The sequence below is a fragment of the Polyangium jinanense genome, from assembly GCF_028435265.1.
Lineage (GTDB): Bacteria > Myxococcota_A > Polyangia > Polyangiales > Polyangiaceae > Polyangium > Polyangium jinanense.
Map to the genome: position 1 here is coordinate 57,672 of NZ_JAGTJK010000017.1, position 115,343 is coordinate 173,014.

The window sequence follows — 115,343 nt, forward strand, 5'->3', positions numbered from 1 at the left end:
CGAGGTTCGTGACGTCCGCAGCGCCGCTCCACTGCGCCGCTTCAAAGGCGCACGCGACCGGGGCGTCGAGCGCGACGGGCGGAGGCAAGGGCTTTTCCGGCGGTGGCGGGTCCGGGGGCGCGGGAGGCGCGGCGGCGGGAGGCGGCGGGATGGCGACGAGCGGCGGGGGCGCCGGGGGCGGGGGCGGGGAGGCGCAAGCCGCGAGGAAGACGAGGAGCGGGAAGCCCGGGGCGCGAGGCATGGCGAGCGCACGGTATCATGGCGTGCCTTCGGGGGTTGACGCGTGTCGGGGAGCTGCCGATCTCGTGCCGGAGCGCGCGCAGTCGTCGGAGAAGCCACATGCGATGGTGCAGAGAGCTCCGCAACCGGCTCGCGGCGGCCACCGCGATGGTGCGGAGACGCGCTCAGGCGGCCGAGGCGCTCCCCGCACGTCTGCGGAACGCATGGAGAGCCGCTTGCGAACGGTCCGGCATCTCCGCGGGGCGTCACGCAGGCGATTGCAGAGGCTTCCGCACCATCGCGGGAGGGTTCCTCAGGCGCTTGCGAAGGGTCCTGCACCATCGCAGGTGCGTTTTCCGACGCCCGAGCTGCCGTCCGCACGTGCGCCGGGCTTCAGGGGGTGGTCTCTGCCGCGGGCGGCTCCGGCGTGGCGGCGCGCGGGAGGCTGCGGCCAAGGGCGATCGACCGTCAAGGCTTCCGGGCGGGGAGGGCGGTTCAGGTGCCGTTCAGGTAACCGATCGCCTTGCCGTATTGATAGAGCTTCTCCAGCACGTAACGGGCGATGTCGCCGACCGATGTCTCAACGCGCCACATGAACTCCAATCGGACCGACCCATCCGCTGTCGCGCACAGCACATCGCTGTTGCGGTTCTGCGTGACGCCGAGACCATCCTCGGGCTTGTACGCTTTGATGAGGCCCGCCGCCTCGAGCGCTTCGCCCATGGTGCGATTGAGCGCGCCATCGTCCTTGCTCGCGTACTGGCTCAGCTTCTGGAACTCGTCCTTGCGTTCCTTGCCAGGCTTTCGTCCGACGCTCCGGATCGTCACCGGCTGCCCCTGGAACGCAAGGCCGAGTTGACTCTCGCGCAGCCGGTCGAGGCCATCGCCCGGCTCCGTCACGGGGAACTTCGCTTCTTTGAGGCGCGCGCGGAGGTCCGCGTCCGCGTAATCACGCATGATGGACATCGCAGTCATGATGGGGATGTAGAGGATCCGCGCGTCGAAGGAGCGGCCGAGGAGACCGAGCTTGTCCGGGTACCGCTTGAGGTCCTGCACGACGTTCGCGTCCGTCGAGGCGAGCAATCTCTCGATGTCCGCGCTGAAATGGGCACCACTCGTGAGTGTGCCGACCTCCGTCTCGGGGTCGTTGCCTGCGATCACCACGATCCAGAGGTTGTGCCGCGCTTGCTCGGGCAAGAGGTTGGCGAGGGCCGTGCGGTTGCGGCGCTCTTCCATCCGGAGGCTGTTGAAGAAATTGCCAATGGTCGTCGCCTTCGCCGCGAGCTCTCGGGCGCGCTCTTCGGTGATCCCCAGGGCGATCAGCGAGGCTCCGCCGTTCAGGGCCTGGATGGTGCCACGCGCGATGTCGACGTATTCGGACTTGGGCGGCCCCTCGAAGCAATAACCCTTGTCGTATACGCCGAGCAACGCGTCGCCGCCGATTTTGTTGGCCTTCGCGAGGATGCGTTGCGCGACGTCTTCGCCGGTACATGGCCACACGACGAGCGTTCGTTGCCCCTCGCGTGAACGGATGAACTGGTTGATGGCATGGAGCGCAAGCTCCATGTCTGCCTCCGATGTGCTCGGGAGCGCCTCGCGCCCCGCCAGGACGACGACGCGCAGCCGCTCGTGGGGCTCGAGGAGCTCCTCCAGCGCTTCGGGGATGGGCTGCTCGGCATCCACCTTGATGGTTCGCACACCGTCACGAAAGAGCTTCAACGTGTGCAGGAAGGTGGACTTGCCGGAGCCCGGTTGCCCGTGGAGGACCAGGAAGGCGCCCTGACATGCGCTCTGCATGTCGTCGTAAATTTCGTCGATGGCGTTGAGCGCCCCACGCACGGGCCGAACAATCGAGGAGAGCTCGTCGCCGTGCCTTATCATTCTCTCCAGACCCTCGAAGCGATTCGGGATCTGGACGCTCGTGTTCGACACGAGGGAAGTGTAGACCAAGCGTCGGCCCCAAGGCAGGGAAGCTTTCGCCCCCTCATCCCTGTTGACACCCACGGCAGGCATGGCTTGCCATGTCGGCCATGTGGAGCCCTGAAGGCCGCAAGGAGAACGCTCGCGAGCTGCGCCGGATCGCCGACAAGGTGCTCCGGTACCGCCAGCTCTGCGACCGCTTCGCGAGTTACTTCCAGCCCGAGAGCGACAACGCCCGCCAGCTCCGTCAGATCCGCAGCAAGCTCGAAGATCTGCGCGGGCGCGCGCTCGATCGGGAGAAGCGGCTCGCCAAGGGCGTCGTGAAGATCGGCGTCGTCGGCCTGGAGAAGCAGGGCAAGAGCGCGTTCCTCTCGGCGTGGCTGAAGAGCGAAAAACTCCTGCCGAGCGAGGCGGAGCGCTGCACCTGGAGCACCACGGTCATCGAGCCGGGCGAGGCCGGGCAGTTTTCCGCGACGGTCACGTACTACAACGAGGCCGACTTCAAGGCGCGCATCCAGAGCTACTTCGACGCGCTCGAGCCCGGGAGCGTCGAGCGCTGGCAAGGCCTGAACCAGGCCGAGATCCTGCGGCTCAAGGCGAGCTTCAAGACGCGCGAAGGCTACGACGTCGACGATCCGGATCGCGCCGGGCGGCGCGAGCAGACGGCGCTCGCCGAGCTCGTGGAGATCAGCGCGGGTCTGTCCGAGATCAAGGCCCGGCTCGGTCGAACGCCCGAGAAGATCACGGCGAGCAGCCTCGACGCGCTCGCCGAGCAGATCCGGCCCTACATCGCGCTCAAGGATACGAAGAACGGGAACAGGCCCTACCCGGGCGTGCGAGCCGTGAAGATCGTCACGGTCACGATCCCCGTCGAGGGCGCGATGCCCGGCGTCGAGCTGATGGATCTGCCCGGCATCGACGCGCCCTCGGATAAGGCGCGGCGCGACACCGAGGAGGCGCTCGCGAACGACGTCGACGTCACGATCTTCGTCAAGGACATCACGCGGCCGTCGCTCGTGCGAAACGAGGTCGAGCTGCTCCGCATGGCGCAGACGGCCGATCGGAGCATCTCGCTGAAGGACCGGATCTTCGTGGTCCTGACGAAGGTGGACCTCTTCGATCACGCCGACGAGAACGGGAACTGGCACTGGTCGCTGGCCGCGCGGAACTTCCGCGAGCAGGGCGTCGATCGGATCTTCCCGTACTCGAAGGTGTGGGTGCACCAGGGCGTCGACACGCAGCACCCGGTGGCGCGGCAGCTCATGGACTTCTTCGGCACGACGACGCCCGTGAACGGGCTCGACAAACTGAAGGACGCCGTCGAGCGGTACCTCTCGACCGACGTCGAGGCGCTCGATCGCAAGGTGACGCAGGCGATCAACGCGGAGTTCGGCGAGGTCGAGGCGCTGCTCCGCGGCGTGCTCGTGACCGTGAAGGACGGGCTGAGCGATCGGGAGTTCGATCGGCGCGCCGAGCAGGTCTTCGATCTGCACTACGAGCACATCCAGTCGGGCGAGGATCCGACGGGGCTCTTGCCCGAGATCCGCAAGCGTATGTCGGCCTTCATGGACTTCGAGATGAGCGACACGCAGCGGTCGGCCCGGGCCGCGCGCGCGGATGTGCGGATCGATCAGATCCGGAACGATCTCTTGGCGCGGCTCACGCCCGAGGAGGCGGAGGCGAAGCGGCGGCAGATGCCGAGCCCGGGGCTCATGAACGAGACGGCCGTCGAGATCGAGATGCGCAAGCAGATGCGCGAGCGCGTGGCGTCGCGGATCGCGGGGCTCGGCGAGGACTTCCGCAACACGGCCCGTGAGAGCGTGGAGCGGATGCTGCACGAGATGTTCATCGAGGCAGGCTACGAAGGTGGGCGGCTCGAAGTGCTGCTTCCGGCGGGCAAGACGCTCATCGAGCGGATCGATGCGCTCGGTCGGTCGGGACACGTGTCGGAGAGCGTGGTCCGGTACCAGAACCAGGAGATGGCCAAGGCGGACGTCGCGTTCGAGGTGCTCTCGCGGTACTTCGCGCGGCAGATCGTGGACATCCTCGACGCGACGGATCCGTACGATCGCGAGATCCGCGAGCGCGAGATGCGCGGGCTCGAGCAGTTCTTCGGGATGGGGATCGCCGACAAGGCGCAGGCGACGGGCGCGGCCGCGACCGCGAGCGGCGTCATCGGTTCGGTGAAGGCGAAGCTCGGGTTCGGCGAGGAAAAAGCCGACGGGACCACGGCGGCCACGGCCCCCGCGCCCGCGCCGGCGATCGGCGGTTTTCCCACGGTGGGCGCCGCGATGCCCGTGGCGAGGCAGCAGCCGGCCCCGCAAGCAGGCGCGGCGCCGGCCGGGAGCACGAAGCCTCCGCAGACGAACCCCGGCGCGGCGTCGGCGCAAGCGGCGACGCCGGGGAACGTGCGCGACTGGTCGAAGATGCTCGCGCGGGTGCGCGTGGACGTGGAGCGGATCTGCGACTTCCTCGAAGCGCTGGCGAAGCACCCGCGCGGCCTGCAGAAATACCACGAGGAGGCGGTGCGGACGGTGCACGACTCGTGGCTCGATCGGGAAGGGGAGCAGTCGCTCCGGCGCTGGGTGCGCAGCGAGTGCGCGCGGATCTGGCCGCACAAGTTCGCCGCGATCGAGGCGGAGAAGGATCGCGCGCGCGCGGACATCGAGGCGCTCGAAGAGCTCTTCGGCGGGAGCGCGCCCGTCACGAAGTCCGAACCGCAGAAGCCCGCCGCGGCCCGCCCCGCGACGGCAGGAGCGTGATCCGTGGCCTACGATCTCGCGCGTTTGTCGAGTTACGTGCGGTTTTACCAGACGGTCGTGAACCAGCTCGCGGCCGCCTGGCAGAACCTCACGCGTCTGCACTTCACGGCGAAGGACGCGCTCGCCCCGCTCGCCGAGCCGCTCGCGCCCGTCGCCTACGCGCCGCTCCTCGCCGCGCTGGAAGAACCCGCGCCGTCGGAGGAAGCGATCGCCGCGCTCTGGCGGCCGGTCGACGAGAAAGACCTTTCGGATCTGAACGATATCTACGAGGTCGCCGGGAGGTTCGGCTTCCAGGGCGAGGACAACCAGAACCTCGCGCGCGTGCAGCGGCTCGTCGCGTCCGCGCGGAACGAGATCCTTGGGCATCGGCGCAGGCTCTCCGATCTACGCGAGCTGCCGAACGCGGCGCGTACCGCGGCCGCGCGCCTGCGCGCCGAGGAGGAGGCGCGCGCCGCCGCCGAGCGGGCCGAGAAGATGGCCGCGTTCGGCCCGCTTGCCGAGACCGTGGTGACGCGCGCGAAGCAGACGATCGAGGCCGTGCGCGCGGTGCCGTTCCCGGATCTCTCGAACGCCGAGATCGCGGCCGAGGAGTACCGCAAGTACGCGGCGAAGCTCGATCACGTCTACCAGACGTGCCTGCCCTTCCTGCGCAAGGCGATCCAGAACCTCTACGCGTTCGTGAACGCCGAGCCCACCGCGTCGTGGCCGGACACGCTGCCGATCACGAAGGATCTGCCGCCGGAGCTCGTCACCGTGCCGCCGGCCGGATCGCAGGAGCTCACGCAGGCGCGCGCGAGCGTCGCGTCCCTCGCCGAGGAGGAGATCCAGCTCGGCCGCGCGCGAGACGCCGTCTCCACGGCCGCAGCGAGGCTCGAAGGAGAGATGGCCGCGGCGCAGATGAAGGACGCCGAGATCGCGCAGGAGATCGCGACGGCACACGCGATCCTGGATCTCGCGGTGGCCGCCGAGCAGGCGGAGGCGACGCGGATCGAGCTCGAAGGGCTCGCGGCGCAGCGAGCGTCGCGGGTCGAGAGCGCGGGCGCGGTGCTGTCGCGGCAACGGCAGATCGAGGCGGCGATCAAGCTGCTCGAAGACGAGCTCCGGCGAAGGCACGCTGAGCTCGGGGCGCTCGAAGCGCAGCTCGTGGAGACACGCAAGGACGAGCCGGTTCTCTTCGGCAAGGACGAGTGGCGCGCGAAGGTCGCCGCGATGGAGGAGCAGAAGGCCCAGCAGCAGGCGGTCTACGGGCAAAGGCTCGCGACGCTGCAGCAGTTTCAGATCGATCATTCGAGCGTGTCGGTCGAGGTGCAGACGGAGCAGCAGAAGCAAGCGCTGCTCGAGCGGCAGATCGTGGAGGCGCAGAGCAAGGCGGCGACGCTGGAGCTCACGATCCGGGAGATCGGGACGAAGCTCGGGGCGGCGAGGCCATCGCGGGCGGTGTCCGCGGACGACGCGCGCAAGGCGCTCGGATCGCTGCAGCAGGCGAAGCTCGGCGTGGCCGAGCGGATGGAAGCGCTCAAGGCCGAGATGCGGCGGCAGAAGGACGAGGCCGTGCGCGTGCTGAATCGCATGAAGCAAATCGGCGTGGAGCGGCAGCACGTGACGGCGATGGTGCAGAGCGCCGAGACGGCCGCGACGCAGGGCCGCGAGGAGGCGCTCCGGCAGCTCGCGCGCGAGCGGCGGGCCGGCGTGGAGCGGCACGTGGGCGAGGTGCTTTCGACGCTGGAGAAGTCGATCGCGCACGTGGGGCCGGTGTTCGTGGATCCGGCGCGGGATCTTCTCGTCGCCGCGACGGAGCCGAAGGCCGAGGTGACGACGCGCGTGCTCGAAGCCGCGGAGGCGGCGGCGCCCGTGGTGGACAGGCTCTACAAGGAGCTCGATCCGGAGCTGCTCGCGCAGGACGCGACGCTCGGGCAGATCCAGCGCGAGTTCTGCGACGTGGCCGAAGGCGCGTGCGTCACGGCGTGGGGCGGATGATCAGGCGCCGGCCCGGGTCGTCGCCCGGGTCGTCGCCGGCGAGCCACTCCTTGCAGAGACCGAGCAGGCGGGCGTTCGCGGCGCGCCGCTCGAGGAACGATTGCCTGAGCTCGTCGTCGAGGATGGTCGCCGCGCGCTTGTAGATGTCGGCCCGGGTCGCGGCGAGCGTCGCCTGCGCTTCGTGGTGCGCGCCGAGCTGGAGGAGCGCCTCGACGCGGAGGAGCGTGATCTCGGGCGGCGCCGGAGCCGGATGCGCGCCGCGGACAGGGCGCAAGGCGAGCGCGCGATCGACGAGCGTGAGCGTCTTGTCGGGCTCCTTCGAGGCGAGGAAAAACGCCGCGCGCACGCTGTAGAGCGCACCCGGAGGCGCACCGGCGGCCCGCAGCGGGCCGAGCATCCGATCGGCCTTGTCGAGCTCGCCGAGCGCGATGCTCGCGCGCGCCGCGAGCAGGCGCGCCCGCCGCTCCGCGAGCCGTTCGCCTCGTGACGCGGCGAGCTTCACCACGTCCTCGGCCATCTCGCGCGCCGGGATGAACGCGCCGCGCTCCAGGCTGCGCAGGGCCTCGAACGTGCTGCCCACGATCGAGGTGAGGCTGCCTTCGGGCTCCTGATCGAGGCCCTCCTGGAGCGCCTTGTCCGCGAGCTCGTGCGCGCCGAGGAGCAAGAGATCGAGGCCGACGTGGACGCGCGCATAGGGCAGGTAGCGACGGTCGCCGATGGCATTGAAGCGCAGCACGCTCTCGCGATCGAGCCCGAGCGCGGCCCAGGGATCCTGCTCGACCGCGCGCGCCCAGTGGGCGTGCGTGTGCAGCGTCCACGCGGCGACGACGGGCTCGCGCTCGGCGGCGGCGGCCGTGACCTGCCGCATGCGTTCGAGGTACGGCAGGGCTGAAGCCGGCTCGTGATCGAGCAGCGAGTCGATCGTGGCGCTGAAGGCCCAGGAGAGCGCGAGGACCGCGTCGGGCGAGGGGCGCTCGTGGAGGAGCTTCTGGAAGAGCTCGGCCGCGCCCCGCGCGTCACCCTGAGCGAGCGCGGAGCGGATGGCGCCGCCCAGTGCGCGGGCGTGGTGGCGGCTGCCCGGCGTCGCGTAGATGAAGGCGCACCGCGCCGCCTCGTAGGCGCGGGCGTGGCTCGATCGCCAGGTCTGCGCGTCCGTCGCAATGGCCCAGAGCTCGGCCGCGGCCTCGCCATCGGCACCGAGATCGAGGCCCCGCTTGGCGAGCTCGATGGCCGCTTCGAGGGCGCCGCCCGAGAGCGCTTGTTCGGCCGCGCGTACGCAAAACTCGACGGCGCGGGGACCGTCGCCGGCGCGCTCGAAGTGGAGCGCGAGCACGCTCGGATCGTTCTCGCCGGCCGAGAGCAACCACTCGGCGGCGCGACGATGGCCGAACTGCCGATCGTCGTCCGTGAGCCGCCCATACGCCGCCTCGCGCAGGAGTGGGTGGCGGAAGGCGTACTCGGTCTCGCCCGCGAAGCGGCTCTGCCTTCGCCGCGTGAGGAGCTCGCAGTCGCAGAGCCGGTCGAGCGTCTTGCCGAGCGAGACCGTGGGTTCGCCGTGACCAAAGACGATCGGGCGCAGGGCCCCCTCCCACGCCGCCTCGCCGAAGATGCTCGCGGCGCGCAGCACCCGCCGCGCCTCGTCGTCGAGCGACTTCGAATCGATGCGCGCGTCCACCATCCCGCGCACCGTCTCGGGCAGGGCGCCGCCGCGGCCCTCGTTCACCGCGCGGATGAGCTCTTCCAGGTAAAACGCGTTGCCCGCGCCGAGCTCGACGATGTGATCGACCACGGCGCGCGGCGTCTGCGGGCCGAGCGCGCTCCGGACGATCCGTTCGGCGTCGTCCTTGTCGAGCGGGTGGAGCCGCACGTCCTGCACCTCGCGGCCTTCCCACAGGCCTGGCAGCCGCTCGCGTACGTCGGGCCGGGCGAGGGCGAGCACCGCGAACCGCCGATCCCGGAGCGCGTCGAGCGCGGCGTCCACGAGCTTCAGCGACGCGGCGTCGCTCCACTCGAGCTCTTCGAGCACGAGCAGGAACGGGGTCGTCTCCGTGAGCGCGCGGACGAAATCGAAGAACGCTTCCTTGATGTGATCGGCCATCAGGGCCGCGTCGCTGCGCGCGGCTCGGAGCTCGGTCCGGCCCTCGTCGGGGAACTGCAAGCCCACGACCTCGCCCAGAAACTCCGTCACGCGCCGTTTCTCCGAGCCCGCGAGGTACGTTCCGACGAGCGCGCGGAGTTTTTCCTGGCTCGCGTCGACGGGTTCACCCGCGGAGATCCCGGCGGCGCTGCGCAGCGCGGAGCCGACGATGGAGAAGGCCGAGCCGGCGCGCAGCGGATCGCCGCGGCCGAGAACGACGCTGAGGATCGGCTTCTCGATGGCGAGGCGCTCGACGAGCTCGAAGCGCAGGCGTGATTTGCCGGCGCCCGGCTCGCCGAGCACGAGCACGGCCCTCGGCTTCTTGCCCTGGAGCGCCTGCTCGACGTACTTGCGGACCGTGCCGAGCTCCTCGTCGCGGCCGACGTAGGGGCTGGGTTTGCCGAGCAGCGTGCGCACGGCGCGCGTGGCCTCGCGTTCGCCGCGCAGCCAGAACTCGCCGAGGTAACTCGCCACCTCGAAGCGCGCGTCGAGGAAGGCGCACGCGACGTCGTTGATGCGCACGGGCCTCGGCCCCTTGCCCCCGTCGAGCGTCGGCATGTCGAGCAGGTGGAAGACGCCGTCGAGCATCTTGCCGACGGGCGCCTTGTCGTTCGCCTCGGCGTACGCCGCGAAGATCGCCACACGCGAGCCCTTCGCGAGCCCCGCGATCTCGAGCGCGAGCCGGGCCGCGCGGCCCGCGATCTCGGTGGGGTTGCCGCGGCCCTGGATCTTGATGAGCAACGCGACGCCCGGCAGCTCGTGGAACTGCTCGTTTTTCTTCGGATCGACCTCGGCGCGGATGGCCGCGACGACCTCGGGCGGCATCCCGCGCGGGGGTTTGTCGGAGAGGAGCTCGTCGACATCGGGGACGGGCTTCGCCGCGACCACGAAGAGGAGCTGTTTTTCCTGCGGGCTCATCCGCTCGCTCCCGGGGACGGCCGGCGGCGGCGGGATCGGCGTGAGCTTGCGCGCCCACGGGTCGTTCGGCGAGGCGGGCGGGTAGGTCGTGATGACCGGGCTCGAGCGTCGCTCCGGCGGCCGCGTCGACGCTTTTTTCGCCAGGCCCTCGAGCGTGTTCGCGACGGCGGTGCCGGTCTGCGGCCGCTGCGAAGGATCCTTCGAGAGCATGCGGGCCACGAGCTCGGAGAGCGCGTACGGCACCTCGGGGCGGATCTCGGCGACGCGCGGCACCTCGGCCATCACGATCTTCGCGAGCACGACGTGCTGCGGCCCTCCCTCGAAGGCTCTGCGACCCGTCAGGCATTCGAAGAGCACGGCGCCGAGGCAGAACATGTCCGCCGCGGCGCCCACGTTCCCGCCGTAGTCGATCTGCTCGGGCGCCATGTACCCCACGGTCCCGATGACCACGCCCGTCGACGTCATGTGTCCGCCCGCGAGCAGCGCGATGCCAAAATCCAGCACCTTCACGCGCTCGACATCGGAAGCCACGAGGTAGAGGTTCGAGGGCTTGATGTCGCGGTGCACGACGTCCGCCGTGTGCGCCGCGCCGAGGGCCTGGGCCACGCGGAGCCCGAGCTTGATCGTGTCGTCGATGCGCAGCGGGCCGTTCTTCAGCACGTCGTCGAGGCCCCGACCGTCGAGCCACTCGGTGGCGAGCCAGGGCTCGCTCTCGATCATCCCGTGGTCGACGTAGCGGACGATGTGCGGATGGTTGCGCAGGTGCCGGGAGAGGATCTCGATCTCGCGGCGAAACCTGCGGATCATGCTCTCTTTGGGCGTCGATCCGTCTCTCGGCTCCGCGACGAACTTGATCGCGACGCGCGCGCGCGTGTCCTTCTCGTAGGCGGGCCAGACGATGCCCATCCCTCCGATGATGGGCCGCCCATCCAGCACGAAACGACCGCCGATCACGTCACCTGGTTTGCGCACCACTTACGAGGATGCACCAGCGGTGGGGGAGGAGCGCAAGGGGGACGCGGGTTGCTTCACCGCGGAGACGGATTTTCCGGCGGTGTGGTCCCCGCTTTCTCGCAAGCCTCGACGTATCCCTGCTGGCAGGCGCGTGCGCGTAGCCTGCGCTCCTCGTCCGGGTCCGGCGCGAGGCGACCCAGGCTCTCGTGGTGCATCCGAGCGAGGGCCGCGCAGGACTTGCCATGGGCCCTCTCGCAGGCGATCCGGTGGTACCTCGCGGCGAGGTCGAGGTTCCGCGGGAGCAGCTCTCCGTGCTCGTACATGCGGGCGAGGTTGGAGCAGGCGAGCGGCTCCTTCTTGTCGCAGGCGAAGTGGTAGAGCTCGATCGCTCGGTTCAGATCCCGCCGGACCTCCTCGCCGCGCTCCAGGAAGACGGCGAGGTTGTTGCAGCCGAGGGGCTCTTTCTGATCGCAGGCGCGGGTGTGCAGGGCGAGGCCTCGGCGCACGTCCTTGGGCAGGCAGGCGCCTTCGTCGTAGGCATTGCCGAGGTTCGTGCACCCGAGCGGCTCGCCGCCCGCGCAGGCGTGCTTGTACTCGGCGACGGCCTTGCACATGTCCGGCGCGACCCCGAGCCCCTTGTCGTAGAGGAATCCGAGGTTGTTGCAGCCGAGCAGATCGCCGTCGCGGCAGGCCTGCGTGAAGACCTCGTGCGCGCGGGCGAAGTCGACGGGGCCGCCGCGCCCCTCGCGGACGAGGTTGCCGAGGTTCACGCACGCGCCGGCGTCGCCGAGGCTGCAGCCGCGATCGTAGGCCACGCGCGCGCTCTCGGGAGACGCGGGGGTGAGACCCCCGTAGCCGTTTTCGAGGAGCAGGCCCTCGTTGCGGCAGCCGACACCGAAGCCGAGCTCACACGCCTTGCGGTAAAGCTCGCGCGCCTTGAAGACATCCATGGGCACGCCGAGTCCGTCCTCGTAGAGGTTGCCGAGGTTCGTGCAGGCCCGGGCGCTGCCGAGGTCGCACCCACGCGCATAGACGTGCCCGGCGCGCGCCAGATCGACGGGGACGCCTTTGCCATTGTGCAGGAGCCAGCCGAGGTCGTTGCAGCCGTTCGCGTCGCCGTAGTCGCAGCCTTTTTCGTAGAACGAGGCGGCGGTCTCGCGGCCGCTCCGCATTCCTCGCTCGACGCGGATGCCGAGCTCGGTGCAGCTCGGCCCGTCGCCCTCGAGGCAACGCGCGCGGAGCGTCTGGGGCGTCGCGGCGGCCAGGGCGGCCGGATCGTCCGGCTTCGGGACCGCCTGCGTCGCGCAGCCGAGGAGCAGCGCGGCGGGGAGGGCGAGGAGGGCAGAGCGCATGACGGGCTCGGGGCTAGTCCAAAGGCGTCCGGGATCCAAGAGGCTCGGCGCGTAGCTTTTTGCGCAGCCAAGAAGCCCTTGCGGACCTTGCCACGGCGCGCGAGGTTGGATAAGAGCACGCGCACCAAAGCTTCTTCTTCGCCCGGATTCCACCGGCCATCTTTGCGGACCATGCAGGGAAACGAGCTCGTCGCCGTCACGCGGCCCTTTGCCTCCGAGGATCGGGCCCGCAGCGTCTACCACGTCGCGTCGACCTTCGCGGTCCTCGCGCTCGCGACGGCCGTGGCCGCGGTCGCGCCGTACAAACCGCTCCGGATCTTCGGCAGCGTGATCGAGGGCCTCGTGATCGTGCGCGCGTTCATTCTCGCGCACGACTTCCAGCACGGCGCGCTCCTGCGCAAGTCCAAGGTCGGCAGCGTGATCTTCGGCCTCTACGGCGCGCTCGTGCTGACGCCGCCGCGGGTCTGGCGGCAGACGCACAACTACCACCACGCGCACACGGCGAAGATCGTGGGCGCGCAGATCGGCTCGTATCCGGTGATGACGGTGGAGATGTGGAAGCGGGCGCCGCGCGGCAAGCGCATCGCGTATGCGCTCGCTCGCCATCCGCTGACGATCCTCTTCGGGTACGTGACGATCTTCCTCGGCGGGATGTGCATCTCGGCGTTCCTGCGGAATCCGAAGGAGAACTGGGATTCGGCGGCGGCGCTCGTGCTGCACGCGGCGCTCGTCACGACGATCACGTATTTCTTCGGCTGGGAGATGACGCTGCTCGTGCTCGTGGGCCCGCTGTTCATCGCCTGCGCGCTCGGCTCGTATCTCTTTTATGCGCAGCACAACTTCCCGGGCGTGCACATGCAGCCGCGGCAAACCTGGACGTTCGCGCGCGCGGCCGTGGAGTCGTCGAGCTTCATGCGCTGCGGGCCCATCATGAGTTATTTCACGGGCGACATCGGCTATCACCACGTGCACCACCTGAACGCGGCGATCCCGTTCTACCGGCTGCGCGAGGCGATGGCCGCGATCCCCGAGCTCCAGGTCGAGCCGCAGACGAGTCTGTCGCCGCGCGACATCCTGCATTGCTTCTCGCTGAAGCTCTGGGACCCGCAGGCCGGCAAGATGGTGCCGTACCCGAAGGACGCACCCCCGGCGGAAGTGGCAGAGCCGGCCTGACTTGGGGCCGCCGCGCCGGGGCGCCGCCCCGGGCCCCGCGGGGGCTGTCCGCCCCTCGACCCGGACCAGGGCAAGCCCTGGACCATTTGGGGAAGAACTGCGCGATGCGCAGTTCTTCCCAAAGGCCGGTGCAAGACCAGGGACGCCGTTGCCGGTCGCAGCGGTCTTGATTGGCAGGGCCTTCGCTGGTCTTGCCTCGGCCTGTTCGATGAACTGCGCGATGCGCAGTTCATCGACCCCGGGTCCAGCGCTTGCGCTGGTCCGGGTGCAGGGGCGGATAGCCCCTGCTGGGGCCTGGGGCAACGCCCCAGCGCAGCGGCTTCGACATGAGACCCATGCTCAGTCGCGGGCCATGCGGCGGACGTAGGCGCGGAGGGCTTTCACGGTCGCCTCGTCGAGATCCGGGTTCGCGGGCATCATCATGCTCTTGCCCATGGGGCGGCCGCCCTGGCGGATGATCCGCTCGATCGATTCGTCGTTCGTCCCGCGTTGCCATTCCGGATCGCCGAAATCACGCGGCCGCGGGACGAGGTTCACCGCGGCCGGACCATCGCCGCGCCCGTTCGCACCGTGGCACGGGCCGCATCGGGACTCGTAGAGCTTGCGCGTCTCTTCGAGCGCCGCGCCCGAAAGCTCCTGTCGGGGCGCTTCTTCCATCGAGAGCCGCGCGAGAGGGCGGGCATAAGGCATAAACGGCCAGGGGATCCCCACGAGAATACACACGACGGCAAGCCCCGCGCCCCACGCCGCGCGCTTGTGTTTGTCCGCGTCGTTCCCGCTTCGCCGCACACGCACGCGGCCGACGTGGGCGCAGGCGAGCGCGAGCACCATCGAGAACACGTGCTCCACGAGGAAAAATCGGAGCGCCGAAGAGCGCATCGCGCCGCCGGGATCCTGGAACGCGAGGCGCGTCATGGGGCTCAACCACAGGTACATCACGAGCCCGAGCGTGATCTGGAGGTCGAGCGCGGCGACGAAGAAGAGGCCGAGCCGGTCGTGGAAACGCTCGTACGTGCCGGATCGCCCACGCGCGCGGGCCGACGCGACGGCGGCGCCGAGGCCGAGCCCGAGGACGATCCAGCGAAGCCAGGAGTGGAGCGTGAGGACGATCGGATAGAGCATTCGGCGGCCCCACCTTGCCATGCGCGCGGCTGGTTCGGCTGGACGATCGAGCGAGCGCGGCGGCGAAAGACTGCCGATCGAGGCCTCGCCGGGCTTGCGGAGCGGACCGTGGGAGGCGCAGACTCGCGCCGCTCGAAGGGACGCGGAGGGATCCGGTGGGACGTTATCTCGAGGTCACGGCGAAGATCGCAGGCGAGACGGTCGTGGCCCGGTGCGCGCCGGAGCAGGCGCACGAAGCGCGCACGATGATCGAGCGGGGGTTCGGCCCGCTCGCCGGACGAAAGCCGGGGCTCGAAGGCGCGGTGGTCGTGTTCGGCTGGGCCGCCTACCGGCTCGAGCGGCGCGAGGGCCAGCTCCTCGCGTGCGAGCCCGACTTCGACGAGGATCCGCGGCAATTTCGGTCCGACGTGTCGGCGTCGCTGCGCGTCGTGGCGCGGCAGGTCGGGCTCGTGAAGATGCTCGGCGTCAAGCCCGAGGGGTGCCGCTTCGACGACAAGATCGTCGCGGATCGCGCGGCCCTGCGCGCCCGCGAGGTGGTTCTGCACCGGACAGGGGTCGCGAAGGGCGGGGCCTCGGGCTGGTACATGGGCCGCGCGGATGCCAAGGGAAAACCGTCGGCCGAGGAGCTCGCGGGCTTCATGAGTTGTGGGCTCGTGCGTCTCGGCCGCGAGCGGCTGCTCGATGTGCTGGCGCTGCCCGTTGGGTACATCGCGCGATTCGACGGCGACACGCTCCTCGGGATCGCCGACGCGCGGAATCGGGAAGTGTATTCGCCGAAGCGGGCGCGTAACTGACCGACCTCCCCGACGGGGACGCTTGGCAGAGCCGTCGAGGCGCGGTAAGCCGCCGGGGCCATGCTGGACTCGAACGCGCGCCCGAGGAGAACGTGGACCGTGCTTTTCGTGGCGACTCTCGCCGCGTGCAGCCGCGGATCCGCGCCGTCGGAGGTCTCTTCGCCGTCGGGGGGTTCGTCGGGATCGAACGAGGCGGCGGCGGCGTCGGGGGCGCCGGCTTCGGCGAACGCGCCGCCGCGGAGGAGCGTGCGACTCGACGATCCGCGGTGGCAGCGGGCGATGGATGAGGATCCGGCGGGGCTCGGGGGGCTTGCGGATGCGCTCGGTGCGGCGGGGCTCGTGGAGGCGCTCGGGGACGGCGGGGCGATCACGAAGACGGCGCTGCTCGCCTTGCCGCTCGCGGACGACGCGGATCTCGCGCTTGGCGCGCTCGGGAAGCGGGCGCTCGCGGCCACGGACGAGGAGCGTGGGCCCACGCTCGAAGCTCTCCTCGGCGTGGCGGGCCGGCCTGCGACCGCGCGGGAGCCGCTCGATCCGGAGGGCGCCGCGGAGGCGGCCGCGGCGGTGCTCACGATCGCGACGAACACCGCGCTTCCGCGGGATCACCGGGCGCTCGCGGTCTCGGCGGCGCGGGCGCTCGCGGAAAAAAAGCTCGTCGACCCGGCGAAAATCCCGAGCGAGCTTGATCCGCCCTGACCTGGAAAAAGGTGGAACATCGGGAGCGCCAAGGTTTGGCGCGCCAGTCGGGCTTCCCATTTCGTTGGTCAAGCACATTTCTGGCAGCTCGTGGCCCGATATGGGTGCTGGTATTGCTTGAGTGCACCACGTGGGCCGGGTGAAGCTCCGTTCATGGTAAACGGATGGACCATTCACCGTGGGGCCGTGGCGGGGGTTTTCGGGGCGACGCTCTTCTTTTCGTCGAGCGCGTTTGCCACGACATATCAGGTCGGGCCGGGCAAACCCTATGCGAGCCTGAAAGTGGTGGCGTCGCTTTTGCAGCCGGGCGACGTGGTGGAGGTCTCCGGGAACACGACGTACGCGGGCGACGTCAAGCTCACGAAATCGGGCACGGATTCGAACAAGATCACGATCCGGGGCGTGCGTGCGGCCGGCAAGCGCCCGGTGCTCTCGGGCGGGACGAACACGCTCGAGGTCGGGGCGAACCATTACGTGATCGAGGGTTTCGAGGTGGTGGGCGGCAGCTCCCGTTGTGTCTTTCACCGCGGGCACGACGTCACGATCCGGGACACGGCGGTCCACGATTGTCCCTCGCACGGCATCCTCGGCGCGATGGACGGCTCGGGCTCGCTGACGCTCGAATACGTCGAGGTCTACAAGGCGGGCCTCGGCGACAAGCGCCACCCCATTTACATGGACACGGACGAGATCAGCCATCCCGGCGCCGTGTTCCGGATGCAGCATTGTTTCGTGCACGACGGCCTCGGCGGGCACGCGGTGAAGAGCCGGGCCGAGCGGAACGAGATTTATTACAACTGGATCGAGGGCGCCTATTACCGGGAGCTCGAGCTCGTGGCGCCGGACGGCGAGGCCGAGGACGTGGCGCGCGAGGACGGCGACATCGTGGGGAACGTCTTTCGCAAGACGGGGACGTTTTACACGGTGCGGATCGGGAGCGACGCGACGGGCGGGTCGACGAACGGGCGATATCGCTTCGTGAACAACACGTTCCTCCTGCCGCAGAACGCGAAGCCGGTGGTGGAGGTTTTCTGGGGCATCGAGAGCATCGAGATGCACAACAACGCGTTTTACCGGGTCGGGGGAGGCGCGGTCACGATCTTGAAGCTCACGGACGTGGCATGGGCGGCAGGCAAAGCGGTGATCAGCGGCCAGAACAACTGGGTGCCGCAGGGGAGCACCGTGCCGTCGCAATGGCAGGGGACGATCCAGGGGAGCAACCCGAAATTCGCGGATCTCGCGGCGTTCGACCTGCGCCCGGCGGCGGATAGTCCCCTTCGGGATGCGGGCGCCGCGGTGCCGGCGAGCCCGGCAGGGTATCCCTTCCCGTCGCCGCTCGCGACGCCGCTGTTCGTGCCGCCGGCAAAAAAGGTCGTGACGGATGCCGGGCTGCTCGGTCGGGCCGCGGCGGGGGCGATCGATATCGGCGCGTACGAGGGGGCAGGGCTCGGGGGCGTCAAGGAAGAGGCGGAAGCGGAAGCGGAGGCGGAGGCGGAAGCGGAAGCGGAAGCGGGAGCGCAGGCGGAAGCGGAGGCGGAATCGGTGAGCGTCGAGGAGAATGCCGCCGGCGTTGCGTGCGCGGTCGGGCCGGGACGAACGACGGGCGCGGCGTGGATCGGGGGGCTCTTGGCGGGGATGGTGGTGCTTTGGGGGAGGCGGCGGCGGGGGTGAGGCCCCGGCCGACTTGCGTTACCGTGACGCCCCCGTGACCACTCCCTACGCGAGCGAGGCGTTCCTCCACCAGATCCTGGCCAAGGCGCAAGCGGCCCAGGCGAGCGACATCCACCTGCGCGTGGGGCAGCCGCCCGGGGCCCGGGTCCACGGGGACATCGTCTACTTCCGCGCCGAACCCCTCGCGCCCGAGGACACCGAGGCCGTCGCCCGGCTCGTCCTCGCCCGGCGGCCCTCGGTCCTCGGCACGCTCGGATCCCTCCGCGAGGTCGATGTCTCCTACGAGATCGAAGGCCTCGGGCGCTTCCGCGTCCACGTCTACCTGCAGCGCGGGACGATCTCGCTCGTCCTGCGGGTGATCCCCGGCAAGACCCCTGCGTTCGAGGCGCTCGGCGTGCCACCCGCGGCGCGCGCGCTCGCCGACAAGAGCCGCGGGCTCGTGCTCGTCGTCGGCGCCGCGGGGCAAGGCAAGACCACGACGCTCGCGTCGATGCTCGCGCACATCGTCGAGATGTACCCGAAGCACCTCGTCACCATCGAGGACCCGATCGAGTTCGTCCACGCAGGCGGCCGCGCGACCGTGAGCCAGCGCGAGGTCGGGAGCGACACCGAGACCTTCGCGTCAGGCGTGCGCGCGGCGCTCCGGCAGGATCCGAACGTGCTGCTCGTCGGCGAGATACGCGACGCGGCGACGATGGAGGTCGTGCTGCAAGCGGCCGAGACCGGGCACCTCGTGCTCTCGTCGCTGCACACGCCCGACGTCGGCCGGACCGTGGGTCGGCTCCTGTCGATGAGTCCGATGCCGCAAGAGACGCGCGACCGGCTGAGCGAGTGTCTGCAGGGGATCGTGGCGCAGCGCCTCCTGCCGCGGCGTGAAGGCGGCGGGCTCGTGCTCGCGTCGGAGGTGCTCGTCGCGACGGGCACGGTGCGCGCCGCGATCAAGCGTCCCGAGGGAAACCCGTCGCTCCGCGAGCTGATGGAGAAGGGCGTGACGCCCTACGGGATGCAGACGTTCGCGATGCACATCGAGCGCCTCGTCGCCGAGGGGCTCGTGGACGCGGACGTCGCGCGGACCGCAACGCAGTTCTAGCCCGCGCGGCGATACGGCATCGGCGGGAAGAGGTCCTTCATCGCGGCCGGCAGCTCCGAGCGCACGTCCTCGATCTCGCCCGCGGACACGCTGTCGGCGATGACCTCGCACGTCGCGTAGAGCACGTCCGTCGCGGCCTCGGGCGAGAGCTGCAGGGCGCGGCGGAGCTCGGCTTCGATCGTGTCGGGCGTGATGCTCTTGTTCGAGCCGCCGATCGTCGCGTCGAGCTGCGGGACGAGCTTCGACGGGAGCTGCGCGAGCAGGTGTTGCGCCTCGTCCTCGGTGAGGCGGCTGCAGAGGTTTCCGAGGACGATGAGCAGCGCGCGCTCGGCCAGCTCGCGCTTGGCGAGGCCCGTCTGGCGCATGCAGGCGTGCAGGAGGCGCCCGTAGGTGTTTTCCGCGCGCGCAGCGCGGCGCTGGCGAGCGCGTTCGCCGCCGCGGCCTTGCGGCACGGCCCCGGGGCTCGTCGCGCCGGCTGGCTTGAAGCGCGCGGCGACCTCGAGCTGCGCGGTGATGATCGAGCGGGCGGTGTCGAGATCGACGGCGCGCTCGATGAGGAGATCGTCGAGCGAGACGATGCCGACGGGCCGGCCCTCTTCGAGCACGGGGACGCGACGGCAGGCGTGCGTGCGCATCACGCGAATGACGTCCTGGATGGTGTCGTCGATGTCCACGGGGGTGACCTCGTCGCTCATGACGTCGCGCAGGAACGTGGTGCGCGGGTCGAGGCCGGCGGCCACGACGTCCAGGGCGAGATCGCGGTCGGTTGCGATGCCGACGAGGCGCTGATCCTCGACGACGAGGACGGCGCCGACGTGGTTGTCGGCCATGGCACGGGCGGCCTCGTAGGTGGTGGACCGGGGGTGGAGGACGATCAACCGGGGGCGACGGTATCGATCGAGGGACATGGGGCACTCCTCTGCGTTTTTGTCCGGGAAGAACGTGCCAGATCGGTGCCAGGCCCTGGCCGCGCAGGGGGGCGAGCTCGGGCGGGGTGGGGCAACGACTTTTCGCGCGGGCCATTGTCGGCTACACCGGCCGGCCATGACCGAGGCTCACCCTTCTGACGCTTGGGGCTCCGGGTCGCCTTCGGCGCCCTTCGCCCCAAACCCCATCCGCCACGACTGGACTGTGGACGAGGTCGTCGCGATCCACGACCTGCCGCTCTTTGCTTTGATGGACCGCGCGCGTGGTGTGCACCGGGCGCACCACGTCGATGGGGAGGTGCAGCTCTGCACGCTGCTCAGCGTGAAGACGGGCGGCTGCCCCGAGGATTGCGCCTACTGCCCGCAGTCGTCGCACCACGACACGAGCACGTCGCCGGAGAAGATGCTCGACGTCGACGGCGTGCTCGAGGCGGCCGACCGCGCGAAGGCCGCGGGCTCGACGCGCTTCTGCATGGGCGCGGCGTGGCGCGAGGTGAAGGACGGCCCGGCGTTCGACCGGGTGCTTGCGATGGTGCGCGGCGTGAAGGACCGCGGGCTCGAAGCGTGCGTGACGCTCGGCATGCTCACCGAGGAGCAGGCGAAGAAGCTGAAGGACGCGGGGCTCGACGCGTACAACCACAACCTCGACACGTCGCGCGAGCACTACCGTTCGATCATCTCGACGCGCACGTACGACGAGCGGCTCGTGACGCTGCGCAACGTGCGCAAGGCGGGGATCACGGTGTGCTCGGGCGGGATCATCGGGATGGGCGAGTCGGTGCGGGATCGCGCGGCGATGCTGGTGGAGCTCGCGCGCCTTCGTCCGCACCCGGAGAGCGTGCCGATCAACGCGCTCGTGCGGGTACCGGGCACGCCGCTCGAGAGCCTGCCGCCGCTCGACCCGGTGGAGTTCATCCGGATGATCGCGACGGCGCGCATCGTGTTCCCGAGAAGCATGGTGCGCCTGTCGGCCGGCCGAACGGACCTGTCGCGCGAGGCGCAGATGATGTGCCTGTACGTCGGGGCGAACTCGATCTTCTACGGCGACAAGCTGCTCACGACGCCGAACCCGGAGGCGGATGAGGACACGGCGCTCATCCGGGATGCGGGGCTCACGGCGCGGAAGCCTGCGGTGGGGCTGTCGGACGCGGCGGCGGAGGAGTGAGGTAGGGCAGGGGCCCGCGTGTCAAGGGTTTTTGGGGGACACGCGGGCGGCCTGTCGATCGACACTTGAGGCCGCAGCGGGATAACCAGCACGAGGGGGGCGGTTATGCGGTGGCGCTCTCATTACATCGGACAAGACCCGGCCAAGGTGGGGAGCGTGGTCCGGACCTCGCAGGGAGATGGAGAATGGCGGCGCTCATCCGACTCTACGAAGCAGGACTGGGGGTCATCATCCAGCACCCGAGCGGTGTTCTGTATACAAACCAAACCTGCGGCACTTGCTGTGATCATCCCGAGGTGGAGGGCGTCTTTGTCCCGTTCGATGCCGAGGAGAGCTGGTTGCGGCTCAACGCCCACTTCGAGGGCTCGAAATATCGGGGGACTGGCGCCATGCACGGCATCGATGAGGAGGACGCGACCTTCATCGAGTCAATCTTGCGCGACGGACGCATCGGTGTCCCTCTCGTTGTGGATCGCTCCCGCCTCAAGGATTCGCATGAGGCCTGGGTACAAGTGCTCATTGAAGGCGAGGTTGAGCCATTTCCTACTGCCTCCGGTTTCGGCCCATATCCCCGGCGAGGAGTGCTGACGTGGCCGAACTCTGACTGACAACAGCGGGCCCGCCGGCCAACACTGGGGCTGAGATCGGAGAGTGTCTCCGCGGCCGGTACTTCTGGGAAGCTGACCTCGACGATCGCTCGCCAGTTGTCGAGCAACGGGGGAATTGATGCCGAGAATGGGTTACACGCTCCCCCTGGCCGGACACGCACTCCGCGACGTTGAAGGGGACGGTCGCTTCCACCTCGCGTTCGATGACACTGCAGAGAGCCGCCTGTTCCTCGACGGCCCCTTCTCCCTTTCTGCCGGAGGCGACGCCGAGGAGTACGTACCGCCGCATCCCGAATGGGTGCGAGACGTCCTCCTGTCGCTGGTCGGCGCGCGAGTCGAGTCCGCGCGCTTCGACAGACACAGCAACCTTCGAATGAGGTTTGCTGGCGAGCGCGAGCTTTTCGTGCCCGATGGCCCGTTCGAGAACTGGCACTACTCGAACAACGAGGGTACCTGGCTGCACGGAGGCGTCGGTCGTGTCGCCTGACTGCACGAAGGGGCAGCTGCTCAACTCGCGGCTGCTGGCGGCCTGGTTTCCAAGCCTCTTTGCGGTGGCATTTCATATGCCGTCGTCACTCGGGTGCTCTTCGCCGGAGAGCACGGAAGGCCCGAGTCCGATCCAATCGGTGTGTACGACGCAGGATGTGCCCCCGTCGAGTGCACCGACCGCATCCGCCATTCCACCGCCTACCTCCAAAGTCGAGCCTTTGCAACAGCGACGCTCGGACCATTGGATGAGTCGCACCTCGCGGTGCTGTGGGGCACTTCATCACAATGCGAACGCCGCTCCGAAGGCAATGAAAGTGGAATACTTGGCGGCAAGGCGCATCTGCGACAAGTTCGTCGGCACTCCGGTGCCTGAATCTGAAGATGAGTGGCTCGCTCAAATTCGGGCGCCCCTCGTAAACGCACCTGTTCCGGCGTCATGCAAGTGATGCTGGTGATCCCTGGAGACCCGGTCCCGGCGCTGGCGGGCCGAGGGAGCCAGAAACAAGATAGGAGAGAGGTCATGCCGTTGACTGGTGGTTGTTTCTGCGGAAAAGTTCGGTACCAGATTGATGCCCCGCTTGGACCAGGGCGCAGTTGCCACTGCTCTCGATGCAGAAAAGCATTCAGCGGGACCGGGTCCGCTTACGCGGAAGTCGTGCCGGGTTCATTCTCGTGGCTCAGTGGGGAGGACAATCTCACCTTCTATGAAACGACGCCTGGATGGGGCCTGTGCTTCTGCCGGACCTGTGGAAGCACGCTGTGCGGCACATCCGGAGAGAAGGTGCACGGAGTGACGCTTGGTAGCGTGGATGGAGATCCGGGCGTCCAGATCGAGATGCATATCTTCGTCGGCTCGAAGGCGCCCTGGGATCACATTGGGGGAGATGCCCCTCAGTACGCGGAGTTCCCTCCCCAGAATCCGCCGAGCTAGCGTGCAGCAGGCGACCCCCACGGACGACATCGATCGCGAAATGGCCGCCATGAAGCCGGTCGGGCGCGGGCGTGTCGTCGCGCGGATGCTTGGTGCCATTGCACTGGTGTTGCTTGCCCCCGTTCTGATCCTCCTCGTTGCCGCAAACGGCGTGACGACGTCCACCCTGGCCCTCGGGGCGCTGTCGGTGGCGATCGGCCTGATGACCATGGTACGACCTCCGCCCGATGGATCCAGGCGGGTCGCATGGATCACGACCACAGCCCTGTGTTTGACCGGCGTCTCGACGTTCGTCGTCACAAGATTGCTCGCCGTACCTCCGCCGCAGGAATTTCATTTCGTCGAGGAAGGTCGCCGCGACGCGTCGCCTCCATGGCTCAGCCGGCTCGCGGACGAACGGGAAACGGTCCTGGCTGGATTGTACTTCTCGGATGTGCTGGGGCTCATCAAGGGGCGTGAGAGGGATCACCTCGACCAGCTCCTTCGCGACGCCTACGCGGAATCATCGCGCGCTTGGCCCAATGCCGTCCTCATCGAGTCCTCGTCCCATGCCTCGAGACACCTCGAGCATGTTCCGAGGGGTGGGGGGGCCGTTCCGTGTATCGTTTTTCTCCACGGCTTCGGCGGTCAACTCACGGCCTATGTACGGGTGCTCCACCAGGCGTTCGGCGACCGGTTCGTCATCGTCGCGCCTTTCTTCGACTACACGGGCGCATTCTGGACACCACGCGGCAAGGCGGTGGTCAGCGCTCTCGTCACGAAGCACTTGCCCCCCGAGGTAGATCGATCGCGTATCTTCCTCGTCGGTCTGTCGAATGGCGCGACTTCTGCGACTGCGATCCTGCAGGATCCAGAGCTGTCACGGCAGTTCCGAGGATTCGTCCTCGTTTCCGGGATCGGCGAGGTCGTGCAGCCGAACCCGGGGGCGAACGTCCTTCTGATTGCAGGCACCGACGACCCACGGTTTCCGCTGGATCACATCCAGAGCACGGCCGAATCGCTGCGGGGGAGCGGGGCTCGGGTCAACGTCGAGACGTTTCCAGCCGACCATTTCCTGTGGTTGAGCCACGCACGAGAAATGACGGCAGCCATCGACAACTGGCTATCATCGCAATTGCGGGAGTGATTGTACCCGCGACTCGGGTGTATGCATGCGCGAAGACATCCTTGAACAACTCGTCGACGACCATCTTCAGCTTCAGGGCTACTTCACGCGTCACAACCTGAAGTTCAAGCCCCGGTCGGATCATCTCGCCTTCAGCAAGAGGCACGATTCCAATCACAGTGACATCGACGTTGTGGGCTTTCATCCGACGCGCCTTGGCGATGACCGAGTGGTCGCCGTGAGCTGCAAAAGCTGGCAGTCGGGGTTCGACGTCAGAAGCAAGCTCGAGGAGGTCACGCAGAACAAACGACGCGGCGGGCGCGAGTCATGGAAGTACTTTCGGGAGCTCGTCGAGCCCAAATGGTCGGAAGCTTTCGTCGATGCCGTTGAAGCCATGACCGGCACGAGGAAGTTCACCTACGTGCTGGCGGTGACTGCGATTCGTGGTGACCGTTCACTGTGGGAGAACCATGCGCCGTTTCGTCAGGCGATTGAGGGGAATTCTATTCGGGTGCTCGCATTGAATGACATGATTGACGGCGTCTGCAGCAACCTCACGACAACGGTGGTACCTTCGCAGCTCGGCCGAACACTTCAGCTCCTGAAGGCTGCTGGTCTCATCGGCAAAGTCGATCCTTCATCCATTGGAGGGGCTGCCCAGCAAGCCGTTGCAGCTGGCGGTGGCCATCGCTCGCCTTCGGCTCGCTCTGGCGCACGCAGCTGAACGCCGGTACGTTGGCCGGCGGGGTACGGCATGACTTGGGACGAGCGGCCATGCTGCAGGTGTTCATTCGCAATGATGACTTGCAGGTGCGCCGCCGGATCCTTCCATCGCTCCGGCTTAAGCCCGAAGCCTACGCGGAGGAGCTGCGGCCGCTCAGTACAGGCCGCCGGTAACAGCACCGTAGGGTTTTCCATGAAGGCTCGCTCCGCGCTCGGCTCGATTCTCCTCTTGCTGACCACTGCCGCCTGCGGCGCGCGCGCGACATCGCCTGGCCCGGCGCCCGGCCCTGTGGCCACGCAGGGGCCTGCGCCGGGCTCGCCCCCCTCGGATCCGGCTGCGTCTCCCCCTTCCCAGGCGCCGCCCGCGGAGGAGCCGCCGGCACCTCCGACCGAGGAAGAGAAAGCGGCCGCAAACGCCCCGCCTTGTACACACCGATCCCTCGTGCTGGTCGAGTCGCTGGTCGTCGAGGTGCAGGACGCGTCGACGGAGCGGTCACTCTGCGACGCAACGGTGACGTTGATGAGCCCGCAGGGGAAAGAGATCCTCAGGCAACCTCGACGGCCTGGGGACTGCAAGTCCTCCTGGGTCGTCGATTCTGCGGGCAACTACACCTTGCGCGCGTCGCACCCTGGTTATGCGCCGCGAAGCAAGACGGTGCTCATCGAGCGGAAAGACTGCGTCTTCCAGGCGCCAGGCTTCAGGCTTCCGCTTTCGCCATTGAAGCGGACACCGCCGGCAGGGGCCGGCGGCAGCTGAGACATCGGCAAGGCTTGCGGCAGCGGGTGACGATCGACTGCTCACGATGGGCGCAGCCGTTGGGCTCTTGTTTGCCGGACGTCCAGATGCCATCCGAGATGAAAACGTCGGAGCCGAGCATCGTCACGTTGCCGAGCATTTCGATCGCATTGCCAATGAGGTTTTGCGGCGCGAGCGGCGCGGTGAGCCTGCCGTCTTCGATGAGGTAGGCCTCCGTCGTGCCGAAGATGGCTGGACACGCACCCCGACGCCCGCGGATACATGGCGCGAAACGGCCTTCAGCGTGTCGTCGCTGAAGGTGAATGCGTCGCCCGCTCGATATTCGAAGAACAGGTCCGCATGGTCGCCGCCGTTCCTCAGCGCGATATCCAGCAGCCGTCGACACAGCGCCTGGTCCATTGGACTCTCCCCCGAGGGCCCAAAGGGTGCCTTGTAGTCGCAGCTCTCCGTCATCGTGCAACGCAGTGTATCCTTACGTGTATCGCGCAAGCAAGCACGAATGACGCGGGAGCGGAAGCGGGGCGAACGGCTTGCGGTCCCCGTGTCACGCGGCCATGACAACGGCTGTCATCCGATCGTGACAGCGTCACGCCCGCGTGACGCGCGGGGGGTGCTGGGCATGCGATACCCAAGCCCACCAAAAACGCTGCGCACGAGGGCGCGGATGCGTGCGCGCGCACCCGACGGCTTTCGGGCACGCGCTTTGCCATATGTGCTGGCGTCGCTGGACGACACAGAGAACGAAGGAGAAGCCCATGAACGTGTCTTTCAATCGAATCGTTGTCGGCGCCGTAGCGTTGCTTGCATTCACGGTGGGCGCCCCCGGATCTGCGAGCGCGGATCCCGCCCCTGCCGCCCAGTGTGGTCCTGATGTCAACGGTACGAACGTGTGCATGGAAGCCGAAGCGACTCTCTCGCAGAGCGTCGTCGAATATTGGGTCTGCCCGACTCGACCCGAGGCTGCCTGCGAGAGGGATTTTCTCGATCTGTCCGCGGGCGGGCCCTTGCCGACGAGTTATTGCGACCTGAGTAACCCGATCGGCTGCGTAGGCATCGACTGCGACAGCGATCTCGGTGGCACCTGGTACCACTGCAGCTTCTCGTTCATGGGCAATCCCTGGTTCGAATGCGTATCGATCCCCGGCATTGGGTGGGATTGCGACTGACCGCAGGGGACGTCCCCCGTCGTTGATTCGGCGCCTGGGTCGCTCAAGTCTCCGGCGGCCTGCAGCAGAACGTCACCGCTTGCCCGGGGTCTTCCTTCACGTCCCCGATCGGCTGGTGAGGGCGAGCCAGACCTCTTGTTCCGCATCGGCCGCGCAGATGGCCGGGGCGCGGAGCCGACGGAACCAGTGTGGGAGCTGGGCGGCGTAGGCCTGGTAAAGGCTGGTGAACGAACCGAGGGCCACGGTTTTGGCTAGGATGCCCGGCCTATGAATATCGCCCGCTTCCTTTGTGCATCCCTGTGCTTGCTCGCCGCCGCGTGCGGCGGTGTGGTCGTGGACCCCGCCCCGGAGGCGCAGCCCAAGGCCGTCCAGCTCTTCGTGCCGGTTGGGGACGGCTGCGCCACGCAACCGCCGCTGGATACGGCCGCCGACGTGATCACGCCGGGCGACACCGGGGACGAGATCGCCGTGACCGACATCTACTTCACGGCGGAATGCACCGGCGCGGGAGGGCAGTACGTGCTCGCGCGCGAGATCGACGGCTTCCGGTACTTCTGGCTCGGCGGGCACGGTTGCCAGCTCGGCGAGGGCCTCGCGTCCGCGACGGGCCTCGTCTTCGGGGTGGTCCGATATCGCTTTACGGCGGGCATCTCCGAGATCCCGCCCGACCTGTGCGTGGCTTGGCCGGGTGAGCCCGACGGACTGCAGACGGACGCGCGCATCTCGGCGGTCGCGCTGTTCGAGCAACTGGAAGAGGCGAAGCAGTTCGCGGCGTCGTTGAAGTGACCCCACAGCATTGTATCGTCCGAACGAACCCCGTTGCCCGATGCGCCCGTTTCGTTTGACGGAGCGCGAGATTAGCATCGCGGAACCCCGAGTGTCGCGCGTACGTCTCCACCCTAACGACAAGCTTGCGCCGGGGTAGTCCGCATCGCTCCTGCGCCGTCACCTGAAATTTTGCAATACAGACCCCAGGAGGCTATACGCCGCGGCCCCGTGCTGGACGTCTTCCTGCGCGGCCACATCGACGTCCATCGCCCGGCGGAGACGCGGGCGATTTTGATCTTGGAGAATTGCACCATGCAACGTAGCCTCATTTTGTCCGCGCTCTGCGCGCTGCTCATCAGCACGACCGGCTGTGACGGTGACGATGGCGGCAGCGGCGGCAGCGGCGGCAGCGGCGCTGAAGGCGGCGCAGGCGGCGCGGGCGGGGAGGGCGGCGCAGGTGGCGCAGGCGGCGCAGGCGGTGCAGGCGGCGCAGGCGGCGCAGGTGGCGCAGGCGGTGGAATGGGCGGCAGCGGCGGAATGGGTGAGTCACTCGAGGAGAAGGTCGCCGCGCAGCTCGAGGCCGTTCGCAACGATCACGCGGCCCTCGTGGAGCTCTTGCGAAAAATGCCGAAGGGCGCCGATTTGCATAGCCACACCTCGGGTGCCGTGACACCCGAGAGCATGATCGAGTGGGGAGCGGCCGACGGGGCCTGCTTCAACACGAGCACGGGTTTTGCCTCCGCCGGGCCTTGCATGGGGGACGCCGTGCCCATGTCGAATGCGCTCAATGACCAGGCCCTCTACGACAGTATGCTGATGGCTTGGTCCATGGAGGGCTTCATGGGCACCCTGCTCCAGGGCCACCAGCACTTCTTCGACGCGTTCGGCAAGTTCGGTGCCGTCCTCAACGAATCCCGCGGCGATGATATGCTCGCGCAGGTCCGCTCGACGGCAGGGCACAACAACCAGGTATACATCGAGCTGATGCAGGGCTTCGGTTCGGGCACCGTCGGCACCATCGCCGAGTCCAAGGTCATGCCGGGCGACGGGTGGGATGAGCCCTACCTCTTGCAGAAGCGAACCGAGATCATCGCGGACCCCGGCTTCCAGACAGCCATCAACAACGCAAAGGCGAGCATCGCGAGCGCGCTCTCCGGCTCCGACGTGCTGCTCAACTGTGGCACGGCCATGGCCGATCCCGGCTGCAACGTCGACGTGCGTTTCATGGTCGCCGGGACCCGCACCCGGACGCGCGCCTACGTCTTCGGCCAGTGGGTTTTCGCATTCGAGCTCGCGCAAGTCGTCCCCGAGCTCGTGGGCGTCAACCTCGTCTCGCCGGAGGAGAATGCGAATTCCCTCCTCTATTACAACGACGAGATGCTCGCCGTGAACGTCCTCCGCACCTTCAACGATCAGGATCCGAGCCGGAAGACGGTCCACGTCGGTCTGCACGCGGGCGAGCTCATTCCCGAGGTCCTGCCCATGACGCAGGCAGGTCAGGCGGAGCTCACGTATCACATTCGCAGTGCCGTGGACATCGCGGGGGCGGAGCGAATCGGCCACGGGGTCGACGTGCTCGGCGAGACGTCCGGCGAGGGCGCCGACCAGCTCCTCGCGACCATGGCCCAAAAGGGAGTCATGGTCGAGATCTGCTTGACGTCGAATGACACGCTGCTCGGCGTCGCAGGCGACAAGCACCCGCTCAGCGCATACATTGCGAAGAACGTGCCCGTGGCGCCATCGACCGACGACCAAGGCATCCTTCGAATCGAGATCACGGACGAGTACGTGCGCGCCGTGGAGGAGCACAGCCTCGGCTACATCGCACTCAAGAAGCTCGCCCGGACGAGTCTCGAGCACGCGTTCATCGAGGGCAAGAGCCTCTGGAAGACGCGCGACGACTTCACCACGCGTGTCGAAGAATGCGCGACCGACGTCCCGGGAATGACGCCCTCCGCCGCATGCGAGGCCTTCCTCGAGGCGAACAGCAAGGCACGAATCCAGTGGCAGCACGAGAGCAACACGGCGGCATTCGAGCAGTCCATCGCGCAGCCGTGACGCCTGGGCGCGCCCTGTCGTCGCTTATCGACAGGGAGGCGCTGAGCTGGGGCGTTGCCCCAGGCCCCACCCGGGGCTGTCCGCCCCGGGACCCGGACCAGCGCAAGCGCTGGACTCGGGGTCGATGAACTGCGCGATGCGCAGTTCATCGAACAGGCCAGGTCAAGACCAACGACGACCCTGCCCATCAAGCCGGCAGCGCTGGCGGTTCACCTGGCGACGTCACCAGCGTGAAACGAGCCTTCGCGGTCTTGCCACCGGCCTGTGGGAAGAACTGCGCACCGCGCAGTTCTTCCCCAAATGGTCCAGGGCTTGCCCTGGTTCGGGTCGAGGGGCGAATAGCCCCCGCGGGGCCCGGGGCAGCGCCCCGGCGCGACGCCTGTGGAACACCCTCTCAGAGGCATTCGACGATGCTACCCGAGCACGTCTTGCCGCCCTGCGAGCATCCCTTCGCGATCAGGCACGGGCAGAGCCCGTCGTTGCAATCAAACGGGAGACCGACGCAACCGACCTCGGACTCGACCGACGAGCTTTTTACGCAGAACTCATCCGACTTGCAGGCCGCGCAAACATCACCCGAGCCCCCCGAGCCGCTGCTCGCGCTCGAGCTTCCGCTGCTCGCGCTCGACGAGCCCCCCGATCCCCCCGATCCGCTGCTCGCGCTGCTGCTCCCGCAGCTGTCGATGGCTGCGCATGAGCTCGCGCTCACGACGCACGCCTTGGCCTCGTCCGACAGCATCGAGCAGCCATCGCTGCAATTCGGGGGCACCTGCCCGCACTGCTTTCCGATGGCCGCGCAGACGTCGGCGCACGACGGGTTGCCTGACGAGGTCCCACCGCCGCCGTCCGAGCCTGACCCCTCGTTCGAGTCCCCGCTACACGCACCGAGTAGAAAAGTAAGGAACAAGCAACCAAGAACCGCATCACGAATGTTCATGCGGCGTCCTGCTAGCCCAGACACGAAGCAAACGCACTGCCTCGAATCGTACAGTGTCCGACACGCGGTCGTGCCTTTCGCCCGCCAAAGGTAGCGCCGGGCGAGCCGTTCGGGGGCTGAGGGGATGTGGTTCGAGCGGAACACCGAGGGCGGGCCGCGCCATTCCGTAGAACGAAGGAGGGTCACGGTTCTTGCTAGGATGCCCGGCCTATGAATATCACCCGCTTCCTTTGTGCCTCTCTGTGCCTGCTGGCCGTCGCGTGCGGCGGTGTCGTCGTGGACCCCGCCCCGGAGGTGCAGCCCAAGGCCATTCAGCTCTTCGTGCCGGACGGGGAGGGCTGCGCCACGCGGCCGCCGCTGGACACGGCCGCCGCCGTGCTCGCGCCGGGCGACACCGGGGACGAGATTGCCGTGACCGACATCTACTTCACGGAGGAGTGCACCGGCGCAGGAGGGCAGTACGTGCTCGCGCGCGAGATCGACGGCTTCCGGTACTTCTGGCTCGGCGGGCACGCTTGCTATTTCGTCGAGGGGCTCGCGTCCGAGACGGGCCTCGTCTTCGGGGTGGTCCGATATCGCATGACGGCGGGTATCTCCGAGATCCCGGCCCACGTGTGCGTGGCTTGGCCAGGTGAGCCCGACGGCCTGCAGACGTACGCGAAAACCTCGGCGATCGCGCTGTTCGAGCAACTGGAAGAGGCGAAGGCGTTCGCGGGGGCGTTGAAGTGAGCGGCTCATTCCTTCGCGGGTGATGGCGGCTTGAAAGCTTCGTGCGGATCCATGTAGAAGCCGAGATCGACGCTTCCCTCGAATTCAAGCCGCCCGCCCGGGGCTATCCGTTCGGCACATCGGCAGGATCGACCTGCCGGCGCCGCATGCAGCCGACCTCGATCGCAATCGAGCCCGGCCCTCTGCAATAGAACATCACCCCGCGGTTATTCTGGATCACGTCCGTGATGGGACCGATCCCATCCGCGACGAGGCGCGCGTGATGCCGGCGCACCTCGTCTTCATCGTCGATGTGGAAGCCGATATGGAACTCCTCGGGGTAGGACGCCTGCGCGTCCTGCGTTCGCTGGAGCACCAGCGTGAACCCGTGGCGGTCCGAGAGGATCGCAATCGCGGGGGACTTGCGGTTGCTGCAAAGCTCGAGGTCGAAGTAGCGCTCGAAGAACTCGACAGCGGCGCGAACGTCGGGAACCTGCAGGTCCAGGTGATTGAGTTTCATGAGAGCCTCCACGTTGGACGCACACGTGCGTCATCGTGCCGTGGGTCTCACTCCGTGCTGGAGGGACAAGGGCTCCCGACCTGGGAGTGACCGGGGCTCACCGAACCGGTCCGCCGTTTTTCGACAGGACGAGGCGTACCATGCCTGGCACGCGGATGCAAAGCGCCGCACCGCAATCCAGTCGTTTGCCTCGAGCCGTACGGGGCCGCTCCGGGCTTCACGCGCCCGCTTCCTTTGTTCATCCCTGTGCTTGCTCGCCGCCACGTGCGGCGGTGTGGTCGTGGACCCCCCCGGAGGCGCAGCTCAAGGCCGTCATGTTCTTCGTGCCAGACGGGGACGGCTGCGCCACGTAGCCGCCGCTGGACACGGCTGCCGACGTGATCACGCCGGGCGACAAGCGGGGACGAGATCGCCGTGACCGACATCTCCTTTACGGAGGTGTGCACCGACGCGGGAGGGCAGTACGGCTTCCGGCACTTCTGGCTCGGGCACGGTTGCCAGCTCGGCGAGAGGCTCGCGTCCGCGACGGGCCTCGTCTTCGGGGTGGTCCGATATCGCATGACGGCGGGCATCTCGGAGATCCCGCCCGAACACTGCGTGGCTTGGCCGGGTGATCCCGACGGTCTGCAGACGGACGCGCGCATCTCGGCGGTCGCGCTGTTCGAGCAACTGGAAGAGGCGAAGGCGCTTGCGGCGTCGTTGAAGTGATCGGGATACCGCCCTCACGGGGTGGAGAGATGTAGAGTGTTCATTCGCGAGACGTCACAGCGATGACCATGGCAGGATAGCGAGACACAACCATGACCGCGAAGATCTTTCTCCTTGGAAAAGATGACGTGATATCCGAAGTCGAAGAGGCCGTGTACGAGAGCGAGGACGCCCTTCAGTCGCTCCTGGCGCGCTTTCCAAGTCTGTTGGCGGGCGACGAGATGACGCCGAATGCCCCACGGCGGTGGCTACTCGTATCTCGCGAGATGGCCGTCCCCGATAGTGAGGATGGCGGCGGGCGATGGAGCCTCGATCACCTGTTCGTCGATCAAGACGGAACGCCCACATTCGTCGAGTGCAAGCGGTCCACGGACACACGCGCGCGTCGCGAGGTCGTGGCGCAGATGCTGGACTACGCAGCGAACGGTATCAGGTACTGGTCAGCCGACGCCATTCGACAAGCCGCTGTGGAGCGTGCACGAGACGCTGGAAGCTCGCTCGACGAGGAGGTGCGTAAGCTCATCGAGCCCGGATCGATCGACTCCGTGGACGCGTTCTGGAAGACCGTCGAGAAGAAGCTTCGGACTGGAGAGGTCCGCCTCGTCTTCGTGGCGGATGTCATCCCCCCAGAACTCCGCCGTCTCGTCGAGTTCCTCAACGAGCAAATGAGCACCGTCGAGGTCTTGGCCCTTGAAGTGAAGCAGTACCTCGGCTCCAACCAGAAGGTCCTTGTCCCGCGTCTCGTCGGCCGCACCGAGGCCGCGGCCATCCATCACGAGCGCGCGGGCACGGGCACCGGACGGCGAACCGATCGAGATCGGTTTCTCTCCGCGTGTACTCCCGCGGGCGCACCACTGTTCGCATTTCTGCTCGATGAGGCCGCACGACGAGGGCACCACATCTACTGGGGTAGTAGCGGGTTTTCCCTCGGTGCACACTTCCCCACGCCCTCCGACCGCTGGAGCTTCGCGTATGGGTATCCCCCTGACGATTTCCAGTTCTACTTCCAAGATGGCGCTCCCTGGTCCACGGACGAAAATGCCAGTGCTTTTCGGAAGGAGCTACTGTCTACCGGTATCTTCCGCGAGGCGGGTCGCCTCACCCTCAAATCGAGGGTCGATCAAGTGACGAGCGAGCGCGCCCACCAGGTAGCTCGAAGAATCTTCGCCCTGGTGGATGACTCGATCCGTCGAGCGAACGCCAAATGATGCGCACCATCGAGCCCCATTTCACTCGCTCCGTCCTTGCCGAACGTGCTGCACCACTCTGTGTTGCACGCCGATGGCGGGGTATCCCCGCCGCGGGGGGCCACGGCATTCGGCGGGCGGAAGTTACACTTGGCGCGCCGGCAGCCCGCTAGGAGGCACGAAGTGACCGAGGACAAGAAGAACCAGCCCATTGTTTCGGGAAAAGAGATTACCGCGACCGTCGTTGCTGCAGGAGCGGCGGCAGGCCAGGCGCTCACCATAAGCCCCGCGGCAGATCCGACTGCTTTGGCCGCAGCAGCAGTGCTCGTCGCACTCTTCCCACCGGTCATTGCTGCCATAAGTGAGGTTGCCATCCGTCGCATGCGAGCAAGAGCCGATCGCTTCTACGCGTCGGTTGTTGCTAGCTGGGCGCGCGACAGCGAGGTTACCGCTGCAGAGATTGCTGGCATCCTTGAAGCACGCAAGGAAGACCCGAACGTAGCGGATGCAATCTGGCGGGCCGTACGAGCGCTGATGGACGCACCGAATGACGATGCCGCTGTGCCGCTTGGCGTTTTGGCCGCCGAGTATGCTCGCGACAAGCGTGCTGCCGACTCTTTCTTTCGTGGGACTGTACGACTTCTCGCCGAACTGTCCGCCCAAGAACTTCGAGACCTGCGCCGAGTCGTACGCTGGATCATTGGCACAAGCGATAGTGCCAATGAGGTTACGCTCGTTGCGTTCGATCGTGACGCTAGTGCTGGGCCGAATGCGCCAGATTGGCCCAGTGTTCCCTGGCGTGTACTCCTTTTCGACAAGAAGACATCATTACGAGATCCCGATGCAATTCTTGAAGGGCTTCAGGATCCAGCACGAATCCTGTCGCTCCTGAAGAACGAATACCTTGCTTTCCCTGGTACCCGTAGTTGGTATGGGGCCAGCCCTATGCAGGTCGGCATTCGAACCGATATCGTTCGCCGGCTCGCGAACATCTTGGGAGATCCGGAGTAGCAGCGGCATGTCGCTCGTGTAGATCCGCAACACCGTCGATCTGCGATACCGAGCGCCCAATGCCCGCAGCCGTGATCTCCACCGCCTTGCCCCTGGAGACGGACACCACCGCTCTGGTTCTTCCTCGGCCTCGTGACCGCGCGCTTGCCGGTCTTGGGAATCCGGTTCTGCCCGCCGTGGCCCTTCGTGGTGACGCGATCGGCGGTGAGGGTGAACTCCTCGCGGATCTGAAGATCGACATCCCAGCCCGAGGTCGCACGCGTCAGCGCGGGGATGACGTACTTCGTCGTGATGTCGCGTTCGCTGAGGTCCTTCTTCTTCATGGCGGCGGAGGGGGGGGAGGGCCAGAGTACGGGAGGTGGGGGGCGGGGCTTAAGCCCCTCGATGCCTGGAAGATCAGCCTGTGCCACGAGTCCGGGCTGTTGCCCGAATGTTGTGTAGTTCGCTCCCTATTTCTACGATGGTCTCGACGCGGAGGTGGGGGGCATGCGCGCGCTCGTGGGTGGCGTGCTTTTCGTGGGGTTCGTCGTGCTCGGCCCGGCTTGCTGGGAGCCCGAGTGCAAGAACCCGAAGAGGGGAGCGCCGAACGGCGAGGCGGGCGCCCGCGAGGGGGTTCTCGTCCAGTGTAACGTGGTGCTGACCTGCGCGGTGCCAGGCGGAGGTGACCGTCGATTCCCCTTGGTGGGAGCGGAGGACGCGCAGATCATCAACCGAGGAAGCTCCAGCAACAACGAGGATGCATGCGTAATGAGGGCAAAGGAGCGCGGAATCAGCGGGAAGTGCAGCATCCTCGAGGTTTCCCCCAGGGTCATCTGTCTCGACGCTCCCGGTTCGAACGGCTGCGGGGCCCCGGGCGATGGTACCGTCATCATCGCGGGGAGTGCGGCCAGCGGCGATTTCAAGAGCGACCCGCAGGGCACGGGCGGAACGAATCGTTAGGGCGTCGGATACGGCGCGCCAGGGGGGATGTGAAACGGGATCCGCGAGAACGTCTCAGTTTCTGCGGTCAGGCGGCAGGTACCATTGCTTGCCGACGAGCGCGGGGCACCTGCGCTCCACCTCCGGGAAGAAGCACGCCTCGAACGCCTCCCACTGGGCCTTCGAGACAACCTCCGGAAGCTCGTACGCGTTGCAGAGGTCCTTCACCTCGTTGACGTTGCGCCAGAAGAGCGCCCCCGCCTCATCCTCGCACGGCTTGCACCAGATCGGATCGAGCTCCGTGCACGCCACGTGATTCGGGCATTTCGCCATCACGCAGCCGGCCTGGCAGGCTTCCTCCTGCCCCTCGGGCGGCTTCTCGCAGATCTCCCCGCCCGCCTCGCACAACTCGAACACCGCGGCGAGGTCCTTGTCGCAGGCGTCCGCCCCGAGCGTGTCCGACGAGGCGCGGCGGACCTTCAGGCCGACACCGACGGCGACGGCGATCGGCAGGGTGATCGCAGCGGCGAAGAGCTTTTTTTGGCGGGTCATGTGCCGTATCCCCCGTGTGCCCCTGGCCACTCTACAGGAACCGTCGCGCGCTCGCGAATGTTTCGCGTCTCCGGAAACACGCGTCCGTCATCCTCGGCGATGACCTCGTAGGCCTTTGCCCACGCCCTCGCCGCCCTCCCCATATTCGCCCGTCCGTCGCCCCAACGAATCCGCCTCACCTCCCCATCGCCCCCGACCCCCGCCGCCCCGACCTCCTCCTCTCCCGCGACACGTCCTCGTGTCTCCGGAGACTCGGCCCCGCCCCGTCACCCCATCGCCCCCATCCCCCCGCGTATACGTCCCCGTCGCCTTCTTGCTCGGCCTCCATTCTTGAAGACACGGCCTCGTCCAACACGCGTGCTGCAATCATGCAGCCCGACTGTACAGCCCTAGACCCCCCGCTTTCGGGGAGGAGTCTTCCCATGTCCGATCCCAAGCATCCCAAGCCGAATGATCAGGTCATCGACGTCTCGGACCTTGCTCTCGTCGACATCACGCCCGACCACATCAGCCGTCTGAGCAAGCTGCGCGAGGGGTATGACGTTGCCGTCAAAACCGTCGTGACCGCCTCGCCCGTCGCTCTCCAGCGCGCCGGCATTCATCCGGGTGAGGTCGCGGCGCTCGCCGCGAATTGGGTCGATGTCGAGCGCATCGACGAGGTCGTGCCTGCCGTCGAGAAGCTCCTCGAGCTCCTCCACGAGACGCGCCTCATGCGGGGCCATGAGATCGCGATGCGGCTTGGCGAGATGGCGCAACAGATCCGCCGCCGTGCCGATCGTTCTCCCGACGGCGCTGAGATCCTCGCCCCCTTCGAGGACCTGCTCGCCTACCAGTCGGGCCCCGCGCTCAAAGCCGTCGCGACCAAGGAGAAGGCGCGCGCAAACGAGGACACGCCCGCCTAATTCAGCGTCCTCATGCATCGGCCGCATCGCGGCCGATGCACAAAGGTCCAGGGCTTGCCCTGGTCCGGGTCCAGGGGTGGACAACCCCTGGTCGGGACCGGGGTGAAACCCCGGCGCTACGCTGCCTGCCTGCCTGCCTACCGCATCACCCTCGCCCGATGCTGCTCCACCCACGGTGACAGCCGCCCGCGGTCTTCGAGCGCCTGCCCCTCCGTCCTCCGCGACTTCATCTCCGCCCTCGCCGCCGCCACTGCAATCGCTGCGGCCAGCGTTGCCTCGTCCTCCTCGTGCACGTCCGAGTAGCCGAGCAGCGCTTCCTTGTTCTCCTCGATGAAGCCTGTCGTGTAGCGGCCTTCGACGAACGCCGGATGCGCGAGCAGCTTCTCGTGGAACACGATGTTCGTCTTGATGCCCGTCACCACGTATTCCGACAGCGCGCGACGCATGCGCTGGATTGCGGTCTTTCGATCCGGCCCCCACACGCTCACCTTCGAGATCAGCGGGTCGTAATGGCTTGGCACCGTTGCGCCTTCGTAAAAGCCGTTGTCGTCGCGCACCCACGGGCCCGCGGGCACGCGTAGCGCCTCGATCTTCCCGGGGCTCGGCAAAAAGCCGATCGGATCCTCGGCGTAGATGCGGCACTCGATTGATGCGCCTCGACGCACGATCTCCTCTTGCCGCCACGACAGCCGCTCGCCTGCGGCCACCCGCACCATCTCGGAGACGAGGTCCGTCCCCGTGATCCACTCCGTGATCGGGTGCTCCACCTGCAGACGCGTGTTCATTTCGAGGAAGTAAAAACTTCCGTCTTCGCCGAGCAGGAATTCGAACGTCCCGGCCGAGAAGTAGCCGACCGAGAGCGCGCCCTTCACGGCCACCTCGCCCATGCGGCGGATGAGCTCGGGCGTTGCGACCGGGCAGGGGGTCTCTTCGACGACCTTCTGGTGGCGACGCTGGATCGAGCAGTCGCGCTCGAAGAGGTGGACCATGTTGCCGTGACGATCCCCGATCACCTGGATCTCCACGTGACGCGGCCGCAGGATCGCTTTCTCGATGTAGACCGTGGGATCGCCGAATGCGCGCGCGGCCTCGCTCTGGGCGCGCTCGAACGCGCTCGCCATCTCGTCCGCGTTGTGCACGAGGCGCATGCCCTTGCCGCCGCCGCCCATCGCTGCCTTGATCAGCACCGGGTAGCCGACGCGCTCGGCCGTCGCGCGTGCTTCCTCGACTGTGGAGGCGTCGCCGCCGGGCGTGATCGGGACGCCTGCGGCGGCCATTTTTGCGCGCGCGGCGGTCTTCGAGCCCATCGCGGCCATCGCGCGTGACGGGGGGCCGATGAAGGTGATGCCGGCGCGCTCGCAGGCTTCCGCGAACTCGCTCTTTTCCGAGAGGAAGCCGTAGCCGGGATGGATCGCGTCGGCGCCGGATTTGCGCGCGGCGTCGAGCACGCGCTCGATGTCGAGGTAGCTCTCGCGGGCGGGGGCCGGGCCGATGCAGTAGGCCTCGTCGGCGACCCTCACGTGGAGCGATTTGCGGTCGGCTTCGCTGTAGACGGCGACGGCGGCGATGCCCATCTCGTGCAGCGTGCGGATGATGCGGACGGCGATCTCGCCGCGGTTGGCGATGAGGACCTTGCGGATCACGGACGCCACGTAGCACGGCTCGGGGCGGGCGGGTGCAAGGAAACCCTTTCCCTCTGGCCAGTTACGAGCTACCTCTCGCCCGCCGTGCAACGACGAGAATCGGGCCCTGCGGTCTCTTTTCACGGGGCCGGAGACCCCGACGAGGTGGCGGCCTACCAGCCTCGGGGGTCCTTTGAGTCCCGCGCCGCCGCGGAGGAGCCCGAGGTCCTCTCCGTGGCCGCGCTCGATCAGCGCCTTCGTCGTGTCGTCGAGGGCGCGACGCAGGACGTGCGGGTCCTCGGCGAGGTCGGAGGCTTCCGGCCTCACGCGAGCGGGCACGCGTACTTCACGCTCAAGGACGAGCGCGAGGACGCCTGCATCGACTGCGTCATGTACAAGACGGCCTCGCCGCGGGCGCGCAAGCTGCTCGCGGACGGGGCGCGCGTCGTGCTGATCGGGCGCGCGACGGTGTACGTGCCGCGGGGAAAACTCCAGTTCTCCGTGACGGATGTGCGGCCGGCCGGGCGCGGCGCGCTGCTCGAAGCGCTGGAGCGGCTCAAGCAGAAGCTCGCCGGGGAGGGGGTCTTCGCGGCCGAGAGGAAACGCGCGTTGCCCGTGGATCCGGCGGTGATCGGGGTCGTGACGAGCGGCAACGGCGCGGCCATCCACGACATCGTGACCGTGTCGTACCGGCGCGGCGCGCCGCGGATCCTGCTCGCGCGGGCGACGGTGCAAGGCCCAGGGGCCGCGCAGTCGATGGCCCGCGCGCTCGATCAGCTCGCGCGTGTGCCTGAAGTCGAGGTCGTGATCCTCGGGCGCGGCGGCGGATCGGCCGAGGATCTCTCCGCTTTCAACGACGAGGCGCTCGTCCGGAAGGTGGCGAGTTTCCCTGTGCCGGTCGTGAGCGCCGTCGGGCACGAGGTCGACGTGACGCTGACGGATCTCGCGGCGGACGCGCGTGCGGCGACGCCGTCGCAGGCCGCGGAGATGCTCGTCGCGGATCGGATGGAGCGGCGCAAGCAGCTCCGGCACCTGGTCACGCGCATGTGGCGCGCCACGCGGCAGACGATCGAGCGTCGGCGGGTCGTCGTCGACAGGCTCGCGCGGTCGATCGGCTCGCCCGCGGATCTGCTCGCGGAGCGGGAGCAGAAGCTCGACGAGCTGAACATGAAGCTCGAACGCGCGATGGAGCGGGCGACGGCGCGGCGCAAGGAAGAGCTCTCGGAGATCGAGCGGCGGCTCGGGGCGCGGCATCCACGGGCGGTGATCGCCGGGGCGCGTGCGGCGATCGGTCCGCTCGAGGTGCGGCTCGTGGCGGCGGAGCGACGCAGGGTCGAGCGGCTCCGGACGACGCTCGGGCGGCACGCGGCGCGGCTCGATGCGCTCTCGCCGCTCGGGGTGCTCGCGCGTGGGTACGCCATCGCGACGAACGCGTCGGGGCGCGCGGTGCGGGCTGCGAAGGAGGTCGCCGTGGGCGAGTCCATCACGGTGCGGGTGCACGAGGGCGCGCTGCGCGCCGAGGTCACGGCCGTGCTCGATCCGGGGGAAGGCGAGGGGAATGATGGCTGAGGGAAAGGTCTTCGCCGTCCTCGGGCATCCGGTGGCGCACTCGCTCTCGCCGGTGATTCATACGGTCGCGTACGCGTCGCTTGGCCTGCCGCACGTGTACCGGGCGATCGACGTGCCGACCGCGGGCGAGCTGCTCGCGGTCGTCGACGAGGTGCGGCGGGGCGCGATCGCCGGGGCGAACGTGACCTTGCCGCATAAGCGCGCGGTGCTCGATCTCGCCGACGAGGTCGACACGAGCGCGGCCGAGCCGGGCGCGGCGAACGTGCTTTGCCGCGGCGACGACGGCCGGCTCCGGGCCTACAACACGGACGCGGATGCCCTCGCGGACGACATCGCCGCGCTCGCGCCCGACGCATCGCGTAAGCGGGCGATGATCATCGGCGCGGGCGGGGCGGGGGTCGCGGCCGTGGCCGCGTGCAAGAAGTTGGGGTTCAAAGTGATCGCGGTGACGTCGCGCTCGTGGGCGCGGTCGGAGAACGTCGAGACGGCGCCGTCGGCCGAGCAGGTGCGGCGGATGGGGGCGCTGCCGCTGCCCTGGCCTTCGCCGGGTGAACCCGCGCCGGACAGTTTTGCCTCGCAGGCGCTCCGGCTCCAGTGGTGGGATCTCGCGCGGGGCGCGTCACTCGTCGTGCAGGCCACGAGCGCGGGCATGCTCGGCAAGGACCCGGGCGAGTCGGTCCGGGATGTCGTTCCCTGGGACGATCTCGGAAGCGACACGTTCGCCTACGACGTCGTGTATACCCCAAGGATGACCCCGTTCCTGCACGCCGCCGCCTCCCGTGGCCTCCGGGCCGAAGGCGGGCTCGGGATGCTCGTCAGGCAGGCCGCCCGATCGATCGTGCTCTGGACCGGGCAAGAGCCGCCGCTCGACGTGATGCGACGCGCGGCCGAGGACACGCTCGATCGCGGAGGGCACACGGTATGAGCGGGCGCGGGGGCGCCTCGGACGAGTCGATCTGGCCGCATGTCGACGTGAGGCACGATCTCGGTCGTGCGCTCTTCCGCGAGTGGGTCGCGGGCAACGGCGCCGGCGCCTACGCGAGCTCTTCCATCGCGTGCATGCACACGCGCCGCTACCACGGCCTGCTCGTCGCCGCGCTCGAGCCGCCGCGCGCGCGGCACGTCGTGCTCTCGCACGTCGACGTCGCGGTGAAGTCACTCGCGCCGCGCGGGATGTGGGATCTCGCGACGCACCAGTTCCCGGGGATCAACCCGGAGCGCGGGCCGTTTTACCTCGACCGCTTCGATCAGGATCCGGTGCCGCGCTGGACCTACTCCGTCGGGGGAGGTGAGCTCGAGGTGCTGCTCGCGCTCGTGCGCGGGGAGAACGCGGCGGTGCTGCGCTACACGTGGCGCGGTCCGCAGCCGGTCGTGATCACGCTGCGGCCGCTGCTCGCGATGCGGCACATGCACGCGCTGATGCGCGAGCACGGAGCGATGGAGCAGCGGGTGGAGCTGCGCGCCGGCGAGATGCGCGTGCGTCCGATGCGCGCGCTGCCGAAGCTCTGCTTCCGCTACGAGGGCACGTTCGTGGGCTCGCCGGACTGGTGGCGGCGCTTCGAGTACCTCATCGAGCGGGATCGAGGGCTCGAGTTCCAGGAGGATCTCTGGACGCCGGGCGTGTTCGAGATCCGCGCGGATGGATCGGGCACGCCGAGCTTCCTCGTCGTCGGCGTGGAGAAGCTGCCCGAGGGCAAACCCGAGGATCTCATCGCGGCCACGACGGCGGCGCTCGAAGCCGAGGATCCGGGGCCCGAGCGGTCCGCGCTCGAGCGCAAGCTCTCGGTCGCGGCGGAGCTCTACCGCGCGGATCTCGCGCCGGAGCCGGGGATCGTCGCGGGGTATCCGTGGGCCGAGGGCTGGGGGCGCGACAGCTTGATCGCGCTGCCGGGGCTGTACCTGGCGACGGGCAAGATCGAAGAGGCGAAGCGCGTGGCGCGCCGGATCGTGGCGAGCATGGAGGGCGGGCTCGTGCCGAGCCGCAGGGCCGATGAAGACGGCCGCCCCGACACGGCTTCGGCCGACGCGACGCTCTGGCTCTTCGAGGCGGCGCGGTGTTTTGCCGATGTGCTCGGCGCGTCGGATCCGTTCCTGCAGAGCGAGCTCGTGCCGGCGATGATGGCCTCGTTCGAGGCGATCCTGCGCGGCGACGCGCCGAACGGGATCCGCGTGACGACGGATGGTCTGCTCGCGGCGGGCAAACCCGGCGACGCGCCGACGTGGATGAATGCGCGCGCGTTCGGCAGGCCGGTGACGCCGCGCGTGGGCTGCGCGATCGAGCTGTCGGCGTTGTGGGCGCGGGGCTGTCACACGCTCGCGCGGCTCGCGCACGCGGCGGGCGCGGAGTCGCTCGCCGATCGGGCCGACATCGCGTGCCGCAGGGCGCGGGCCGCGTTCCATGCGCGGTTCTGGTGCGAGCAGACGTCGTATCCGTTCGACGTGATCTCCGAGTCGCTGACGGGCGAAGGCGCGTTCCAGGACGCGTCGGTCCGGCCGAACGCGATCCTCGCGCTGGCCATCGATCCGGCCTGCTTCTCGCCAGAGCGGGCGCGCGCGACGATCGCGCGGGCGCGGGCCGAGCTCGTGTCGCCCGCGGGGCTCCGGACGCTCGCGCCTTCGGATGCCGCGTACCACGGGTACTACGGCGGCAACGTCGTCGAGCGGGATGCCGCGTATCACCAGGGGACGGCCTGGCCGTGGTTGCTCGGGTTTTACGCGCGCGCCGTGCGCAGCGTGCTGCCGGCGGAGGATCCGCTCGTGGCCGAGATCCCGGATCTGATCGCCGCGGCGGCCGATCGCGAGATCGCCGTGGGGCAGGTGCCGGAGCTCGGGAGCGGCAACATGCCGTTCTCGCCGAACGGCGGTCCGGCGCAGGCCTTCAGCGTGGCGGAGCTCCTCCGCGCCCTGAAGAACGTGCTCGGCTGAGCTCGGCGAGGCCCGCCTTCGCGAGGGTCTTCCACGGGCGCGTGTCGAAGCGGAGGCCGAGGTCGATCGCCTTCCGCGCGAGCTCGCGCGCTCTGCGCGGATCGGTGGCGAGGTTCGCCTCGGCCGAGCGCAGGTAGGCGAGGGCGAGGAAACGGTCGCGCCGCCGCGGATCCGCGAAGAAGCGTGGATGCCGCTGCACCATGATCTCGTGCGTCTCGTGGTAGCGGCGGTCGTAGCTCTTCGAGACCTTCGCGGCGTGGCCGACGCGGTAGCGATAGAGGATCTCGCCGCAGTGGTAGCCACGTCGGCCGGCCTCGGCGGCGCCGATGAGGAAGTCGTAGTCGCCGTTGCCACGCGCGAGCTCGGCCGCGTAACCGCCGAGCTCCACCCAGAGATCCTTGCGGTAGGCGCAGGGGCCGGGCGTGGGTTGTCCCGCGATGAAGTCGTCCCACGTGACCTCGCGCCGGTGCTTGTGCACGAACGATTGGGCGCCGAAGCGCTGGTTGTCGCCGTAGACGAAGGCCGCGTCGGGGTGGCGCTGGAAGGTCTCGAGGACGAGCGCGACGCTGCTCGGCACGAGTTGATCGTCGCCGTCGAGGTAGAAGTGGAACGGCGTCTCGGTCAGCTCGAAGGCTTTGTTGCGCGTCGGGTACGGGCCCATGTTCTCGGGCATCGCGTACTTCACGAGGCGCGGATGCTTGAGCGACGCGAAGATCTCGCGGGTCCGCGCGTGCTCGGTGCCATCCATGACGAGCACGGCGCACCAGCGCGGATCGGTCTGCGCGAGCACGCTGTTCCAGCAGTCGAGCAGCCAGTCGCCCTCGGCGTAGCAGGTGATGCCGATCGTGATGAGCGGCGCGCTGGAAGCGGGGTCCTTCATGCCGTGCCCTAGACGCGCACGTGGGCGAACGTCGCCTCGATGTTGAACCAGCCGATCGCCTGGAGGACCTCGGCGGCGAAGAGCCCGACGCGGGGAAGGGGGACGATGCGCTCGGCGACGTCGCGGCGCAGGTAGTCCCGCTTGAAATACCGAGGACGGCGGCCGCCGAGGTAACCTTCGAACTCGGCGTACGTGAGCTTCTTGTAGTTCGGCGTCCCCGGATCCTCGCGGCGAGTCATGAGGTCGTAGAAGAGGAGCGCGCCGCCGGGGCGGAGGAGCGACAAGCAACGCTCCACGATCTTTTGCTTCGTCTCGGCGTTCGTGACCGAGGTGAGCACCGCGAAGAGCATCACGACGTCGAAGGGCCCGCCCACGTCCGTTTCGAGGATGTTTCCCGCGAGGAAACGCACGCCGGCGCATCGCTGCCGCGCCTGCTCGATGCGCTCGGGCACGAGGTCGATGCCCACGAGCTCGGTGGGATCCGCGCCCATCTCCACGAGCCACGCGAGGTTCGAGCCGCCGCCACAGCCGACCTCCAGCACCCGCAGCTTGCGCAGGTCCTCGAAGGTGGAGACGCCGATCTCCTGCAAGCACTGGCGAATGCGGCGCTGGCGTTGGCGCTGGCACAAGTACGCGTGCGGCAGGATCGGCCACCACGCGTTCTGCGGCAGGAAACGCTCGCGGTAGAAGCGGCGGATGGCTTCCGCTTCGTCGCCTTCGCCCGCCCCGCGGGCCTCGTCGCGCTGCACGGACGCCGAGTGCCATGCGTGCTCCGATGCGTCAAGTGACGAGGCGCCCGGGCGCCTCGCGCTGTTGCATCGATCGGCGAGGGGCCCTATACCCCGGCATCGCTTATGTCCGCTGCCCGCGATTTCCTGCGTGCCGAGCTCGAACGTGAGTACAGCGCTTGGTTCGGCCTGCCGCCGCGCCCGTTCCTCGACGGCGTGGTCGAAGCGTGGATGGCCGACGATACGAACTCGAAGCATCGCTTCGACACGATCGAGGCCGCGCTGCCGGGCGCGAAGCGGATTCTCGACATGGCCTCGGGCTGCGGGAGCGCCGTGTTCTACGGGCTCCTGCACGGCTACGACATGGTCGGGATCGATCCCGAGGGCTGGAAACACACGTTCAACGGGCTGAAGGCGAAGGAGCGTGGGTATCCCGCGGAGTGGATGAGCCGTTTCCACGACGGCGTGGGCGAAGCGCTGCCGTTCCCCGACGACGACTTCGACTGCGTGACGAGCTACCAGACGATCGAGCACGTGCAGGACGTCGATCGCGTGCTCGCCGAGGTGGTGCGCGTGACGCGGCCCGGCGGCGGGATCCACCTGCGCTGCCCGGACTACCGCGGCACGTTCGAGGGGCACTACCGCGTGCCCTGGCTGCCGCTTTTCCCGCGGCCGCTCGCGCGCGCTTACCTGCGAGCGATCGGCAAGCCGACCGCGGGGCTCGACACGATCCAGTACATCACGAAGGGCCGCGTCGTGCGGATCCTGCGAGAGCTCGAAGCGAGGAAGCGGGGGCTTCGTTTACGGATCGTGGACCTCGATCGAGAGGCCTTCACGTCGGGGCGGACGCGGCTCCCGGGCGAGTTTTCGTGGTGGAAGGCGAAGCGCTACGCGCGCGGGATCTTCCGCGAAGAGACGAGCGTGAACCTCTTCGTGTACGTCGAGGCGAAGGAAACGAAGGGCCGGCCGTGAGCCGCCTTCGCGTGCTGATCACGGGCGCCACGGGGTTCATCGGCGCGCACGTGACGCGCTCGCTCCTCGAGCAGGAAACGCGCCTCACGCTGCTCGCGCGAGAGACGTCGGATCTCAAACGGCTTTGGCGCGTGGCCGGGACGCGGCTCGATCGCACGGAGCTGCGGAGGGTCGATCTCGGATCGGCGGAGGTGATCCGCGCGGAGATGCAGCGGGCGCGGCCCGAGGTCGTGATCCACCTGGCGGCCGACGCGCGCGCCCGCGCCTCCGAGGACGAGGCCGAGGCGATGCACGCGCTTCACGTGGGCGCGACGCGTGCGCTCGCGGAGGCTTCGATCGAGGTGGGCGCGCGGCTCGTCGTGCTCTCGACGAGCGACGTGTACGGAAAACTGCCTTCGCCGCACGACGCGGAAGGCGAGGTCGCGCCGCGGACGCCGTACGCGCGCACGAAGGCCGAGGCGGACGCGCTGCTCCTCGGGCCTCTGCGCGAGCAGGGGCTCTCGGTCGTCGTGCTGCGGCCGTACCTCGTGTACGGACCGGGATCCCAGCCGCGGCAGCTCCTGCCCGCGCTCATCGCCGCCTGCCTCGCAGGCCGGGATTTTCCGATGACCGACGGTCTGCAGCGGCGCGATTTCGTGTACGTGGGCGACGTGGCCCGCGCGGTGACCCTCGCCGCGACGGCAGCGGAGGCCGTGGGGCATGTGATCGACATCTGCACGGGCACGCCGCGGCAGGTCGCCGATGTGGTGCGGCTCGTGGTGGATCGTATCCAACCCGAACGCGGCGGACCCGTGCTCGGCGCGACGCCGCGCCCCGCGGACGAGCCCGAAGCGCACTACGGCGATCCCGCGCGTGCGGAGGCCCGGCTCGCGTGGAAGCCCGAGGTCTCGCTCGAAGACGGCATCGATCGCACGATCGACGCGTGCAGGGAGGAGCGTTCCAGGTGAGCGGCCAAGATCCCGCGCGCCCCGCGGTCGCCTTCCTCCTCGGGACGGCTTTCTCGTTCACCGAGACGTTCCTCTTCAACCAGATGCGTTCGCTCACGCGGTACCAGGCGATCACGCTCTGCCACCGCGTCGCCAACGAGGAGCGCTTCCCCTGGACCGAGCCGCGGATTCTCGGGCAAAGGCATCCGTCTCGACTCGGCCAGGCGCTTCGCCCGCTGCATGGAAGGCTCACGCTCGATCCCGCGTGGATGCAGGCGCTCACGGAGACACGCGCGACGGTGCTGCACGGCCAGTTCGGCACGAACGGGCTCATCGCGGCGGTGTACGGCAAGCAGCTCGGGCTCCCCGTCGTCACCTCGTTCTACGGCGGCGACGTCGGCATCCTCCTCGAGCCGCAGAAGCACCTGCGCCGCTACTGGCACTACATCCTCGGCAAGCGCGCGCTCTTCGAGGGCAGCGATCTCGTGCTCGTGCTCTCGACCGCGATGCGCGACGATCTCGTGCGGCTCGGCTGCCCCGCCTCGAAGATCGCCATCCATCCGAACGGCGTGGATCTCGAACGCTTCAGCCCCGTGCCGCGCGCCGATCGCAAGGGCCCGCTTTCCGTCGTGATGTGCGGCCGCGAGATCGAGAAGAAGGGATTTTCCCATGGCTTCCGCGCCGTGCATCGCGCGCGGGCCGCGGGCGCGGATCTACGCGTGCGCTGGCTCCCGGCGCCCGGACCACTCGGCGCGCCGCTGCGCGCGCTCATCGAGGAGCTCGGGCTCGGGCCACACGTCGAGATCCTCGATCCGAAGACGGATCCCGCCGTCGTGATGCGCGAGAGTGATCTCATGCTCTGCCCCTCGGTGACGGCCGCGGACGGCGACAAGGAGGGCGTGCCCACGGTGCTCGTGGAGGCCGCCGGGACGGGCTTGCCCGCGATCGCGAGCCGGCACGCGGGGATCCCGGAGATCGTGGTCGATGGTGAGAGCGGTTTGCTCTACGCCGAACGTGACGAGGAGGGCCTCGCCACGGGACTCGTGCGTCTCGCGAAGGATCCCGCGCTTCGTGCGCGCATGGGCGAGGCGGCGCGGCAGAAGGTCCTCGCGACGTACGACGCGCGCAAGCTCGCCATCACGCTGGAGGCGCACTACGACGCGCTAGCCGCGCTTGCTCTGCGTCGGGCTCTCGATTAAACGCTTTTGCCCGTGTCGCGTGAAAAGGTCGTCATCCTCGCGGGTGGCCAGGGGATGCGTCTCCGAGAGGAGACCGAGTTCCGGCCGAAGCCGATGATCACCGTCGGTGATCGTCCGATCCTCTGGCACATCATGAAGGGCTACGCGCACCACGGGCTGCGCGACTTCATCGTGTGCCTCGGCTACCGGGGCGAGGTCATCAAGCAGTACTTCCTCGACTACCGCGCCATGAGCCGCGATTTTACCCTCGATCTCGGAAAGGGCGGGGCGATCACGCTGCACGAGTCGCCGGCCGCGGAGGAAGAAGACTTCCGTGTGACGCTCGCCGAGACCGGCCAGCGCGCGATGACCGGCGCGCGCATCAAGCGCATCGAGAAGTACGTCGACACCGACACGTTCTGCGTGACGTACGGCGACGGCGTGTCGAACGTGGACATCGGACGCCTCCTCGCGTTCCACCGCGAGCACGGCCGCGTCGGCACGGTGACCGGCGTTTTCCCGCAGTCGCGCTTCGGCGAGCTCCTCCGTGACGGCTCGCGCGTCGTCGAGTTCAACGAAAAACCCCTGATGCACGACGGCTGCATCAACGGCGGCTTCTTCGTCTTCAGCCGGCGCTTCTTCGACTACCTCGAGGACGACGACGGCTGCGTGCTCGAAGGAAAGCCTCTCGCGCGGCTGGCGAAGGACGGCGAGCTCATGGTCTACGAGCACCGCGGCTTCTGGCAGTGCATGGACACGATGCGTGATCTGGAGATGCTCCGGAGCCTGTGGACAGGAGGCGCGCCGTGGAAGGTGTGGTGAGGGACGAGGAGGCCGATCGCGCGTTCTTCCGCGAGCGAAACATCCTCGTCACGGGCGCGACGGGGCTACTCGGATCGTGGCTCAGCGAGCGGCTCGTGTCGCTCGGCGCGAACGTCGTGGGCCTCGTGCGGGATTTCGTCCCGACGTCGCGGCTCTTCGTGAAGGGCGCGAAGGGCACGACAATCGCCGAGGGCATGACGCTCGTGAGCGGCGACATCCGCGACCGCGAGCTGCTCGAACGCGTGATGGGCGAGCACGAGATCGACTCGGTCTTCCACCTCGCCGCGCAGACCATCGTGGGCATCGCGAACGCGAACCCGGTGAGCACGTTCGAGAGCAACATCGCCGGCGCCTGGAACGTCTTCGAGGCGGCGCGAAGGTCGCCGAAGGTGCGCCGCGTGCTGCTCGCGTCGAGCGACAAGGCGTACGGATCGCACGACACCTTGCCGTACACCGAGTCGATGGCGCTCCGGGGCGAGCACCCGTACGACGTCTCGAAGTCGTGCGCGGACCTCATCGCCCGGACGTACTGGGTCACCTACCGCCTGCCGATCACCATCACCCGCTGCGCGAACCTCTACGGCGGCGGGGATCTCAACTGGAACCGCATCGTGCCCGGCGTCATCCGCGACATCCTCGCCGGCCGCAGGCCCGTCATCCGCAGCGACGGCACGCTCATCCGCGACTACCTCTACGTCGAGGACGCGGTCGACGCGTACCTCGATCTCGCCCGCGCGATGGAGGACCCCGCGATCCACGGCGAGGCCTTCAACATCTCCGCGGGCAACCAGCTCACGGTGCTCGAGATGACGCGCGCGATTCTCGAGCGCATGGGTTCGAGCCTCGAGCCCGACGTGCGCGGGCAGGCGACGCACGAGATCGCGCACCAGTACCTCGACGCCGAGAAGGCCCGGCGCGTGCTCGGCATCCGGCCTCGTTACGGCCTTGTCGCCGGCCTCGATCGCACGACCGCCTGGTACCGCGACTTCTTCGCGCGTGAAGGCCGCCGCGCCGCCGGATGAGCCTCCTACGAAGCGCGGCGCGAGGCGGGGTCGCGCTCGGGGCGAGCCAGACCTTCGCCACGGCCCTCGGCTGGGTGCGTACGCTCGTCCTGGCGCGGCTTCTCGTGCCCGAGGACTTCGGCCTCGTCGGGCTCTGCACGGTGCTGCTCGGCTTCCTCGGCGCGCTGAGCGACATGGGCCTCACGGCCGCGACGATCCAGCGCAAGGAGCTCACGGACGGCCACCGCGACGCGGCGTTCTGGATGAGCGCCTCGATGGGCGCCGTCCTCTTCCTCGCGAGCGTCGCCGCGGCCCCAGCCCTCGCGGCCTTCTACGGCGAGCCGCGCGTCGTCTCGCTGGTCGCGGTCTCCGCGCTCCCGCTCCTCGTCGGCCCCTTCGCCTCCACGCACGCCGCGCTCCTTCGCCGTGACCTGCGCTTCGGGCGCGTCGCCGCCATCGAGGCCGGGCGCAACGTCGCGGCGAGTGCTGTCACGCTCGCGCTCGCGGCGCTCGGAGTCGGGTACTGGTCGCTCGTGATCGGCCCGCTCGCGAGCCACCTCGTCGCGGTCGTCGCGTACACGCTGTCGAGCTCGTTCCGCCCGCGCTTTCGCGCCACGTGGACGCACGCGCGCGAGCTCTTCTCGTTCAGCGCCTACGTCGCGGGGGCGAGCGCCATCAACTACCTCTCGGCGAACATGGACTACATGATCGTCGGCAAGCGGCTCGGGACCGCGGCGCTCGGTACGTACACGTTCGCGTACGAGACGATGACCTTCCCGCTCACGCGCATCGCCTCGCTCTTCAGCCAGGTGATGTTCCCGGCGTTCGCGACGATCCAGGACAAGCTCGACGAGATGCGCGAGACGTACCTCAAGATCTCGCGCGCCGTGGCGATCGTGAGCTTTCCGATCCTCGCGTGGGTCGCGGTCGTCGCGCCCGAGCTCGTGATTTTGCTCTACGGCCCGAGGTGGCTGCCGGCCGTGGGGCCGCTGCGCGCGTTGAGCGTCGCGGGCGCGCTCAAGGCCGTGGGCACGCTCGTGGGCATCATCTTCAAGTCCCGCGGCAAACCCGCGGTGGAGCTTTACTGGAACATCGCGTGGCTGATCGGGCTGACGACGGCGCTCTCCATCGGCGTGCGCTGGGGGGCGTTCGGCGTCGCGGTGAGCATCTCGATCCTCTGCGTGCCCGGCACACTTTTCACCGAGTGGCTCGCGTGTCGCTACATCGAGATGAAGCTCTCGCGGCTGCTCGGCGTGCTCGTCGTGCCGACCGTGGCCGTCGCGGTCGCGACCGCGGCCGGTGCGCTCGCGCGGTTCGAGCTCGCCGCGCTCTTGCCCGCGGGCGTCGTCGGGGACGTCGCGCGGCTCGTGGGGCTCACGCTGATCATGCTGCTCGTGTACGTCGCGACGCTCCGCGTGATCCACCCGCCCATCACGGCCGAGGTGCGCGCGTTCCTCGGGTACTTCCGCCGCGACAAGAAGGCGCCCGCGAAGGCCGCGGAGAAGACCGAGGCGCCCGTCGAGGAAGTGGTCACGAAGGAGGCGCACTGATGCCCACGCTCGTCGGCGTGTACGCACCCGTGGAGGCCGAGCGCGAGGGCGCCGCGCTCTTTCGCGAGCTCACCCAGGATCTCGGGACGGCCGCCTCCTCGCTGCACGAAGGACCGCTCCGCGCTGCGGTTTTCCCGCAGCACAACGGCGAGCGCATCGTGTGCCCCGACGCATCCGGCGCCGCGGCACACGCGATCGGGTTCGGCGGCGACGATCGAAAAACCTCCCCCGCGCGCCTCGTCCCGCCGTGGCTTCTCTGCCGCTGGGATCCCGCGCGGCGCGTGGCCGTCGTCGAGACCGACCGCCACGGCTTCGCGCTCGTCTACGTCCGCACCGTGGGCGCGTGTGTCGTGTTCTCCACGTCCGCGGCGCGTCTCGGCCAGCTCGCGCCGCGCTCCGCGCTGGATCCCCACGCCCTCGCCGAGCTGCTCGCCTTCGATCACCTCCTCGGGGAGCGCACCTTGCGCCGCGAGGTCACGGCCGTCCCGCAAGGCGCGGCCCTCGAGATCGGCCCCACGGGCGCCTCGTTCCCGCGCCGCTTCCGTTACACCGAGCTTCCGCTCGATCGTCGTGCGTCCCCGGCCGCGGCCATCTCCGCGCTCCTCCCGCTCTGGCGCGAGGGCGTCGCAGACGCGCTCGCCACGCGCGGTGATCAGCCCCTCCTCGTTCCCTTGAGCGGCGGCCTCGACTCGCGGCTCCTCGTCGCGACCGCGGTCGAGACGGGCGCTTCCGTGGAGGCGTTCACCTTTGCTCGCACCGGCGAGCGCACACCCGACATCGACATCGCCGAAGAGGTCTGCCGCACCCTCGGTGTCCCTTGGCGCGCGCTTGGCCTCGACGACGACTGGCTCGTCGACCACGCGGCCCGCGCGTCCTTGTTGACCGACGGGCAGCTCGACATCCTGCATTCCTACGGCATCAGCCTCACGGGCTCGTTCCCCGAGGGACACCTGCGGCTCGACGGCTTCGCGGGTGACGTCGTGCTCGGCGGCAGCTTCCTCCGCCGCGAGCACCTCACCGCGCGGAGCCCCGAGGCGCGTCATCGGCTGCTCTGGGCTTCCCGCGCGCGCCTCGAACGCGCTCCCTGGCAAGAGCTGCTCGTGCCCGAGGCCCGGGGCGAGATGCTCGATCTCGCCCGCGCCTCCCTCACGAAGAGCCTCGAAACCGAGCCACTCGACGATCCCCGCTGGTCCGACTTCTGGATCCTGCGGCATCGCATCCGGCGCTTCACGGTGAACGGCCCCTTGCTCTGGCGCAGCGTGGCGCGTTCGGTCTTCCCGTTCTTCGCGCCGAGCTTCATCGATCGGCTGCTCGCCGTCGCCCCCGAGGCGCGCCTCGACGCCGCACTCCAGGCCCCGTTCTTCTGGCAGGGGTTTCCGCGCATGGCCGCCATCCCCTGGCAGCGCATCGGCTGGCCGGTTCCGCGCGGCGGCGTGATGGAGACGCTCCTCCGCCGCCTCCGCAAGCCGCCGTATCCGCCCGCCAAGGCGTTTTTCGATCACGACGCCGTGTTCCGCAAATCGGCGCGTCTTCGCACGTTCCTGTGCGATCTGCTGCTCGACCCGCGGACCGGCGTCGAGCGCTTCGGCTGCTTCGACCGGGCCTCCGTCGCGCGGCTCCTCTCGGGCGTCGAGGCCGGTTCGCGCCGCGGTATGCCGCAGATCTCGCTACTCGCGAGCCTCGTGCTCTCCGAGCGGGCGTGGGCGCCGCGCTAGCGCGTCACGCGGGCTTTCGCGCGAGCACACAAGCGATCTGCCACGGCGAGAAGATCCGCCGCAGCGCGCGCTTCCATCCCTGGTAGTGCTCGGGCGCGCGGATCGTGAGGACCTCCTGCCGCAGCACCTCGGGCCAGCCGAGCAGCGCCGCGAGCTCCGCCGCCGTCGGCCGATACCCCGTGTCGATCGGATCCCGGTGAATCGGATACCGCCGCGGCACCGTGAGCACGAGCAGCCCGCCGGGCGCGACGACCCGCGCCACGTGCCGGAGCGTCGCCTCGCGATCGGTCACGTGTTCGAGGAGGTTCGTGCAGAGCACGAGATCAAACGTGCGATCCACGCCTTTCAAGTTCGTCACGTCGGCGACGATGTCGACGCCCGGCTCGGGCCGCGCGTCGAGGTGCAGGACTTGAAGGCCGCGCGCGCGGAGCGGCGCGAACACGTTCCGATCGAGGTGCGGCTGCACGACGGTGCGGAAGTGGAGGGTGGAGGACCCGATGTCGAGCACCGTCGCGCCCTTGGGGAGCTCGGTCCCTGCGAGCACGTCGTGGATCCACTCCGACTCGTCGACGAACACCCGAACCCCTTGTCACACGAGCCCGCCTCCGCGCAAGCGCGAGCCTCGGGATCGGGTATACAGGCCCCGGCGCGTCGATGTCCTCGTGTTACCTCGCCCTCCGCCCGAAGAACCCCCACAGCCTGCCCGAGGGCCTCGAAGCGCGCCTCGATCGCGCCTTGCCCTTCGTGCCCGACGCGCGCTTCTCCGCGTCGCGCGCCGGCATCAAGCTCTGGGTCTTCCTCCGCGACGAGGGCCTCTGGCCCGAGCCCCGCTGGCACGAGGATCCCAGCGGCGCCGCGGTGATCACGGGCTACGGCGTGGCCGACGATCGGCGCCTCCTCGGCGCCGCGGAGGTGCTGCGCGCGCCCGACGCCCTGGCCCTTCGTCGCCTCTTTCACGGCGAGTGGTCGATGTGCAAGCTCACGGACGAGGGGCTCGTCGCGGCCTCGGATCCCGTCGGCACCGAGCACGTGTACGTGACGGAGCAGCCAGGGTTTACCGCGGTCTCGAACCGCGCGCGCCTGCTCTGGGAGCTCATGAAGGCGCTCGGCCCGCGTCCCGCGCCCGATTTCGAGGCCCTCGGCGGGCTCATCTCACCCGGCTACCTCGTCTGCACCGAAGGCACCGCCGTCCGCGGCGTGCGCCTCGTCGACGGCCACGCGGCCGTCGTCCTGCCCCGCGACGCAGGCCCCGCCGAGATCCGCGCGCTCGGCGGGGGCGAGCCCGCGATCACGGGCGCCTCGCCCGATTGGGACACGCTCGCCGATCATTTGCGCTCGAACTTCGCGTGGCTCGCGGGCACGAACAAGCCACTCCTCGCCGCGCTGACCGGAGGCAAAGATAGCCGGCTCGTCCTCTCGGCCTTGAAGAGCGCGGGCCTCGAGAAGCGTGCGAACCTCTACATCAGCGTCCCGCCCGAGCACGCCGATCATCTCGCGGCGCGCCGCATCGCCGATCGGTTCGGACTGAACCTCGAACGCATCAACCCGCCGCCGCGCACGCGCATCCTCGAAGACATGCGCCGCCACGTCGCGCTCACCGAGGGCGCGCTCAACGCGTGGGACATGACCGGCGCCGTCACCTATCACTCGCGCCTCGGCCTGCACGGCCTCTTCGGCGAGCTCTACCGCAGCCGCGGCGCGGCCTCGGCCGATCCCGAGGCCGCCGCGCGCTTCTGGTTCACCTCGCCGAACCTCGGCGGCGTCCTCCGCCCCGAGGCGCTCTCGCCGCAGATCACGCGCACGGCCCGCTGGATGAAGGGCGAGCTCGATCGCGGCACGGCGCCCGAGCACCTGCACGAGACCTACTACGCGCGGCAGTACGTCCCGCGCTGGATCGGGCAGGCGCGCCTCGGCGACGGCATCACCGCGCTCGTCCTGAACCTGCTCTACCACCCCGCGATCCAGCGCGCGTTCGGCGGCCTCCCGCTCGCGGATCGCACGAGCGACCGCGTGCACTTCGAGCTCATGTCGCGCCTCTGGCCCGAGCTCGTCGAGTTCCCCTTCGCGAACGCCTCGTGGAAGGCCGACATGGTCGCGCGGAGCACGAACCCGCGCGCGGCGATCACGACCGAGCCCGTGCGGCACGCGCGTCCGATCCTGGGCTCGGGCTGGCAAGAGCCCGCGCTCGTGGGGCAGTGGCGTGTGATCCGCGAGCGCCTCGAAGACGCGACCTCCGTGCTCGAACCTCTCGTCGTGCCGGCGCGCCTCCGCGCCTTCCTCGACGTCGCCGCGGTCGTGCTCGGCGTCCCGCAGCCAGCCTCGTCCCGCGCGCGGACAGCCCTCCGCTCACCGCTGCTGCTCCTCCACGCGCGCTCGCACAAGGCGCGCATCCTGCGGATCGTGCTCGGCCTGCTCACGGTCGTGGAGCTCGAAGGCGAGCTCCGCGCGGAAGAATCCGCGATCGTCCGCGTGACGTGACCCGCGTCAGCGCCGCTTCACGCGGTCGAAGATCGGCATCCGCGCGATGACGGACTGCGCCGCGCGCATGCCGGCGAGGACGACTTCCTCGGTCGGCGTGCGTTTCTTGACGGGCTTCTTCCGCGCGTCGAAGACCGCCATGTACGCGTCGAACTCAGGCTCGATGCCCGTGATGTTCTTGCGGACGTCCTTGTACCTGCGCGACTTCCAGACGAACTCCCGCGCCGAGCGGCAGTAGTCGTGCCGCATGATCATGCCCGGCGCGTAGACCGAGCGCAGCGCGGGGAACGCGCGCTTCATGCGGTAGGCGAGGTAAAGTCCTTCGCCGCCGTAAAGATCGTCGCGGAAGCCGTCGATCGCGAGGTAGACCGCGCGGCGGATGAGCATGTTGCCCTCGGTCGAGACGTTGTCCTCGTCCCAGAGCTCGTCGCCGCGGTCGTAGTGCCCGGCCCAGACGTTGTACCAGGGGTGCTTGTGCGGGACGATGCGGCCACGCGCCGCGCCGATGGTCTCGTCGCGGAAGAGGTTCACCCCGTACTCGAGCCAGTCGGGCACCACGAGCCCGTCGTCGTCGATGTAGGCCACGAGCTCGCCGCGCGCCCAGCCCATCGCCGCGTTCCGTGCCACGTTGAGCGGCAGCCCGTCGCGCAGCCGGAGCTCGACGTCGACGAGGTTGCCGTACCGGCTCCGCAGAGGTTCGAGCCCGCCGCTGTCCGCGACGAGGATCTCGTACGGCAGATCGAGCGCCACGGTTTGTCCGCGGAGATGGCGCAAGCAATCGAGCAGGTAGTCGCCGGCGCGGTACGAAACCACGACGAGCGTGACCGCGGGGTTTTTCACCTCGCGGCGGACGACGAGCTCGCGGAACTCGGAGGCGTACCGGGTCCGGAACGCCTCGCCGAGGCGCCTTTCCTCGTCACCGATCCCTTCGCGATCCGGCAGCGTCGGGAGGTTTTCCCCGGAGGGCTCGTGGGTCGTCTGCATCGTTTGCGGGCCCGGATCGGGGAGGGGGTTGGGGCGTAGCTCGGCTTGTCCGAGCGTAGCCCCAAGCGTTGAACCGGAAGTGCGCGTCACGGCTCGGCCGTCTACCCAATCGGGCGCCGCGCGTCGACGCGTTTTCTCGCGCCTCAGGGCTCGCTCTTCCGTCGCTCGTCGTAGAGCCGTAGCGCCGCCGCGAGCAGCCGGTCGCGCTCGTTCTCGGCCGGATCGTCGGTCACGAGCTCCACGAGCGCCGCGAGGATCTCCCCCACGACGGGCCCCGGCGGGATGCCGAGCTCCCGCATGAGCTCGTTGCCCCGGATCTTCAGATCCTTGGTCCCGAGCGCCGCGCCCGCCGCGAGCAGGCTCGTCGCACGCGCCCGCAGCCGCTCGATCGCCTGCACCTCGTCCGTCACGTCGCGCCCCTTGCCGCGCACGTCCGAGAGCGCGAGCGCGTACAGATCCGGCGCGAGATCCGGCGTGACGCGCCGGATCCAGCGCCGCACGGCCCCGTCGGTCCAGCCCTCGTCGTAACAGATGAGGTGATGCCGAACGAGCGCGGCGATCCGGTCACGCTCCTCGTTCGAGAAGCGCAGCCGGCCGAGGATCTCGGTCGCCATCTCCGCGCCGATCTTCTCGTGATCGTAGAACGTGTAGTCCTCGGTCTTCTCGGAGAACGCGCGCGTGCGCGGCTTGGCCACGTCGTGCAGGAGCGCCGCCACCCGGAGCAGCGGCATCGGCTCGCTCGCGTCGAGGCAGGCCATCACGTGGCCCCAGACGTCGAAGGCGTGCCACTTGTTCTGCACGCACCCGACGCCTTCGAGGAGCTCGGGGCACGTGATCTCGAGGACGCCCGTGCGGCGCATGGCCTCGAACGCCACGCTCGGCTTCCGCGCGCGCATGCTCTTCAGCCACTCGTCGCGCACCCGCTCGGCGCTCACGCGGCGGAAGGTCACGAGCGATCGCGGCTCGCCCATCGCGCGCTCGGTGTCGGGATCGATCGTGAACTCGAGCGTCGCCGAGAAGCGCGCGGCCCGCAGGATCCGGAGCCCGTCCTCGCCGAAGCGCTCGCGCGGCTCGCCCACCGCGCGCACCACGCGGGCGTCGAGATCACGCTTGCCGCCGAACGGATCGATCAGGTGGCCGTCCACGGGATCGAGGGCGATCGCGTTCACCGTGAAGTCGCGCCGCGCGAGATCCGCGCTGATGTCGTCGACGAACTCGACCGAGTCGGGCCTCCGCCCGTCGCTGTACGCGCCTTCTCCGCGCAGCGTCGTCACCTCGTAGTGCACGCCGCGCAGGAGCACCGTGACCGTGCCGTGCTGCAGGCCCGTGGGGATGACCTTGCGGAACATCCGCATGACCTCCTCCGGCCGCGCGTCGGTCGCGACGTCCCAGTCCTTCGCGGGCTCGCCGCGCAGGAGATCCCGCACGCAGCCGCCTACGATCCAGCCCCGCTTGCCGCTCTCGCGCAGGCGGCGGCAGATCCCGAGCACGTCTTCGGGGACCTTCTCGATGAGGTGAGCGACGCCTTCCACGGCGCTCGGCTTTACCACGCTTCGGGCGCGGCGATACCCGTCACGGCTTGTTGGTGCCGCCGTGGTAGGGGTCCACGACGTCGCCGCCGCTGTTGCCCCCGGAGCTGCTGCCCTTCTTGTTCGTGGGCAGCGGGCCGCCTACGTGCGCGCCGGCCTTCGTGGTCAGCGGGCGCGCGGTCCCGGCGTCGGTTGTGGCCGGTGTCGTCCCTGCGGTCGCGGCGAGCTTGACGGTCTGCTTGTCCTGCGAGCCGTCGAGCGTGATCGTCTGCGAATCGTAGCCCTTGGCCTTCACCTCGAAGGACACGGGTTTGCCCGGCTCGACCTCGAAGTTCGCGGGGAACGTGAGCAGCTTGCCCCCGTAGGTCGTCGACGCGTTCGCGTCGCGCGGATCCACGTCGACGAGCACGATCTTCTTCGCGGCGCTCGTGGCCGTGGGCGCGGGCGGCGCCGTGGCGGATTGCGCCGTGACCGCGCCGGGATCGGTCTTCTGCGCCGGGCCGCTGAGCAGGATGAGCACCGTGCCGAGCGTCGCGCCCATGACCGCCGCGCCGACCGCGACGAACCGGAGCCAGGGCGATTTCTTGGTTTTTTCCGCGACCCCGTCAGGCACGGAGGCCGAGAGCCCGTCGGGCCGCGAGGCCATCTCGGCGACGGCCTCGGGCACGTGGCCCTGCTGGAAGCGCTGCAGATCGTGGGCGAGCGCGGCCATGTCGGGGTACCGATCGTCGGGCACCTTCGAGAGGCACTTGAAGATGATCGCCTCGAGATCGGCCGGGCACGGGGGATCGAGGCCGAGCTTCGCCAGCGGCGTGGGCGGCTGGTACATGTGCTGGCTCAGGATGCCCATGAAGTTGTCTGCGACGAACGGGAGCTGACCGCTCACCATCTCGTAGAGCATGATCCCGAGCGAGTAGATGTCGGTGCGGTGATCGAGCGGCGCGCCCGCGGCCTGCTCGGGCGACATGTAGTGCGGCGTGCCGAACACCGCGCCCGCGCGCGTGAGCTTGTTGTCGCCGCTCGTCGCGACCTTCGCGATGCCGAAGTCGAGGATCTTGACGAACTCTTTGTCGATCCCGCGCTGGATGATGAAGATGTTCTCGGGCTTGAGATCGCGGTGGATGATGCCGCGCTCGTGTGCTGCCGCGAGGCCGTTCGCCATCTGGATCGCGATCTTCGCGATGAGATCGGGCTCGAGGCGCTTGGCCTTGTCCTCGTTGAGCTGGATCAGGCTCTTGCCGTCGAGGAACTCCATCACGAAGTACGTCGAGCCGTCCGGCAGATCCCCAAAGTCGGAGATGTCGATGATGTGCGGGTTGCCGATGCTCGACGCGGCGCGCGCCTCCTGCAGGAAGCGCTCGAGGATCTCGCGGTCGCGCGCCATGTCGGAGCGCAGAACCTTCACCGCGACCTTCTTGTCGATGACCTTGTGGCGGGCGAGGTAGACGAATCCCATGCCGCCTTCACCGAGCAATTTTTCGATCTTGTAGCGGTGATCGAAGGTCGTGCCGATGTACGGATCCTTCGAGCCCGGCGGGCGCTCCGCGTCGACGTGCGCGGGCGGCGGGATGTCGGGGTCCTGCTCGCCGCGGCGCGACGCGGGCAAGAGATCCTCGAACGAGCGGCGCGAGTTCGGCTGCGGTTCGTCCGGGTTCGAGCTGAGCCTTTTGCGCGGGGCTTCGCCGTCGGGCACCGAAATGCGGCTCCGACGCGCGCCGGTGTCGATCTCGATCTGCGACCTCGCGAGCATCGCGAGATCCGCATCGAGCGTTTCCTCTTCGATCTGGATCACCGGCGGCGGCGCAGGGATCGAAGGCGACTTCGGCATCGCCGGCGGCGGCACGCTGGCCTTGGCCGGAGGCGGCACATTCGCAGGGTTCGTCGCGGCCGCAGGCGGCGCGGGCGGCGCGGGCGGCGCAGCCGACGGCTTCTTCAACGACGGCAGCGTCGCCGGGCGCGGGATGCCGGGCGCTGCAGGACGCGCCGATCCCGCGGGGATCGGCGGCACCGGAGGCGGCGGCTTCGTCCCAGCGGCGGGCGTGGGCGCAGCAGCGGGCTTCCCGCCCCCAGGTTGGGGCGAGCTCCCCGCTGCGACTTTGGGAACCGCAGGCGGCTTGGGCAAGGCAGGGGGCTCGTTGTCCGGAGGAGACATGCAGGAGATCGCAGATAGATCAGGAAGCTAGGGGCCATCGTAGCAGGACGCGGCGAGCACGAGAAGAGCGTGGAGGACGTCTGTCCGGTCCAGGCTGGATTGGCTTTCAGGGACGATGTTCAGGTGTCCCCCGAAGCGCCCTCACCATCGCCCCGACGCGCTCCCGTGTCCGCCCCGAAGCTCCCACGTGCTGCACCGCGCCCGTTCTGCTAGAGGCTCCGCCAGATGGGCTACCCTCTCGAGGTTGCGCTCCGATACCTGGGGAGCAAGAAGCGCGCGTTCATTTCGGTCGGCACGGCCTTCGCGATCCTGGGCGTCACGCTCGGCGTGGCTGCGCTCGCCACCGTCATGAGCGTGACGGGCGGCTTCCAGGCGCAGTTCCGCGAGAAGGTCCTCGGCGTGAACGCCCACGTGCTCGTGCTGAAGTACTCCACGGATTTCCGGGAGTACCGCTCGATCATGGAGCAGGTTGCCAAGGTCCCCGGCGTGCGCGCGGTGGCGCCGTTCAGCATCAACCCGATGATGCTGACCCACGGCGACGCAACCGCCACGGGCGTACTGCTCAAGGGCGTCGATCCCGCGTCGAGCCTCGGCGTGGGCATGCCGGAGGGATCGCCGTTCGTCCTGGACTTGCCGAAGCAGGTGAAGTTCGGGTCCCTCAACGGCCTGCGCCTGCCCGGCGCGAAGCCGCCCGAGCGTCGGAGCAGCGGGCCCGACCTGCCGCCCGTGCCCATTCTGCCGGACAAACGGCCGCTCGATCAGGACGCGGGCGCGGACGGCGGCTCGGGCACGCAGGGGCTACTCCGCGCGATCGAGGAGGATCTGCGCAAGGCCGAGAAGGCACCCGCGCCCGACAAGGAGAAGCTCGAGCCGAGCGGCGGGGGCATCGAGGAGATCCTCGCGATCGAGGCCGGCAAGCTCGGCGGCGCGGACAAACCCAAGGACGACAAACCCGGCGCGGACAAACCGGCCGACGAGAAGGTCGCGGCCGCGGACGACAAGCTCGCCGCCGACGCGCCCGTGGGCTCGGTCGAGCCCGAGGGCGGCTACGCGAGCAAGCTGCCGGACGATGACGACGTGCCCAAGGAGGTCGATCCCGACCTCTGCGCCGATCCGGTCGAGGTCGCGAAGCTGCCCGGCATCGTCGTCGGCATGTCGCTCTCGAACACCTTGAAGCTCGAGCTCGGCGACTGCGTCACGGTCACCTCGCCGACGATCGGCTACTCGTACTCGGGCGGGTCGCTGAAGCCGCCCGTGGCCAAGCGCTTCCGCGTCATCGCGCAGTTCGAGGCCGGTTTCGATCAGTACGACTCGAAGCTCGTCTACACCGACCTCTACGAGGCGCAGGCCTTCTACGATCAGGGCGACACCGTCACCGGCGTGGAGATGAAGGTCGACGACATCGACCAGGCCAAGCCGATCGCCAAGCAGATCAGCCACAACCTCGCCAGCGGCCTCTACCACACGATGGACTGGGAGGAGCTGAACCACGGCCTGTTCACGGCCCTGCTCATCCAGCAGATCCTCATGAGCGGCGTGCTCGCGCTGATCATCGTCGTCGCCGCGTTCACCGTCGTGGCCACGCTGATCATGGTCGTGCTCGACAAGACGAAGGAGATCTCGGTCCTCAAGGCGATGGGCGCGACGGACGGGGAGATCCTGCGGATCTTCCTCTACCAGGGCGGGATCATCGGCCTGCTCGGTACGACGTTCGGGCTCTTGCTCGGCGTGGCCGTCTGCAAGGGCCTGCTCGTCTACGGCTTCCCGCTGGATCCGAAGGTCTACTTCATCTCGGAGCTCCCCGTTCAAGTGCGGCCGCTCGAGTTCATCATCACGGGCGCCATCGCCATCGTGATCTGCCTCGTCGCCACCATCGTGCCGAGCCTCTACGCCGCCCGCCTCCGCCCCGCCGAGGGCTTCCGCGCCCAGTAACGATCACGCGCCGATCGGCAGCGTGAACGAGAACGTCGTCGTCTGGCCAGGCTCGCTCTCGACCCGCAGGACGCCGCCGTGCGCCTCGACGAGGCCGCGGCAGATGTAGAGGCCGAGCCCGAGCCCCTTGATCCGGGACGTACTCGCCATCCCCCGCTGAAAACGCGAGAAGAGCCGCGGCATGAGCTCGGGATCGATCCCCGGCCCCTCGTTGCACACGCTGAGCACGATCTCTGCCGGCTGCACCCGGACCCGGATCGCGATCGGCGTCCCGGGCTTGCCGTACTTCACCGCGTTCGAGACCAGGTTCTCCACCACCTGCTGGATGCGCCCCGCGTCGACGTGCACGAGCGGCACGTCCCGATCGATCGAGAGCCAGACGCGCGCGCGCGCCTCTTCGTCGGCCATGTCCTCGACGATCTGCCGGAGCAGGGCCGGCAGGTTCGTCGGGGCGCAGACGAGCTCGAGCTTGTGCGTGTCGAGGCGCGACAGGTCCGAGAGATCGTCGGTCATGCGGATGAGCCGCTCGGCGCTCGACCGAATTCGCTCGACCTTGAGCTTCACGGAAGGCTCGGCGACGCAGCGGACGAGGAGCGCCGCGGTCGCGAGGATCGTGGTGATGGGCTGCCGCAGATCGTGCGCGACGATGCTCGTCCACTCCTCGCGCAGGCGCGCGAGCTCCTTCATCGCCGTGATGTCGCTGAAGAGGACCACCGCCCCCTGGATCGCGCCGGTCTCGTCACGCACGGGCGAGGCGTTGACCAGCGAGTGCATGCAGGTTCCGTCGGGCCGCTTCAGGATGAGCTCGCGGCCGATGATCACCTCGCCCTGCATCGCGCGCTCGACGGTCAGATCGCCGGGCTCGATCGGCGTGCCGTCCGGGCGCGTGACGAGCTTCCGCAGGTTGTCGAGGTTCGGCGTGGCGTCGACGAGATCACCGAGGATCTGGTCCGCCATGCGGTTGCGCGTGACCCGCGGCGACGTCACGCCCTCCCAGAGCTGGATGCCGATCGGCGAGCTTTCGATGACGGCCCGGAGCCAGCGGCGCTCGTCCCCGAGGGCCTTGAGCAGCGCCTCGCGCTCGCGCTCTGCCCGGCGCAGCTCCGTGATGTCCTGCACGACGCCGAGCACGCTGTGCGGTTCGCCCGCCTCGTCCCGCGTGAGCTCGGCCTCCACCCGGACGATCCGGAGGTCGCCGTTCGGTCGGATGACCCGGTGCTCGCACGCGAAGCGCTCGCCGTCCTCGATGAGCGAGCGGAAGCCGAGGAGGATCCGCATCCGGTCCTCGGGGAGGAGCACGCTCGCGAGCCTCTGCGGCGGCTCGGGGCCCGCGCGCGGCGGCAGTCCGAAGATGCGGTAGACCTCCTCGGACCAGTACGACACGCCCGCCTCCGCGTCCCACTCCCAGTGGCCGACGTGCGCCATGCGTTGCGCCCGCGCGAGGCTCTCGCGGCTCCTCCGGAGCTCCTGCTCGGCGCGGCGCTGCTCGGTCACGTCCTGGAGCGTGCCGACGACCCGCGCCGTCTTGCCCGCGGCGTCGCGCTCGATGTCGGCCTCCTGATGGAGGAGCCGCTCCTCGCCGTCCGGGCGGCGGATGCGGATGTCGACCGACAAGCTCCCGCCGGTCTCGAGCGCCGCCTCGTAGGCCGCGCGCAGGCGCGCTTGCTCCTCGGGGCTCATTCGCGCCGCGAAGATCGCGTTCGCGTCCGCGAGCGTGCGCGGGGAAGGGGAAGGGGAGGGCTCGAGCCCGAGCAGGCGGTAATACTCGTCCGACCAGACGACCTGGTTCTGCTTGATGTTCCAGTCGAGGCTGCCGACACGCGCGACCCGCTGCGCGCGCGCCAGGCTCTCGTGGTTGCGGCGGAGCTGCTCCACGGCGCGGTTGCGCGCCGTCACGTCGTGAAAGCCTGCGACGTGGCAGCCGGGGACCACGTTCGCCCGCGCGCGGTACTCGACGTCGATCGTGCTGCCGTCGCCCCGGACGAACGTGAACTCGCCGCTCAGGATGCCGTCGACCAAGAACCTGCGCCAGAGCTCCTCGAAACGCGCGGTGCCGTGGGCCGGCGTGAATTCGTGGATCGTGAGGCCCAGGATCTCCTCGCGGCTCCGGCCGAGCAGGCTGCAGGCCGCAGGGTTCGCTTCGACGAACCGGCCGTCGTCGTTCGCCACGAGGATGCTGTCGAACGTGGCGTCGAAGAAGTTCTGAAACGCATTCTGCCAGGCCTCGGCATTCGCTTCGGCCTCGCTTCGCGCGAGCTTTTCTTCGAGGACGCTCGCCGCGAGGATGGCCATGGCTTCGAGCGCGCCGCGGGTCTTCGGGCTGTTCGGTCCTGACAAACCCGCCACGAGTGTGCCGGCGCGTCCGCCGGGGAGGGCGACGGGCGCGGCAATGAAATGACGCGCCCCGCTCGCGGCGTGGGCCATGCGGACGTCCTCGGGAGCCGAGGGGGCCTCGGCGTCGGCGCCCTCGGTCGTACCGCCCTGGGCGACCCGAGCGACGAGGCTCGACGTGCCCAGGGCGATGCGGTGGAGCGGATGGGGCCATTCCGGCGGGCCGCCACGATGGGCGACGAGCTCGAGCACGCGCCTCGCGTTCGGCAGGTAAAGCAAGAGAACGTTGGCATCGAGCGCGCGGAGCGCCGCCGTGTACAGGCGCTCGAAGGGCTCCGCCACGGATTCGCGGGTCCAATCACGAGCGGCAGAGCCATCCATGGCGTGCGGCCCGAAGGCTTTGCCCATCCACGCTGGCCACGTTGTTCCCCTCCACTTGCTCACGTGAGCGCCGCTAGTTTGCTGAACGAACCATGAACCTAACACAAGCAGAATCGTTCGAGAACGACGCGGTCGAACGAGCTTGTCGAAGGTTTGGTCGCTCGCGTCCCCTGCCGGGGACGGCGGCTCGGCGGGCGCGGGGGAACGCGCTTCAGCCGGGTCGGTTGTAGTTCGTGTCTTCGAGCAGGATGACGTTCGTCTTCGAGCGGGTCTCGCCGACGTTCGTCACGTAGACGGCGGGCTTGTCCTGAACGGGGCAGACTTTTTCGCAGGCCCCGCAGCCGATGCAGAGCGAGGGGTCGACGTGCGGGCGCTGCACGTGCACGGTGGTCATCCCGGGCTCCTTGCCGTCCTCGCCCGCCATGGGCAGGCGCTTCGGGATGTCGACCTCCTCGACCCAGATGGCCTTGGGCGAGGTGGGGCAGAACTCTTCACAAACGATGCACGGCGTGGCCATGGCCCAGGGCAGGCAGCGGCCCTGATCATAGAACGCGGTGCCGATCGAGATGGCCTTCTGGCCGATGCCGAGCTTCTGGTCCTCGGTGATCTTCTGGATTGCACCGGTGGGACAAACCTGGCCGCAGAGGACGCAGGAGTGCTCGCAATAGCCGATGCGCGGAATGAGGATCGGGGTCCAGATGCCCTCGACGCCGGCCTCGAAGAACGCGGGGTGCAGGGCGTTGTTCGGGCAGACCTTCATGCATTCGGCGCAACGGATGCAGCGCTCGAGGAACTCGCGCTCCTCGACCGACCCCGGCGGCCGGATGACGCGGTGATCGTAGTTCGCGTCGATGACGTCGGCGATACGCATCGCCGGGATGACCACGGCGCCCGCGGCGGCCGAAGCAATGGCGGTGCGGCGGCCCGTGTCCGGCTTCGAGATCGTGCTCTTGCGGGTCGGGAGGAAGCGGAACTTGATCACGTCCTCCGGGCAGGCATTCTCGCAATTGAGGCACATGTGGCACTCGTCCTGGCGCCACTTCACGCCTCCCTGCGGCGAATCCGCGCCCTGGCAATGCACGAGGCACAGATTGCAATCGGTGCACTTGGCGTGGTCCTTCTCCATGCCGAAGAGCGCGAAGCGGGCGAAAACGCCGAGGAACGCGCCGAGCGGGCAGAGGACGCGGCACCAGAACCGCGGGATCACGCGGTTCATGAACAGGATCGCGACGAGCAGGATCCCGATGAACCAGGTCTGGTGGAAATAGAACTGCTTCGATTGCCAGACGGTCTGCGCCAGGAAATCCTGGGCGCTGTCGGCGGCGGCCTGCACGGGGCGCACGCCGGTCTGGCCCGTGGCCATGCTGGCGACGCCCGTGATGTATTGGAGGGCCGGGACGACGCCGAGGCCAATCGCGCGGACCGCGACGCAGATCGGATCGAAAAGGCCGCCGATCGCGCTGCCCGCGACGCTCGCCGCGAGGAAGGCGTAGAGCAGGTAATACTTCACCTGCTGGCGCGGCGCGGTCTTGTTCGATTCGACGCGCTTGTTGCCGCGCAAATAACGGGAGGGGAAGATCCAGCCGAAGAAATGGTGGAGCGTGCCGAACGGGCAGATCCATCCGCAAAAGACGCGGCCGAAGACGAGCGTCACGCCGAGGAGCCCCACGGACCAGGCGAGCCCGCGGTAGACCGTGTGCGTCGAGAGCAGCGTCATCGCCGCGACGAACGGGTCGGCGAGGAGAAACGCCTCGACGGGCAGGGGCAGGCGGACCGCGGTTTCGGCGGACGCAAACGAGCCGCGGAACGCGGTCTGGAAGAGGAAATAAAGAAACAGCGCGAGGAAGCCGGCCTGCGAGACGCGACGCACCCAGACGAGGATGCGGATCGACAAACGCGCCTCGATGCCCGAGCCGGCGCGCCCTTTCACCTTGGCGGGCTTCGCGGGCGGAGCCTTGGCCGTTCCGACGACAGCGGGAGCGGCCATCGTCAGACCTCCACCCAGCGCAGGTCTTTCCAGTGCATCGTGCCGAGCCCGCGTTCGTGGCCCATGCGCAGGTACGGGATCTCCTCGGGCGAACGGCCGATGAGCTGGCAGCCGTACGCGTCGGCGGCGACCTGATCCGTCGAGGCGAGCAGCGTGCGCATCTCCTTGGCGTCGGCGATGTTGCCGCCCTGCGGGCCGTTGCGCACGAGCACGCGCCAGGCGTCGACGATGGTGAGCGTTGGCTGCATGAACGTCGCGAGATCCGCGATGGAGACGTCGATGTTCTGGTGCAGTCGGTTTCTGCGTCCGCCGAGCGAGCCGTACCAGTTCTTCATCGCCGCGGTGTACTTCGAGAGGTTGTGGTGCTTGGCGATGGGGATGTTGATGACCTTGTCCGCGTTGATGAGCGGCGTGTAGACGGGCCACTCGTCGAGGACCTCGCCCTTGAGCCGCATGCCGCGGAAGCGGTGCGCCGCGGGGAGCACGACCTCGGCGCCGACGTCGTACGCCGCTTTCCAGATGCCCGAGCGCTGAAAACAGCGGTTCGGCTCGTTGCACGAGGCGTCCGTGACCACGACGCGCTTGGCGCCCGCGTCGTAGGCGAGCTTGACCACCTCGGCGACGACACGCGGGTTCGTGTTCGCCGCGTGGATCGGGGTGCGATCCCAGCCGATGTTCGGCTTCACGACGACGATGTCGCCACGCGAGATGAAGCGGTTCATGCCGCCGAGCGCGGCGATCGCCTTGCGCACGAGCGCCTCGGGCTCGGCCTCGTTCTTCGCGATGACGAGCTTGGGCAGCTCCGCCGGCGCGTCCTTGAGCCGATAATCCCGCGTCTGCGGCCGATCCTTCGAGGGGCCCTCGGTGATCGAGCCACGATCGAAGCGCGTCTTCGCGAGAGCCGCGGCCCCGCCGAGCACGAGCCCCGCGGCGGCGAGACGCTCGATCATCTCACGGCGCGAAATGTTACGCATCGGAAGATTTCCTACGGATAGCAAGGCCGCGCCGGAGGAACAAGCGGGCCGCGCTGTGGAGAAGCTAGTGGGAGGAGCAAGGGTCGTCGACGAGGATCGACCGCAGGGAAGCAGCTACGGGGCCGGCGGCGCGGGCGGCGCAGGCGGCGGCGGTGGAGGCGGCGGAGGCGCTGGAGGCGGCGGAGGGGGAGGGGGCGGGCCCACCGAGGCGATCGACGTGAGGGACGGCGAAGGCGAGACGGAGGCGGAGCTCGCGGGGCTCGTCGCGCCGGCCCCGGAAGACTTCACCTCGGCGCGGAGTTTCTCCCGTTCGTCGCTACACGCCTTCTGATCGGCGACGCATCGATCGCGCTCCTCGCCGAGCTTCTTCAGCTCCTCAGCCTTCTTCTCGGCGAGGGTGCGCTGCTCGTCGCGTTCGTTTCCGAGGGCGACGCGCTGTTTGTCCCACTCGGCCTCGCGGCGCTTCCACTCGGCCTCGGCCTTCTCGGCGGTCTCCTCGCACGTCTGCAGACGCGCGGCGCTCTGATCGCGGACCTTCTTGATCTCGATGGCGCAGTCGAGCTCGCTGCCCGACTCGCAGAGCTTCATCTGCGCATCGAGCTGCTCCTCGAAGAGTTTTTTGTCCTTGCTCGCGGACGCCTTGCACTTGTCGACGTCCGTCATCGCCGTCTTGTAGGAGGCGTTGCAGATCTCGACCTGATCGAACTGCCGCGCGCCCTCGGCCCGCGCGCGTTCGAGCTCCGTCGCGAGCTTCAAGGTTTCGCGCTTGGAGAAGGCGACGACCGCGCCCGCGGCGGCGAGGAGCAAAAGCGCGCCCGCCGAGACGCGGAAGGCCTGGAGCGAGGCGCGTTGCTTCTGGCGCTGTCGTTCCTCGGCGCGGGCGATCTCGCGCTCCGGTTCGAGCAGGACGTCGAGCTCCTCGGCGAGCTCGCTCATGGCCGGACGTTCCCGTGGATCGTGGGCGAGCCACCGCGCGAGCGCCCGATCGATGAGCTCGCGCGCCTCGCCCCGCACCTCGGCGAGCGTGCCGTCGGGCAGCGGATGCGTCGCACGGACCTCGAGCGCCCGTTCGAGATCGTCCATCGTGTTCGCCGTGGAGCCCGGGTAGCGATCCTCGCCGACGAGCGAGACGAGCAGCGTCGCGGCGAGGCAGTACGTGTCCATCTTCTCGCTGATGGGCAGAGCCGCGAGGTTGCCCCTCATCGCGGCGAGCTGCTCGGGCGAGGCGTAGAGCGCCGTGCCCGCGACGAACGTGCCCTCGCACTCCGCCGCGACGCCGAGGTCGAGCAGGATCGGGTGCACGCGCCCGCCGAACGTGGCCAGGAAGATGTTGTCCGGCTTGATGTCCTGATGCCGAAGGCCGGCCCCGTGCAGCGCTTCGAGGCCGCGGGCGATCGCCAGAAAAACGTCGTGCGCCTCGCGCAGCCCGAGCGGTCCGCGTTCGAGCCGCTCGGCGAGGGTCTCGCCGCGGTAGACGGGCATCGTGAGCCACACGTACTCGGGCGTCGTGCCGTGGTCCTTCATCTGGACGACGTTCGGGTGGCCGACCGTCGCCAGCATGACGAGCTCACGCTCGACGTTGCGCCCGGCGAAGTGCGAGCGCGGCAGGATCTTCAGCGCGACCTGGTGCTCGGGGACGTCCTCGCGCTGGGCGACGTAGACCTTGCCGAACATGCCGGCGCCGAGCAGGCGCTTCAGCCGGTAGACGCCGCCCACGACGTCGTCGATGGTCGGCATGACGACCACCGAGGGAGGGCTTTGGCTCTCGTGCGGGGGGGCTCCGGCCCGCTGGGAGTCGTCCACGACGGTCACGGCGTAGGCGTGCACGGTGACGGTGGCGCGGAGGTTCGAGCTCTTCACGGCGAGAACGAGCGTACCGCGAGGGCTCCCCGCGCCGCGAGAAAGCAGCAGCGCGCCCGCCCTGGCTCGGCGCGTGCAAGCCCCTCGGGCAGGCCCCGGCGACCGAGCAAGGAGGTGCCGCTCGGGGGCGAGATCTCCCTGGTTGCGCGGCTCGGGGTGAGCTTGCAACCTGCGCTCCCCAGGAGAAAAGGAGCATTCATGACGACGGGAGCGAACCAAAAACTGCTGGTCCCCATCGACTTCGAAGTCGCCTCGGCCAAGGCGCTCGCGCTGGCGAAGGATCTCGCCGCGCGCCTCGGTGGCCAGGTCGTGCTGGTGCACGCCTACCAGCTCCCGGTCTACACGTACCCGGGCCTCGAACCGACGCTCTTGCCCGGCTTCCACACCGAGGTGGCTGCGGCGGCGCAACGCGCGGTGGAGCAGCTCGCGAAGCAGGAAGGCGTGGTCGCGGTGCTGCGCGAAGGCGATCCCGCGACGGAGGTGCTCGCGGCGGCGGAAGAGCTCGGCGCCACGATGATCGTCATGGGCACGCACGGGCGCACCGGCGTCGCACACCTGATCCTCGGCAGCGTGGCGGAGAAGGTCGTGCGGAAGAGCCCGGTCCCCGTGGTGACCGTGCGGGCGGACTGAACGACCCGGGGGGGCCTTCATGCCGCAGTACCGTGTCGCGGATCTCGGTCTCTTGCCGAACGTCCTCAGCGCGTTGCGCCTTCCGCTCGCGGCGATCTTCCCGTTCGTCGTCGACGACGCCCGGGCCGCGCTCGCCGTGCTGTTCGCGGCCGCGCTGACGGACGTGCTCGACGGCTGGCTCGCGCGGCGCCGGGGTCAGCTCACGGCGGTCGGCGCGGTCGTGGATCCGATCGCGGACAAGGTCTTTGCGGTGACCGTCGTGATCACCTTGCTCTACACGCGGCGTATGCCCCCGTGGGCGCCTCTGGCCTTGCTTTCGCGGGAGATCCTGGAGGCGCCGCTGCTCGCGTGGGTGCTCGTAAGTCCGAGGTTCCGCGGCGCGCGGCGGGCGGGAGCGCGCTCGAACGTGCCTGGCAAGCTCGCGACCTGCGTGCAGTTCGTCGCGGTGGTCACGGCGATCGCGGCGCCCGATCTCGTGGAAGGCGCGCTCGTCGCGTCGGCGTGCGCAGGGACCTTGGCGGGCGTGTCGTACTGGACGCGCGAGATCGATCGGGCACGGAGGCTCGCGGGCGGGGCGCGGCGCGGCCCCTGAGGCGCACGAGCCCCTTCGCTCGCGACGCGGGCGCATGTAACGTGCTTGATCGCCATTCCAAGGCGCTTCCGCGACCAGGACGAACGATGCGACCGAACGTGCTCCTCGCGCTCTCCAGCGTGATCCTCGGGCTCCTCCCGGCTTGTTACGCGGGCGCGCAAGCGCGGTCGTACGAGCCTTCGCGATCCATGGCCGACGCGAGTGTGGCCGAGGAGATCACGGTCGCCGGCGCCGTCGAGGGAGCGGGGGACGCGCTCACGGCGAGCGGCGGCGATGAGGATGGCATCTCGTACGCGAGCACGACGCCGGGCAGCCTCGCGCTGGGCCTGCGCAAAGAAGAAGCGAATGCGGCCCCCGCGGCGCCGCCCCCGCCCCCGCCGGCGCCGCCGTCGGGCAGCAAGAAGGACGAGGCGCCCGCGAAAGAGTCGCCCGTAGGAGGCGAAGCGAAGCCACGCGCGGAGCCCACCGGCAAGCAGCTCGAAGGCGACGGCACCGTGGCCGTCATGCGCGCGCCGATGCTCGTCTACACGGCTCGCGTGACCATGGCCGTCTACGAGGTGAAGAGCTCGCTCGGCGAGGTCGAGTCGCTCGCGCGGAGCCTCGGCGGCTTCCTCGCGCGGAGGAACGATCAGTCGATCACGATCCGCGTGCCGGTCGCTCGCTTCGACGAGGCGATCCGGCGCATCGAGAAGCTCGGCGACATGCTCTCGCGCGACGTGCAGGTCGAGGACGTGACCGAGGAGTACCACGACACCGAGATCCGCCTGAAGAACGCGCGCGCCGTGCGCGAGCGGCTCGAGCAGCTCCTCGCGAAGGCGACGAAGGTCGAGGAGTCGATCCAGATCGAGAAGGAGCTCGAGCGCGTGGCCGAGACCATCGACCGGCTCGAAGGGCGCATGAAGTTCCTCCGCGATCGCGCGGCGTTCTCGACCATCACCGTGACGTTCCAGCCGCGGAGCTCGGCCGAGCTCGGCAAGCGTCGCTTCAACCTGCCCGTGCCCTGGATCCACGAGCTCGGCCTCGGCCGGCTGCTCAACCTGTAACGGAGCTTTTCGTGCGATTCCGACTCGAGTCCATCGCTCTGTTCGCCCTGCTCGTCGTCTCGGCCTGCCGTCCCTTCGAGCCGGCCACGCCGCCCGGGTTCGTCGAGCTCGAAGATCGGTACGGCCGCGCGGAGTACCGCGCCACGACGGCCGACGGTGTGGTGCTCGGCGCCCGCGCGTTCGACAACGATCCCAAGGGCGAGCGCGCCTTCTGGGTGCGCGCCCTGGAGAACCGCATGCGCGACATGGGCGGCTACGCGCTGCTCGAAAAGCGCGAGGTCAAGGATCGCGCCGGCCTCACGGGGACGCAGCTCCGCTTCGGCCACGACGAAGGGGACGAGCCGTACCTCTACTACCTCACGATCTTCGTGACCGACGATCGCGTCTTCGTCCTCGAAGCGGGCGGTGCGCGGCCGCAGATGCAAAGGCTCGCCGAGCAGATCGATTGGTCGGTGAAGAATTTCCTCCATCACTGACGGGCCCCCGAGCGCGGACAGCCGCCTTGCTTGCGCTCGGCCCCTTTGCTACCCCGCGTCTGGTGCGTCACCTCCTCTCGTCCGGCCACAGGCTCCATCGCCCACGGCCAAGGTCGCTCGCCAGCGTAGCGTTCCTCTTGCCCGCGCTTCTCGCTGCGCCCGCCTTCGCGCACGGCGGAGGCGTGGCGAGCCCGCCGATCGAGGTCCCGCCGCCGCCGCCGGGCGACGGAGCGACGGCGCTCCAGATCCTGCGCGACGTCGAAGCCAAGGCCCAGGCTCCGCGCTCGAAGAAGGCGGTCGCAGACGCGGTCACGCGTTCGAAGAAGGCGCTCGAACGGGCGCACGGCGCGCGCGCTTCGGGGGACGCCCCGCACGCGCGGCTCCTCGACGGGCTCGCGCTCGAATGGGCGGAGACGGCGAGGGATTTGCTCCGCGCGGCGGAGGCCGAGCAGTCGGCCGCGGCCATTGCCGACAAGGCGAAGGAGGCCTCGACGCAGGCCGAGCGCGCGCGCGCTCTCCTCGAAGAGACGCAGGCCCGACGAGGCCGCGCCGACGCCGAGCTCGAGCGCGCGACGGCCGAGGAGAAAGAGGCCCGCGAGGCCGCCGCGAAGGCCGAGGACGCGCGCATCGCCGCGGGCAAGGGCAAGGACAAACCGGCCAAGAAGGACGACGCCAAGGCCCCGAAGAAGGCCGGCGGCGGCGCGGCCGCGGTCCCCAACAAGGGGAAGGGGAAGTGATGAAGCGAATGCTCCTCGTGGCGCTCGTCGCGCTCGCCTCGGCGTGCGCTCCGGTGCCGCGCCCGCCGATCCTCTCGGAGGTCGATGCCGTGCAGCAGGGCGCGGCGGCGAAGGAGGCGCGTGACCTCGCGCCGCTCGCGTATGCACGCGCCGAAAAACACCGGAAAGAAGCGCACGCTGCGTATGAGGCCGGCGACGTCGCGGGCGCGCAACTCCACGCCGAGTGGGCGCTCGCCGCGTATGCACACGCCCACACGCTCGCTCGCGTCGCGCGCGCGGAGACCGACGCGAAGAGTGCCGAGGCCGAGCTTGCCTCGCGTCAAGCCGAGCTCTCGTCGCTCGATGGTGAACAGACCCGCGCGTCCGCCGAGGTCGCGGCGCTCGAAGCCCGCATCAAGGTCGCCCGCGACGCGCAGCCCGTCGCGCCGTCCGGCCCCGCGGATGCGGCGCGCGAGAAGGCCCGCGTCGCCGCGGCGCGATCGCTCGCCCTCGAAGCCCGCATGCTCTGCACGGCGGCGCGCCTGCTCTTGCCCGAGGTGCCGGCACCGAAGGCGGACGTGCCCGCGCCCGTCGGCGCGCCGACCCGCGAGGCGCTCGTCGCCGAGCTCGACGAAGCCCAGCTCATCGCGAAGAAGCTCGATGAGTCGCTCGCACAGGCGGGCCCTGCGCCGATCGATCTCGCCACGCGCGCCCGCTCGACTTGCCTCTCCGCGCTCACAGACATGCGCCGCGCCATGACCCCGGTCACGCGCGCGCCCGGCGCGGGGGACGCGCTCCTCGGCGAGATCTCCTCCACGCGGGCGTTTTCGCCTTCACGCGATGATCGCGGCATCGTGATCACGCTGCGCAACCTCTTCGCCGGCGACAAGCTCACGCCCGCCGCGACCGAGCAGATCACGCGGCTCGGCAAGCTCGCCGCGCAAAACCCGCGCTTCCCGCTCGCGGTCGTCGTGCATCAGGACAAGGAGCCCTCGGGGAAGGAGCAGGCGGCCGTGAAGGCGCGCGCCGATGCCGTCGCGGCGGCGCTCAAAGGGGCGAACGCGCCGCGCGTCGACGTCGTCCTCGCGGGCGCGGCCTCGCCCGTCGTTGATCCTGCCGGCAGCGATCGGGCGCGCAATGCACGCGTCGAGATCGTCTTCGTCACTCCCGAGACATTCTAGTAGCATGCACCCGCGCGCGTCGTTTTCGCGCATGAGGTCCCGATGCGTTCGAGCTGGCTCGCTTCTCTGATCGTCCCTGCCGCCCTCGTGGCGACGCTCCCTGGGTGTGAGGACAACAGCAAGGAGCAGGAGCAGGCCGCGGGCTACGTGCTCGACAAGCTCGTGCCCGTCGCGAACGAGGACGCCGCGCAGGTGCGCCGCGGCTTGCCCGAGGGCGCGAAGAAGCTCGGCGAGGTCGTCGACAGTGATCCCGGGGCAAACCTCGTCGCCCTGCAGAAGGCCGTCCGCGGGGCGCGTGCGTCGGTGAAGGACCTCGACATCGCGAAGAGCACGTTCTTCACCTTCGTCGACACCACGGGCATCGCGCTGCGCAGCGAAGCCGATCCCGATCTGCTCGCGCAGAAGTCGGTCCTCTCCTCGTTCCCTTCGCTGAAGAAGGCGCTCGAGCCGAGCGCGGGCGTCGTCGAGGCGTGGGGCGAGATGCAGGAGATGCGCGGCGTGCGCACGGGGCCCGACACGCAGTGGGTCGTGGCGCATCCCGTGAAGGACAAGGAAGGCCAGGTGAAGGGCATGTTCGTCACCGGCTGGTCCTTCCGGCGCTTCGCGCTCCACCTCGAAGAGATGGCGAAGCGCGAGCTCCTCGATCGCGCCGCGCGCGAGAAGCAGAAGAAGGTCCCCATCGTTTACGTCTTCCTCGTCCGCGACGGGAAGGCCTACGGCGCGCCCGTCACGCCCGACGTCAACGCGCAGGCTATCGAGGGCCTGGATCTCGCGAACAAGACGCAGAGCGGACCCTTCCGAGGCGCCCTCGAGATCACGAACCGCTCCTACGGCATCGCGGCCCAGCGCATGCCCGATCTCGGCGAGGGCACGATCCTCTCCGTGATGGCCTCCGCCATCTGAAGCGTGGTTCGTCGTGGCGAACGAGCCCCCGCCCGCGCTTCCGGCCCGTGAGCCCGCGGCGAAAGCGCCACGCAAGCCTCGCTCGCGTCGCCGCCGCATCGCCGCGCTCGTCGTCCTCGCCGTCGCGCTCCTCCTCGCCCTCGATCAAGTCGGCGTGCGTGAGCTCTCGGGCCGCGACTTCCCACAGACCGATCCGCTCTCACCCACGTTGCGCGCGCATGTCGAGACGCTCGCCGCGCCCGCATGGGCCGGCCGCGTCCCCGGCAGCGAGGGCAACGCCGCGGCGGCTCGTTACCTCGCCGATGCGCTCGCCGCGGCCGGCGTAAAACCTTTCCCATCGCTCGGCGGCTACCTCGCGCCGCTCGCCGAGCCGAGCTCGCCGCTCGGGCACAACGTGCTCGGATGGATCCCGCCCGAAGGCCCCGGCGAGCCGCGCGGCACCATCGTCCTCGGCGCGCACTTCGATCACCTCGGCCAGACCGACGAAGGCCTCCTCCTCGGCGCCGACGACAACGCCGCCGCCGTCGCCGTTCTCCTCGGCGCGATCCCCTCGCTCCTCGCGCAGCACCCGCGCCCGTACGGCATCGCCGTCGTCTTCTTCAACACCGAAGAGTCGCCTTACTTCAACACCCCGCGCCAGGGCTCACAGCGCTTCGTCGCCACGCTCCCCAAGGAGATCGGCGACCTCGACTCGATTCGCCTCGCCGTCGTCCTCGACCTCATCGGCGGCGTCGTCTGGCGACGCACGGCGGACATGATCTTCGCGTCTGGCGCCGAAAAGACCCGTGGCCTCCCGGCGATCGTCGACGCTGTCCGCGAGCCTCGGCTCGACGTTCGCCGCCTCGGCATCCACGCGGTCGAGAACATCCCCGGCTACGCGCCGCAGCCCTTCTCCGACTACGACGTCTTCCGCGACCACGGTGTCCCGTTCCTCTTCCTCTCGAGCGGCCGCACGCCTCGTTACCACCGCGCCTCGGACCTACCGGACACGCTCTACTACGACCGCATGGCGCGCACCTCGCGCTGGATCGCCTCCCTCGTCGCCGCGCTCGCCGCGTCGCCCCCCGCGTTTTCCTTCGATCCGCGTGGCGAGGACTTCGCGGCCGATCGCGACACGCTCCGGTTCGCCTTCGACGCGGCCGTCAAGCCGTGGAGCTCGATCCCTGGCACGAGCCCGATCACCGCGGTGCGCATCCTCGGTGATCGTGGTCGCCTCGAGGCCATGGCCGAGCCGGGCCACGTCTGGACCCCCGAGGACGCCCGGGCGATCGAGCGCGCGAGCTTCCGCCTGCAGTGCTTGCTCTATCGTTTTCCGGTGTGCTTCACGCTCTGATCGCTTCGTGGTACGTTCGGCCCCGGAGATAACTCGAGACGATGCCCGCGAACATCGACCAGATGCTCAAGGTTTGCCGTGAGGTGATCGCCCCGCTCGTGCGTGCGGATCAAGGCGAGCTTTACCTCGTGGCGGTGGAGCCCGACCAGATCACGCTCCACCTCGCGGGGATGTGCGCGGGTTGCCCTGGCGCAAATCTCACCACGAAGGGCGTCATCGAGCCGGCCGTGCATGCGGTCGCGCCCTCGGCGCGTGTCGTCGTGACGAGCGGCATCCGCATCCCCGAAGGCGCGTCGCTCGTCACCTGAGCCCACGCGCCCGCGAAGGCGACGCTTCCATCCCCCTGAAAAGCGAAGGGCCCCGCGTTTGGCGGGGCCCTCGTCGGCTCACTTCTTCTTCTTGTTGTCGGCGGGCGGCGGAGGCGCGGGCTCGGGGTCGGGCCCGCGGATCGCGGCGGCCACGGCAGGATCGATGGCGTCCTCCTGCTTCGGCTTGTTCGGACGCAGCGACTCGATGTTCTGCATGGTCGCGTTGTCCTCGTACGCGATCGCGATCGCCGTCTCACCGCGCTCGATCAGACGCACGTGCGTCGTTGCGTCCTTCCAGTCGACGACGGTGGCGAACATCCCGAGGTCCGGGTTCGGCGGGATGATCCGGCCCGGCGTGCCGTACGTCGTGGAGAGCTTGACTGCGGACTCCTGGAAGTTCGCGCCGAGCGGCCCGCCCTTGGCGAGCTTGATCTCGTCGATGATCTTCCAGAGCTTGTCCTGGATGAAGAAGAAGTACCGGGTCTTGCCGTCCCGGGTCATCGACAGCATCCACTCTTTGTTGAGGTAGCTGTACTCGCCGCGGAGCGGCGAGTTGTCGACGGCCGTGGGGAGCTTGCCGAACTCGATCTTGCTGCGGCGGAAGGTGTTTTTCTCTTCCAGGAGCTGCGCGTCGAGCGCCCGCTGATTCACGCCGGGCGAGACCTTCTGGTAGAGCGGCTTGTAAGCCTCGTCGAGTTGCTTGTCGATCGCCTCGCCGACCTGCTTCGTCGTCATGCCCCACTTGAGCGAAGCGGGCTCGAGCGCGATGGGCTTCTTGGTGACGGCCGGGCCCGTCATGGCGGGCGCCGCCGCTTTCTTCTTCGCCTGCGCCTCGACCACCACCGGGGTGGCCGTTGCCGCGAGGCCGAACGTGGTCGCCAGGAGCGCTGCCCAAAGCTTGTTCACCTTCATCTCCAATCCTCCGCCCCGCCGGCCCGCGGCCGGCAACCGGGATCTACCAGATTTCTGCGGGAAAAGGGGCCCGCCGAGGTCTTCGGGGGGTTGGACGAAGCCCGCGCCGGATCGATGGAAAAGGATCCGATCGAGGCAGGAGCCTGCCAGCACTGACAGATCGGAGGGGACGTGCTAGGTCCAGGCCCGATGGCGCAGCTCTCGACGCGAACGGCCAGGCGGGCCAGGGCGGTCGCGTTCGGCGTGGCCCTCGGGGGGCTCGTGTCCGGGTGCGGCGCCGCGAGCGTCCAGGGCGACACGAACACCTCCGCGCATCCCGCCTGGCTCGGACACGACCAGGTCCTCTTCGACGACGTCGTCGACGCGGCCGCCCTCGGCCTCGGCGCCGACGTTTCGAACGCGCAGAAGGATCCGCTGCTGAAAGAGCGCGCGCGTGGTTCCGAGCTCGTCTCGCGGGTGCGCGTGAGCACGGTGACGGTGGAGTCGCTGGCCGAGGTCCGCACCTACCGCCTCGTTCTCCAGGTCGTCCCGCCGCCGTTCGTCACGCCGGCCTTCGAGCAGACGGCGTTCGAGCTCGTCATCGGCCCTACGGCCCCGTCCTACGGGGTCGCGCAGGCGTTCGACATGCGCCTTCGTGGCGCGTCGTTCATCGGCTTCCTCCGTCGCTTCGCCGGCGAGGGGGACGAGCCGAGCAGGCTTCACTGGCATCTGTCGCCGGACACCGCCGAGGTGGCGGCCGCCGTGACGGATGCCCTCGCCCTCGCGGAGCTGTCGGGATCGTGAGCAACGTCGGGATCAAAACGTTGAAGGAAGTGGAAGGGATGCGGGCCGCGTGCCAGATGGCCGCGGAGACGCTGCTCGACGTCGGGGAGATGATCCGCCCGGGGATCACCACGGAGGACATCAACCGCTTCGTCCACGACGACACGGTTCGGCGCGGCGGCTGGCCCGCGCCGCTGAACTACCACGGGTTCCCGAAGAGCGTGTGCACCTCGGTGAACGAGGTCGTCTGCCACGGCATCCCGGGCCCGCGGGTCCTCGAGCCCGGCGACATCATCAACGTCGACGTCACCACGATCTACAACGGGTTTTACGGCGACACGTCGGCGACGTTCTACGTGGGCAAACCCTCGTCCGCGGCCAAGCACGTGACCGAGGTGTCGCGGCGCTCGCTCGAGCTCGCGATCGCGCAGGTGCGTGAGGGCGCGCGGCTCGGGGACATCGGCGCGGCGATCCAGGAGTTCGCCGAGGGCGAGGGCTGCTCGGTGGTGCGCGCGTTCGTGGGGCACGGCATCGGCCGGGTCTTCCACGAGGCGCCGCAGGTCTCGCACGTCGGCAAACGCGGCACGGGCATGCGCCTGCGCGCCGGGATGTGCTTCACGATCGAGCCGATGATCAACCTCGGCCATCACGACGTGGAGGTCCTCGCGGACAAGTGGACGGCCGTCACTGCGGATGGATCGCTCTCCGCGCAGTTCGAGCACACGCTGGTCGTGACGAAGAACGGCTGCGAGGTGCTCACGCGCCGGAGCAGGAAGCTCGCGAACAGCGAGATCTTCGGGGATGTGTTTTCGGTCGCCGCCGCGGCCACGACGCGCTAACGGACCCTCGGTCCCATGTCCCTCGATGAAGCTGCGCGTGGCCGCATTGCGCCGTACGTCTCCAGCCTGACCGACGATGTCTTCGCTCTCTCGGGTTTGCCCGAGGAGGTGATCGCCGTCCTCTTTGCCTACTACTCGCGCAGCCGCGACGACCTGCGGACGAACCTCGCGCGCCTGCTCGCGGATCAGGAGCTCGACGTCGAGGAAGGCGTGACGACGCGTCCTTCGTTCGGGCTCGCGACGGAGAAGGCGCGCGCGTTCCACGAGAAGTGGGTCGTCGGCTACGGGCACGCGTCGGTCGCGGAGCACGCGGTCGTGCACCTCGCGATCGAGAACGTGAGCATCGTGGCCTCGAAGGTGATCGAGGACCTGCGGCTCGGCTCGTACACCGAGAAGAGCACGCGTTACGTGGTCTTCGATCGGAACAGTTTCGTGGACTTGCCCGAGCTCGAAGGGCCATTGGGCCAGACCTACCGCGCGAGCGCGGAGCGGCTCTTCACGACGTACGTCGAGCTCATGGCGCGCGTGATGGATGCGCTGCGCGTGCGCGTGCTGCGTCCGCCGGGCGCGTCAGAGGCGGCGCATGCAGCGGCGATCCGCGCGCATGCTTGTGATCTTTTGCGCGGGCTCTTGCCGGCCGGGACGCGGACGAACCTCGGCCTCACCGCGAACGCGCGCGCGCTCGAAGCGCTGCTCACGAAGATGCTCTCGCATCCGCTCGCGGAGGTCCGGAAGGTCGCGACGACCATGCACGCGGCCGCTCGCACCGTGACGCCGACCCTGGTGAAGTACGCGGGGCGGAGCGAGCACCGATCTGCGCAGCGCGCCGACGTGGGGGACAAGCTGCGATCGATCTACGATCCCGGCCCCTGGGACCCCGGCGCGACGAACGTGGTCGGGCAGCCGGTGCGGCTCGTGCGTCACGACAAGGACGCGCTCGAGCGGATCGTGCTCGCGCTCGCGTACGACAACAGCGAGCCGAACGTGCACGCCCGCGGGCTCACGGAGGCGATGCGGCACGCGACGTCGCGCGAGCTCGAAGACGTCGTGCGCGCGTCGGTAGCGCGTCGCGGCGCGCACGATCCCGTGCCGCGTGGCTTCGAGGCGACGACGATGACGTTCGAGCTGATGCTCGATTACGGCGCGTACCGGGATCTGCAGCGGCACCGCATGCTCCTGCCGGCAACGCAGCGGCTCACGTGCCGGCTCGGCTTCGAGACGCCCGCGGAGCTCGAGGAGCTCGAACTCGATCGGGCCTACACGGACGCGATGGTCGCGGCGTGCGACGCGTGGGAGGAGCTCGAGAGCAAACGACCGCTCGAAGCGCAGTACGCGGTGCCACTCGGCTTCCGGATCCGCACGCTCTGGACGCTCAACCTGCGCGAGCTTTTCCACGTGGTCGAGCTGCGATCGGCGCGGCAAGGGCACGCGAGCTACCGGCGCATCGCGCAGGGGCTGTTCCGCGCGGCGATCGCGGTGCACCCGTGGCTCGAAGGTCTCGTCCGCGTGGATCTCGGCGACTACACGCTCTCGCGCGCCTGACCGCAGCGTAGCGCCGGGGTTTCACCCCGGACCCGACCAGGGGTTGTCCACCCCTGGACCCGGACCAGCGCAAGCGCTGGACCCGGGGTCGATGAACTCTGCGCGATGCGCAGTTCATCGAACAGGCCGAGTCAAGACCGGCGACGGGCTTGCCAGTCAAAACCGCAGCACGGACGTGTCGGCTCGAGGGTAGGGCAGCACTGCTGTCTCAGCTGGCAACGCCGCTCGTGGTCTTCCCCGGGCCCGTCCGAGAAAACGCGCATCGCGCGGTTTCTCGGCCCTCGGTCCAGGCCGTGCCTGGTCCGGGGTGAAGGGGGCGGACAGCCCCCTTCTGGGGTGCGGGGCAAAGCCCCGCGCTCAGCCGAAGCCGGGCAGATCGTCGAGCGCGGCGCGCACGGGCGCGTAGCTCTGCTCGCGGCCGGGGATCCAGCGGCGCAGCCCTTCCATGTCGAGGAGCTTGCGGTGCTTCGGGTTCGCGTACGCCATCTCGGAGAGGGTGCGCTTGAACGCCTCGACCTTGTCCGCGGCGAGCGTGGGCATCGCGTCGAACATGCGCAGGTCGAACGTCGGCGTCGTCCACAGGACGTCGACGATGCGTGGATCGACGTGCCCTGCCGCCTGCTCGGCCTGGAAGACGAGGCTCCCGACCGCGCCCGCGTGGGCCCGACCTTCGTGCACGGCCGCGAGCACCGCGAGCTCGCTCGCGCCCGTGTCGCCGTGTTTGCCGACGTCGGAGTCGAACGCGAGGATCTTCACCTGGTTCAGATCCACACCCGCCTGCTTCAAGTAGTAGAGCGGCAGGATCCGCGACTGCGCCGAGTCCCGCGTCCCCACGGCCAGCACCTTTCCGTGCAGATCCGTGAGCTTCCGAACGACGACCTCCCGACGGATGAGGATCTTTGCGCAGACGTCGCGGTCGCGGTCGCGCATGGCGATGCCGATCGACTTGCCTTCGGTGCGCCGCTTCACACGCACATGGGAGATGCCCGAGTTCCAGGCGATGTCGACGTGCCCGTGGAGTAGGGCCTCGATCTGCCGCTCGTAGCTGGAGAAAAGCGCGAAATCGAGGGACACGCCGTGCTCCTGGAAGTGCTCACGCATGCCCTCCCAGATGGTCACGACCTTCGGGTCGTATGCGACCGCCCCTATCAGGATCGTCGGATCAGCCATGCCGTACCTTTTGGCGAGCAACTCGGGCGGACGGTAGCATCGGGACGGGCGTCTCCAAAGGGCCGCGAGCCCCTCCGTGCCCCCCATCTACCTCGGCCCGTGCCCATCCCGCGTTTTTCCCGGTCCCAACGAGCCCGCTGCCTCGCCGCGGCATGCTCGCTCGTCTGCCTGCTCGGCGCAGGGTCGGCAGAGGCCGAGGACGCGAAAAACCAGGGGACGAGCCCCGGCGAACGCGCGGCGCTTGCTGGCGAGGAGCCGCAAGCCGCGCTTGCCGCGCCGCAGCTCTCGCCGCCGCCGGACACGAGCGCGCTCACGGGCAAACCGATCAAGCGGGTCGACGTCGTGACCGTGGGCTCGCGATGGAGCACCTCGCTGCGCATCACGAAGGTCCGCGCGGGCGAACCGTTCGAGCCCTCGGCCGCGCGAACCGTGATGCGCGAGCTCACGGAGTCGGGGCAGTTCGCGCGCGTGACCGTGGAGGCCATCGCCGAGGGAGACGGCGTCGTGCTGCGCGCGCACGTGCTGCCGCGGCGCCTCGTGGCCTCGATCCGCCTCTCGGGCGCGACGCTGGATCGCGCGGCGACACTCGACGCGGCGCGCGTGCGCGAAGGCGGCGAGATCACGTCGCCGATGCTGACGGAGATCGGCCAGCGGATCCGCCGGTACTACGCGGATCACGGCTACCCCCAAGCGAACGTCACGTCCGACGTTTCGGACACGGACGATCCAAACCGCGTCGTCCTGCGCATCGACATCGACGCGGGCGCGCCGCGCACGGTGACGCGTCGCTACTTCGTGATCACGCCCGGCATGGAGCGCGAGGTGAACGGCCTCGAAGATCGCTATCGGCTCGGGGTCGGCGCGCGCATCGACGAACCGCTGCTCGAGGAGGCCGATCGGGAGCTCGCCGAGGTGCTGCGGGAAAACGGCTTCTACCGCGCCGACGTGAAGCACGTGGTGCGGCTCTCGGCGTCGAGCAGCGAGCTCTTCGTGTACGTCACGCCCGGGCCGCGCATCGTCCCGGTCTTCGAGGGCAACCGCTCCGTCGACGAGGTCGAGCTCTCCGCCGCGATCGCGCCGAAGAAGGGACTCGAGCAGAAGACGCAAGAGCTCGTCGAGAGGCTCACCCGCTTCTACGTGCAGCGTGGCTTCTTCGACGCGCGTGTCGTCCCCGAGGAGCGCGGCGGCCCGAACGATCCGGTGCACCACCTCGTCTTGCGGATCGACGAGGGTGATCAGGTGCGCGTCGTGCAGCGCATCTTCCCGTGCCTGCCGAAGACGTGGAACGCCGAGCAGGTGCGCGGCGAGATCGACAGCTTCCTCGTGGAGGATCTGCCCGGCGACAAAGGTTTTTCGCTGAAGGATCCGAACGCGGTCTCGGCGCTCTTCGGCGGGCGCGGACCACGCGCCGTGGCGAGGCCGCTCGATCTGAACCCGGTCGAGACGTACGCGCCCGAAACCTACGAGCGCGCGCTCAAGCACCTGAAGGATCTCGCCTACAGCAAGGGCTACCTCAACGCCGTCGTCGGGCCCGTGCAACTCGAGCGCGCGACGTGCAGCGCGCGCTCCCCCGCGGGCCGCTGCATCCCCGAGCCACGCGAGCCGAACGAGGCCGTCTGCGCGAAAGACGCCCTCGGCCTACCGCTGCCCGAGCCCGATCCCCCGCAGACGCTCGTGTGCCGCCCCGATCCCGTGAAGCACGTCGAGTGCTCGCGCGAGATCGCGCTGCGCATCCCGATGCACCTCGGCCCGCAGACCTTGCTGCACGACGTCGCCTTCGAGGGCAGCCGCACGGTCTCCGAGCAGGCGCTCTTCGAGACGAGCCGCCTCGAGCTCGGCAAGCCGCTCTCCACGATCGAGCTCGAAGCCGCGCGCCTCCGGCTCGTCGAGTCCTACCGCGATCGTGGCTACGCGTTCGTCGAGGTGAAGGCCTCGATCGAGCCCTCGCCCGACCGCACGCGGGCGCGGGCGCGGTTCGCGATCACCGAGCGGGATCAGGTCATCGTCGGCGGCTTCGTCGTACGCGGCGCGCTCCGCACCAGCGAAGAGCTCATCCTGCGCCGCATCGCGCTCGAGGAGGGCAAGCCTTTCGTCGAGCGCGACGCGCGGCGCAGCGAGGAGCGCATCGGATCGCTCGGCGCGTTCTCCAGCGTCTCCGTGGGCCTCGAAGATCCAGAGGTCCCGCAGAAGCAGAAGCGCGTGCTCGTCACGGTCACCGAGCAGGTCCCGCAGTACCTCGATCCACGCGTCGGCTTCTCCACGGGTGAGGGCCTGCGCTTCGCCGTCGAGTACGGCCACAAGAACATCGCGGGCCTCGCCATCGCGCTCACCCTGCGCGTGCAGCTCTCCTACCTCTTCGACTTCATCGTCGTCGATCCCGGCGTGCGCGCCGACTACGAGAAGAAGCTCAGCGTCGGCCAGCAGCTCGAGCGCCGCAACACCGCGTCGATCACCTTCCCCGAAATCGGGCTCGGTCCGCTCGTGAGCCTCTCCGTCGACGGCATCGACGTGCGCGACAACCAGCGCGGCTTCGGCATCACCCGGCAAGCGCTCGTGCCCACGCTCGCCTACCGGCCGAGCCGCACGATCACGATGCGCCTCGGCGCGTCCGCGGAGGTGAACGAGGTCGACGTCTTCAACGAGACGGCCATCGACTCACCGATCATCCCGCTCCTCCGCGTGCCGTTCGGCAGCACGTTCGCCGTTGCCGAGCGCATCAACTTCGCGTGGGACGGCCGCAACAGCGCCTTTGCCGCCACCAAGGGCGCGCTCGTCGCGCTCGGCGTCGAGCACGTCAACGCGCTGCCCACCGACGAGGGCGAGGCCACGATCAACAGCCACTTCCTCCGCATGTCCGGCCGCGTCGCCGGCTACTTCGAGCTCAGCTCGAAGGGCCCGAGCATCGCGATGAGCCTCGCGGCCGGCTACAACCTGCAGCTCAAGGACGGCAGCTCCACCTACCCCGACCGCCTCTTCTTCCTCGGCGGCGTCGACACGATCCGCGCCTTCCTCGCCGACGCGCTCGTGCCCGAAGACGTCGCGCGAGGGCTCATCGCGAAAGGTCAGACCACGCGCTCGGCCGTCCTCGCGAACGTCCCGATCCGCGGCGGCGACCTCTCCATCAACCCGCGCCTCGAGCTACGCGTGCCGGTCACCGACCTCTTCCAGGCCGGCTTCTTCCTCGACACGGGCAACCTCTGGAAGGAGCCGACGGCCATCGACTTCACCCTCCGCTACGCCCTCGGCGGGGGCCTGCGCATCACGACCCCCATCGGCCCCCTCGCGCTCGACTACGGCTTCAACCTGAACCGCCGCCAGTGGGAGGACATCGGCGCCTTCCACTTCTCGATCGGCCTGTTCTGACGGAAATTTGGGATCGGACATAACCTGTCCGCTCTCCCGCCGTTCCGTCTTGCCTCCTGAACAGCCGGACAGTATACGCAGCCGAGACGAACGGTTCGTGGCGCAAAACCCGCGACCCATTACCCTCACTGCCCCCCTGCCCCCCCCGAGGTCGCCATGAGTGACGAGAAAAACCCGAAGCAGAAGCTCGCCGCGCTGGAGCTCGCCATCGCGAGCGTCGAGAAGGAATACGGCAAGGGCGCGATCATGCGCCTCAAGGAGGGGCAGAGCCTGCACGACGACGTCGCCGCCGTCTCCAGCGGCTCGCTCTCGCTCGACATCGCCCTCGGCATCGGCGGCTACCCCCGCGGCCGCATCATCGAGATCTACGGCCCGGAGTCGTCCGGCAAGACCACCCTCACCCTGCACGCGATCTCCCAGATCCAGCGCTCCGGCGGCGTCGCCGCCTTCATCGACGCCGAGCACGCGCTCGACGTGAACTACGCGAAAAAGCTCGGCGTGAAGACGGACGAGCTGCTCATCTCGCAGCCCGACTACGGCGAGCAGGCCCTCGAGATCGCGGACATGCTCGTCCGCTCGAACGCCGTCGACATCATCGTGGTCGACTCCGTCGCCGCCCTCGTGCCCAAGGCCGAGATCGAAGGCGACATGGGCGACAGCCACGTCGGCCTCCAGGCCCGCCTCATGAGCCAGGCCCTCCGCAAGCTCACCGGCACCGTGGCCCGGTCGAACTGCCTGCTCATCTTCATCAACCAGATCCGCCTGAAGATCGGCGTGATGTTCGGCAACCCCGAGACGACGAGCGGCGGCAACGCCCTCAAGTTCTACTCCTCGGTGCGCATGGACATCCGCGCCATCGGCAAGATCAAGGAGGCGGCCGCGAGCGGCAAGGAGCCCGCCGTCGTCGGCAACCGGACCCGCGTGAAGATCGTGAAGAACAAGATGGCGCCGCCCTTCCGCGAGGTGGAGTTCGACATCCTCTACGGCCAGGGCATCAGCCACGCCGGCGACGTCATCGACCTCGCGACAGAGGCGAACATCGTCGAAAAGAGCGGCGCCTGGTTCTCCTTCCAGGGCGAGCGTATCGGCCAGGGCCGCGAGAACGCCCGCACCTACCTGGAGCAGCACCCCGACGTGCTCGAGCGCATCGAGACGCTCGTGCTCGCCAAGCACGGCATCCAGCGCCCCGGCAAAGCGCCCGAAGCCGCGTCCGCCCCGGCCGGCAAGGCCGCCGGAGCCCCCGCCGAAGGTCGCCGCGCCCCCGCGAAGACCAACTGATCCATCCCCAAGGGAGCCTTCCTCATGGCAGGCTCCCTCTCGTCACCATGAACCTCTACGTGATGCGCCACGGCCTCGCGGCCGAGAGCTCGCCATCGGGCCGGGACCGCGATCGCCCCCTCACCTCCGAAGGCATCCTCGGCGTCGAGGAAATCGGCAAGACGCTACGAGCCCAGCACGGGCCGACGCTCGGCCGCATCGTGGCAAGCACGTACCTGCGCGCGCACCACACCGCCGAGCTCATGGCCGGCGTGCTCAGCGCCGCAGCAATCCCGATCGAGACCTTCTCGGAGCTCGAACCAGACGAGCCGCCGCCCGTCGCGCTCCTGCGCGAGCTCGCCACGGCAAACGCAGACGCACTGCTCGTCGGCCATCACCCGATGGTGATCGCCCTCCTGCGTCTGCTCGTGCGTGACGTGGCAGAGCTGCCACTCGGCCTGCATCCAGGCATGCTCGTGGGTATCGCGCGCCCGAGCGGGCCCGACGTAAAACCCGAGCTCGGCGGCTCCTTCCGCGTGACGACGGTGCTCCGCCCAGCCCGGTGACGCGCGCGCTCGACAGGCAAGGCGCGCCGCGCTACCCGTTCCCTCCCCCATTTTCACCGAGATTGCGCGTGCAGGAAGAGACGAAGGCCCCGAAGTCCCCCGATCCGCAGCGCGCCATGACGGCCCTCGCCTGGGCCGTCGAGCGCGCCGAGAGAGGCACGCCCCCACCGCCCCCCGAGCCCGGCGACGCCCCCACGCACCCCGTCGCAGACAGCGACGACTTCCGCGCCGCCTCATCGCTCTACCTCCCCGACGTCCGCCGCTCCATCGACCGAATCATCATGTCGCGCGACGCCGAAGACGGTCTCGACGCGCTCCTCGAGTGCGGCGCACTCGCCGCCATGCTGCCCGAAGTCAAAGCAATGGTCGGCTTCGGCGACGGCGAGTGGCGTCACAAGGACGTCTGGAAACACACGAAGCAAGTGGTGCGGCAAGCCGTGCCGCGGCTCGAAGTCCGCTGGGCAGCGCTGCTCCACGACATCGGCAAGGTCAAAACGCGGACGATCTCGCCCTCAGGGGAGGTCCACTTCTTCGGCCACGCCGAGGTAGGCGCGCGCATGTTCGACCGGCTCGATCGGCGTCTGCCGCTCTTCAACCCCGAGCCCGCGCTGAAGAGCTCCGTGCGGTTCCTCATCCTGCACCACCTGCGGGCAAGCCAGTACGAGGCCTCCTGGACGGACAGCGCCGTGCGTCGATTCGCAAAGGAGATGGGGGACGGGCTTCAAGATCTGCTCGACCTGTCGCGCGCAGACATCACCACGAAGCGACCCGAAAAGAAGAAGAAGGGTCTGCGCCAGATCAGCGATCTCGCCGAGCGCGTGGAGCAGATCCAGAAGCTCGACGCCGTCGTCCCCCCGCTGCCGAGCGGCATCGGCGACGAGATCATGCGCTCGTTCGGTCTGCCGCCGTCGCGCAAGATCGGCGAGCTGAAGAAGGCACTCGAAGCCGCTGTCGAGAGCGGCGAGGTCCCGTCGCACCAGTGTGCCGACGTGTATCTCGCGTTCCTGCGGGAGAACGCGGGGCGCTTCGGGCTCTGAGAGGGAGCGTCGCGCCGGGGTTTCACCCCGGACCCGAGCAGGGGCTATCCGCCCCTGCACCCGGACCAGCGCAAGCGCTGGACCCGAGGTGCATCGACCGCGATGCGGTCGATGCAAGGGGGAGCCTGTAGCAGCACCCGCTGTACGAGCAGGCTGTTGAGAAACGCCGCGAGCGCCCTGGAGCTAGGGAGGAGGACGCAGGAATACAGGCGTATTCCGAGGACGACGACCGACGATCCAGGGCGCGCAGCAAGTTTATCAACAGCCTGCTAGCGGCGGCGGTTCTCGACGAGCGATACGACAAAGTCGAGGCCGCTGCGCACGCGGTCAGGCAGGACGCCGTCGATCCGCTTGCCCAAGCTGCGCTCCAACTTCGCGCGCTCTTCACGGAGATCCTCCAGGGAACGCGCGAGGTCCCCCCTGGATACTTCGAGCTCGCGTTTCACGCTGGCGAGTTCGTCAACCCGCTCGCCGAGCTCGCGTTTCACGCTGGCAACTTCACCAACCCGCGCGTCGAGCTCCCCTCTCACGCTGGCAAGTTCACCAACCCGCTCGCTGAGCTCCCCTCTCACGCTGGCAAGTTCACCAACCCGCGCGTCGAGCTCCCCTCTCACGCTGGCGAGTTCACCAACCCGCGCGTCGAGCTCCCCTCTCACGCTGGCAAGTTCACCAACCCGCGCGTCGAGCTCCCCTCTCACGCTGGCAAGTTCACCAACCCGCGCGTCGAGCTCGCGTTTCACGCTGGCGAGTTCACCAACCCGCTCGCTGAGCTCCCCTCTCACGCTGGCAAGTTCACCAACCCGCGCGTCGAGCGCCCCCCGCAGCGCTTCGACCTCCTTCCGAAGCGCCTCGACCTCCTCCTTCGACGGCCCCTGCACGACCGGCGCCGCGAGCTCCGCGACCGGCGGCTCCGGCGCCGCAGCCACCTCGACGACCGCCGCCCGCATCACCTCGCCCTCGGCCGTCCCAATCCAGATCGACGTCGCCCCCTTCGTCGTCGTCGCCAAAAGCACCCGCGGCCGCCCCTTCCCGCCCGCCGCCGTCGTGCTCACCGGCGCCTTCGGCCCCTCGCTCGGCGCCGAAAGCGACGCCGCGTCGTACAGCGCGATCTTCCCATTCGCGAACGCCACGACCACGCTCGTGTCCGTCACCACCGCGTCCGCGATCGGCGCCTCCAGCGTGACGAGCGACGCCTCCGCGCGCTCCCCGTCCCGCGTCACCACGCAGATCCCCGCCCCGCCGCGCTTCCACACCACGCAATACACGCGGCCGCCGCGCACCTGATCGAACTCCGCCGCCCCCGCCGGCAACGTCACGCGCGCGCTCGGCCCGCGCTCCGGCGCCGTGCCCGGATACACGCGAAGCTGCCCGCCCTGCTCGCCCTCGGCCAAGAGGTACGTCACGCCATCCCCCGCATCCCCCGCGCGCACGCGCCCCGGAACCTCCACAGGCCGCGCGCCCACCTCGCCACGACCAAGCGACAGCGAGAGCACCCTGCCCTCATCGCTGATCGCGAGCGCGCCTTCCCCCGAAGGACGCGGCAGCAGCGTCCGCATATCCCGCACGATCTCGCGCACCCGGTACGGATCCCCGAGCGGCACGGACCACACCGTTCCTTCCTTGTCGCGAACGAGCGCCACGTCTTTCGACAGCAGCGCCACCTCCTGCGCGGTGATGCGAGGCAGATCGATCGCGTCTCCACTCGTCGCCGTCACGGGCGTGACCGCGATGCGGGCCGGCCTCGACGTCAAAAACGCGACGAGGCCCGTGGTCCCGAGCCACGCAGACGCCGTGGTGCCAGCGCCGAGATCGAGAATCTTGCGCGGAGATTCGAGGTGCGAAGTCGACATGGCCCCGAGGTTACCCGAGGCCGCCCGCTTTTGTCCCGAGGGTGACGCCTCGCGTCCCCCTCTCGGCCAGGCGAAGCCCGGCCGATTCACCCCCCGAGGCGAGCTCGCTGCGCGATCTCGCGGAGCACCGAACGAGTTCGGCGCTCGAGCGGACTACTTGAGCCGCGCGTCACACGTCGCGCAGCGCTTCGGCACGGCATCCTTGTGGTAAACCTCGCCGCACCGGCCGCAGAGCCGTGCGTCGCGCTCGAACGCGATGAGCTTGCCACTCGCCTTGCACTTGAGCCCCGCGACCTGCGCCGGCTCGAGCGGCAGCGTCTCGGCCGCCCCCTCGCCCGCGTTCTCCAGCGCGCCCGCCTTGACGTCCTCCATCTTCGCCGGGATCCGCTCGCGCGCCTCGCGCAGCACCTTGCCCGCCGCCTCGGGCAACGCCGCGAGGGAGATCACGATCGACGTCCCCTCCCCCTCGACGGTCAAGCTCCGATCGCCGAGCACGATCCGGCGCACCGCATGCCACGCGATCCGCTCGATCTCGTTCGTGCCCTTCTCGACCCCGACGCCTGCGTCGCCCACGCGGATCGTTTGCGCCGGCCGTGGCCCGAACAGCGCTGTCACGAGCAGCACGGCCGCGCCGGCGGCGAGCAGGTACGGCGCGGCCTTGTGCGGCCCGAGCGCCTCGTCGCGCAGCCATTGCCCGTACGTCCCGGCCCCGACGAGCACCGCCGCCACCGAGAATGCGAGCACCGACAGGATCGCCGACGGCGAGCTCTTCGGCTCGAACCGCTTCTCCGTGCGCGGATCCGAGCGGAGCTTCAGCACGACCTCGTCCCGCGAAGGCGCCTTCTTTCCGCCCTTCTTCGTCTTTGCCTCTCCCATCGTCCCTCGCGCTTGCTCTATCGGATGCGCTGCCCGAACGCAATCCAACCGCAGTAGACTCGGCCTCGCATGCTCGGTCGCCTGGCCACCTACGTCGTCCCCGCGGCCTCGGTGACCGTCACCGCCCTCGTGCTCTTCGGCCCAGGTTCGCCGAACCCAGCGCCCTTCGTGCGGGTCCGCGGCGTGCCCGTGGCCGGCGGCCAGACGCTCGCCCTTCGCCTCGAAGGCGCACGGCGGCTGTTCGGCGTGGACGACGTCGCGGCACTCGAAGGCGTGACCGTCGAGGTGACGGACGCCGGGGCGAACCTCGCGCCCCGGGCGGTCTCGCTCGGCCCGGACGGCGTGGGCGAAGCCTCGGTCGAGAAAAACGCGCCGCTCACAGGCCCGCTCGACGTCCGGGTTCTCCAGGGAAACACCGTCCTCGTCGAAGGGACCGTGCCGCTTCGGCCTACCGAGCCCCCGCGGCTCGGCAGGCCGCCCGTGCAAGGCGTGGCGACGGGGGATTTGCGTATCTCGGTGGTCGTGCCGCGAGGCCAGCTCGCCGCGCCTTTCCCCGAGGCGATCCAGGTCCGCGTGCGCGAACCCGACGACCTCCCGCTCCTGCCCGGGCGCGTTCCGCCAATCACCATCAAGGCGTCGGCGTCCGGCGCCACGATCGAGCCACCAAACGTGAATTTGCGCGATCCGCGTCCGGCGACGTTCACCGTCACGCCCCTCGCGCACCTCGTCGAGCTCATCCTCGTCGCCAACGATCACCGTGGAAACGAAGGTCGCTGGGAAGGCCTCTTGCCCGTGCGGCCGGGCGCCATCTGGCTCGACCCCGATCTCCACGCCGGCCTCACGTTCGTCTCGCCCGCCCCGCGGGATCGCGTCTACGCCTCCATCGTCACCGACGCAGGCCGCATCCTCGGCGCGATCGTCCCCGTCACGCGCGACGACGCCGGTTTTTTCCGCGGTCGCCTCGACGTGAAGCTGCCGAAAGAACCCGCGCAGATCATCCTCTCCGGCGACCCCGGCGAGCGCGGCGACGCCACGACGGCCTGGCCCCTCGCACCTCACGCCGCATCCGCCGCCGCGCCCCGCCTCGAGCTCCTCCTCGACGGATCGGCCGCAGCCGAAGCCCGCGAACACGCGCGAGCCTCCTCGGCGCGACGCGCGGCCGTCTTCCTCGTCGCCATCGCGGCCCTCGCGGAGGTCCTCTTGATCCTCGTGCGCACGCGGGCGTCGCAGCGCGATCTCGATGCAAACCTCGCCGCAGCCGTCTCGCTCGAAGCCAGCGACGAGGCCGGCGCGCCCATTCCGTCCGAAGACCAACGACGTATCGTCGAAGCCGCGCGCGATCGACATCCGGCGCTGCGCGTCGCGCTCGTGATCACGCTCGTCGTGCTTGGTTTTGCGCTCTTCGCGGCCCTCTCCACGTTCCGCCGTTGATTCGTGGGACGGCTTGCCAAGGGCCTCGGAGTCGTGTCTGATCGAGGTTCGCGGTTTCCATCCACCCCCACGAGGAATGTGCCGATGGCTTCCAGGCTCGCGTTTGGTTTGGTTCTTCTCTTGATGGGCTGCGGAGGCGGTGCGCCTCTTCCGGAGACGAAGGAGCCTAGAGCCGCGGCCAAGGTCAACGTCCCCGAGATGCAGCGCAAGGCCACCGTGCGCGTCAAGGCCGAGTTGCCCGAGGACGTGAAGACGGCCTTCGTCGAGACCGTGAAGCAATCGCGCCTCCCGGACGCCATGGGCACCGTCGGCGTGGGCTGGACCTCGACCGGCAGCGGGTTTTTCCTCAAAACGCCGGACGGCAAGGGCCTCGTGCTGATCACGAACCGGCACGTCGTCGACAGCGCGCCGAAGGTCACGATCGTGCTCGACGAACACACGTCGCTCAACGATTGCGACGTCCTCTACACGGACGACAAATACGACGTCGCCGTGGTGAAGGTGCCCGACAGCCTTGCGACGAGCGCCATTGCGGTGGCCACGCTCGGAGACGGCACCGCGAAAAACGACGAAGCCGTGCAGGCCTCGGGGTATCCGCGCGTCGGTGAGCAGCAATCGTACCGGCTCACGAGCGGCACCATCTCGAACTCCGATTTCGCGGTCACGGTGCGCGGCCACAAGTCCTCGTTCCTGCAGCACACGGCCGCGATCGATCCAGGCAACAGCGGCGGCCCGCTCTTCCGCAAGGACTCGCTCGAGGTCATCGGCATCAACACGCTGACGATGCGCTCGAACGACAACCTCTACAGCGCCGTCCCCGCCGCCACGGTGAAGGGCGTGCTCGATCGCGCCTTCAAGGTGCCTTCGAAGACGGACGTCAAGGCGACGATCAAGCAAATCCAAGGCTCGTGCAAGGAGCTCACGGACGAGCTCAGCATCGGCGGCGAGCCTCCCATTTCCACGGTCTCGCTCGTCTCGGATCGCCTCGTCGCCGAGCGTGGTGTGCCCACCTGGGAACTCCGGTACATCGAGAATGGCCCTCCGGAGCGCAACGAGGAAACGGGCGAGGTCACTCCGGGCAAACCCAAGGTCAACGAGGAGGCCTTCGGCGAGCTCGTGTCGGCCGTAAAAAAAGGCGACGTGATGGAGCACCTGCGCGGCCTCACGTTCGCCTACCTCTACGTCGACCTGAAACGGCAAAAGGGCATCACGGGGGATCCTTGCTCGCGCGTCGTCGAGAAGGACGTGCGTGATTACGAGGATCGCGGGTTCGTGCGTGTGGGCATGGATCTCGGCTCGGGCGAGCGCCGGACGATGCGCTTCCGCCTGGAGCAGGGTCACTGGCGTCTCGCCGGATACGAATGAAATACGGGATGGCAGGTGCCTCGGGGGACGCGCTTCTGGAGAGCCTTACGAGAGACGCGAACCTGCCAAGCCTTTTTTGCAGTTGTCCTCCGCCATAGCGTTTCTTGACGCGGCTCCGTTTTCGCCCTGCCTTCGCTGATCCTGGCGCCTCGAGCCCCATTTGACGACCGCGCACGAGCGGCCTACACATCATGTGGGGCGACATGGGGGAAGCCATTTCGGGGGGGCATCCATGCGAAACATTTCCATGATGAGGAGTTGGTTGAGTTGGGTCGCGGTGGCGTTGATTTCGATCGGCGCCGGGAGCGCGGAGGCTCAGACCATTCGCCTGAGCGTGGACTTGAGCCAAGCGCCCCGCCGGCTCTTTCATGCCAAGTTGATCATCCCCGTCACACCGGGACCTCTTACTCTGCTCTATCCCAAATGGATTCCCGGCCACCACAGCCCGCAAGGCCCGATTGTGAACCTCACGGGACTGAAGTTCACCGCCGCGGGCCAGACGCTCGCTTGGAGACGCGACGACGTGGACATGTATGCCTTCCATCTGGAGGCGCCTGCCGGAGCGGATGCCATCGAGGTCGAGCTCGACTACATCTCACCCACCCAAGCAGCTGAGGGTTCGTCGGCCAGTGCGCAACTGGCTGTGTTGAGCTGGAATCAGGTCTTACTCTCTCCCCAGGGCCGCACACCTGACGATCTGACCTATGCCGCCACGTTGCGCCTGCCCGCCGGGTGGAAGTTCGGCACCGCGCTACCGGTGGCAAAGCAGAGCGGGGAGACCATCGAGTTTGACCCTGTATCTCTGACGACCCTCGTGGACTCGCCGGTCCTCACCGGCGCTCATTTTCAGACGATTCCGCTCAGCGTCTCCAGCCTGCCTCCTCACCAGATAGACATGGCCGGCGATTCCGAGTCGGCGCTGGAAATGCCGGCGCAAATGGCCGAAAACTACCAACGACTGGTCGCCGAGGCCCACGCCCTTTTCGGCGCTCATCACTATCGCAGTTACCGTTTCCTGGTATCGCTCAGTGATCACGTGGGTGGTTACCTCGGACTCGAACACCATGAATCCAGTGACAACCGGCTTCCGGAGCGTTCCCTCAGCACCGACGGCTTGCGGCAGCTGGCGGGCAGCTTGCTTTCGCACGAGTTCGTGCATTCCTGGGTCGGAAAATACCGTCGCCCCGCTGGCCTGGCGACGCCCGATTTCCAGCAGCCAATGAAGGGAGAGATGCTGTGGGTTTACGAAGGACTCACGGAATACCTGGGGAATGTGCTCGCGGCCCGCAGCGGCCTCTTCACGCCCGAGGAGTATCGGGAGGATCTTGCGAGCACCGCTGCGTATCTGGATCGCGCCCGCCCAGGACGCACGTGGCGCCCCCTGGTAGACACGGCGATCTCGTCACAGATCCTCGGCAGCGCGCCGCGGGAATGGAGAGCCTGGCGGCGGGGCACCGATTACTACGGTGAGGGGGTGCTGATTTGGCTCGAAGCCGACGGGATCATCCGCCAAGAGACCCAGGGCCGGCGGTCGCTCGACGACTTCATCCGCCTCTTTTACGGCGGAAGCAGCGGCGCCCCCGAGATGAAGCCCTACACGTTCGACGACCTGGTCGCTGCCCTCAATGACGTGGCTCCCTACGACTGGAAGGGTTTCTTCGACGCTCGATTGAACTCCACGGAACCGCACGCTCCACTCGGAGGCATCGAATCGAGTGGGTGGAAGTTGACCTATACCGACAAACCCAACGAGCTCACGGAATCCCTTTATAGGGAGTATCGACGGCTAGCAGACTTCAGCTATTCGATCGGGTTGATGGTTCGCACGCGGAGCGAGGACGGGAGGATCGTGGACGCCATCAACGGTATGCCAGCGGAACGGGCCGGCCTCGCGCCCGGCATGAAACTGATTGCGGTGAATGGACGGCAATGGTCCGCCGAAGAACTCCGAAACGCCCTGCGGACGGCCAAGAGGACGCGCCAGCCCATCGAGCTGCTGGTGGAGAACGCAGGGTTTTATAGGACCTATTTCGTGAACTATACCGAGGGGGAGAAACATCCGCACTTGGAACGCGACTCCTCGAGACCCGACCTGCTCGGTGAGGTCATCAAGTCTCGGGCGCCCCGCGGTCCGGCGAGCTCGGGCAAAAACTGAAAAAACTGACAGCCGCGCGCGGACATCTCCTCCGAACTCGACCCGGACTTCCGTTTCCGCCTCCGCTTGCCGGTTCCGCTCTCCTCCGCGAGCAGGCTCGACGCGCCTCCGCGTGATACCCTCCCGCTCGTGCGCTCCCACGTCCTCGCCGGCTGCTTGCTCCTCGGCTTGCCCTTCGCCGCGACCGTCCTCGCGCCGCCGAGCGCCGAGGCCGCGGACTTCGACCCGTCCGGGCGCAACCGCAAGAAGCCGCCCAAGCCGAACCCGCAGCCCGGGAGCGGAGGTCAGCCGAAGCAGCCCAAGCAGCCGAAGCAGCCTCAGGGCGACGAGGCGACCGGCAAAGGCCCGGGGAGCGACGCGCTCATCGCGCGGTACACGGCGATCGTCATCTCGCAGCCGAGCGCGCCGTTCCCGCTCCAGCGGCTCTCGCAGCTCTATCGGGAGCGCGACGGCAACATCAAGAAGCTCGTCGAGGAGTTCGAAAAACGCGCTGCCACGCCGGGCGCCGACGCCTGGGCCGCGAAAGTCGCGCTCGCCGGCATCTACAAGCTCGACGGCCGCCCCGAGGACGCCGTCAAGACGTACGAAGCCGCGATCGCGGAGAAGCCGAACGATCCGCAGGCGATCCTCGCCCTCGCGCAGCTCCAGGCCGAGCGCGGCGACAAATCCGCGGCGCGCGCGAGCTACGAAAAGGCCCTCGCCCTGCTCAAACCCGGCCCGGACTTCGAGCAGACGACACGCACGCTCCTCGGGCTTTGCCTCGATCTGAAGGACTTCGAGGCCGCGAAGAAGCACCACGACGCGCTCGTGAAGGCCGCGCAGGGCTCGCTCTTCGTGAAGGCCGAGCTCGGCCGGGAGCTGCTCGCCCGGGCGCTCTACGATCGCGCCGAGGTCGAGTTCCGCGAGCTCGTGAAGGCCGCGGCCGGCGACAACCGCGCGCTTGCGCCTGCGCTCCGCGATCTCGGTCAGGTCCTCGCGCGACAGAAGAAGACCGAGGAGGCGCTCAGCGTGCTCAAGCGCGCGCTCTCGGTCGCGGGCGGCGCGGCCGGCGTGCGCGCCGAGATCCTGGTCATCATGACCGACGCCTTCCGCGCCGAAGGCAAGCTCGCCGAGCTCATCCCGATCCTCGAAGCCGAGAAGGCGCAGGACGCGCAGCGTCTCGCCACGCTGGGCGGCCTTTACGAGGAGACGGGCGACGTCGACAAGGCGATTGCCACGTACCGCAAGGTGCTCGGCATCGACAGCCGCGCGATCGACGTGCGCCTGAAGCTCGTGCACCTCTTGCAGACCGCGGGCGAGCTCGACGCGGCGATCAAGGAGTACGAGGCGCTCATCAAGGCCGCGCCGGGAAACCCGGACTTCGTCTTCGAGCTCTGCGAGACGCTCATCCAGCGCGGCGATCGCCCGAAGGCGCTGAAGCTCCTCACCGAGCTCGAAGCGCGCGTCGGCAGCGAGCCCGAGATCCTCGCGGCCGTCGCCGACTTTTACGAGCGCGTCGAGGAGAAGGACAAAGCCCTCAAGGTCCTGCAGAAGCTCGCGACCTCGGGCGGCGCCGACCACACGTACATCGTCGACCTCGGCGATCGCTACTACCAGGCCGGCGACAAGAAAAAGGCCCTGGAGACGTGGGCGCGCATCAAGCAGGTCGTGCCGAACCGCGCGCGGGCAAACTCCCTGCTCGGCGAGGTCTACCTCGACCACGACATGCCGCTCGAAGCGCTGAACGCCCTGCGCGAGGCCGTTCAGCTCGAGCCGACCAACGTCCGGTACAAGAAGAACCTCGCCATCGCGATCGAGCGCACGGCCGCGTCGCTCGGCAGCGCCGCGCAGCGTTACGCCGAGGCGCGCGTGATCTGGGAGGAGCTGCTCGCCGGCGCCCAGAACGACAAGCTCCTCGCGCGCGAGGCGCGCACGCACATCGTGAGCTTGTGGTCGCTCGCGCACGAGCTCCCGAGCCGCGTCGCGCCGCTCACGGCGCGCTTCAACGGGAGCCCCCCCGATCTCGAAGCCGGAAGGCTGCTCGCCGAGGTGCAGCGCCGCCTGCATCGCCTCGCGGACGCCGAGGCCACGCTGCGCAAGGTCACCGAGCTCGCGCCCGGCGACGAGGAGAGCCTGCTCGCGCTCGAACGAATCTTGGTGCTCGAACAAAACCTGCTCGGCGCGATCGGCGTCCTCGAAAAACTCGTCGAGGTGAACCCCAAGCGCGCCCGCGAGTTCTACCAGCGCATGGCCCAGTACGCGGCCGAGCTCTATCGGGACGACGACTCCATCAAGTACGCAGCGCGCGCCGTCGAGCTCTCGCCCGAGGACGCAAACGGCCATCAGAAGCTCGGCGACATGTACCGCCGGCGGCAGGATTTTCCGCACGCGATCGCGGAGTATCGGCAGGCCATCCAGCGGAACGATCGTCTCTTCCCGGTCTACTTCGACCTCGCCGAGTTGCTCCTTTCGAGCGGCCAGGTCGACGAAGCCGATCGCCTCTTCCGCCGCGTCGTGCGCTCCTCCCCCGACGAGGAGCTCGTCTCGCGCGCGGCGCGCATGAGCATGCAGATCAACCTCGGCAAGAACTCGCTCGAATCCCTCGAACGCGAGCTTTTGCCGGTGGCCGTCGGCAACCCGCAGAAGGGGATCTACCGGCGCCTGCTCGTCGAGCTGTACGGCGCGATGACGCTGCCACTCGTGCAGAAGGTGCGCCACGAGGGCGGGACGTCCCCTGCGGCGAAGGCGGCCCGCGCGGAACTCGCGAAGATCGGCGCACGCGCGATCAAGCCGCTGCTCGACGCGCTCGCCGACGACAAGGAGTCGCAGCAGAAGATCGCGATCGAGGTGCTCGCATACGTCGAGAACAAGAGCGCGGGACCGGCCCTCTACAACTACGCCACGGGCCAGGCCGACAAGAGCCTGCGCGTGCGGGCCATGATCGCATGCGGCGCGCTGCGGGATCCGTCGATCCTGCCGCGCTACGAGCAGATGCTCGCGCCAAAGGACACGGGCGCGGCGCTCCTGCCGAGCGACTCCATCGCCGTCGCCGCAGCCTGGGGCGTGGCGCGCATGGGCGACAAGAAGGCGGAAGCCTTGCTCGTCAAACTTCTCGGCTCGACCTCGCCGGAGGTGCGCGGCGTCGCGGCCCTCGGCCTCGGGCTCACGCACGACAAGAAGTACACGCCCGCGCTCGTGGCCCTCGCCCGCGCGCCCGAGGCCGGCGCCACCGCACGCGCCGCAGCCGTGCACGCGCTCGCGGAGCTGGGCGCTTCCCAGAGCGAAAACCTCCACATGCTCGTCGCACTCGCCGACGCGAACGAGCCGATCCTCCGGCAGGCAGCCCTCGTGGCCCTCGCGCGTCTCGCGCCAAAGGGCGACGCCGCGCAGAGCGCCTCGGCCGAGAACGCCCTCGCGTCGAGCCTCTTCGCGACCGACGAGTCGATGCGCCGCACCGCCGTCGCCGCCGCAACCGCGCTCGCCACAAAAAACTTCTCCCGCACGGGCGAAGCACTGCCGGTGCCCGATGGACCACTCTCCATGAAGGAGATCCTCGCAGGCCTCGGCCCCGACGCGGCACGCCTCGCGTCCGCCCGCGCCCGCGCCCTCGTCGCACTCGCGCCCTCGCTCGAACGCGCAGCCGTGGCCGCAGCCTCGACCTCACCAGATCGCGCCCGCGTCGTGGCAGATGCGCTTCTTGCAAGCGACGCAGATCTCTCACTCGCGCCCCTGCTCGGCGCCGACGACAAACTCGATCCCGAGTCGGCACGCGCAAGCTCCGCCGCGATCGAGCGCATCGCCGCCGCCGTCGTCCCCGCATTCGTCGCGCTCGTCCGCCATCCGGCGCTCGAGGTCCGCACGCGCGCAGTCGAGCTCCTCGCGCGCAGGCCCGAAAAAGAGGCACAAGACGCCGTGATCGACGCGCTCTCCGATCCCGAAGAAAGCGTACGGCGGGCAGCCCTCGCCGCACTCGGCAAGGTCAAGCACCCAGCCACCATCGCCGCCGTCGCGCGTCTCGGCCGCGAGGCTCCGAGCTGGCCGCTCCGCGTGCGCGCCGCCGAAGCGCTCGGTCGTCTCGGAGCAGGCGCAGGCGGCCGCGTCGCCTTCGACACGCTCACCACAATCGCGCAGGAGGACCCGTACGCCCTCGTGCGCGAGGCCGCGGCCCTCTCGATGGCCTCACTCGATCGCGCCGCCGCCGAGCCCATCCTGCGCAAGCTCTCCACAAGCGACCCCGAGCCCCGCATCCGCAAGACAGCCGCAGACCTGCTCGCCGGGAAGGCTACGAACTAAGCCGCTGCGCCGGGGCTCTGCCCCGGACCCCGCGGGGGCTGTTCGCCCCTCGACCCGAACCAGGGCAAGCCCTGGACTCGGGGTGGAAGAACTGCGCGATGCGCAGTTCTTCCAGCAGGACGGCGTTGCCGGTTGAAAGGTCAACGCGGCTGTCTTGGTTGGCAGGGGTTTCCTCGGCCTGTTCGATGAACTGCGCATCGCGCAGTTCATCGACCAAAGGTCCAGCGCTTGCGCTGGTCCGGGTCCCGGGGCGGATAGCCCCGGGTGGGGCCTGGGGCAACGCCCCAGCGCGGCGCCCCCGGGTCAAACCCGTTCCGGGATTGGCCCTTCCATGTTCACGATCTCCATCCGCACCGACGCGCCCGCCTCGATGAGCGCGCGTTTCGTTTCGGGATCGCCCTCCACCACGACCTGCGTGAACGCGTCCTCGGGCCGCGCGTGTGGCCGGACGGCTTCGAGCAGCGGCCGAACGAGCTTCGGCCTTGCCACGCGGAACGGGAATGACCCCGGGAACGACGGATTGAAGCAGGCGAACCCCACCCGCGCCTCCTCCGGCTGCGCCGCGTCAACGAGCCGGAGCAGCACCCACCCTGCCCGCGCGCGGCAGACCGTGATCGAACCGATGGGCAGCCCAAATGCCGCCTCCAGTGCCGCGTCCTCGCGCGGATCGATCGCTCGCGCCGTGATCCCTTCTTCCCCGCCGGGTAGACGCGCGAGCACGTCCCAGCTGAGTCGCATCGGCGTCGACTCGTACATCTTCGCCATGCCGAGTGACGAATACAGCGCGATCGCCACGGTGTTCTCGACCTTCACGTTGAGGCACCAGCGCGAGCAGCCTGCCGCGCGGAATCGCTCGGCGCTCGCCCGCATCAGCGCGCGCCCTGCGCCTTTGCCGCGCGCCTCGGGCGCGACGACCACGTGGCGCACGTACCCCGTCTCCTTCAGCACCACCACGTACGCGTACCCTATGAGTTCGCTCCCCTGCTCCAGGATCAGCGTGTGGGGCATGAGCTCCACGCCCCAGACCTCGCGCGACAGCGTGGGATCATCCGTCCCGAGCTCGGGAAACAAGCGCGCGTACGTGTCGTAATCGGCGGCCGTGGCGGGCCTCGCCGAGAAAAACGCAGACATGCGGGGAGCGTATCACCGAAGGCTTGCAACGCGCCTTCGCACGGCCTCGTCAAGCCGCCTTGCGCGTGCCTTGGGCGTCCACCGACAGCTCGCGGAGCTCGGGCTGCTCGACGTCCCAGCCCCGCAGCACGACGGCGCCGCGGATCCAGCGCATGTGCCGCCGTTCATCCTCGAAGTTCGCCGCGACGAGCGCGCGGATCTCCTCCGGCAGCCCCGCTTGCAGCGCCGACGCGTATGCGTTGTTCGAAAGCTCCTCGTTGCCGCGCATCGCGAGCACCGCTGTTCGATCCTCCTGCGAGGCGAGCGAGGTGAAGCCCTGGATGATCACGCCCTTCGTATCGAGCTCGCTCGGGGGCTCGAATCCCGCGCTGCGGACGTGCTCGCCGAGCTCGCGCACGTGCCGGAGGTGATCCTCCTGGAACTCGGAGAACTTCCCCTGGATCTCCTCGTCCTTGCAGACTCCGCGCGCCACCTCGTAGGCCGCTACGCACGCGAGATCGAGCTCGATGAGCTCGTTCAGACACTGGATGATCTTCTCGTCCATGTCCTCCTCTTCCCTTTCGTCACGCGGAGGGCGCCGCGCCCTCGGGAGGCTACGTGGCGAGGCCACGCATCACCCGCAAGCGTCGCGCGCCCATCGGAAGGTTTTTCCTGCCAGACGTGGCCCCCCGGGCTCGACCTTTCGAGGCGCGCGAGCCCGGCAAAACCATGCGCCCTGGTCGCCCTCCCGTGGCTCCCTTGCATTCCCCCCGCCCCGTCTGCTACATGGCGCCCCCTACCCATCACCGTGCGAGTGATCTCGCGCAACAACGGAGGAAAGACATGGCACGCAAGGCACCGCTCTCGATCGTCAAGGAGAAGTTCGGCGAGAAGGCGAAGCTCGTCGAGGCGCTCAAGGGCTTCATGACGGAGGACCTGTGGGTCGGCCGCACGAGCGCGGATCGCGGCGGCGACAAGGGCCTCGATCACGTCTCGAACGCCAAGCTCCTGCGCCTCCACGCGACGTTCTCCGAGGTCAAGGAGAAGTTCGGCACCCGGGCCAAGCTCATCGACGCCATCCTGACGGCCGAGAACCGGTCGAAGGACGCCGGTTACCGCAAGCGCCTCGAGGCCTTCCCGGTTCCGCGCCTGTACGACCAGTACAAGGCCGCGTCGAAGCGCGCCAAGGCCGCCACGCCTGCCAAGGCCTGAGCCCGCTCCCCCCTCTGCCTCCCCCCGTCTGTCTGTCCCGTCCTATCGGCACCACACCCTACCCTTGAAGGTTCGACCTTCCTGGCGTATTGAGCCGCAGCGCGGACGTACCGGAAGACCGACGTCCGTCGCACAGCATTTCACGTTCAAAGCCGCCCCTGGCTCCCTCGCGCGCTGCGAGGGAGCTCTGCCCCGTACAGCACGTCGCGCAAGGGCCATGGCCCTCGGGTCCCAAGGGAGACGAAGACGTTGACCAGCAGCCATCACGACACCGACACCGACGCGTGGAGCACCGACGACGCGAAGGCCCTTTACATGATCGACCGCTGGGGCCGCGGCTACTTCGACGTGAACCCCACGGGGAACATCACGGCGGCGCCCCTCCAGGATCGAGGTCGCAAGATCGCCCTCATCGACGTCGTCGAAGAGGCGCGTGATCAGGGCCTGCGCACCCCGCTCCTGATCCGCTTCCAAGATCTCTTGCACCACCGCGTGCGAACGCTGAACGAGGCGTTCAATCGCGCGATCTCCGACCTCAAGTTCCGCGGCACCTACCGTGGCGTGTTCCCCATCAAGGTGAACCAGCTCAAGGAGGTCGTGGAGGAGATCCTCGAGGCGGGCCGGACCTACCACTACGGCCTCGAGGTCGGCTCGAAGCCCGAGCTCTTCGCGGGGCTCAGCGTCCACACCGACAACGAGTCGCTCATCGTCTGCAACGGCTACAAGGACGAGAACTTCATCCGCACCGCGATGATCGGCCGCAAGCTCGGCAAGAAGGTCATCCTCGTCGCGGAGAAGCTCTCCGAGGTGCGGACGATCGTTCGTGTTGCAAAGGAAATGAACGTGGAGCCGATGCTCGGCCTCCGCGTCCGTCTCATGACGCAGGGCGCCGGCAAGTGGGCCGAGAGCGGCGGCGAGCACGCGAAGTTCGGCCTGTCCACGGCGGAGATCCTCGCGGCCTGCGGGATCCTCGCGGAGGCGGGCATGAGCTCGGCGTTCAAGCTCCTGCACTTCCACATCGGCTCGCAGGTCCCCGACATCCTCGTCATCAAGCGCGCGGTGCGCGAGGCGGCGCGGCACTACGCCAAGCTCCGCAAGATGGGGCACCGCATCGAGTACATGGATGTCGGCGGCGGCCTCGCGATCGACTACGACGGCTCGCGCTCGACGTTCCACTCGTCGATGAACTACTCCGTCGAGGAGTACGCGCGCGACATCGTCTTCAACATCGCGGACATCTGCGACGACGAGAAGGTCCCGCACCCGAACATCGTGAGCGAGTCGGGGCGCGCGATCGTCGCGCACCACTCGGTGCTCGTGGTGCAGGCGTTCGGCTCGATCGAGAAGACCCCGGAGGCGCCGATCGACATCCAGACGGAGGAGCACAAGCTCATCCGCAACCTGCTCGACACGCGCGACAGCCTCTCGGTCCAGAACCTCGCCGAGTCGTGGCACGACATCCTCCAGGCGAAGGAGGAGTCGCAGAAGATGTTCGAGCTCGGGCTCTTGAACCTCGACGTGAAGGCGCGGGTCGAGGCCCTGTTCTGGGAGACCGCCGAGCGCATGCAGAAGCTCATCACGGCGCTCGATCCCGCGGAGATCCCCGAGGACGTCGTCGAGCTCCGGAACAAGCTCGCCGACCAGTACATCTGCAACTTCTCGGTGTTCCAGTCGCTGCTCGATCACTGGGCGCTCGGCGCGCTCTTCCCGGTCGTGCCGATCCACCGGCTGCACGAGCGGCCTGGGGCGGAGAGCACGCTCGTCGACATCACGTGCGACTCGGAGGGCAAGGTCTCGAAGTTCATCGACCTCTCCGACGTGAAGGAGACGCTGCCGCTGCACGCGCTGCGCGGCGACGAGCCGTACTACCTCGGCATCTTCCTCACCGGCGCCTACCAGGACATCATGGGCGACATCCACAACCTGTTCGGCCGGGTGAACGAGGTGCACGTCTTCCTCGATGACGACGAGGAGTGCGGCTACTACATCGAGGAGACGATCGCGGGGAACCAGATCCGCGAGGTGCTCGCGATGACGCAGTACGACACGCAGAGCCTCATCGCGAAGGTGAAGGCCCAGGTCGACGGCGCGATCAAGCAGGACCTCTTGAAGCCCACCGAGGGCATGCGCCTGCTCGCCGACTACGAGCGCGGCCTCAAGGATCAGACCTACCTGAGCTTCTGAGAGCGCTCGCCCCCCGAGCGCCCGCCTCCCGAGAGCTCCGAAACCACCCGCCCCCCCGGTCGCGACCGCCTCCAAAGTGGTTTCGAACCACTCAAGACCGCCGCGCGCGGCACTTCGAAGTGGTTTCGAACCACCCGCCCCCCCGGTCGCGACCGCCTCCAAAGTGGTTTCGAACCCCCCAAAACCGCCGCGCGCGGCCCATCGAGGTGGTTTCGAACCTTCCAAGACCGCCGCGCGCGGCACTTCGAAGTGGTTTCGTGACCCGTCCCCCCGGTCGCGACCGCCCCCCGAGGTGGTTTCGTGACGCGACGGAAGGGCGTGCTCGCGGCGCCTGTGTCAGGATGCGCGCCCAGCGCCACCCGAACGCCTCGTGGCGCGCCGTACGAACGAGGCGAGCCGTCGATGCGATCCCCGCTTTTGCCGATATTCCTCACCGTCTTCGTCGACGTCCTCGGCCTGACGCTCATCCTGCCGCTGCTGCCGTATTACGCGAAGGACTACGGTGCGTCGGATTTCCAGGCGACGCTTCTGACCTCGGTCTACGCGGCGGCGATGTTCGTCTCCGGCCCAATGCTCGGCCGGCTGTCCGATCGTATCGGACGAAAGCCCGTGCTCCTGCTCAGCCAGGCCGGCACGCTCATCGGTTGGCTCACACTCGCAGCCGCCCACAGCCTCGAAATGCTCTTCGTCGGCCGCATCATCGCGGGCCTGACGGCGGGCAACCTGAGCATCGCCCAGGCGTACATCTCCGACGTCACGAAGCCAAACGAGGAGCGCACGCAGGCCTTCGGCTTCTTCGGGATCGCCTTCGGCACGGGCTTCTTGCTCGGCCCGGGCATCACGGCGTTGCTCACGTACGTCTTCCGCGATGACCCCGATCCGCTCTTCAAGTACAAGCCGCCCACGCTCGCAGCCGCGGGGCTGAGCCTGCTCGCCATCCTGCTAACGGCGTTCTTCCTGCCCGCGCGCAAGCCCACAGCCCAGACGGGCCGGCGTCTCTCAGGAATGGCCGAGTACCTCGCGCGCCCCGGCCCTCGCAAGCACCTCGCCGAGTTCTTCTTCTTCAGTCTCTCGTTCGCCGCGCTCACGGGCGCACTCGGCGTCTACCTGAAGAAGCAGTTCAACTACGAGCTGCACGAGGCAGGCCTCATCTTCGGTCTCTCGGGGCTCATCGGCGCGATGGTGCAGGGCGGGATGCTCAAGCGGCTCGTGAAGAAGCTCGGCGAGGAGCGGCTGACCGCAATCGGCCTCGGGACCATGGTCCTCGGCTATTGTCTGCTCGGCCTGGCAACGAACGTCGGATTTCTCCTGGTACTCGTGGTGCTCGGCTCCTTCGGCGCAGCCGTGGTGCGTCCAAGCGTGACGACGCTCATCACGAAGAGCGTCGCCAAGGAGGAGCAAGGCACAGTGCTCGGCGTGAGCCAGTCCCTCGGCAGTCTCGCGCAAATCGCAGGGCCCGCAGCCGCCGGCTGGCTCATCGATCGCAACCAGGTCGTGATGTACGGCCTCTTCTGCGCAGCCTTCAGCCTGCTCGGGCTCCTGCTCGCGCTGCAACGCCGCGGCGTCGAGCGCCCCGTCGAGCAGGCGCACGCCGAAGGCTGAGACGGGGGCGCGCGGAGCGGGGCGTTGCCCCGCACCCCAGCAGGGGGCTGTCCGCCCCCTGCACCCCGGACCAGGCACGGCCTGGACCGAAGGCTGAGAAACTGCGCGATGCGCAGTTTCTCAGACGGGCCCGTGGCAAGACCACGAGCGGCGTTGCCAGCGGAGACAGCAGCGCTGCCCCCCTCAGCAGACACGTCGGCGCTGCGGTCTTGACTGGCAGGGTCGTCGCTGGTCTTGCCTCGACCTGTTCGATGAACTGCGCATCGCGCAGTTCATCGACCCCGGGTCCAGCCCCTGGCTGGTCCGGGTCCAGGGGTGGACAACCCCTGGTCGGGGTCCGGGGTGAAACCCCGGCGCGACGCCGTTACCGGCTGGCTGCCTCGCGCAGGCAGTACCGGAGGCCGTCCTTCAGGTTTCGGAGGGTCTTTACCTCGCCCATCGCGACGCCGAGGGTCACCACGGTTTGCGCGACGGCGGGGCGGAGGCCGGTGATCACGGTTTTTGCGCCGACGAGACTCGCGGCGCGGGCGATGGCGAGCAGACGATCGGCTGTGCTCGTGTCGAGCACGGGCACGCCTGTCAGGTCGATGATCAAGAACCGCGCTTGCAGATCGACCACGCTTCCGAGCGCGGCGTCCATCATCTCGGCGGCGCGCCCGCTGTCGACTACGCCCACCACGGGCAGACACAGGACGCCCTCCTGCACCTCCAGGATGGGCGTCGAAAGCTCCCGGATCGACGCGGCTTGCCGCTCGATGACTGCGAGCTTGTCGCGCAGATCGGCCTCTGTGTCCTTCCGCTCGGTGATGTCCACGATCGCGCTGGCGAGCCGCTGGAGCTCGCCGCTCTCGCTCCAGAGCGATTGAAACGTACTGGCCACCCACAGGTACGTGCCGTCGCCGCGGAGCAGCCGACCTTCGTAGTACGTCTCGGCCTTGCGCGACGCGATGTGCTCGGCGAAGAGCCTCGCCGCGCGCTCGCGGTCCTCCGGGTGCACGAACCCCTCCCATGCGCGGAGTGACTTCGGCGCCTCCTCTGCCGTGATGCCGAGCAGCCGCGTGAGCCCCTCGGACACGAAGATGGGCTGCTCGGGATCGGTCGGGTTCGTTGGATCCCGGGGCACGTAATCCCACAGCCCGTTCTTCGAGCCTCGCATGAGCAGCTCGAACCGCGCGAGACTCTCCTCGGCCCGCGCGCGCTCGCGCTCGATCTCGGTCCGGTCGAGGGCGATGCTCAGGACCCCGCGCACGCGCCCCTCCTCGTCGGCGAGCGGCGCGTTGTGCCATTCACATACGACCGTGCGCCCGTCCTTCGTGATGTTCTCGGTCGCGCCGAAACGCCCCGAGGGGATGCGGCCGTCACGGATTGCGAATGCGGCGTCGAGGACGGTCTCGTGGTGCGGCTCGGCTACGATGAGGTCGACGAGCCTTCGACCGAGTGCCTCGCTCCGCGTGTACCCGAAGATCCGCTCGGCGCCGGTGCTCCACTCGACGACCCCGCGACCGACCTCGGTCTCGATCATCGCGATGGGGGCCCGCCTGAGGTACGCCTCGAGACGCCGCGCGGCGGTGATGGTCGCGCGCCGCGGCTGCTCGATGGAACGCGCGCAGCAGAACACGAGACCCCGCTCGAAGACGACGCGCATGGTCCATTCGAGCCATTTGTACGTGTCGTCTGCGCAACGAAAGCGCGTCTCCTGCACGATCGCGCCTTGGGCCTCGACGGAGATGCGCGAGGTGCGCCGGGTCGGATCCCGGTCCTCGGGGTGCAAACGGTCTTCGAGCCGCATGCCTTCGAGGGCCTCGAGTGAGAACCCGGTCACGCGCTCCCAGGCCCCGTTCGGCTGGTACATCCGGTTGTCGGAGTCGAGGACGCAGAACAAGGCCGGGGCCTTCTCGAAGAACTCCCGTGGATCGATCCTGGGGCCTTGGGCTTGGGTTTCCATCGAAGGGTGGGCAGTCTACCAAGGGCGCGCGGAGAGGGGTGGCGGGAGAGGGGGGGCGAGGGCACAATCCGCGCCGATGCACACGGGTAGGCCGAGAGAAGCCGGGAAGCGAGCGCGACGAGGCCTCGTGTTCGCGCAGCTTCTCGTCGCCGGGACCGCCGCCGGGTGCAACGACGTCGCGCGTTTCTCCACGAAACCGCACGAGGCGTATTGCGGCGCCATCACGCTCGGGAGCCCTTTCCGCGAGGGCCTCAGCCCCCGCGTGCAGATGCGCCTGACGCTCGACGCGACCCGGCTCGACGGCGACGAATCTCCGGGCCGGCTCTGGACGTTCGAGGCTGCGACGCAAACGCGGCCCGAGCGGCGTCTCTTCGACGGCGCCGAGCTCCGCCCGATCCCGCCGCTCGCGCACGATCCGCTCTCGCAGTTCGAGATGGGCGACGGTCGGGAGCGGAACACGCTCTTCGCGGTCTCGCCGAGCGAGACCATGGCGGAGGGGATGCTCGCGTTCCTGTCCTTGCGCTCGGACGGCGGCGTCGAGGTGCGGCTCGTGCGCGCGGGCTCCGAGGATCCGGACGCGGACGAGGGACGGAGGCCGATCTTCGGCATGTTTTCGCTGGTGCGCCGGGAGGGCCAATGCGGGTTCTAGGGATCGAGACGTCGTGCGACGAGACGGCCGCCGCCGTGGTGACGGAGACCGGCGTGGTGCTCTCCGATGTCGTACGCAGCCAGGTCGAGGCGCACGCGCCCTATGGCGGCGTGGTGCCGGAGATCGCCTCGCGCGACCATGCGCGGGCCATCGTGCCGGTGATCCGCGAGGCGCTCGCGCGGGCCGGGATGAAGCCCGGCGACGTCGACGGGATCGCGGTCACGTCGCGTCCGGGCCTGCTCGGCGCGCTGCTCGTGGGTCTTTCGGCGGCGAAAGGTCTGTCCTTCACGACGGGAAAACCGATCGTCGGCGTGGATCACCTCGTCGGGCACCTGCTCGCGGTGTTCTTGCGGCGGGGCGAGGCCGAGGCCGAAGCGCCCGTGCCGTCGTACCCGTTCATCGCGCTCCTGGCCTCGGGTGGGCACACGGCGCTCTACCGCGTGGATGCGCCGCGGCTCTCGGCGATTCGCGAGCTCGGGGCGACACGCGACGATGCCGCGGGCGAGGCGTTCGACAAGACGGCGAAGCTGCTCGGCCTCGGCTATCCGGGCGGCCCCGTGGTGGATCGGCTGGCGGCGACGGGTGATGCTTCCCGGGCGAAGGACGCGGTGCCGCGCTCGATGGCGCATCGCGAGAGCCTGGAGTTCAGCTTCTCGGGGGTGAAGGCGGCGGTCATGCGCCACGTCGCGATGCAGGGAAAGCCGCCCGAGGGGCAGGCGCTCGCGGACCTCTGCGCGGCGTTCCAGGCGTCGGTCGTGGGCACGCTCGTGGACAAGGCGGTGCGCGCGGCGAAGGTGGAGGGCGTGCCGCGGATCGTGCTCGCGGGGGGCGTCGCGGCGAACCGGGGGCTCCGGGCGCGGATGGCGGAAGCGTGCGCGCGGCAGAAGATCGCGCTGTTCGTGCCGTCGTTCGCGAGCTGCACGGACAATGCGGCGATGATCGCGTACGCGGGGGCGCTCAGGTTCGCGGCGGGGGAGGCGGACGACCTCGCGCTGGAGCCTTCGACGAAGACGGCGCTGCCGCGGGTGACGCGGAAGGGGGCGGGGCTGCGGTAGGGCCCCCCCTCCCCTGCATCCCTCGCGCGTGATAACCTGGCTCCCGTGTTCGAGACGCCGCAAGACCTCGTAGGAGCGGATCAGGATCCCTACGATGCCGACGGGATCGATCGCTCGCTCATCCGCTGGATGCTGAGCCTGTCGCCGACCGAGCGCCTCGCGGTGGCGCAGGGCTCGATCGACCTCGTCGAGAGCGTCCGCCCGCTGCCCAATGGCGCTGGCTGACATTCTCCGGACGCTGCTCCACCACCGGGTGGATTTCGTCGTCGTCGGAGGCATGGCCGTAATGATCCGGAGCGCAGCGACGGCGACGACACCCATTGCTCCCCGCCAGAGCCCCATGCACATTGCTTTCCCGTGCCCACGCCTTCCCGCCTGCGCTCCGCCCTCACCCTCCCCCTGACCGCGGCGCTCCTCCTCGCTGCCTGCCACAAATCCGACCCCGGACCTTCCCAGCCTGTCGCGGGGGACGACGCCGCCGCGGACATCTCTGCCGGCACCGTCTCCCTCGAGCTTCGCAACGAGCCGGTCGACGCCGTCGCCGAGAAGCTCGCGTCCGCCGCCGGCAAACCCATCGTCATCGACGCCGACGCCCAGGCCGTCGCCCATTGCGCGCGGATCACGCTCCTCACCGGCGGACCCGTGCCCCTTCCGAATGCGATCCGCCTCCTCCGCGAGGCCCTCGATCCGGCCGGGCTCTCGCTCGTCGAGAGTGAAGCCGGCGGCATCATCGTGCGACGCATTCCGGACAAACCCTTGCCCGCCACCTGCGTGCGGGCCACGGGCGAGCCGGCCGCGCCCGCGCCTTCCAAGAGTGCCCAGATACCGGCGGACGTGGCCGCGGAGAAATTCGCGGCAGGCGTACGAAAGATTTCCGAGACCGAGTACGAGCTCACGCAAGCGTCGGCCGATCTCCTGAAGGGCGATCAGGCCGAGCTGATCCGATCGGGCCGGTTCGTTCCGACGCAGAAGGACGGAAAGGTCGTGGGCCTGAAGCTCTTTGGCATTCGCCCGAGCAGCGTGCTCGCGACGCTCGGGCTCCAGAATGGCGACCTCGTGACCGAGCTCGGGGGATACGCGCTCACGGGTCCCGACCTCGCGCTCGAAGCTTATGCGAAGCTCAAGGGCGCGAAAAAGGTCGAGATGACGCTCGAGCGGCGCGGGGCCACGCAGAAATTCCTCTATCGCGTCGTCGAGAAATGAGCGCCCGTCAGGCGCCGTCCTCTTCCATCACCCGGAGCAGCGCCCAGAACATCGCCTCGCCGTCCCGCTCGCGTTCGAGCGTCTTTCCATGCACGCGCGCCCATTCGAGCGCGAGCGGCAGCGGGATCCCCGCCTGTGGTTTGCCCGTGAGCTCCCCCGTCACCTTCGTGAGCACGTCGCCCATCGGCGACGGCCGCGGCGCAATCTCGATTCCCGGGTCGAGCGCCTCGCACAGCGCCGGATCCGTCACCGCGTTGTATTCGCGGCACGCGATCGGGCGCTCCTCGTAAATGCTGCACAGGTCGCCTTCGAGGAACGGGCAATCGATCCGGAGCTCGTAATACCGCCGGCTCACGTCGTCCCACGCCGCCGAGGACGTCGCCTCCTTCGAGACGAGCGCGGCCCGGCCCTTCGGCGCCTTCGAATCCACGAGCCCCGCCTGTTCGAGCCGCCCGATCGCCCGGACGAACCGCTCGCGCACCTCCGCGCGGCGCGGCTCCGGCATCGCGGCCATGACCTCCCCGAGCCGCCGCGCCTCGATCGGCGAGACCGGCACGAGCTGGCGGCAACAATGGGTGCAGCCCTTCTGACACGAGATTTCCTTGCCCTGCGCCCGCGCGTGCGCCGTCGAAATGGCCAAGATGGACGCCGAGAGCGACCGCGCGAGCGGCAAGAGCTCGTGCACCTGCGTGCGCCCGACCCGCACCTTGCATTCGATCTCGTGCGCCTCGCCGAGCAACTCGAGGTGCACCTTCGCGTCCTCGTACGCCTTGCGCGGGCCCTTCACGGACACACCGCCGGGAGCTCGCCGAGCGAGGGCAAGAGCGTTCGATAATCGTCGTGCTTCACGCCGCCCCGCGCGTCGACGTCGAGCTTGTAATAAAAGGTCTTCGGGATCCCGGAGCTCGAATAGGCGTCCACGTCGCTCGGCATGTTCCCGAACGCGAGCTCCGGCAAGAGCCCCGTCGCCGTCTTGAGCAGGCCGAGCTCGCCCGATTTGAAGGACGCGGCGGCCCCGCCCATGCGCCCCGTGGCCGTCACCGAGGTGTGCACGATTCCGGGCGGAAATCCGCGCAGCGCGAGCCATGCGCGGGTCCGTGGTTCGAGCCAGTGCGGCCGCGCCGTCAGGTAGAACATGAAAAACCCGCGGCCCGAGAGCGCGCGCATCACCTCCACCGCGCCCGGGTGCGTCTCGGAATGGTTGCCCGTGAGCACGTCCCCCACGAGCGCCTCTTCCTTCTCCGTCAACGTGCCGTCGATGTCCGTCACCACGATCCGCGCGCTCGGCGGCAGCACTTCGAGGAACAGCTCCGCGCTCGTCCCGTCGCCCGCGACCACCAATTTGATCCGATGCCGCCCCACGCCGAGCGGGCCGCCGGGCAGGACCTGCGCGAGATTCACGAAGATCTGCCCGCCCTGGTCCGCGACGCCGAGCACCGCCGGGTGAGAGCCTTCGCCCTCGGTCGTGCGGTACGTCCCGACCTTCTCCCACGAACCCCCGCAGCCGCGGAGCAGATACACGTCGATTTCTTCGTCCTTCAGATCCTTGTCCGAAGGCCCGTACGCGAATTTCCCGAGCACCCATTGCGGTGCGCCGGGGAGCAAGAAGAGATCCCGGCCGCGGTGCCGCGCGCCCAGCGCATTCAGTAGCCCCGAGCGATGGTGCCGGAACTCCCGCTTCGATTGCGCGGGAAATGGCGTGTCACACGAGGGCCGGAGCGCGCAGGGGCCCGGCGGAATCGCGGGCGCCGGCGCCTGCTCCGCGGTGGCCACGGGGCGGCTCTGTGCGGGGGCGCCCGAGCAAGCCGAAAGGGTGGTGACGAGGCCCAGGGCGGCGAGGGATCGAACGAAGAAATCCACGGGGAGCGGGATGATGCCAGAACCCGCGAGGGTCGAAAAGCGCGTCGTTCGCGCGATCGTTCAGCCGGCGCCGTCGATCGCCGCCGCCTCGTCGGGCTCCAGGAAGGGCCGCACGGCCTCGATCGATTCCCGCGAGACGATGGCTTTGCCCGCCGGCGACAGGTGGACGAGGAGCTGAACGAGCGGAGGCGCCGCCTCCGTGATCGCGTTTTTCAGGGCGTCGAGATCGGGCGCGCGCAGCGCGAGCAGGACGTACGCCGCCGCCGCGCGGATCTCCGAGGTTTGTCCGAGGTCGGCCACGATCGACGGCAGCTCGGCGAGGTCGCTCGGCGCCTGTTCGCGGTAGCCCGCCCGTTTGTTGCTCGCGGCCCCGAGCGCCGCGAGCGCTTCGAGCCACGCCGAAAGCGGCCGCCCCTGCCGCGCGAGCGACCGCGCCACGGGCGGCGCCGGCAGGATCCGCCCTGCGCGGCGCTGCTCGTACGATCGCAGGAGCGTCACAGCGCTCGCATGGGCGCTCTTGCCGAGCAGCGGCACCCGCGCGAACGCGCGCCCGCTCTCGTTCGTCAGAGTCAACGTCGGAATGCCGCGCCAATCGGGCTCGAGCTGCGCGGGGCCGAGCAGCACCCACGGATAATACGAGACGTATTCGTCGACCGCGCAACGCAGGCCGCCCTCGTCAAGCGCGATCTCCACACGCAGAGCCCGAAAGAACGGGCCCACGAGGGTGATCGCCGCGACGAGGAGCGTGGCCGCGACGAACACGAGCGGAATGAGGTAGAGGTCCAGAAACTCGAAGCTTCGCTGGACGACGCTGCCCCAGACGACGTACGCCGCGCCCGCCGCCGAGACCCCGCCGATCGTGAAGGCCCGCCGGACGGGCTCCGCGGGGAGCCCCGTCGGGCGGAGCGAGGGCGCACAGAGCCCCTTTCGATGGTGGAAGCTCGTGTCCGGCTCGCGAGGCTGAAACGCGTCGAACAGCAAGGGAAGGGCTCGACTACCGCCCGAGATTGACCCTCGGCCGCCCGGTCGGCCCGACCGGCGCGCCCTTCGCGGCATCCTTCTTCGGCTCCGCCTTGGCGTCCTTCTTCGCCGGCGCCTTTCGCACCTCGACGCCGCCGAGATCCAGCGCCGCGAGCTCCTTCTCCACGACGGCCGCGTCCCCGACCACGATCACGCGCATCTGATCGGGCCGGAGATACTTCTCGGCCACCCGCTTCACGTCCTCGGCCGAGATCTTCGAGATGCGCGACGGACGCGTGGCGAGCTCGTCCAGCGCGAGCCCCTGGACCGCCAGCGACGCGAGCGTCCCCGCCGTCTCCCCGGCCGTCTCGAAGCGCGCCGGCAGCTGCCGCACGAGGTTCGCCTTCGCGTCGGCGAGATCCTCCGCGGACACGAGCTCCTTCCGCAGCCGCTCGATCTCCGCGAAGATCTCCTTCACGGCGGGCGCGGTGGCGGGCGTCATGATCGCCCCGCCCGCGGTGAAGGGCCCGGGGCCGTGGCGCATGTCGAAGCCGCTCCGCGCGCCGTACGTGTAGGCGTGTTTCTCGCGCAGGTTCAGGTTGAGCCGGCTCGTGAACTGCCCGCCGAGCAGGGTATTCATGACCATCAGGGCGTCGAAATCCGGGTTTTTCCGGGGCACGCCCGCGAGGGTCACGGCGACGTACGATTGCGTGGCGCCCGGACGATCCACGAGGAAGACCCGCTTCTCGCCCTTGCCGACGGCCGGGGGATCCTTCGGCGTTTTCGCCGGGGTCCCTTGGCCCTTCCACGCGGCAAAACTCTTCTCGACGAGCGCGAGGGCCGCGGCCTTGTCGATGTCGCCCGCGATCGTGACCGTCGTGTGCTCCGGCCGGAAGAGCGCCGCGTGCTGGCGCGCGAGATCCGCGGGCTTGATCGCCTTGACGGACGCCTCGGTGCCGATGAGCGGATCCCGATACGCGTGCCCGGCGGGGTAGAGCCGCTCGGTGATGGCGTTCTGGAGGAGCACGCCGGGCTGATCGGCCTGCTGCAGGATCGCCGTGAGCCGCCGCGTGCGTTCGCGCTCGAGCTCCGCCGGATCGAAGGCCGGGTTCAGCACGACGTCCGCGAGGATCGTGAAGAGCTCGGGCGTCTTGTCGCGGAGCGCTTGCGCCGTCAGGCCCACGCCGTCGTGATCGGCCCAGGCTCCGTACCGCGCGCCGATCGCGCCGAGCTCCTCCGAGAGCTTGATGGCCGATCGCTGCTTCGTGCCGGAGAGCATCATGGACGCCATGGCGCTCGTGAGCCCCGGGGCGGACTCCTGCTCCGCGCCGCGGTTCACCACGATGTTCACCGCGACGACCGGCATCTCACGCCGCATCACGTAGAGCACGCGCAGGCCGTTCGGCAGGCGCGCCTCGTCGATTTTCGGCGCGATGAAGGGCGTGTCGCCCCCCGATTGCGGCGGGGTCTTCCGGAACGAGGGATCCTCGGGCGGAGGCGCGGCCGCCTCCTTCGGCGCTTCCTGCGTGGTTCCGGGCTCCGGCGGGGGATCCGGCGGCGGGGG

Annotated in this window: 95 protein-coding genes (2 of these 95 cut by a window edge); 62 read left to right on the forward strand and 33 right to left on the reverse strand. The window is 68.9% G+C overall.

Annotated features, from left to right (window positions below; all coding sequences use genetic code 11):
* Together KEG38_RS27430 and KEG38_RS27435 are read right to left on the reverse strand one after the other, a co-directional pair.
* Positions 1–241, reverse strand: the 5' end (the start) of a protein-coding gene (locus tag KEG38_RS27430; protein WP_272422889.1) for a hypothetical protein. 875 nt of this gene lie to the left of the window's left edge; the window shows 241 of its 1,116 coding nt (coding positions 1–241); the start codon lies at positions 239–241; its stop codon lies beyond the left edge, outside the window.
* 473 nt (positions 242–714) lie between these two features.
* A complete protein-coding gene (locus tag KEG38_RS27435; protein ID WP_272422890.1) occupies positions 715–2,151 on the reverse strand; it encodes a P-loop NTPase family protein in 1,437 nt (478 codons plus the stop codon).
* Between the two features lie 98 nt (positions 2,152–2,249).
* Here KEG38_RS27435 and KEG38_RS27440 point away from each other — a divergent pair, with 98 nt between their 5' ends.
* Both KEG38_RS27440 and KEG38_RS27445 read left to right on the forward strand, forming a co-directional pair.
* Positions 2,250–4,901: a dynamin family protein gene (locus tag KEG38_RS27440; protein ID WP_272422891.1), complete on the forward strand. Its 2,652-nt coding sequence runs from the start codon at positions 2,250–2,252 to the stop codon at positions 4,899–4,901.
* 3 nt (positions 4,902–4,904) lie between these two features.
* Positions 4,905–6,878 (forward strand): coiled-coil domain-containing protein, encoded by a 1,974-nt coding sequence (locus KEG38_RS27445; RefSeq protein WP_272422892.1) that lies wholly within the window; start codon positions 4,905–4,907, stop codon positions 6,876–6,878.
* Here the strand turns inward: KEG38_RS27445 and KEG38_RS27450 are convergent.
* Both KEG38_RS27450 and KEG38_RS27455 read right to left on the reverse strand, forming a co-directional pair.
* Entirely contained in the window at positions 6,859–10,905 is a 4,047-nt protein-coding gene (locus tag KEG38_RS27450) for a serine/threonine-protein kinase (RefSeq protein ID WP_272422893.1), read from the reverse strand. The genes KEG38_RS27445 and KEG38_RS27450 overlap by 20 nt on opposite strands.
* Positions 10,906–10,961: 56 nt before the next feature.
* Positions 10,962–12,239 carry a tetratricopeptide repeat protein gene (locus KEG38_RS27455; protein WP_272422894.1) on the reverse strand — a complete coding sequence of 426 codons (1,278 nt, stop codon included), beginning with the start codon at positions 12,237–12,239 and terminating at the stop codon, positions 10,962–10,964.
* A gap of 171 nt (positions 12,240–12,410) precedes the next feature.
* Between KEG38_RS27455 and KEG38_RS27460 the strand changes: the two genes are divergently transcribed.
* A complete protein-coding gene (locus KEG38_RS27460; protein WP_272422895.1) occupies positions 12,411–13,412 on the forward strand; it encodes a fatty acid desaturase family protein in 1,002 nt (333 codons plus the stop codon).
* A gap of 339 nt (positions 13,413–13,751) precedes the next feature.
* On the opposite strand, the gene KEG38_RS27465 is transcribed toward KEG38_RS27460, so the two are convergent.
* On the reverse strand, positions 13,752–14,534 hold the full coding sequence (locus KEG38_RS27465) for a c-type cytochrome (protein ID WP_272422896.1): 783 nt from the start codon (positions 14,532–14,534) through the stop codon (positions 13,752–13,754).
* 155 nt (positions 14,535–14,689) lie between these two features.
* On the opposite strand from KEG38_RS27465, the gene KEG38_RS27470 reads away from it, so the two are divergent.
* From KEG38_RS27470 to KEG38_RS27485, 4 genes are all read left to right on the forward strand, one after another.
* The gene (locus tag KEG38_RS27470; RefSeq protein ID WP_272422897.1) at positions 14,690–15,328 is read left to right on the forward strand and encodes an immunity protein Imm33 domain-containing protein; all 639 of its coding nucleotides are present in this window, start codon (positions 14,690–14,692) and stop codon (positions 15,326–15,328) included.
* Positions 15,329–15,388: 60 nt separating this feature from the next.
* Positions 15,389–16,024, forward strand: coding sequence for a thiamine biosynthesis protein (locus KEG38_RS27475; protein ID WP_272422898.1), 636 nt, complete (start codon positions 15,389–15,391; stop codon positions 16,022–16,024).
* A gap of 153 nt (positions 16,025–16,177) precedes the next feature.
* Positions 16,178–17,695 carry a right-handed parallel beta-helix repeat-containing protein gene (locus KEG38_RS27480; protein ID WP_272422899.1) on the forward strand — a complete coding sequence of 506 codons (1,518 nt, stop codon included), beginning with the start codon at positions 16,178–16,180 and terminating at the stop codon, positions 17,693–17,695.
* Between the two features lie 34 nt (positions 17,696–17,729).
* Positions 17,730–18,785, forward strand: a complete 1,056-nt coding sequence (locus tag KEG38_RS27485; protein WP_272422900.1) for a type IV pilus twitching motility protein PilT — start codon at positions 17,730–17,732, stop codon at positions 18,783–18,785.
* Here the strand turns inward: KEG38_RS27485 and KEG38_RS27490 are convergent.
* Positions 18,782–19,693: a CBS domain-containing protein gene (locus tag KEG38_RS27490; protein ID WP_272422901.1), complete on the reverse strand. Its 912-nt coding sequence runs from the start codon at positions 19,691–19,693 to the stop codon at positions 18,782–18,784. The genes KEG38_RS27485 and KEG38_RS27490 overlap by 4 nt on opposite strands.
* A 136-nt stretch (positions 19,694–19,829) precedes the next feature.
* Between KEG38_RS27490 and bioB the strand changes: the two genes are divergently transcribed.
* The 7 genes from bioB to KEG38_RS27520 all read left to right on the forward strand — a co-directional run bounded on the left by bioB (position 19,830) and on the right by KEG38_RS27520 (position 25,489).
* Positions 19,830–20,876 carry a biotin synthase BioB gene (gene bioB, locus KEG38_RS27495; RefSeq protein ID WP_272422902.1) on the forward strand — a complete coding sequence of 349 codons (1,047 nt, stop codon included), beginning with the start codon at positions 19,830–19,832 and terminating at the stop codon, positions 20,874–20,876.
* Between the two features lie 185 nt (positions 20,877–21,061).
* Positions 21,062–21,484 carry a DUF6210 family protein gene (locus KEG38_RS27500; RefSeq protein ID WP_272422903.1) on the forward strand — a complete coding sequence of 141 codons (423 nt, stop codon included), beginning with the start codon at positions 21,062–21,064 and terminating at the stop codon, positions 21,482–21,484.
* Positions 21,485–21,611: 127 nt separating this feature from the next.
* Positions 21,612–21,971: a DUF6188 family protein gene (locus KEG38_RS27505; RefSeq protein WP_272422904.1), complete on the forward strand. Its 360-nt coding sequence runs from the start codon at positions 21,612–21,614 to the stop codon at positions 21,969–21,971.
* A gap of 522 nt (positions 21,972–22,493) precedes the next feature.
* Positions 22,494–22,904 (forward strand): GFA family protein, encoded by a 411-nt coding sequence (locus KEG38_RS56075; RefSeq protein ID WP_372518197.1) that lies wholly within the window; start codon positions 22,494–22,496, stop codon positions 22,902–22,904.
* A 1-nt stretch (position 22,905) separates the two neighbouring features.
* Positions 22,906–24,030: an alpha/beta hydrolase family protein gene (locus tag KEG38_RS27510; RefSeq protein ID WP_272422905.1), complete on the forward strand. Its 1,125-nt coding sequence runs from the start codon at positions 22,906–22,908 to the stop codon at positions 24,028–24,030.
* A gap of 25 nt (positions 24,031–24,055) precedes the next feature.
* Positions 24,056–24,733 (forward strand): hypothetical protein, encoded by a 678-nt coding sequence (locus tag KEG38_RS27515; RefSeq protein WP_272422906.1) that lies wholly within the window; start codon positions 24,056–24,058, stop codon positions 24,731–24,733.
* A 192-nt stretch (positions 24,734–24,925) separates the two neighbouring features.
* A complete protein-coding gene (locus tag KEG38_RS27520) occupies positions 24,926–25,489 on the forward strand; it encodes a peptidase associated/transthyretin-like domain-containing protein (protein ID WP_272422907.1) in 564 nt (187 codons plus the stop codon).
* Here the strand turns inward: KEG38_RS27520 and KEG38_RS56080 are convergent.
* Together KEG38_RS56080 and KEG38_RS27525 are read right to left on the reverse strand one after the other, a co-directional pair.
* Positions 25,431–25,718, reverse strand: coding sequence for a metallopeptidase TldD-related protein (locus tag KEG38_RS56080; RefSeq protein ID WP_372518198.1), 288 nt, complete (start codon positions 25,716–25,718; stop codon positions 25,431–25,433). The genes KEG38_RS27520 and KEG38_RS56080 overlap by 59 nt on opposite strands.
* Positions 25,613–25,888, reverse strand: a complete 276-nt coding sequence (locus tag KEG38_RS27525) for a hypothetical protein (protein ID WP_272422908.1) — start codon at positions 25,886–25,888, stop codon at positions 25,613–25,615. Before KEG38_RS27525 ends, KEG38_RS56080 begins: the two co-directional genes overlap by 106 nt.
* Positions 25,889–26,244: 356 nt before the next feature.
* Between KEG38_RS27525 and KEG38_RS27530 the strand changes: the two genes are divergently transcribed.
* From KEG38_RS27530 to KEG38_RS27540, 3 genes are all read left to right on the forward strand, one after another.
* Positions 26,245–26,655, forward strand: a complete 411-nt coding sequence (locus KEG38_RS27530) for a hypothetical protein (RefSeq protein WP_272422909.1) — start codon at positions 26,245–26,247, stop codon at positions 26,653–26,655.
* A 267-nt stretch (positions 26,656–26,922) separates the two neighbouring features.
* The gene (locus tag KEG38_RS27535) at positions 26,923–27,441 is read left to right on the forward strand and encodes a hypothetical protein (protein WP_272422910.1); all 519 of its coding nucleotides are present in this window, start codon (positions 26,923–26,925) and stop codon (positions 27,439–27,441) included.
* A 294-nt stretch (positions 27,442–27,735) separates the two neighbouring features.
* A complete protein-coding gene (locus KEG38_RS27540) occupies positions 27,736–29,481 on the forward strand; it encodes an amidohydrolase family protein (protein ID WP_272422911.1) in 1,746 nt (581 codons plus the stop codon).
* A gap of 572 nt (positions 29,482–30,053) precedes the next feature.
* Here the strand turns inward: KEG38_RS27540 and KEG38_RS27545 are convergent.
* On the reverse strand, positions 30,054–30,197 hold the full coding sequence (locus KEG38_RS27545; RefSeq protein WP_272422912.1) for a hypothetical protein: 144 nt from the start codon (positions 30,195–30,197) through the stop codon (positions 30,054–30,056).
* A 431-nt stretch (positions 30,198–30,628) separates the two neighbouring features.
* On the opposite strand from KEG38_RS27545, the gene KEG38_RS27550 reads away from it, so the two are divergent.
* On the forward strand, positions 30,629–31,147 hold the full coding sequence (locus KEG38_RS27550) for a hypothetical protein (protein ID WP_272422913.1): 519 nt from the start codon (positions 30,629–30,631) through the stop codon (positions 31,145–31,147).
* Between the two features lie 103 nt (positions 31,148–31,250).
* Here the strand turns inward: KEG38_RS27550 and KEG38_RS27555 are convergent, their stop codons facing one another.
* Positions 31,251–31,646: a VOC family protein gene (locus tag KEG38_RS27555; protein ID WP_272422914.1), complete on the reverse strand. Its 396-nt coding sequence runs from the start codon at positions 31,644–31,646 to the stop codon at positions 31,251–31,253.
* A gap of 414 nt (positions 31,647–32,060) precedes the next feature.
* On the opposite strand from KEG38_RS27555, the gene KEG38_RS27560 reads away from it, so the two are divergent.
* The 4 genes from KEG38_RS27560 to KEG38_RS27575 all read left to right on the forward strand — a co-directional run bounded on the left by KEG38_RS27560 (position 32,061) and on the right by KEG38_RS27575 (position 35,491).
* Positions 32,061–32,354 (forward strand): hypothetical protein, encoded by a 294-nt coding sequence (locus tag KEG38_RS27560; RefSeq protein ID WP_272422915.1) that lies wholly within the window; start codon positions 32,061–32,063, stop codon positions 32,352–32,354.
* 92 nt (positions 32,355–32,446) lie between these two features.
* Positions 32,447–33,562, forward strand: coding sequence for a PDDEXK family nuclease (locus KEG38_RS27565; protein WP_272422916.1), 1,116 nt, complete (start codon positions 32,447–32,449; stop codon positions 33,560–33,562).
* 162 nt (positions 33,563–33,724) lie between these two features.
* A complete protein-coding gene (locus KEG38_RS27570) occupies positions 33,725–34,552 on the forward strand; it encodes a hypothetical protein (RefSeq protein ID WP_272422917.1) in 828 nt (275 codons plus the stop codon).
* Between the two features lie 486 nt (positions 34,553–35,038).
* Positions 35,039–35,491, forward strand: coding sequence for a hypothetical protein (locus tag KEG38_RS27575; protein WP_272422918.1), 453 nt, complete (start codon positions 35,039–35,041; stop codon positions 35,489–35,491).
* A gap of 54 nt (positions 35,492–35,545) precedes the next feature.
* On the opposite strand, the gene KEG38_RS27580 is transcribed toward KEG38_RS27575, so the two are convergent.
* Positions 35,546–36,022, reverse strand: coding sequence for a hypothetical protein (locus KEG38_RS27580; protein WP_272422919.1), 477 nt, complete (start codon positions 36,020–36,022; stop codon positions 35,546–35,548).
* 422 nt (positions 36,023–36,444) lie between these two features.
* Between KEG38_RS27580 and KEG38_RS27585 the strand changes: the two genes are divergently transcribed.
* The gene (locus KEG38_RS27585; protein WP_272422920.1) at positions 36,445–36,924 is read left to right on the forward strand and encodes a hypothetical protein; all 480 of its coding nucleotides are present in this window, start codon (positions 36,445–36,447) and stop codon (positions 36,922–36,924) included.
* Positions 36,925–37,061: 137 nt separating this feature from the next.
* Here the strand turns inward: KEG38_RS27585 and accC are convergent, their stop codons facing one another.
* On the reverse strand, positions 37,062–38,567 hold the full coding sequence (accC, locus tag KEG38_RS27590; RefSeq protein WP_272422921.1) for an acetyl-CoA carboxylase biotin carboxylase subunit: 1,506 nt from the start codon (positions 38,565–38,567) through the stop codon (positions 37,062–37,064).
* Between the two features lie 84 nt (positions 38,568–38,651).
* On the opposite strand from accC, the gene xseA reads away from it, so the two are divergent.
* Genes xseA through KEG38_RS27605 form a run of 3 tightly spaced genes read left to right on the forward strand, consistent with a single transcriptional unit; the run spans position 38,652 to position 43,040 of the window.
* On the forward strand, positions 38,652–40,115 hold the full coding sequence (xseA, locus tag KEG38_RS27595) for an exodeoxyribonuclease VII large subunit (RefSeq protein WP_272422922.1): 1,464 nt from the start codon (positions 38,652–38,654) through the stop codon (positions 40,113–40,115).
* Positions 40,105–41,040, forward strand: a complete 936-nt coding sequence (locus KEG38_RS27600; protein WP_272422923.1) for a shikimate dehydrogenase family protein — start codon at positions 40,105–40,107, stop codon at positions 41,038–41,040. Before xseA ends, KEG38_RS27600 begins: the two co-directional genes overlap by 11 nt.
* On the forward strand, positions 41,037–43,040 hold the full coding sequence (locus KEG38_RS27605; protein ID WP_272422924.1) for an amylo-alpha-1,6-glucosidase: 2,004 nt from the start codon (positions 41,037–41,039) through the stop codon (positions 43,038–43,040). The genes KEG38_RS27600 and KEG38_RS27605 overlap by 4 nt, the downstream gene beginning before the upstream one ends.
* Here the strand turns inward: KEG38_RS27605 and KEG38_RS27610 are convergent.
* Positions 42,994–43,920, reverse strand: coding sequence for a glycosyltransferase family 2 protein (locus KEG38_RS27610; RefSeq protein ID WP_272422925.1), 927 nt, complete (start codon positions 43,918–43,920; stop codon positions 42,994–42,996). The two genes, KEG38_RS27605 and KEG38_RS27610, sit on opposite strands and share 47 nt — an antisense overlap.
* Before the next feature lie 8 nt (positions 43,921–43,928).
* A complete protein-coding gene (locus KEG38_RS27615; protein WP_272422926.1) occupies positions 43,929–44,669 on the reverse strand; it encodes a class I SAM-dependent methyltransferase in 741 nt (246 codons plus the stop codon).
* A gap of 105 nt (positions 44,670–44,774) precedes the next feature.
* Here KEG38_RS27615 and KEG38_RS27620 point away from each other — a divergent pair, with 105 nt between their 5' ends.
* The 7 genes from KEG38_RS27620 to KEG38_RS27650 are packed head-to-tail and all read left to right on the forward strand — an operon-like array spanning position 44,775 to position 52,812.
* Positions 44,775–45,620, forward strand: coding sequence for a class I SAM-dependent methyltransferase (locus tag KEG38_RS27620; RefSeq protein WP_272422927.1), 846 nt, complete (start codon positions 44,775–44,777; stop codon positions 45,618–45,620).
* Positions 45,617–46,567 (forward strand): NAD-dependent epimerase/dehydratase family protein, encoded by a 951-nt coding sequence (locus tag KEG38_RS27625; RefSeq protein WP_272422928.1) that lies wholly within the window; start codon positions 45,617–45,619, stop codon positions 46,565–46,567. The genes KEG38_RS27620 and KEG38_RS27625 overlap by 4 nt, the downstream gene beginning before the upstream one ends.
* Positions 46,564–47,745 carry a glycosyltransferase gene (locus KEG38_RS27630; RefSeq protein ID WP_272422929.1) on the forward strand — a complete coding sequence of 394 codons (1,182 nt, stop codon included), beginning with the start codon at positions 46,564–46,566 and terminating at the stop codon, positions 47,743–47,745. The genes KEG38_RS27625 and KEG38_RS27630 overlap by 4 nt, the downstream gene beginning before the upstream one ends.
* 12 nt (positions 47,746–47,757) lie before the next feature.
* Complete coding sequence (gene rfbF, locus KEG38_RS27635) at positions 47,758–48,546, forward strand: glucose-1-phosphate cytidylyltransferase (RefSeq protein WP_272422930.1); 789 nt, start codon at positions 47,758–47,760, stop codon at positions 48,544–48,546.
* A complete protein-coding gene (locus tag KEG38_RS27640; protein ID WP_272422931.1) occupies positions 48,531–49,568 on the forward strand; it encodes a GDP-mannose 4,6-dehydratase in 1,038 nt (345 codons plus the stop codon). Before rfbF ends, KEG38_RS27640 begins: the two co-directional genes overlap by 16 nt.
* Positions 49,565–51,097 (forward strand): lipopolysaccharide biosynthesis protein, encoded by a 1,533-nt coding sequence (locus KEG38_RS27645; protein WP_272422932.1) that lies wholly within the window; start codon positions 49,565–49,567, stop codon positions 51,095–51,097. The genes KEG38_RS27640 and KEG38_RS27645 overlap by 4 nt, the downstream gene beginning before the upstream one ends.
* Positions 51,097–52,812, forward strand: a complete 1,716-nt coding sequence (locus tag KEG38_RS27650) for an asparagine synthase-related protein (RefSeq protein ID WP_272422933.1) — start codon at positions 51,097–51,099, stop codon at positions 52,810–52,812. The genes KEG38_RS27645 and KEG38_RS27650 overlap by 1 nt, the downstream gene beginning before the upstream one ends.
* 4 nt (positions 52,813–52,816) lie before the next feature.
* On the opposite strand, the gene KEG38_RS27655 is transcribed toward KEG38_RS27650, so the two are convergent.
* Positions 52,817–53,389 (reverse strand): class I SAM-dependent methyltransferase, encoded by a 573-nt coding sequence (locus tag KEG38_RS27655; RefSeq protein WP_272422934.1) that lies wholly within the window; start codon positions 53,387–53,389, stop codon positions 52,817–52,819.
* 77 nt (positions 53,390–53,466) lie between these two features.
* On the opposite strand from KEG38_RS27655, the gene KEG38_RS27660 reads away from it, so the two are divergent.
* Positions 53,467–55,290, forward strand: coding sequence for a hypothetical protein (locus KEG38_RS27660; RefSeq protein ID WP_272422935.1), 1,824 nt, complete (start codon positions 53,467–53,469; stop codon positions 55,288–55,290).
* A gap of 6 nt (positions 55,291–55,296) precedes the next feature.
* Here KEG38_RS27660 and KEG38_RS27665 read toward each other — a convergent pair whose 3' ends face one another.
* From KEG38_RS27665 to KEG38_RS27675, 3 genes are all read right to left on the reverse strand, one after another.
* The gene (locus KEG38_RS27665) at positions 55,297–56,274 is read right to left on the reverse strand and encodes a glycosyltransferase family 2 protein (RefSeq protein ID WP_272422936.1); all 978 of its coding nucleotides are present in this window, start codon (positions 56,272–56,274) and stop codon (positions 55,297–55,299) included.
* Positions 56,275–56,417: 143 nt separating this feature from the next.
* On the reverse strand, positions 56,418–57,806 hold the full coding sequence (locus KEG38_RS27670; protein WP_272422937.1) for a CCA tRNA nucleotidyltransferase: 1,389 nt from the start codon (positions 57,804–57,806) through the stop codon (positions 56,418–56,420).
* Between the two features lie 40 nt (positions 57,807–57,846).
* Complete coding sequence (locus KEG38_RS27675; RefSeq protein ID WP_272422938.1) at positions 57,847–59,955, reverse strand: serine/threonine-protein kinase; 2,109 nt, start codon at positions 59,953–59,955, stop codon at positions 57,847–57,849.
* A gap of 225 nt (positions 59,956–60,180) precedes the next feature.
* On the opposite strand from KEG38_RS27675, the gene KEG38_RS27680 reads away from it, so the two are divergent.
* On the forward strand, positions 60,181–61,887 hold the full coding sequence (locus KEG38_RS27680) for an ABC transporter permease (protein WP_272422939.1): 1,707 nt from the start codon (positions 60,181–60,183) through the stop codon (positions 61,885–61,887).
* Between the two features lie 3 nt (positions 61,888–61,890).
* Here KEG38_RS27680 and KEG38_RS27685 read toward each other — a convergent pair whose 3' ends face one another.
* The 4 genes from KEG38_RS27685 to KEG38_RS27700 all read right to left on the reverse strand — a co-directional run bounded on the left by KEG38_RS27685 (position 61,891) and on the right by KEG38_RS27700 (position 69,420).
* Entirely contained in the window at positions 61,891–64,560 is a 2,670-nt protein-coding gene (locus tag KEG38_RS27685; protein ID WP_272422940.1) for a PAS domain-containing sensor histidine kinase, read from the reverse strand.
* A 250-nt stretch (positions 64,561–64,810) separates the two neighbouring features.
* On the reverse strand, positions 64,811–66,586 hold the full coding sequence (locus tag KEG38_RS27690; RefSeq protein ID WP_272422941.1) for a 4Fe-4S binding protein: 1,776 nt from the start codon (positions 66,584–66,586) through the stop codon (positions 64,811–64,813).
* Between the two features lie 2 nt (positions 66,587–66,588).
* Positions 66,589–67,560, reverse strand: coding sequence for a DUF362 domain-containing protein (locus KEG38_RS27695; protein WP_272422942.1), 972 nt, complete (start codon positions 67,558–67,560; stop codon positions 66,589–66,591).
* 114 nt (positions 67,561–67,674) lie between these two features.
* The gene (locus KEG38_RS27700) at positions 67,675–69,420 is read right to left on the reverse strand and encodes a serine/threonine protein kinase (protein ID WP_272422943.1); all 1,746 of its coding nucleotides are present in this window, start codon (positions 69,418–69,420) and stop codon (positions 67,675–67,677) included.
* 198 nt (positions 69,421–69,618) lie between these two features.
* On the opposite strand from KEG38_RS27700, the gene KEG38_RS27705 reads away from it, so the two are divergent.
* The 9 genes from KEG38_RS27705 to KEG38_RS27745 all read left to right on the forward strand — a co-directional run bounded on the left by KEG38_RS27705 (position 69,619) and on the right by KEG38_RS27745 (position 76,602).
* The gene (locus KEG38_RS27705; RefSeq protein WP_272422944.1) at positions 69,619–70,050 is read left to right on the forward strand and encodes a universal stress protein; all 432 of its coding nucleotides are present in this window, start codon (positions 69,619–69,621) and stop codon (positions 70,048–70,050) included.
* A gap of 19 nt (positions 70,051–70,069) precedes the next feature.
* Complete coding sequence (locus KEG38_RS27710; protein ID WP_272422945.1) at positions 70,070–70,642, forward strand: CDP-alcohol phosphatidyltransferase family protein; 573 nt, start codon at positions 70,070–70,072, stop codon at positions 70,640–70,642.
* 86 nt (positions 70,643–70,728) lie between these two features.
* Positions 70,729–71,685, forward strand: coding sequence for a DUF4349 domain-containing protein (locus tag KEG38_RS27715; RefSeq protein WP_272422946.1), 957 nt, complete (start codon positions 70,729–70,731; stop codon positions 71,683–71,685).
* A gap of 11 nt (positions 71,686–71,696) precedes the next feature.
* Complete coding sequence (locus KEG38_RS27720) at positions 71,697–72,161, forward strand: serine/threonine protein kinase (RefSeq protein WP_272422947.1); 465 nt, start codon at positions 71,697–71,699, stop codon at positions 72,159–72,161.
* Between the two features lie 137 nt (positions 72,162–72,298).
* Positions 72,299–72,898 carry a hypothetical protein gene (locus KEG38_RS27725; protein ID WP_272422948.1) on the forward strand — a complete coding sequence of 200 codons (600 nt, stop codon included), beginning with the start codon at positions 72,299–72,301 and terminating at the stop codon, positions 72,896–72,898.
* Positions 72,898–74,058 carry a hypothetical protein gene (locus KEG38_RS27730; RefSeq protein WP_272422949.1) on the forward strand — a complete coding sequence of 387 codons (1,161 nt, stop codon included), beginning with the start codon at positions 72,898–72,900 and terminating at the stop codon, positions 74,056–74,058. Before KEG38_RS27725 ends, KEG38_RS27730 begins: the two co-directional genes overlap by 1 nt.
* A 42-nt stretch (positions 74,059–74,100) precedes the next feature.
* Positions 74,101–74,961, forward strand: coding sequence for a hypothetical protein (locus tag KEG38_RS27735; protein ID WP_272422950.1), 861 nt, complete (start codon positions 74,101–74,103; stop codon positions 74,959–74,961).
* Between the two features lie 13 nt (positions 74,962–74,974).
* Positions 74,975–76,294: a M28 family peptidase gene (locus KEG38_RS27740; protein ID WP_272422951.1), complete on the forward strand. Its 1,320-nt coding sequence runs from the start codon at positions 74,975–74,977 to the stop codon at positions 76,292–76,294.
* A 41-nt stretch (positions 76,295–76,335) separates the two neighbouring features.
* Complete coding sequence (locus tag KEG38_RS27745) at positions 76,336–76,602, forward strand: NifU family protein (RefSeq protein WP_271919358.1); 267 nt, start codon at positions 76,336–76,338, stop codon at positions 76,600–76,602.
* 78 nt (positions 76,603–76,680) lie between these two features.
* On the opposite strand, the gene KEG38_RS27750 is transcribed toward KEG38_RS27745, so the two are convergent.
* Positions 76,681–77,514 (reverse strand): hypothetical protein, encoded by an 834-nt coding sequence (locus KEG38_RS27750; protein ID WP_272422952.1) that lies wholly within the window; start codon positions 77,512–77,514, stop codon positions 76,681–76,683.
* A gap of 189 nt (positions 77,515–77,703) precedes the next feature.
* Here KEG38_RS27750 and KEG38_RS27755 point away from each other — a divergent pair, with 189 nt between their 5' ends.
* From KEG38_RS27755 to KEG38_RS27765, 3 genes are read left to right on the forward strand one after another with little or no spacing between them, the layout of a single operon-like run.
* A complete protein-coding gene (locus tag KEG38_RS27755; RefSeq protein WP_272422953.1) occupies positions 77,704–78,297 on the forward strand; it encodes a cobalamin ABC transporter substrate-binding protein in 594 nt (197 codons plus the stop codon).
* Positions 78,294–79,115 carry a type I methionyl aminopeptidase gene (gene map / locus KEG38_RS27760; RefSeq protein ID WP_272422954.1) on the forward strand — a complete coding sequence of 274 codons (822 nt, stop codon included), beginning with the start codon at positions 78,294–78,296 and terminating at the stop codon, positions 79,113–79,115. Before KEG38_RS27755 ends, map begins: the two co-directional genes overlap by 4 nt.
* A gap of 15 nt (positions 79,116–79,130) precedes the next feature.
* Positions 79,131–80,657, forward strand: a complete 1,527-nt coding sequence (locus KEG38_RS27765; RefSeq protein ID WP_272422955.1) for an FAD-dependent thymidylate synthase — start codon at positions 79,131–79,133, stop codon at positions 80,655–80,657.
* Positions 80,658–81,014: 357 nt separating this feature from the next.
* Here the strand turns inward: KEG38_RS27765 and KEG38_RS27770 are convergent, their stop codons facing one another.
* Complete coding sequence (locus KEG38_RS27770) at positions 81,015–81,827, reverse strand: phosphate/phosphite/phosphonate ABC transporter substrate-binding protein (protein ID WP_272422053.1); 813 nt, start codon at positions 81,825–81,827, stop codon at positions 81,015–81,017.
* A gap of 99 nt (positions 81,828–81,926) precedes the next feature.
* Here KEG38_RS27770 and KEG38_RS27775 point away from each other — a divergent pair, with 99 nt between their 5' ends.
* The 4 genes from KEG38_RS27775 to KEG38_RS27790 all read left to right on the forward strand — a co-directional run bounded on the left by KEG38_RS27775 (position 81,927) and on the right by KEG38_RS27790 (position 88,050).
* Positions 81,927–85,190 carry a POTRA domain-containing protein gene (locus tag KEG38_RS27775; RefSeq protein ID WP_272422052.1) on the forward strand — a complete coding sequence of 1,088 codons (3,264 nt, stop codon included), beginning with the start codon at positions 81,927–81,929 and terminating at the stop codon, positions 85,188–85,190.
* 156 nt (positions 85,191–85,346) lie between these two features.
* A complete protein-coding gene (recA, locus tag KEG38_RS27780) occupies positions 85,347–86,468 on the forward strand; it encodes a recombinase RecA (protein WP_272422051.1) in 1,122 nt (373 codons plus the stop codon).
* Positions 86,469–86,515: 47 nt separating this feature from the next.
* Positions 86,516–87,013: a SixA phosphatase family protein gene (locus KEG38_RS27785; protein ID WP_272422049.1), complete on the forward strand. Its 498-nt coding sequence runs from the start codon at positions 86,516–86,518 to the stop codon at positions 87,011–87,013.
* A gap of 68 nt (positions 87,014–87,081) precedes the next feature.
* Positions 87,082–88,050, forward strand: coding sequence for an HD domain-containing protein (locus KEG38_RS27790; protein WP_272422048.1), 969 nt, complete (start codon positions 87,082–87,084; stop codon positions 88,048–88,050).
* Positions 88,051–88,319: 269 nt separating this feature from the next.
* Here KEG38_RS27790 and KEG38_RS27795 read toward each other — a convergent pair whose 3' ends face one another.
* Both KEG38_RS27795 and KEG38_RS27800 read right to left on the reverse strand, forming a co-directional pair.
* Positions 88,320–89,900, reverse strand: coding sequence for a hypothetical protein (locus KEG38_RS27795; RefSeq protein ID WP_272422047.1), 1,581 nt, complete (start codon positions 89,898–89,900; stop codon positions 88,320–88,322).
* Positions 89,901–90,053: 153 nt separating this feature from the next.
* The gene (locus KEG38_RS27800) at positions 90,054–90,776 is read right to left on the reverse strand and encodes a hypothetical protein (protein ID WP_272422046.1); all 723 of its coding nucleotides are present in this window, start codon (positions 90,774–90,776) and stop codon (positions 90,054–90,056) included.
* A 69-nt stretch (positions 90,777–90,845) separates the two neighbouring features.
* Between KEG38_RS27800 and KEG38_RS27805 the strand changes: the two genes are divergently transcribed.
* From KEG38_RS27805 to KEG38_RS27820, 4 genes are all read left to right on the forward strand, one after another.
* Positions 90,846–92,207, forward strand: a complete 1,362-nt coding sequence (locus KEG38_RS27805) for a hypothetical protein (RefSeq protein WP_272422044.1) — start codon at positions 90,846–90,848, stop codon at positions 92,205–92,207.
* A gap of 84 nt (positions 92,208–92,291) precedes the next feature.
* Positions 92,292–93,572, forward strand: a complete 1,281-nt coding sequence (locus KEG38_RS27810) for a S1C family serine protease (RefSeq protein ID WP_272422041.1) — start codon at positions 92,292–92,294, stop codon at positions 93,570–93,572.
* A 232-nt stretch (positions 93,573–93,804) separates the two neighbouring features.
* On the forward strand, positions 93,805–95,727 hold the full coding sequence (locus KEG38_RS27815; protein WP_272422040.1) for a M61 family metallopeptidase: 1,923 nt from the start codon (positions 93,805–93,807) through the stop codon (positions 95,725–95,727).
* Positions 95,728–95,856: 129 nt separating this feature from the next.
* Positions 95,857–99,999, forward strand: coding sequence for a tetratricopeptide repeat protein (locus tag KEG38_RS27820; protein ID WP_272422038.1), 4,143 nt, complete (start codon positions 95,857–95,859; stop codon positions 99,997–99,999).
* Positions 100,000–100,302: 303 nt separating this feature from the next.
* On the opposite strand, the gene KEG38_RS27825 is transcribed toward KEG38_RS27820, so the two are convergent.
* Positions 100,303–101,130: a GNAT family N-acetyltransferase gene (locus KEG38_RS27825; RefSeq protein WP_272422036.1), complete on the reverse strand. Its 828-nt coding sequence runs from the start codon at positions 101,128–101,130 to the stop codon at positions 100,303–100,305.
* Between the two features lie 49 nt (positions 101,131–101,179).
* A complete protein-coding gene (locus KEG38_RS27830; protein ID WP_272422034.1) occupies positions 101,180–101,674 on the reverse strand; it encodes a ferritin-like domain-containing protein in 495 nt (164 codons plus the stop codon).
* A 278-nt stretch (positions 101,675–101,952) separates the two neighbouring features.
* On the opposite strand from KEG38_RS27830, the gene KEG38_RS27835 reads away from it, so the two are divergent.
* From KEG38_RS27835 to KEG38_RS27845, 3 genes are all read left to right on the forward strand, one after another.
* Positions 101,953–102,321, forward strand: coding sequence for a hypothetical protein (locus tag KEG38_RS27835; protein ID WP_272422033.1), 369 nt, complete (start codon positions 101,953–101,955; stop codon positions 102,319–102,321).
* 249 nt (positions 102,322–102,570) lie between these two features.
* A complete protein-coding gene (gene speA / locus KEG38_RS27840) occupies positions 102,571–104,505 on the forward strand; it encodes a biosynthetic arginine decarboxylase (protein ID WP_272422031.1) in 1,935 nt (644 codons plus the stop codon).
* A 402-nt stretch (positions 104,506–104,907) separates the two neighbouring features.
* Positions 104,908–106,107, forward strand: a complete 1,200-nt coding sequence (locus KEG38_RS27845; protein WP_272422956.1) for an MFS transporter — start codon at positions 104,908–104,910, stop codon at positions 106,105–106,107.
* A gap of 364 nt (positions 106,108–106,471) precedes the next feature.
* On the opposite strand, the gene KEG38_RS27850 is transcribed toward KEG38_RS27845, so the two are convergent.
* Positions 106,472–108,052, reverse strand: coding sequence for a PAS domain S-box protein (locus KEG38_RS27850; RefSeq protein WP_272422957.1), 1,581 nt, complete (start codon positions 108,050–108,052; stop codon positions 106,472–106,474).
* 127 nt (positions 108,053–108,179) lie between these two features.
* Here KEG38_RS27850 and KEG38_RS27855 point away from each other — a divergent pair, with 127 nt between their 5' ends.
* From KEG38_RS27855 to KEG38_RS27870, 4 genes are all read left to right on the forward strand, one after another.
* Positions 108,180–108,701, forward strand: a complete 522-nt coding sequence (locus KEG38_RS27855) for a hypothetical protein (RefSeq protein WP_272422958.1) — start codon at positions 108,180–108,182, stop codon at positions 108,699–108,701.
* Positions 108,689–109,756 (forward strand): tRNA (adenosine(37)-N6)-threonylcarbamoyltransferase complex transferase subunit TsaD, encoded by a 1,068-nt coding sequence (gene tsaD, locus KEG38_RS27860; RefSeq protein ID WP_272422959.1) that lies wholly within the window; start codon positions 108,689–108,691, stop codon positions 109,754–109,756. The genes KEG38_RS27855 and tsaD overlap by 13 nt, the downstream gene beginning before the upstream one ends.
* A 45-nt stretch (positions 109,757–109,801) precedes the next feature.
* Complete coding sequence (locus KEG38_RS27865; RefSeq protein ID WP_272422960.1) at positions 109,802–109,981, forward strand: hypothetical protein; 180 nt, start codon at positions 109,802–109,804, stop codon at positions 109,979–109,981.
* A gap of 132 nt (positions 109,982–110,113) precedes the next feature.
* The gene (locus KEG38_RS27870; RefSeq protein ID WP_272422961.1) at positions 110,114–110,959 is read left to right on the forward strand and encodes a hypothetical protein; all 846 of its coding nucleotides are present in this window, start codon (positions 110,114–110,116) and stop codon (positions 110,957–110,959) included.
* A gap of 7 nt (positions 110,960–110,966) precedes the next feature.
* On the opposite strand, the gene KEG38_RS27875 is transcribed toward KEG38_RS27870, so the two are convergent.
* The 4 genes in view from KEG38_RS27875 to KEG38_RS27890 are tightly spaced (at most 60 nt apart) and all read right to left on the reverse strand, a layout consistent with a single transcriptional unit that may run on beyond the window.
* Positions 110,967–111,752, reverse strand: a complete 786-nt coding sequence (locus KEG38_RS27875) for a YkgJ family cysteine cluster protein (RefSeq protein WP_272422962.1) — start codon at positions 111,750–111,752, stop codon at positions 110,967–110,969.
* On the reverse strand, positions 111,743–112,819 hold the full coding sequence (locus KEG38_RS27880; protein ID WP_272422964.1) for an LNS2 domain-containing protein: 1,077 nt from the start codon (positions 112,817–112,819) through the stop codon (positions 111,743–111,745). Before KEG38_RS27880 ends, KEG38_RS27875 begins: the two co-directional genes overlap by 10 nt.
* A 60-nt stretch (positions 112,820–112,879) precedes the next feature.
* On the reverse strand, positions 112,880–113,800 hold the full coding sequence (locus KEG38_RS27885) for a hypothetical protein (protein WP_272422965.1): 921 nt from the start codon (positions 113,798–113,800) through the stop codon (positions 112,880–112,882).
* 13 nt (positions 113,801–113,813) lie between these two features.
* On the reverse strand, positions 113,814–115,343 hold the 3' portion of the coding sequence (locus KEG38_RS27890; RefSeq protein WP_272422994.1) for a M16 family metallopeptidase. The gene runs 87 nt beyond the window's last position; 1,530 of the gene's 1,617 nt are visible here — the last part of the coding sequence; its start codon lies beyond the right edge, outside the window; its stop codon occupies positions 113,814–113,816.

Excerpts from the sequence above, each read along its gene's own strand:
- KEG38_RS27440 (WP_272422891.1), top strand. The coding sequence starts at position 2,250 with ATGTGGAGCCCTGAAGGCCGCAAGGAGAACGCTCGCGAGCTGCGCCGG.
- KEG38_RS27455 (WP_272422894.1), bottom strand. The coding sequence starts at position 12,239 with ATGCGCTCTGCCCTCCTCGCCCTCCCCGCCGCGCTGCTCCTCGGCTGC.
- KEG38_RS27460 (WP_272422895.1), top strand. The coding sequence starts at position 12,411 with ATGCAGGGAAACGAGCTCGTCGCCGTCACGCGGCCCTTTGCCTCCGAG.
- KEG38_RS27465 (WP_272422896.1), bottom strand. The coding sequence starts at position 14,534 with ATGCTCTATCCGATCGTCCTCACGCTCCACTCCTGGCTTCGCTGGATC.
- KEG38_RS27475 (WP_272422898.1), top strand. The coding sequence starts at position 15,389 with ATGCTGGACTCGAACGCGCGCCCGAGGAGAACGTGGACCGTGCTTTTC.
- KEG38_RS27480 (WP_272422899.1), top strand. The coding sequence starts at position 16,178 with ATGGTAAACGGATGGACCATTCACCGTGGGGCCGTGGCGGGGGTTTTC.
- KEG38_RS27490 (WP_272422901.1), bottom strand. The coding sequence starts at position 19,693 with ATGTCCCTCGATCGATACCGTCGCCCCCGGTTGATCGTCCTCCACCCC.
- bioB (WP_272422902.1), top strand. The coding sequence starts at position 19,830 with ATGACCGAGGCTCACCCTTCTGACGCTTGGGGCTCCGGGTCGCCTTCG.
- KEG38_RS27500 (WP_272422903.1), top strand. The coding sequence starts at position 21,062 with ATGGCGGCGCTCATCCGACTCTACGAAGCAGGACTGGGGGTCATCATC.
- KEG38_RS27505 (WP_272422904.1), top strand. The coding sequence starts at position 21,612 with ATGGGTTACACGCTCCCCCTGGCCGGACACGCACTCCGCGACGTTGAA.
- KEG38_RS56075 (WP_372518197.1), top strand. The coding sequence starts at position 22,494 with ATGCCGTTGACTGGTGGTTGTTTCTGCGGAAAAGTTCGGTACCAGATT.
- KEG38_RS27515 (WP_272422906.1), top strand. The coding sequence starts at position 24,056 with ATGCGCGAAGACATCCTTGAACAACTCGTCGACGACCATCTTCAGCTT.
- KEG38_RS27520 (WP_272422907.1), top strand. The coding sequence starts at position 24,926 with ATGAAGGCTCGCTCCGCGCTCGGCTCGATTCTCCTCTTGCTGACCACT.
- KEG38_RS27525 (WP_272422908.1), bottom strand. The coding sequence starts at position 25,888 with ATGGACCAGGCGCTGTGTCGACGGCTGCTGGATATCGCGCTGAGGAAC.
- KEG38_RS27530 (WP_272422909.1), top strand. The coding sequence starts at position 26,245 with ATGAACGTGTCTTTCAATCGAATCGTTGTCGGCGCCGTAGCGTTGCTT.
- KEG38_RS27535 (WP_272422910.1), top strand. The coding sequence starts at position 26,923 with ATGAATATCGCCCGCTTCCTTTGTGCATCCCTGTGCTTGCTCGCCGCC.
- KEG38_RS27540 (WP_272422911.1), top strand. The coding sequence starts at position 27,736 with ATGCAACGTAGCCTCATTTTGTCCGCGCTCTGCGCGCTGCTCATCAGC.
- KEG38_RS27550 (WP_272422913.1), top strand. The coding sequence starts at position 30,629 with ATGAATATCACCCGCTTCCTTTGTGCCTCTCTGTGCCTGCTGGCCGTC.
- KEG38_RS27555 (WP_272422914.1), bottom strand. The coding sequence starts at position 31,646 with ATGAAACTCAATCACCTGGACCTGCAGGTTCCCGACGTTCGCGCCGCT.
- KEG38_RS27565 (WP_272422916.1), top strand. The coding sequence starts at position 32,447 with ATGACCGCGAAGATCTTTCTCCTTGGAAAAGATGACGTGATATCCGAA.
- KEG38_RS27575 (WP_272422918.1), top strand. The coding sequence starts at position 35,039 with ATGCGCGCGCTCGTGGGTGGCGTGCTTTTCGTGGGGTTCGTCGTGCTC.
- KEG38_RS27580 (WP_272422919.1), bottom strand. The coding sequence starts at position 36,022 with ATGACCCGCCAAAAAAAGCTCTTCGCCGCTGCGATCACCCTGCCGATC.
- KEG38_RS27585 (WP_272422920.1), top strand. The coding sequence starts at position 36,445 with ATGTCCGATCCCAAGCATCCCAAGCCGAATGATCAGGTCATCGACGTC.
- KEG38_RS27600 (WP_272422923.1), top strand. The coding sequence starts at position 40,105 with ATGATGGCTGAGGGAAAGGTCTTCGCCGTCCTCGGGCATCCGGTGGCG.
- KEG38_RS27605 (WP_272422924.1), top strand. The coding sequence starts at position 41,037 with ATGAGCGGGCGCGGGGGCGCCTCGGACGAGTCGATCTGGCCGCATGTC.
- KEG38_RS27610 (WP_272422925.1), bottom strand. The coding sequence starts at position 43,920 with ATGAAGGACCCCGCTTCCAGCGCGCCGCTCATCACGATCGGCATCACC.
- KEG38_RS27620 (WP_272422927.1), top strand. The coding sequence starts at position 44,775 with ATGTCCGCTGCCCGCGATTTCCTGCGTGCCGAGCTCGAACGTGAGTAC.
- KEG38_RS27645 (WP_272422932.1), top strand. The coding sequence starts at position 49,565 with ATGAGCCTCCTACGAAGCGCGGCGCGAGGCGGGGTCGCGCTCGGGGCG.
- KEG38_RS27650 (WP_272422933.1), top strand. The coding sequence starts at position 51,097 with ATGCCCACGCTCGTCGGCGTGTACGCACCCGTGGAGGCCGAGCGCGAG.
- KEG38_RS27660 (WP_272422935.1), top strand. The coding sequence starts at position 53,467 with ATGTCCTCGTGTTACCTCGCCCTCCGCCCGAAGAACCCCCACAGCCTG.
- KEG38_RS27665 (WP_272422936.1), bottom strand. The coding sequence starts at position 56,274 with ATGCAGACGACCCACGAGCCCTCCGGGGAAAACCTCCCGACGCTGCCG.
- KEG38_RS27675 (WP_272422938.1), bottom strand. The coding sequence starts at position 59,955 with ATGTCTCCTCCGGACAACGAGCCCCCTGCCTTGCCCAAGCCGCCTGCG.
- KEG38_RS27680 (WP_272422939.1), top strand. The coding sequence starts at position 60,181 with ATGGGCTACCCTCTCGAGGTTGCGCTCCGATACCTGGGGAGCAAGAAG.
- KEG38_RS27690 (WP_272422941.1), bottom strand. The coding sequence starts at position 66,586 with ATGGCCGCTCCCGCTGTCGTCGGAACGGCCAAGGCTCCGCCCGCGAAG.
- KEG38_RS27695 (WP_272422942.1), bottom strand. The coding sequence starts at position 67,560 with ATGCGTAACATTTCGCGCCGTGAGATGATCGAGCGTCTCGCCGCCGCG.
- KEG38_RS27705 (WP_272422944.1), top strand. The coding sequence starts at position 69,619 with ATGACGACGGGAGCGAACCAAAAACTGCTGGTCCCCATCGACTTCGAA.
- KEG38_RS27710 (WP_272422945.1), top strand. The coding sequence starts at position 70,070 with ATGCCGCAGTACCGTGTCGCGGATCTCGGTCTCTTGCCGAACGTCCTC.
- KEG38_RS27715 (WP_272422946.1), top strand. The coding sequence starts at position 70,729 with ATGCGACCGAACGTGCTCCTCGCGCTCTCCAGCGTGATCCTCGGGCTC.
- KEG38_RS27730 (WP_272422949.1), top strand. The coding sequence starts at position 72,898 with ATGAAGCGAATGCTCCTCGTGGCGCTCGTCGCGCTCGCCTCGGCGTGC.
- KEG38_RS27735 (WP_272422950.1), top strand. The coding sequence starts at position 74,101 with ATGCGTTCGAGCTGGCTCGCTTCTCTGATCGTCCCTGCCGCCCTCGTG.
- KEG38_RS27745 (WP_271919358.1), top strand. The coding sequence starts at position 76,336 with ATGCCCGCGAACATCGACCAGATGCTCAAGGTTTGCCGTGAGGTGATC.
- KEG38_RS27750 (WP_272422952.1), bottom strand. The coding sequence starts at position 77,514 with ATGAAGGTGAACAAGCTTTGGGCAGCGCTCCTGGCGACCACGTTCGGC.
- KEG38_RS27755 (WP_272422953.1), top strand. The coding sequence starts at position 77,704 with ATGGCGCAGCTCTCGACGCGAACGGCCAGGCGGGCCAGGGCGGTCGCG.
- KEG38_RS27765 (WP_272422955.1), top strand. The coding sequence starts at position 79,131 with ATGTCCCTCGATGAAGCTGCGCGTGGCCGCATTGCGCCGTACGTCTCC.
- KEG38_RS27770 (WP_272422053.1), bottom strand. The coding sequence starts at position 81,827 with ATGGCTGATCCGACGATCCTGATAGGGGCGGTCGCATACGACCCGAAG.
- recA (WP_272422051.1), top strand. The coding sequence starts at position 85,347 with ATGAGTGACGAGAAAAACCCGAAGCAGAAGCTCGCCGCGCTGGAGCTC.
- KEG38_RS27785 (WP_272422049.1), top strand. The coding sequence starts at position 86,516 with ATGAACCTCTACGTGATGCGCCACGGCCTCGCGGCCGAGAGCTCGCCA.
- KEG38_RS27795 (WP_272422047.1), bottom strand. The coding sequence starts at position 89,900 with ATGTCGACTTCGCACCTCGAATCTCCGCGCAAGATTCTCGATCTCGGC.
- KEG38_RS27800 (WP_272422046.1), bottom strand. The coding sequence starts at position 90,776 with ATGGGAGAGGCAAAGACGAAGAAGGGCGGAAAGAAGGCGCCTTCGCGG.
- KEG38_RS27805 (WP_272422044.1), top strand. The coding sequence starts at position 90,846 with ATGCTCGGTCGCCTGGCCACCTACGTCGTCCCCGCGGCCTCGGTGACC.
- KEG38_RS27810 (WP_272422041.1), top strand. The coding sequence starts at position 92,292 with ATGGCTTCCAGGCTCGCGTTTGGTTTGGTTCTTCTCTTGATGGGCTGC.
- KEG38_RS27815 (WP_272422040.1), top strand. The coding sequence starts at position 93,805 with ATGCGAAACATTTCCATGATGAGGAGTTGGTTGAGTTGGGTCGCGGTG.
- KEG38_RS27825 (WP_272422036.1), bottom strand. The coding sequence starts at position 101,130 with ATGTCTGCGTTTTTCTCGGCGAGGCCCGCCACGGCCGCCGATTACGAC.
- KEG38_RS27830 (WP_272422034.1), bottom strand. The coding sequence starts at position 101,674 with ATGGACGAGAAGATCATCCAGTGTCTGAACGAGCTCATCGAGCTCGAT.
- KEG38_RS27835 (WP_272422033.1), top strand. The coding sequence starts at position 101,953 with ATGGCACGCAAGGCACCGCTCTCGATCGTCAAGGAGAAGTTCGGCGAG.
- KEG38_RS27845 (WP_272422956.1), top strand. The coding sequence starts at position 104,908 with ATGCGATCCCCGCTTTTGCCGATATTCCTCACCGTCTTCGTCGACGTC.
- KEG38_RS27850 (WP_272422957.1), bottom strand. The coding sequence starts at position 108,052 with ATGGAAACCCAAGCCCAAGGCCCCAGGATCGATCCACGGGAGTTCTTC.
- tsaD (WP_272422959.1), top strand. The coding sequence starts at position 108,689 with ATGCGGGTTCTAGGGATCGAGACGTCGTGCGACGAGACGGCCGCCGCC.